Source organism: Flavobacterium sp. 9R (assembly GCF_902506345.1).
In the GTDB taxonomy this organism is placed as follows: Bacteria; Bacteroidota; Bacteroidia; order Flavobacteriales; family Flavobacteriaceae; genus Flavobacterium.
This window is the reverse complement of the sequence record NZ_LR733413.1, coordinates 519,043-634,385: the sequence shown is the minus strand read 5'-3', so window position 1 is coordinate 634,385 and position 115,343 is coordinate 519,043. Positions and strand designations below refer to the sequence as shown.

General features: G+C 35.8%; 101 protein-coding genes and 1 tRNA gene (2 of these 102 only partly in view). 69 read left to right on the top strand and 33 right to left on the bottom strand.

Annotated features, from left to right (window positions below):
• Positions 1–1,014: the 5' portion of an oxidoreductase gene (locus tag FLAVO9AF_RS02810; RefSeq protein WP_236552266.1), read on the bottom strand. The gene continues 48 nt to the left of window position 1, outside the view; the window shows 1,014 of its 1,062 coding nt (coding positions 1–1,014); it begins with the start codon at positions 1,012–1,014; its stop codon lies beyond the left edge, outside the window.
• A gap of 116 nt (positions 1,015–1,130) precedes the next feature.
• Here FLAVO9AF_RS02810 and FLAVO9AF_RS02805 point away from each other — a divergent pair, with 116 nt between their 5' ends.
• From FLAVO9AF_RS02805 to FLAVO9AF_RS02795, 3 genes are all read left to right on the top strand, one after another.
• Positions 1,131–2,312, top strand: a complete 1,182-nt coding sequence (locus tag FLAVO9AF_RS02805; protein WP_159683938.1) for a hypothetical protein — start codon at positions 1,131–1,133, stop codon at positions 2,310–2,312.
• A 121-nt stretch (positions 2,313–2,433) separates the two neighbouring features.
• Entirely contained in the window at positions 2,434–4,395 is a 1,962-nt protein-coding gene (locus FLAVO9AF_RS02800; protein ID WP_159683936.1) for a KUP/HAK/KT family potassium transporter, read from the top strand.
• Positions 4,396–4,529: 134 nt separating this feature from the next.
• Entirely contained in the window at positions 4,530–5,753 is a 1,224-nt protein-coding gene (locus FLAVO9AF_RS02795; RefSeq protein WP_159683932.1) for an RsmB/NOP family class I SAM-dependent RNA methyltransferase, read from the top strand.
• 92 nt (positions 5,754–5,845) lie between these two features.
• On the opposite strand, the gene rho is transcribed toward FLAVO9AF_RS02795, so the two are convergent.
• Positions 5,846–7,687: a transcription termination factor Rho gene (rho, locus tag FLAVO9AF_RS02790; protein WP_159683929.1), complete on the bottom strand. Its 1,842-nt coding sequence runs from the start codon at positions 7,685–7,687 to the stop codon at positions 5,846–5,848.
• Between the two features lie 182 nt (positions 7,688–7,869).
• Between rho and FLAVO9AF_RS02785 the strand changes: the two genes are divergently transcribed.
• Both FLAVO9AF_RS02785 and FLAVO9AF_RS02780 read left to right on the top strand, forming a co-directional pair.
• Positions 7,870–8,283 (top strand): DUF4293 domain-containing protein, encoded by a 414-nt coding sequence (locus tag FLAVO9AF_RS02785; RefSeq protein WP_159683926.1) that lies wholly within the window; start codon positions 7,870–7,872, stop codon positions 8,281–8,283.
• A 120-nt stretch (positions 8,284–8,403) separates the two neighbouring features.
• Positions 8,404–9,063, top strand: coding sequence for a response regulator transcription factor (locus FLAVO9AF_RS02780; protein WP_159683923.1), 660 nt, complete (start codon positions 8,404–8,406; stop codon positions 9,061–9,063).
• Positions 9,064–9,118: 55 nt separating this feature from the next.
• On the opposite strand, the gene FLAVO9AF_RS02775 is transcribed toward FLAVO9AF_RS02780, so the two are convergent.
• Positions 9,119–9,319, bottom strand: coding sequence for a hypothetical protein (locus FLAVO9AF_RS02775; protein WP_159683920.1), 201 nt, complete (start codon positions 9,317–9,319; stop codon positions 9,119–9,121).
• Between the two features lie 55 nt (positions 9,320–9,374).
• On the opposite strand from FLAVO9AF_RS02775, the gene FLAVO9AF_RS02770 reads away from it, so the two are divergent.
• The gene (locus FLAVO9AF_RS02770) at positions 9,375–11,060 is read left to right on the top strand and encodes a sensor histidine kinase (RefSeq protein WP_159683917.1); all 1,686 of its coding nucleotides are present in this window, start codon (positions 9,375–9,377) and stop codon (positions 11,058–11,060) included.
• Here FLAVO9AF_RS02770 and FLAVO9AF_RS02765 read toward each other — a convergent pair whose 3' ends face one another.
• Entirely contained in the window at positions 11,061–11,552 is a 492-nt protein-coding gene (locus FLAVO9AF_RS02765; RefSeq protein ID WP_159683915.1) for a metallophosphoesterase, read from the bottom strand.
• Between the two features lie 369 nt (positions 11,553–11,921).
• On the opposite strand from FLAVO9AF_RS02765, the gene truA reads away from it, so the two are divergent.
• From truA to cysK, 5 genes are all read left to right on the top strand, one after another.
• Positions 11,922–12,659, top strand: coding sequence for a tRNA pseudouridine(38-40) synthase TruA (gene truA, locus FLAVO9AF_RS02760; RefSeq protein ID WP_159683912.1), 738 nt, complete (start codon positions 11,922–11,924; stop codon positions 12,657–12,659).
• A 129-nt stretch (positions 12,660–12,788) separates the two neighbouring features.
• Positions 12,789–14,543 (top strand): ABC transporter ATP-binding protein, encoded by a 1,755-nt coding sequence (locus tag FLAVO9AF_RS02755; RefSeq protein ID WP_159683910.1) that lies wholly within the window; start codon positions 12,789–12,791, stop codon positions 14,541–14,543.
• Positions 14,544–14,579: 36 nt separating this feature from the next.
• Positions 14,580–15,122: a hypothetical protein gene (locus FLAVO9AF_RS02750; RefSeq protein ID WP_159683907.1), complete on the top strand. Its 543-nt coding sequence runs from the start codon at positions 14,580–14,582 to the stop codon at positions 15,120–15,122.
• A gap of 104 nt (positions 15,123–15,226) precedes the next feature.
• Complete coding sequence (lpdA, locus tag FLAVO9AF_RS02745) at positions 15,227–16,615, top strand: dihydrolipoyl dehydrogenase (RefSeq protein ID WP_159683905.1); 1,389 nt, start codon at positions 15,227–15,229, stop codon at positions 16,613–16,615.
• Between the two features lie 176 nt (positions 16,616–16,791).
• Entirely contained in the window at positions 16,792–17,706 is a 915-nt protein-coding gene (gene cysK / locus FLAVO9AF_RS02740; RefSeq protein ID WP_159683902.1) for a cysteine synthase A, read from the top strand.
• A gap of 73 nt (positions 17,707–17,779) precedes the next feature.
• Here cysK and FLAVO9AF_RS02735 read toward each other — a convergent pair whose 3' ends face one another.
• Positions 17,780–18,904: a cysteine desulfurase family protein gene (locus FLAVO9AF_RS02735; RefSeq protein ID WP_159683899.1), complete on the bottom strand. Its 1,125-nt coding sequence runs from the start codon at positions 18,902–18,904 to the stop codon at positions 17,780–17,782.
• Between the two features lie 150 nt (positions 18,905–19,054).
• Complete coding sequence (locus FLAVO9AF_RS02730) at positions 19,055–19,969, bottom strand: EamA family transporter (RefSeq protein ID WP_159683897.1); 915 nt, start codon at positions 19,967–19,969, stop codon at positions 19,055–19,057.
• Between the two features lie 150 nt (positions 19,970–20,119).
• Between FLAVO9AF_RS02730 and FLAVO9AF_RS02725 the strand changes: the two genes are divergently transcribed.
• Positions 20,120–21,067 (top strand): hypothetical protein, encoded by a 948-nt coding sequence (locus tag FLAVO9AF_RS02725; RefSeq protein WP_159683894.1) that lies wholly within the window; start codon positions 20,120–20,122, stop codon positions 21,065–21,067.
• A gap of 64 nt (positions 21,068–21,131) precedes the next feature.
• On the opposite strand, the gene FLAVO9AF_RS02720 is transcribed toward FLAVO9AF_RS02725, so the two are convergent.
• Positions 21,132–21,683, bottom strand: a complete 552-nt coding sequence (locus FLAVO9AF_RS02720; RefSeq protein WP_159683892.1) for a Smr/MutS family protein — start codon at positions 21,681–21,683, stop codon at positions 21,132–21,134.
• On the bottom strand, positions 21,673–21,858 hold the full coding sequence (locus FLAVO9AF_RS02715; protein WP_159683889.1) for a hypothetical protein: 186 nt from the start codon (positions 21,856–21,858) through the stop codon (positions 21,673–21,675). The genes FLAVO9AF_RS02720 and FLAVO9AF_RS02715 overlap by 11 nt, the downstream gene beginning before the upstream one ends.
• A 104-nt stretch (positions 21,859–21,962) precedes the next feature.
• On the opposite strand from FLAVO9AF_RS02715, the gene FLAVO9AF_RS02710 reads away from it, so the two are divergent.
• The 5 genes from FLAVO9AF_RS02710 to FLAVO9AF_RS02690 all read left to right on the top strand — a co-directional run bounded on the left by FLAVO9AF_RS02710 (position 21,963) and on the right by FLAVO9AF_RS02690 (position 25,919).
• On the top strand, positions 21,963–22,244 hold the full coding sequence (locus FLAVO9AF_RS02710) for a DUF2752 domain-containing protein (protein ID WP_159683887.1): 282 nt from the start codon (positions 21,963–21,965) through the stop codon (positions 22,242–22,244).
• Between the two features lie 127 nt (positions 22,245–22,371).
• Positions 22,372–23,163: a serine O-acetyltransferase EpsC gene (gene epsC, locus FLAVO9AF_RS02705; RefSeq protein ID WP_159683885.1), complete on the top strand. Its 792-nt coding sequence runs from the start codon at positions 22,372–22,374 to the stop codon at positions 23,161–23,163.
• Positions 23,163–24,050 carry a cysteine synthase CysM gene (gene cysM, locus FLAVO9AF_RS02700; RefSeq protein WP_159683882.1) on the top strand — a complete coding sequence of 296 codons (888 nt, stop codon included), beginning with the start codon at positions 23,163–23,165 and terminating at the stop codon, positions 24,048–24,050. Before epsC ends, cysM begins: the two co-directional genes overlap by 1 nt.
• A 105-nt stretch (positions 24,051–24,155) precedes the next feature.
• Positions 24,156–25,403 (top strand): acyloxyacyl hydrolase, encoded by a 1,248-nt coding sequence (locus FLAVO9AF_RS02695; RefSeq protein ID WP_159683880.1) that lies wholly within the window; start codon positions 24,156–24,158, stop codon positions 25,401–25,403.
• Positions 25,404–25,526: 123 nt separating this feature from the next.
• Positions 25,527–25,919: a hypothetical protein gene (locus tag FLAVO9AF_RS02690; protein WP_159683877.1), complete on the top strand. Its 393-nt coding sequence runs from the start codon at positions 25,527–25,529 to the stop codon at positions 25,917–25,919.
• 71 nt (positions 25,920–25,990) lie between these two features.
• On the opposite strand, the gene FLAVO9AF_RS02685 is transcribed toward FLAVO9AF_RS02690, so the two are convergent.
• The 9 genes from FLAVO9AF_RS02685 to FLAVO9AF_RS02645 all read right to left on the bottom strand — a co-directional run bounded on the left by FLAVO9AF_RS02685 (position 25,991) and on the right by FLAVO9AF_RS02645 (position 32,189).
• Complete coding sequence (locus FLAVO9AF_RS02685; RefSeq protein ID WP_159683874.1) at positions 25,991–26,401, bottom strand: OsmC family peroxiredoxin; 411 nt, start codon at positions 26,399–26,401, stop codon at positions 25,991–25,993.
• A gap of 119 nt (positions 26,402–26,520) precedes the next feature.
• Entirely contained in the window at positions 26,521–27,111 is a 591-nt protein-coding gene (locus FLAVO9AF_RS02680; RefSeq protein WP_201296273.1) for a hypothetical protein, read from the bottom strand.
• 97 nt (positions 27,112–27,208) lie between these two features.
• Positions 27,209–27,637 (bottom strand): VOC family protein, encoded by a 429-nt coding sequence (locus FLAVO9AF_RS02675; RefSeq protein WP_159683870.1) that lies wholly within the window; start codon positions 27,635–27,637, stop codon positions 27,209–27,211.
• 30 nt (positions 27,638–27,667) lie between these two features.
• A complete protein-coding gene (locus FLAVO9AF_RS02670) occupies positions 27,668–28,117 on the bottom strand; it encodes an SRPBCC family protein (protein WP_159683867.1) in 450 nt (149 codons plus the stop codon).
• Between the two features lie 151 nt (positions 28,118–28,268).
• Positions 28,269–28,793 carry a CIA30 family protein gene (locus FLAVO9AF_RS02665; protein ID WP_236552265.1) on the bottom strand — a complete coding sequence of 175 codons (525 nt, stop codon included), beginning with the start codon at positions 28,791–28,793 and terminating at the stop codon, positions 28,269–28,271.
• A gap of 123 nt (positions 28,794–28,916) precedes the next feature.
• Entirely contained in the window at positions 28,917–29,693 is a 777-nt protein-coding gene (locus FLAVO9AF_RS02660) for a hypothetical protein (protein WP_159683864.1), read from the bottom strand.
• A 32-nt stretch (positions 29,694–29,725) separates the two neighbouring features.
• Positions 29,726–30,340, bottom strand: coding sequence for a VOC family protein (locus FLAVO9AF_RS02655; RefSeq protein WP_159683861.1), 615 nt, complete (start codon positions 30,338–30,340; stop codon positions 29,726–29,728).
• A 454-nt stretch (positions 30,341–30,794) separates the two neighbouring features.
• Positions 30,795–31,343: a hypothetical protein gene (locus FLAVO9AF_RS02650; RefSeq protein ID WP_159683858.1), complete on the bottom strand. Its 549-nt coding sequence runs from the start codon at positions 31,341–31,343 to the stop codon at positions 30,795–30,797.
• A 165-nt stretch (positions 31,344–31,508) separates the two neighbouring features.
• Positions 31,509–32,189, bottom strand: a complete 681-nt coding sequence (locus tag FLAVO9AF_RS02645) for a hypothetical protein (RefSeq protein ID WP_159683856.1) — start codon at positions 32,187–32,189, stop codon at positions 31,509–31,511.
• Between the two features lie 389 nt (positions 32,190–32,578).
• Here FLAVO9AF_RS02645 and rlmD point away from each other — a divergent pair, with 389 nt between their 5' ends.
• From rlmD to FLAVO9AF_RS02630, 3 genes are all read left to right on the top strand, one after another.
• Positions 32,579–33,991 carry a 23S rRNA (uracil(1939)-C(5))-methyltransferase RlmD gene (rlmD, locus tag FLAVO9AF_RS02640; protein ID WP_159683853.1) on the top strand — a complete coding sequence of 471 codons (1,413 nt, stop codon included), beginning with the start codon at positions 32,579–32,581 and terminating at the stop codon, positions 33,989–33,991.
• A 342-nt stretch (positions 33,992–34,333) separates the two neighbouring features.
• On the top strand, positions 34,334–34,873 hold the full coding sequence (locus FLAVO9AF_RS02635; RefSeq protein ID WP_159683850.1) for a DUF6452 family protein: 540 nt from the start codon (positions 34,334–34,336) through the stop codon (positions 34,871–34,873).
• Positions 34,845–35,678 (top strand): DUF6048 family protein, encoded by an 834-nt coding sequence (locus FLAVO9AF_RS02630; protein ID WP_159683847.1) that lies wholly within the window; start codon positions 34,845–34,847, stop codon positions 35,676–35,678. The genes FLAVO9AF_RS02635 and FLAVO9AF_RS02630 overlap by 29 nt, the downstream gene beginning before the upstream one ends.
• 302 nt (positions 35,679–35,980) lie before the next feature.
• Here FLAVO9AF_RS02630 and FLAVO9AF_RS02625 read toward each other — a convergent pair whose 3' ends face one another.
• Together FLAVO9AF_RS02625 and FLAVO9AF_RS02620 are read right to left on the bottom strand one after the other, a co-directional pair.
• Entirely contained in the window at positions 35,981–36,217 is a 237-nt protein-coding gene (locus tag FLAVO9AF_RS02625) for a hypothetical protein (protein ID WP_159683844.1), read from the bottom strand.
• A 22-nt stretch (positions 36,218–36,239) separates the two neighbouring features.
• Entirely contained in the window at positions 36,240–37,406 is a 1,167-nt protein-coding gene (locus tag FLAVO9AF_RS02620) for a class I SAM-dependent RNA methyltransferase (RefSeq protein ID WP_159683841.1), read from the bottom strand.
• 111 nt (positions 37,407–37,517) lie between these two features.
• On the opposite strand from FLAVO9AF_RS02620, the gene FLAVO9AF_RS02615 reads away from it, so the two are divergent.
• The 19 genes from FLAVO9AF_RS02615 (at position 37,518) to FLAVO9AF_RS02525 (ending at position 56,497) form a co-directional block, all read left to right on the top strand.
• Positions 37,518–38,282: a class I SAM-dependent methyltransferase gene (locus FLAVO9AF_RS02615; RefSeq protein ID WP_159683838.1), complete on the top strand. Its 765-nt coding sequence runs from the start codon at positions 37,518–37,520 to the stop codon at positions 38,280–38,282.
• A gap of 67 nt (positions 38,283–38,349) precedes the next feature.
• Positions 38,350–39,018, top strand: a complete 669-nt coding sequence (locus FLAVO9AF_RS02610; protein ID WP_159683835.1) for a ZIP family metal transporter — start codon at positions 38,350–38,352, stop codon at positions 39,016–39,018.
• A gap of 229 nt (positions 39,019–39,247) precedes the next feature.
• Complete coding sequence (locus FLAVO9AF_RS02605) at positions 39,248–39,655, top strand: hypothetical protein (protein WP_159683832.1); 408 nt, start codon at positions 39,248–39,250, stop codon at positions 39,653–39,655.
• 275 nt (positions 39,656–39,930) lie between these two features.
• Positions 39,931–40,749, top strand: coding sequence for an N-acetylmuramic acid 6-phosphate etherase (gene murQ / locus FLAVO9AF_RS02600; protein WP_159683829.1), 819 nt, complete (start codon positions 39,931–39,933; stop codon positions 40,747–40,749).
• 34 nt (positions 40,750–40,783) lie between these two features.
• Entirely contained in the window at positions 40,784–41,005 is a 222-nt protein-coding gene (locus FLAVO9AF_RS02595; protein WP_159683826.1) for a DUF6095 family protein, read from the top strand.
• Positions 41,005–41,577, top strand: a complete 573-nt coding sequence (locus FLAVO9AF_RS02590; RefSeq protein ID WP_159683823.1) for a pentapeptide repeat-containing protein — start codon at positions 41,005–41,007, stop codon at positions 41,575–41,577. Before FLAVO9AF_RS02595 ends, FLAVO9AF_RS02590 begins: the two co-directional genes overlap by 1 nt.
• Before the next feature lie 14 nt (positions 41,578–41,591).
• Positions 41,592–41,960 (top strand): DNA topoisomerase IV, encoded by a 369-nt coding sequence (locus tag FLAVO9AF_RS02585; protein ID WP_159683820.1) that lies wholly within the window; start codon positions 41,592–41,594, stop codon positions 41,958–41,960.
• A gap of 44 nt (positions 41,961–42,004) precedes the next feature.
• Positions 42,005–42,772, top strand: coding sequence for a TerC family protein (locus FLAVO9AF_RS02580; RefSeq protein WP_159683816.1), 768 nt, complete (start codon positions 42,005–42,007; stop codon positions 42,770–42,772).
• Positions 42,773–42,860: 88 nt separating this feature from the next.
• Entirely contained in the window at positions 42,861–44,780 is a 1,920-nt protein-coding gene (locus FLAVO9AF_RS02575; protein WP_159683812.1) for a DUF294 nucleotidyltransferase-like domain-containing protein, read from the top strand.
• Positions 44,780–45,442, top strand: a complete 663-nt coding sequence (locus FLAVO9AF_RS02570) for a PolC-type DNA polymerase III (protein ID WP_159683808.1) — start codon at positions 44,780–44,782, stop codon at positions 45,440–45,442. Before FLAVO9AF_RS02575 ends, FLAVO9AF_RS02570 begins: the two co-directional genes overlap by 1 nt.
• Positions 45,443–45,825: 383 nt before the next feature.
• Positions 45,826–47,265: an MFS transporter gene (locus tag FLAVO9AF_RS02565; RefSeq protein ID WP_159683804.1), complete on the top strand. Its 1,440-nt coding sequence runs from the start codon at positions 45,826–45,828 to the stop codon at positions 47,263–47,265.
• A 97-nt stretch (positions 47,266–47,362) separates the two neighbouring features.
• Positions 47,363–48,199, top strand: a complete 837-nt coding sequence (gene kduI / locus FLAVO9AF_RS02560; RefSeq protein ID WP_159683800.1) for a 5-dehydro-4-deoxy-D-glucuronate isomerase — start codon at positions 47,363–47,365, stop codon at positions 48,197–48,199.
• A gap of 25 nt (positions 48,200–48,224) precedes the next feature.
• Positions 48,225–49,016: a gluconate 5-dehydrogenase gene (locus FLAVO9AF_RS02555; RefSeq protein WP_159683796.1), complete on the top strand. Its 792-nt coding sequence runs from the start codon at positions 48,225–48,227 to the stop codon at positions 49,014–49,016.
• Between the two features lie 19 nt (positions 49,017–49,035).
• Positions 49,036–50,436, top strand: coding sequence for a glucuronate isomerase (gene uxaC / locus FLAVO9AF_RS02550; protein ID WP_159683792.1), 1,401 nt, complete (start codon positions 49,036–49,038; stop codon positions 50,434–50,436).
• Positions 50,437–50,513: 77 nt separating this feature from the next.
• A complete protein-coding gene (locus tag FLAVO9AF_RS02545) occupies positions 50,514–51,536 on the top strand; it encodes a sugar kinase (protein ID WP_159683787.1) in 1,023 nt (340 codons plus the stop codon).
• A 12-nt stretch (positions 51,537–51,548) separates the two neighbouring features.
• Positions 51,549–52,217: a bifunctional 4-hydroxy-2-oxoglutarate aldolase/2-dehydro-3-deoxy-phosphogluconate aldolase gene (locus FLAVO9AF_RS02540; protein ID WP_159683784.1), complete on the top strand. Its 669-nt coding sequence runs from the start codon at positions 51,549–51,551 to the stop codon at positions 52,215–52,217.
• Between the two features lie 24 nt (positions 52,218–52,241).
• Positions 52,242–53,057: an SDR family oxidoreductase gene (locus FLAVO9AF_RS02535; protein WP_159683780.1), complete on the top strand. Its 816-nt coding sequence runs from the start codon at positions 52,242–52,244 to the stop codon at positions 53,055–53,057.
• A gap of 38 nt (positions 53,058–53,095) precedes the next feature.
• Positions 53,096–54,538 carry a tagaturonate reductase gene (locus FLAVO9AF_RS02530; protein WP_159683775.1) on the top strand — a complete coding sequence of 481 codons (1,443 nt, stop codon included), beginning with the start codon at positions 53,096–53,098 and terminating at the stop codon, positions 54,536–54,538.
• Between the two features lie 342 nt (positions 54,539–54,880).
• Positions 54,881–56,497, top strand: a complete 1,617-nt coding sequence (locus FLAVO9AF_RS02525; protein WP_159683772.1) for a UxaA family hydrolase — start codon at positions 54,881–54,883, stop codon at positions 56,495–56,497.
• 368 nt (positions 56,498–56,865) lie between these two features.
• Here FLAVO9AF_RS02525 and FLAVO9AF_RS02520 read toward each other — a convergent pair whose 3' ends face one another.
• Entirely contained in the window at positions 56,866–57,885 is a 1,020-nt protein-coding gene (locus FLAVO9AF_RS02520) for a LacI family DNA-binding transcriptional regulator (protein ID WP_159683769.1), read from the bottom strand.
• A gap of 317 nt (positions 57,886–58,202) precedes the next feature.
• On the opposite strand from FLAVO9AF_RS02520, the gene FLAVO9AF_RS02515 reads away from it, so the two are divergent.
• From FLAVO9AF_RS02515 to FLAVO9AF_RS02455, 13 genes are all read left to right on the top strand, one after another.
• Positions 58,203–59,651, top strand: coding sequence for a glycoside hydrolase family 28 protein (locus tag FLAVO9AF_RS02515; protein ID WP_159683766.1), 1,449 nt, complete (start codon positions 58,203–58,205; stop codon positions 59,649–59,651).
• Between the two features lie 25 nt (positions 59,652–59,676).
• Positions 59,677–62,880, top strand: coding sequence for a TonB-dependent receptor (locus tag FLAVO9AF_RS02510; protein ID WP_159683761.1), 3,204 nt, complete (start codon positions 59,677–59,679; stop codon positions 62,878–62,880).
• Positions 62,881–62,899: 19 nt separating this feature from the next.
• Positions 62,900–64,687, top strand: coding sequence for a RagB/SusD family nutrient uptake outer membrane protein (locus tag FLAVO9AF_RS02505; RefSeq protein WP_159683758.1), 1,788 nt, complete (start codon positions 62,900–62,902; stop codon positions 64,685–64,687).
• A 41-nt stretch (positions 64,688–64,728) separates the two neighbouring features.
• On the top strand, positions 64,729–66,282 hold the full coding sequence (locus FLAVO9AF_RS02500) for a DUF4957 domain-containing protein (protein ID WP_159683755.1): 1,554 nt from the start codon (positions 64,729–64,731) through the stop codon (positions 66,280–66,282).
• 500 nt (positions 66,283–66,782) lie between these two features.
• The gene (locus tag FLAVO9AF_RS02495) at positions 66,783–69,875 is read left to right on the top strand and encodes a SusC/RagA family TonB-linked outer membrane protein (protein ID WP_159683752.1); all 3,093 of its coding nucleotides are present in this window, start codon (positions 66,783–66,785) and stop codon (positions 69,873–69,875) included.
• Between the two features lie 11 nt (positions 69,876–69,886).
• On the top strand, positions 69,887–71,512 hold the full coding sequence (locus FLAVO9AF_RS02490; RefSeq protein WP_159683749.1) for a RagB/SusD family nutrient uptake outer membrane protein: 1,626 nt from the start codon (positions 69,887–69,889) through the stop codon (positions 71,510–71,512).
• A 128-nt stretch (positions 71,513–71,640) separates the two neighbouring features.
• Positions 71,641–72,543: an alpha/beta hydrolase gene (locus tag FLAVO9AF_RS02485; RefSeq protein WP_159683746.1), complete on the top strand. Its 903-nt coding sequence runs from the start codon at positions 71,641–71,643 to the stop codon at positions 72,541–72,543.
• On the top strand, positions 72,544–73,503 hold the full coding sequence (locus tag FLAVO9AF_RS02480; RefSeq protein ID WP_159683743.1) for a DUF4861 family protein: 960 nt from the start codon (positions 72,544–72,546) through the stop codon (positions 73,501–73,503).
• Positions 73,504–73,523: 20 nt separating this feature from the next.
• Positions 73,524–74,711: a glycoside hydrolase family 105 protein gene (locus FLAVO9AF_RS02475; protein ID WP_159683740.1), complete on the top strand. Its 1,188-nt coding sequence runs from the start codon at positions 73,524–73,526 to the stop codon at positions 74,709–74,711.
• A 3-nt stretch (positions 74,712–74,714) separates the two neighbouring features.
• Positions 74,715–76,337 carry a glycoside hydrolase 43 family protein gene (locus FLAVO9AF_RS02470; RefSeq protein WP_159683737.1) on the top strand — a complete coding sequence of 541 codons (1,623 nt, stop codon included), beginning with the start codon at positions 74,715–74,717 and terminating at the stop codon, positions 76,335–76,337.
• A 10-nt stretch (positions 76,338–76,347) separates the two neighbouring features.
• Positions 76,348–78,357, top strand: a complete 2,010-nt coding sequence (pelA, locus tag FLAVO9AF_RS02465) for a pectate lyase (protein ID WP_159683734.1) — start codon at positions 76,348–76,350, stop codon at positions 78,355–78,357.
• 160 nt (positions 78,358–78,517) lie between these two features.
• Positions 78,518–79,864: a glycoside hydrolase family 28 protein gene (locus tag FLAVO9AF_RS02460; protein WP_159683731.1), complete on the top strand. Its 1,347-nt coding sequence runs from the start codon at positions 78,518–78,520 to the stop codon at positions 79,862–79,864.
• Positions 79,865–79,871: 7 nt separating this feature from the next.
• Entirely contained in the window at positions 79,872–80,603 is a 732-nt protein-coding gene (locus FLAVO9AF_RS02455; protein ID WP_159683728.1) for a rhamnogalacturonan acetylesterase, read from the top strand.
• Between the two features lie 71 nt (positions 80,604–80,674).
• On the opposite strand, the gene FLAVO9AF_RS02450 is transcribed toward FLAVO9AF_RS02455, so the two are convergent.
• From FLAVO9AF_RS02450 to FLAVO9AF_RS02435, 4 genes are all read right to left on the bottom strand, one after another.
• Complete coding sequence (locus FLAVO9AF_RS02450) at positions 80,675–82,348, bottom strand: formate--tetrahydrofolate ligase (protein WP_159683725.1); 1,674 nt, start codon at positions 82,346–82,348, stop codon at positions 80,675–80,677.
• A 119-nt stretch (positions 82,349–82,467) separates the two neighbouring features.
• Entirely contained in the window at positions 82,468–85,173 is a 2,706-nt protein-coding gene (locus tag FLAVO9AF_RS02445; RefSeq protein WP_159683722.1) for a DNA gyrase/topoisomerase IV subunit A, read from the bottom strand.
• Positions 85,174–85,211: 38 nt separating this feature from the next.
• Complete coding sequence (locus tag FLAVO9AF_RS02440; protein ID WP_159683719.1) at positions 85,212–85,394, bottom strand: hypothetical protein; 183 nt, start codon at positions 85,392–85,394, stop codon at positions 85,212–85,214.
• 10 nt (positions 85,395–85,404) lie between these two features.
• Positions 85,405–87,267, bottom strand: a complete 1,863-nt coding sequence (locus FLAVO9AF_RS02435) for a DNA topoisomerase IV subunit B (protein WP_159683716.1) — start codon at positions 87,265–87,267, stop codon at positions 85,405–85,407.
• Positions 87,268–87,414: 147 nt separating this feature from the next.
• Between FLAVO9AF_RS02435 and FLAVO9AF_RS02430 the strand changes: the two genes are divergently transcribed.
• The 9 genes from FLAVO9AF_RS02430 (at position 87,415) to rlmH (ending at position 96,356) form a co-directional block, all read left to right on the top strand.
• Positions 87,415–88,626, top strand: a complete 1,212-nt coding sequence (locus tag FLAVO9AF_RS02430) for a HAMP domain-containing sensor histidine kinase (RefSeq protein WP_159683713.1) — start codon at positions 87,415–87,417, stop codon at positions 88,624–88,626.
• Between the two features lie 224 nt (positions 88,627–88,850).
• Positions 88,851–89,348 (top strand): thiol peroxidase, encoded by a 498-nt coding sequence (gene tpx / locus FLAVO9AF_RS02425; protein WP_159690833.1) that lies wholly within the window; start codon positions 88,851–88,853, stop codon positions 89,346–89,348.
• A gap of 7 nt (positions 89,349–89,355) precedes the next feature.
• Positions 89,356–89,730: a diacylglycerol kinase family protein gene (locus tag FLAVO9AF_RS02420; RefSeq protein WP_159683710.1), complete on the top strand. Its 375-nt coding sequence runs from the start codon at positions 89,356–89,358 to the stop codon at positions 89,728–89,730.
• A gap of 17 nt (positions 89,731–89,747) precedes the next feature.
• Positions 89,748–92,198: a DNA translocase FtsK gene (locus tag FLAVO9AF_RS02415; RefSeq protein ID WP_159683707.1), complete on the top strand. Its 2,451-nt coding sequence runs from the start codon at positions 89,748–89,750 to the stop codon at positions 92,196–92,198.
• Between the two features lie 3 nt (positions 92,199–92,201).
• Positions 92,202–92,900, top strand: a complete 699-nt coding sequence (locus FLAVO9AF_RS02410; protein ID WP_159683704.1) for an outer membrane lipoprotein carrier protein LolA — start codon at positions 92,202–92,204, stop codon at positions 92,898–92,900.
• Between the two features lie 6 nt (positions 92,901–92,906).
• Positions 92,907–94,355, top strand: coding sequence for an LptF/LptG family permease (locus tag FLAVO9AF_RS02405; RefSeq protein WP_159683700.1), 1,449 nt, complete (start codon positions 92,907–92,909; stop codon positions 94,353–94,355).
• A gap of 8 nt (positions 94,356–94,363) precedes the next feature.
• Positions 94,364–95,497, top strand: a complete 1,134-nt coding sequence (ribB, locus tag FLAVO9AF_RS02400; RefSeq protein WP_159683695.1) for a 3,4-dihydroxy-2-butanone-4-phosphate synthase — start codon at positions 94,364–94,366, stop codon at positions 95,495–95,497.
• 166 nt (positions 95,498–95,663) lie between these two features.
• Positions 95,664–95,748, top strand: a tRNA-Ser gene (locus tag FLAVO9AF_RS02395).
• 134 nt (positions 95,749–95,882) lie between these two features.
• Positions 95,883–96,356 (top strand): 23S rRNA (pseudouridine(1915)-N(3))-methyltransferase RlmH, encoded by a 474-nt coding sequence (rlmH, locus tag FLAVO9AF_RS02390; RefSeq protein ID WP_159683693.1) that lies wholly within the window; start codon positions 95,883–95,885, stop codon positions 96,354–96,356.
• A 40-nt stretch (positions 96,357–96,396) separates the two neighbouring features.
• Here the strand turns inward: rlmH and FLAVO9AF_RS02385 are convergent, their stop codons facing one another.
• Both FLAVO9AF_RS02385 and folP read right to left on the bottom strand, forming a co-directional pair.
• On the bottom strand, positions 96,397–97,029 hold the full coding sequence (locus FLAVO9AF_RS02385) for a hypothetical protein (RefSeq protein ID WP_159683690.1): 633 nt from the start codon (positions 97,027–97,029) through the stop codon (positions 96,397–96,399).
• Between the two features lie 5 nt (positions 97,030–97,034).
• Positions 97,035–97,862, bottom strand: a complete 828-nt coding sequence (folP, locus tag FLAVO9AF_RS02380; RefSeq protein ID WP_159683687.1) for a dihydropteroate synthase — start codon at positions 97,860–97,862, stop codon at positions 97,035–97,037.
• Between the two features lie 89 nt (positions 97,863–97,951).
• Between folP and FLAVO9AF_RS02375 the strand changes: the two genes are divergently transcribed.
• The 4 genes from FLAVO9AF_RS02375 (at position 97,952) to tpiA (ending at position 101,189) form a co-directional block, all read left to right on the top strand.
• On the top strand, positions 97,952–98,500 hold the full coding sequence (locus FLAVO9AF_RS02375) for a DUF1599 domain-containing protein (protein WP_159683684.1): 549 nt from the start codon (positions 97,952–97,954) through the stop codon (positions 98,498–98,500).
• Between the two features lie 13 nt (positions 98,501–98,513).
• A complete protein-coding gene (locus FLAVO9AF_RS02370; protein ID WP_159683681.1) occupies positions 98,514–99,614 on the top strand; it encodes a BT_3928 family protein in 1,101 nt (366 codons plus the stop codon).
• A 299-nt stretch (positions 99,615–99,913) separates the two neighbouring features.
• Positions 99,914–100,408: a TlpA disulfide reductase family protein gene (locus FLAVO9AF_RS02365; RefSeq protein ID WP_159683678.1), complete on the top strand. Its 495-nt coding sequence runs from the start codon at positions 99,914–99,916 to the stop codon at positions 100,406–100,408.
• Positions 100,409–100,436: 28 nt separating this feature from the next.
• Positions 100,437–101,189, top strand: a complete 753-nt coding sequence (tpiA, locus tag FLAVO9AF_RS02360) for a triose-phosphate isomerase (protein ID WP_159683675.1) — start codon at positions 100,437–100,439, stop codon at positions 101,187–101,189.
• A gap of 142 nt (positions 101,190–101,331) precedes the next feature.
• Here the strand turns inward: tpiA and FLAVO9AF_RS02355 are convergent, their stop codons facing one another.
• Positions 101,332–102,516, bottom strand: coding sequence for a porin (locus FLAVO9AF_RS02355; protein ID WP_159683672.1), 1,185 nt, complete (start codon positions 102,514–102,516; stop codon positions 101,332–101,334).
• Positions 102,517–102,822: 306 nt separating this feature from the next.
• On the opposite strand from FLAVO9AF_RS02355, the gene FLAVO9AF_RS02350 reads away from it, so the two are divergent.
• The 4 genes from FLAVO9AF_RS02350 (at position 102,823) to FLAVO9AF_RS02335 (ending at position 106,315) form a co-directional block, all read left to right on the top strand.
• Positions 102,823–103,185 (top strand): hypothetical protein, encoded by a 363-nt coding sequence (locus FLAVO9AF_RS02350; RefSeq protein WP_159683669.1) that lies wholly within the window; start codon positions 102,823–102,825, stop codon positions 103,183–103,185.
• Positions 103,175–104,335: a hypothetical protein gene (locus FLAVO9AF_RS02345; protein WP_159683666.1), complete on the top strand. Its 1,161-nt coding sequence runs from the start codon at positions 103,175–103,177 to the stop codon at positions 104,333–104,335. The genes FLAVO9AF_RS02350 and FLAVO9AF_RS02345 overlap by 11 nt, the downstream gene beginning before the upstream one ends.
• A 51-nt stretch (positions 104,336–104,386) precedes the next feature.
• Positions 104,387–104,770 (top strand): VOC family protein, encoded by a 384-nt coding sequence (locus FLAVO9AF_RS02340; protein ID WP_159683663.1) that lies wholly within the window; start codon positions 104,387–104,389, stop codon positions 104,768–104,770.
• A gap of 108 nt (positions 104,771–104,878) precedes the next feature.
• Entirely contained in the window at positions 104,879–106,315 is a 1,437-nt protein-coding gene (locus FLAVO9AF_RS02335) for an amidohydrolase (protein WP_159683660.1), read from the top strand.
• A gap of 31 nt (positions 106,316–106,346) precedes the next feature.
• Here FLAVO9AF_RS02335 and FLAVO9AF_RS02330 read toward each other — a convergent pair whose 3' ends face one another.
• From FLAVO9AF_RS02330 to FLAVO9AF_RS02305, 6 genes are all read right to left on the bottom strand, one after another.
• Complete coding sequence (locus tag FLAVO9AF_RS02330; protein ID WP_236552264.1) at positions 106,347–108,128, bottom strand: discoidin domain-containing protein; 1,782 nt, start codon at positions 108,126–108,128, stop codon at positions 106,347–106,349.
• Between the two features lie 77 nt (positions 108,129–108,205).
• Positions 108,206–110,509: a beta-glucosidase BglX gene (gene bglX, locus FLAVO9AF_RS02325; RefSeq protein WP_159683657.1), complete on the bottom strand. Its 2,304-nt coding sequence runs from the start codon at positions 110,507–110,509 to the stop codon at positions 108,206–108,208.
• Between the two features lie 136 nt (positions 110,510–110,645).
• Positions 110,646–112,022, bottom strand: a complete 1,377-nt coding sequence (locus FLAVO9AF_RS02320) for a glucoamylase family protein (protein ID WP_159683654.1) — start codon at positions 112,020–112,022, stop codon at positions 110,646–110,648.
• A 69-nt stretch (positions 112,023–112,091) separates the two neighbouring features.
• The gene (locus tag FLAVO9AF_RS02315) at positions 112,092–112,991 is read right to left on the bottom strand and encodes a LamG-like jellyroll fold domain-containing protein (RefSeq protein ID WP_159683651.1); all 900 of its coding nucleotides are present in this window, start codon (positions 112,989–112,991) and stop codon (positions 112,092–112,094) included.
• A 17-nt stretch (positions 112,992–113,008) separates the two neighbouring features.
• Positions 113,009–114,463 carry a RagB/SusD family nutrient uptake outer membrane protein gene (locus FLAVO9AF_RS02310; protein ID WP_159683648.1) on the bottom strand — a complete coding sequence of 485 codons (1,455 nt, stop codon included), beginning with the start codon at positions 114,461–114,463 and terminating at the stop codon, positions 113,009–113,011.
• Between the two features lie 4 nt (positions 114,464–114,467).
• Positions 114,468–115,343: the final stretch of a SusC/RagA family TonB-linked outer membrane protein gene (locus FLAVO9AF_RS02305; RefSeq protein WP_159683645.1), read on the bottom strand. 2,124 nt of this gene lie beyond the right edge of the window; 876 of the gene's 3,000 nt are visible here — the last part of the coding sequence; its start codon lies off the right edge, out of view; its stop codon occupies positions 114,468–114,470.

The window sequence follows — 115,343 nt, the reverse complement described above, 5'->3', positions numbered from 1 at the left end:
TGCAGTAGAAGCATCTATAAAACGTAGGGTAAATAATGAAGAATCTGTGCTCATTTGCTTCCAAGTTGTGCCCCCATCGCCAGAATAATGAATGCCCGTAGCACCAACGGTCACTATTCCATTTCCTTTACTTTTGGGAACAAATTGTATGCATGAAATATAGCCAGGACCACTATTTTCGGCTAATAATTGCCAAGTTTTACCTCCATCCCTTGTGATAGCTTTATTACCAAAATTCTGATTCGGCAATTCATAATTCCCTCCAGCTATACAACCAATAGATTCATTATAAAATGCAGCCGTAAAAATACCCGTCATTTGTTGGCCTTGTATGATTGGTGTATCATTTACCGTCCAAGACTTTCCTTTATCAGGAGAGTAAAAAATTCTTGCTTTTTTGCCACCAGAAACTATCCAAGTATGATTTCCTTTAATGACGATATTAGTATTACTTGCAGCAAAGGCACCTTCATCTTCAAAATTTTTAAAAAAAACTTCTTTTGGTAACGATTGCCATGTTTGTCCTCCATCTCTCGTTATGATAATACTAAAATAGTTGTCAATAGGGTCGCCTAAAGCTATTCCTTCTTTTGAATTCCAGAACTGCAAACTATCAAAAAATATCTTATCATTAGAATTCTCATAAACCAACTCAGTACTCAAGTTTTCTTTGTTCACTTTGAACAATAAAGCTGGACTGGCAATTGTTAAAGCAAAAAAATGTTTGGCAGTAATTGCGCTGCTTCTAAATTCAAATTTTAAATTATCCTTCTCTACTTTATTTATAACCTTCTCTCTTTTCTTTAAATCGAAAAAACCATATCGATTGTTATTGGCTACAAACCATACTTTGTTGCCTTCAATATTTAATGAACGGATACTAATCTCATCTTTAAACAAAGTATCAATCTCAATTTTTTGAAAAAAACTGCTTTTATTTTTGCTTTTTTGAGCGTTACAACAATTGAAGCTTAACACACTAAAAAACAATGGAATTACTATATTTTTTATCATTATAATACATTTTATATAGGCTAAAATACAATTATATTTAAATATTGATAATTAAAAAAAACATTTATTGGCACAGTAATTGGATTATTGGTTAAAGAACTTTAAAACCAAATGCTATGAAAACTAAACTACTTTTATTTGCAATAGTTTCAACTCTTGTAACAGGATGTTCAACTGCACAAGACCGAACTACAATCTATGCCAAAAACGGAGAAATTAGCGATAATTTAGACTTAAAAGCAGTAGCATCTGTTTTTGGTGAGTCCTCGAACTTACAAGATTTTGAAAGAAGATTAAATGATCCAAGACTCCAACTTTCAAACTTAGATCTTAATGATGACAACCAAGTTGATTATTTAAGAGTTATCGAATCTGTTGAAAAAAGAACACACGTAATTGTTATTCAAGCAGTTTTGGGTAGAGATTTATTTCAAGATGTAGCAACTATTGATGTTGAAAAAGATCGCTATAATAATGTAAGCGTTCAAGTGGTTGGAGATGTGTTTATGTATGGTCCAAACTATATTTATGAGCCTGTTTATTATAGAACACCTGCAATTTACGCTTCATTTTGGATAGGAAATTATCGACCATATTATTCAAGCTGGAATTGGAACTATTATCCATCCTACTATTATGCCTGGAATCCATTTCCCGTGTATAGATACAGAAGTAACATTAATCACTGTATAAACGTTCATAATTCCTATAGATATGTTACTTACAGAAGCAGTTACAGAGCTCCTCATATATATGCTTCTAGCCGTCATAATGCTTATGAAAGAAGTTATCCAAATTACTCTTTTTCAAGAAGAAATGCAGAAATAACAAATCGTTATGAGCTAGAAAGAAGAAGAGAAACTAGAGAAAATTACAGTTCAAATCGAAACTTAACCCGTTATGAATCTAATACCAACAGGAATTATAACAATTCAAGAATTGAACCTTCAAGAAGATATGCTGAAAACAGAAGTAATTCTCAACAATATAGTAATCAACGAAGCGATATAGATTATAGCAATAATAACTCAAGAGCAACTCCATCAGTTAGAGTAGAATCATCAAGAAACGATTCAAACTATAATAGATACAACAGAAGTACTGAAGCTACTTCAAGAGATCAGGAATCAAAAAATTCTAATAGTCAAAATACTAGAGAAAATAGATCTCAAAGAACAGAGCAAAAAGCATCTAATTCTTATGAAAATAGAAGATCCGAAGCCAACAGTACCAATTCACGAAGAGAAAACTCATCAAATGAAAGTAGAGGAAACAGAGTAACAAATAGAAGTATTTAACTCAAATCTCAAAATAAAAAAGACACGACTAACTGGTCGTGTTTTTTTATTATTTATTGTAATTAAATCCTTTATTTTATTTAAAAAATGTAAATTTGAAGCAGTTTTTTAAAAATTATCCATGAGCGCATCGCACAAAGACCTACATAGTAAATTAACTTTAGGTGGTTTATTGATTTCTTTAGGAATTATTTATGGTGATATTGGGACATCACCTTTATACGTTATGAAAGCCATACTTGGCGAACACATCATCGACCCAGATGTGGTATTAGGAGGTGTATCATGTGTTTTTTGGACACTGACTCTACAAACTACTTTAAAATATGTTCTTATTACTCTAAGCGCTGACAATCATGGTGAAGGAGGTATTTTTGCACTTTATGCATTAGTCAAAAAAACCAAAATACAATGGTTGATTGTCCCGGCAATAATTGGAGGTAGCGCGCTTTTGGCAGATGGTATAATAACACCGCCAATCTCCGTTTCATCTGCTGTTGAAGGAATAAAAACATTCAATCCTGAAATAAATACAGTACCAATAGTAATAGCAATTTTGGTCATTTTATTTACCATTCAACAATTTGGAACTAAATTAGTTGGTAAATTTTTTGCACCAATGATGACCATATGGTTTTTAATGTTAGCTGTTTTAGGTGCCATTCAAATTAGTTACCATCCTGAAGTTTTTAAAGCCATAAATCCTTATTATGCTTATCATTTACTGTCAATTCATCCTGATGGTTTCTTTGTACTAGGATTTGTATTTTTATGTACAACTGGTGCTGAGGCATTATACTCAGATATGGGACATTGTGGAAGAAAGAACATTAGAATCAGTTGGATTTTTGTTAAAACCGCTTTAGTTTTAAATTACTTTGGGCAAGCTGCCTATCTAATTCAGCATGGTGGAGCAACACTACAAAGTTTAGGAGGAGACAATGGAAATCCTTTTTACTTAATTATGCCAAACTGGTTCCAACCTTTTGGAATTGTCATTGCAACATTAGCTGCAGTTATTGCATCACAAGCTTTAATAAGTGGATCATTTACTCTTATTAATGAGGCAATGCGATTGAATTTCTGGCCTAAAGTTAGAATTAAGTATCCTACTGAATTAAAAGGACAACTTTACATCCCTTCTATAAATTGGCTTTTATTAGCGGGTTGTATTGGTATTGTATTACACTTTAGAGAGTCTAGTAATATGGAACATGCTTATGGTTTAGCCATTATTCTATGTATGATAATGACCACCATTTTGCTAAATTATTATTTAATTATGAAGCGTGTAAAATGGTATTTCTTTATGCCATTGATTACAGTATATCTTATAATTGAATTTAGTTTTCTTGCGGCAAACATAACTAAATTCGCTGAAGGTGGTTATGTAACTTTATTCATCGCTATTCTATTGATATCCGTAATGACCATTTGGTATCTTGCTAAAAAAATCAATAAAAATTACACCAAAATTGTTAAGATTGAAGACTTTAAGAAAGTACTTGTTGAGCTGAGTCGTGATTTAACAATACCAAAATACGCAACGCATTTAGTTTACATGACTAATGCAGGAAGAGTAGATGAAATTGAAGAGAAAGTAACCTATTCAATTTTACAAAAAAGACCAAAAAGAGCTGATATATATTGGTTTGTACATGTAAATGTACTTAACGAACCCTACAAAAAAGAATACAAGGTAACTGAAATTGTTAAAGACGACATCTATAGAATCGATTTTAATCTTGGCTTTAGAGAACCCACAAAAATCAATCTAATGTTCCGAGAGGTAATTGTAGATATGGTTAAAAAAGGAGAAGTAGACGTTACAAGTAGGTACGAATCATTAAACAAAAACAATATTGTTGGAGACTTTAAATTCGTTCTTTCTGAAAAATTCTTATCCAATGATTCAGATTTATTATGGCATGAAAAAATCATAATGAACTCCTATTTCTTAATCAAAAAACTAAGCTTATCTGAGGAAAGTGCTTTTGGATTGGATAGTAGTTCTGTTAAAATCGAAAAATTCCCAATGGTACTTCACGCACCAGAAAACCTTGGTCTTACCAGAGTAAAATAATCATTCGATAAACAAATTTAAAGCACTGTTTTATACAGTGCTTTTTTTTATGTAAAAAATTTAAAAACAACAATCCTGATTAAAAATTTAACAATCAATCAATAAATAGTACCTTTGCAGTTCAAATATTAAAAATGAGATTACACAGAAATTTAGTTTATACTACTATAGATGCCTTGAACGCCATATTCAATGAAGGAGAATATGCCGATAAAGTAGTAGCCCGTTCGTTAAAAAAAGACAAACGTTGGGGAAGTTCCGACAGAAAATTTGTTGCTGAAACTATATACGAAATCGTTCGTTGGAAACGATTATATGCTGAGATTGCCGAAGTTAAAGAACCGTTTGACAGAGATAATCTTTGGAGAATTTTTGCGGTTTGGGCCGTTTTGAGAGGATATCCAATTCCTGATTGGAGACAACTTGAAGGCACACCTGAACGCAAAATAAAAGGAAGGTTTGATGAGCTATCAAAAATCAGAACCTTCAAAGAATCTATTCCTGATTGGATGGATGAAGTTGGAGTTAAAGAACTAGGAGAAACAGTTTGGGCAAAAGAAATTGCCGCTCAAAATCAGCCCGCTAAAGTAGTACTTAGGGTTAACACTTTAAAAACTACCAAAGAAAAGCTAAGAGCTATTTTAATGGATTTGAATATCGAGACAGATACTCTAAAAGACCAACCAGATGCATTAGTTTTGAGAGAGCGAGCAAATGTATTTTTAACTGATGCTTTCAAACAAGGTCTTTTTGAGGTTCAAGATGCAAATTCACAACTAGTGGCTTCTTTCCTTGATGTAAAACCAGGAATGAGAGTGGTTGACACTTGTGCTGGTGCTGGTGGAAAAACACTCCATATTGCAGCACTTATGGAAAACAAAGGGCAATTAATTGCGATGGACTTGTACGAAAGTAAATTAAAACAATTAAAACTAAGAGCCAAAAGAGATAGCGCATTCAATATAGAATATAGAATTATTGATTCTACAAAAGTCATTAAAAAATTGCATCAGAAAGCGGATAGAGTACTTATAGACGCTCCTTGTAGTGGTTTAGGTGTTTTAAAAAGAAACCCTGACTCGAAATGGAAATTACAACCAGAGTTTATCGATAATATCCGAAAAGTACAGTCGGAGGTTTTGGAAAGTTATTCTAAAATTGTAAAACCTGGAGGTAAATTAGTATATGCTACCTGCTCAATACTTCCTTCAGAAAACCAAGAACAGGTGAAACGTTTTTTAACCACAGACATCGGGAAAGAATTCACTTTTATCAAAGACCATAAAATATTGGCTTCAGAATCTGGATTTGACGGTTTTTATATGGCTTTATTAGAACGCAAAGGAAATACTGAGTAAAAAATAACTCAATTAGCATTAAAACAAAAAAAATCCTCATAAGAGGATTTTTTTTGTTTTTAAATACAGAAGAATATAGCTAATACAGTATTTTAATCATTCATAGAAATCAAAAACTCTTCATTATTACGCGTTTTCTTAAATCTATCATTGATAAAATCCATTGCTTCAATTGGATTCATATCGGACAAGTACTTTCTCATAATCCACATCCTGTGTAAAGTATTTTGGTCTAAAAGTAAGTCATCACGTCTAGTACTTGAAGAGGTCAAATCGATAGCTGGGAAAATACGTTTATTTGCAATTTTTCTATCCAATTGCAATTCCATATTTCCAGTTCCTTTGAATTCTTCAAAGATAACTTCGTCCATTTTCGAACCAGTTTCAGTTAATGCCGTTGCAATAATACTTAAAGAACCTCCATTTTCAACATTTCTTGCAGCTCCAAAAAAGCGTTTTGGTTTTTGTAATGCATTCGCATCTACACCACCACTTAACACTTTACCGGAAGCTGGTTGAACGGTATTATAGGCTCTTGCTAAACGAGTAATCGAATCTAATAACACAACCACATCATGACCACACTCAACCAATCTCTTAGCCTTTTCTAATACAATATTTGCAATTTTAACGTGTTCTTGTGGTTCTCTATCAAAGGTAGAAGCAATTACTTCACCTCTTACACTGCGTTGCATATCGGTAACCTCTTCTGGACGCTCGTCAATCAATAAAACAATTAAATAAACTTCAGGATGGTTGGCAGCAATAGCATTAGCAATATCCTTTAATAACATTGTTTTACCTGTTTTTGGCTGAGCAACAATCATTCCACGCTGACCTTTACCAATTGGAGAAAACAAATCGATAATTCGAGTAGAAATCGTACTTTGTTTTTCGGCTAACTTAAACTTTTCTGAAGGAAACACTGGAGTTAAATGTTCAAATGAAACTCTATCTCTAACTACCTGTGGGTCGTGACCATTAATTTTTAAAACACGTACTAATGGAAAATATTTCTCACCTTCTTTTGGAGGACGAACAACTCCTTTTACTGTATCACCAGTTTTTAAACCAAATAAACGGATTTGAGAAGTAGATAAATAAATATCGTCCGGTGAAGCCAAATAATTATAATCAGATGAACGAAGGAAGCCATAACCATCTGGCATCATTTCTAAAACTCCTTCACTTTCAATTATACCGTCAAATTCAAAATCGGCGTCTTTGAAATTATTTTTTTTGTTTTTAAAATTTTGGTTCCCATTCGAATTCCCATTTTGATTTTGATTTTGATTAGGATTCTGATTTGGATTCTGATTTGGATTCCCGTTTTGTTTTTTTAACTGATTTGGGTTTATTTTTTTTGCAGGAACTAAGGGTTCGTTAACATCCTTGGTTTTCTCCTCCGAAATTTTCTCTTCTAAAACTCCCACTGAAGCAACAGCCTCTGAATTAACAACTTCTTCAGTAACTACCTCTGCTTTTTTTGCATTTCCTTTTTCTTTCTTTAGAGCAAGTTTTTTTTCATAAGCTGATTTATTAAATTTAACTACATTATCAGCCTTCTTGCCACCATCATTGTTCTCAATGTCTTTTGCTTCAACCAATTGCGCTTCACTATTAGTTTCTAACGTTTTAGAATTAGCCGATTCAACTTTATCAATGGTTTGTTCGTTTTGAAAAAGAGTTGGTTTATCATCTACTTCTTTTACTTTTTTATTTGGAACAATTCGAACTCTTTTAGGTTTTTCAGCATCAACAATATCATTAGAAATAACAGTATCTACAACTTTAGCCGTTGCATCTTGATGCTCCAAAATAAGACCTATTAAAGTTTCTTTTTTGACACCGTTAAACTTTATTGTTTTTGCTGTTTTAGCAATTTCTTGAAGCTCAGAAAGCTTCAATTCTTTTAATGCAGAAATATCAAACATGAATGTTCTATTAGATTATTTATTTTGGGAAATCGTGTGAAGAATAGAATGGATTTTTTTTCTTGAATCAACCGCAGTATGAAGTGCTTACGGATTTATAATGCAATAATACGAATAAAAATCAATCATACAATAGTATTTATAAAAAAGAAAATATATTTTTGCGTTAGAATATTAGTAAAATGATACAGAGAATTCAGACGATCTATTTGTTTTTGGCCTTTTTGGTTACTTTGGTTGCACCCTATGTATTTCCTTTATGGATTACAGCTGATGCCAAAGATTTCTATTTTATGCAAAATCCAGTTTATGTAGCACTTTTTGGATTAAGTACTACACTGTCATTAGTTAGCATTTTTTCATTTAAAAAGAGACAAAATCAATTTGTAATGGGCAGATTGAATATGATATTAAATTTAATTTTATTAGGATTGTTTGTATATCGTTCGCTAAATTTATCTGGAGAAACCCCTTTGGTTTCTGAGAAAGGTATTGGGATGTTTGTACCTGTCTTGGCTATCGTGTTATTAGTTTTAGCTAATAAAGCCATCAAGAAGGATGAAGATCTTGTAAAATCTGTGGACAGATTGAGATAAACCTATAAACTTAGTTTATTTGTGCGAAGAAAACCCGATTTAAAATCGGGTTTTTTTATTGTAAAAAAATTGCTTCATTTTAATAAAAAATAATACATTTGGAAAGAACAATACCACAACATGCAGACTATTAATATTCATTTAGCCGATGACCATCAAATACTAATTGATGGAATTAAAACCCTTTTAAGTACAATTCCAGGATTCTCTGTAGTTGGAACTTCACTCAATGGAACGACAATATACGAGGAAGTTGTTCAAAACAAAGCAGATGTTCTTGTTTTAGACATCAGTATGCCAGAAAAAGACGGTATTCAAGTACTTAAAGAGTTTTCTAAAAAAGGATACCCTTGCAAAGTAATTATCTTATCCAGCTATGATGATCTTAAAATTGTAAAAGAAGTAATGAAGCTTGGAGCAAGTGGCTATTTAACCAAACAATGTGCAAGTGAAAGCATCATTGAAGCCATACAAGTAATTGTAATGGGCCAAGAATATTTTTGTAAAACAGTACAAAATAAAATATTTGATACCGCGACAAAAAACAATCCAAAAACGAAAGCGATTCCAATCGAAATCCACTCTAATTTAACAGAAAGAGAAATAGAAATCATCATTCTTATTTCTTTAGAATTTAGCGGAAAAGAAATTAGTGAAAAGTTATTTATAAGTACCAACACTGTAGAAACACATCGGAAAAACATAATGAAAAAAATAAAAGCCAAGAACACTATCAGCATTGTAAAATATGCTTTAAAACATAAATTGATAAAGTCATAGAAGAGAGAGAAAAAGAAAAAAGGATTTTTAAAATAAAATCCTTTTTAAAAAATTACTAAAGAACAACCACTTGAGCTGCTACCTTACCTTTTCTTCCTTCTTCCTCAGGTAAATCATCAGCCATAATTCCTTTTGAAAGTGAATTACTTTTTGTTTTTGCTTGTTCTGCTGGTAACAAATCTTCATCATTAGTACATGATGTAAAGAATGAACTAAAAGAAATAGAACAAATTGCAATTAAAATTAACTTTTTCATTATGTTTATGTTTAAAAATTATACAGAACAATATTACTAATTTTAATTAATAAAAATGAAATTAATATTAATTTATTTTTTAGCTATATTTCCTCTTTTGGGATTTTCACAGAAAAAAAAAGCAATTGATACAATATCTATCCAAAATACAAACTCATTACTCAATAAGGCAATCAAAAACTGGAAAGATGATAATTATGAGATTTCATTAAAACAATCCAATTTAGCATTAGCTAAATCAATAATTTTAAAGAGCAACGAATTAATTGCAAAATCCTACAATGTAATTGGTGTTAATTTTGACGACCTTTTTTTGATGGATAAAGCAATGTATTATTATAAAAAAAGCCTTATTTATGCTAACAAAACAAAAGATGACACTTTAAAGGGAAAAATTTACAACAACATCGCTAATATTTATTTTTTTGAAAATAAAGAATATAAAAAAGGACTACTTTATTATCAAAAATCACTTTTACATACACGTAAAATTAATGATAGCACTAAAATCTATTTAAGAAAATTAAATATAACTTGGGCTTATTTTGAAACTAACAACTATATCGAAGGCTTACCTTATTTAAAGTATTTAAATAAATACAAAAAACATTATGCAGGAAACTCTACACTTGTAATCCTTAACATGTTAAATGGACTATATTATACTCAAATAAAAAAATACAATATCGCTAATTCATTCTTTGAGAATGCTGTTAAAGTGGGTGAAAAAAGTAATGAAAAGTTCGACCTTGCAGTAAATTACTATAAGTATTCTCAATTTTTAGAGAAAAGAAAACAATTTAAAAATGCACTCTTTTACTTAAATAAGTATAATGAACTTTCTGATCAATTAGTAAATGACAATAAAGTAAAAAAAGCTCAATTAGCAGGAGTTAACCTTCAAATTGACGAATACAAAAGAGAAATAGACAAAATATCGAACTCCTACAAATCAAAAGAAACCTATTGGTTGGAACAACAATCGCGTAATAAAAAAATTGTGATTTTAGTCGTTACAATTTCGTTATTGATTTTCTTAATTTTTTATGCTTTTTCCCAAAACGAAAAATTAAAACAATACAATCGATTAAAAGAAATACAAAGTAAAGTACAGCAGAACATCATCAATGCCACAATAGATGGCCAAGAGTCAGAACGTAAAAAAATTGCTGCTTTTCTACACGACAACATCAGTGCTTTGCTGTCTTCGGCGGGAATGCACCTTAATGTTTTTAGCTCAATGAATCAAAATCAATGTGATGAAATCATAAAGACAAAATACATCCTTGAAGACGCCCATCATAAAGTAAGAGACTTATCGCACGAATTGATGCCTTCGCTTTTGGTGCGATTTGGTTTACTATATGCTTTGGATGATTTGTGTGAAAAAAACTCGAATTCAAAAGTAAAATTTGAATTTTTGAATACCATAGATACACAAACCCGATTTGACGAAGCACTAGAGATGAAAATTTATTTCATCATCTCAGAACTACTAAACAATATTTTAAAACACAGCAAAGCCAACTGGGCTAAACTAGAAACCAACCTTGAAAACAACCAACTATCAATCAAAATAAAAGACAACGGAAAAGGATTTGACAACCTACAAAAAAACAGTATCGATGGTTACGGACTCAACAGAATCAAAGCACGAATCAACAATATGAAAGGGGAATTTGTTATCATGTCCAAAAAAAATCAAGGAACCACTATTAAACTTCAAGTTCCTATCGAATAGTTATTTTTTCATTTCCACTATCTCCAAGTCTTTAATTTTATCGCCATCAATCACAAATCGCAACAGTGTACGAACTTGATGGAAACCACTTTTCCCAGCAGCTCCTGGATTCATGTGCAACAAATTATGCTTCTTATCAAATTGAACTTTCAAAATATGAGAGTGTCCACAAATAAATAACTTAGGCGGATTCGTCGCCATTTCGTCTCTGATGGCAGGGTTGTATTTCCCTGGATAACCGCCAATATGCGTAATCCAAACCGAAACTTGCTCACACATAAACCGATTGTGTAAGGGAAATTCAATTCTAGCCTCATTCCCATCGATATTACCATACACAGCACGTAAAATCTTGTGTTTTTTTAGCGTATCGGTCACACTCAAATCTCCAATATCTCCCGCATGCCAAACTTCATCAGCCCAAGCAACATGTTTCAAAATCGCCTCATCGATGTGGCTGTGCGTATCTGATAGCAAAAGAATTTTGGTCATACCAATGGAATTTAAAAGTAAAAAATAGCAAAAATAAGCGCTTCTTTCCCATTCTAACCAAAATTTGAAGTTCTTTTTTTTTGGAGCAAAACAAAGGGCAAAAAATAAACAGGGGTTCCCGCTGTCCTTCCTATCTTTTTTTTTATACCTGTAAGGTTTTAAAAACCTGACAGGTATAAAAAAAAAGGATATTCCCTCCCATCGGGGCTAGAATCAAACATTCGGCATTTTTTCAGGCAGTTACAAAAATGATATAAAATCAAAAAAATCAGCCTAAAGATTGTAAATTTGCAGCCAATAAAACAAGTAATCGTTGCTAAAGCATTGCATCACAATGACACGATTACAACCCAAAAATCATAAAACATCTTGAGGTACTTTATACAATTAGCCTATAACGGAACTGCTTATCACGGTTGGCAATACCAGCCCAATGCCAGCTCTGTACAAGAAACGCTGAACAAAGCCCTTTCGGTGCTATTGAACACCACTATCAATATTATGGGTGCTGGCAGAACTGATACTGGCGTACATGCCAGCCAAATGTATGCTCATTTTGATAGTGATAAAAAACTAGAAACAGCAACGCTGGTACACAAACTCAATTCGTATTTGCCAAAAGATATCGCCATATTTGACATTATCCCCGTAAGCGATGAGGCGCACTCCCGATTTGATGCTACCAAACGTACTTACGAATACCATATCAATACCATAAAAAACCCTTTCCTAGAAGGACTCAGTTGGTATTACCACCAAGATTTAGATATGGCATTAATGAATGAAGCTGCTAAATTATTGTTAAATCATACCGATTTTCAGTGCTTTTCGAAAGTCAATACCGACGTAAATACATTTGATTGCACTATATTTGACGCAGTTTGGAGAAAGGAAAATAATCGTTTGATTTTTACCATTTCGGCCAATCGTTTTTTGCGAAATATGGTGCGTTCTATTGTAGGAACATTAGTCAATGTGGGATTACATAAAATCACTTTGGTTGATTTTGAAAACATCATAAAAAGTAAAAACAGAGAAAAAGCAGGTTTTTCGGTTCCAGCACATGGTTTGTACCTAACCGAAATCACTTATGAATACCTAAAATAGCCCCGATAGTAGTGGAAATCCTTTTTTGTTTTTCCTTTAAAAACAAAAAAGATTACTTCACTCAACTTTTATTTAAATAGGAGTTCAGTGAATTACATTTGCACGGATAGCGGGAAATAGCTCCTAAACATGAAAGCAAAAGCATTCGATACTCGATTATTCAAAAGAATTTTAAAATATACAAAACCCTATCAATTACGATTTAATGGGGTCATTGCCTTTGCCATTTCCTTATCGGTTTTTGCAGCTTTACGTCCGTATTTGTTAAAGCAAACAGTCGATGGATACATCAAAACCCATGACCAACAAGGTTTACTTTTGTATGTTTCTTTGATGGGAATTGTATTGCTTCTAGAAGTTTTTTCGCAATTCTATTTTGTGTTTTGGGCCAATTGGTTGGGGCAAGATATTGTAAAAGACATCCGAATTAAATTGTTTGCACATTTGCTAAGTTTTAGGATGAAATACTTTGATTTGGTTCCTGTTGGACAAGTCGTAACTCGTTGTGTATCGGACATTGAAGCTATCGCACGTATTTTTAGTCAAGGACTTTTCATGATTATTAGTGATTTGATGAAAATGCTAGTGGTGCTTATTTTTATGTTCTATATGAACTGGAAACTCACTTGGATTGTTATTGTAGCCATGCCAGTTTTGGTCTTTTTCACGCGTATTTTCCAAAAGAAAATGCAAGTGGCTTTTGAGGAAGTACGTACCCAAATTGCGAATATGAATACTTTCGTACAAGAACGCGTAACGGGAATGAAAATCGTACAGTTGTTCAATCGTGAAGATATTGAGTTTGATAAATTCAAAAACATCAATGATAAACATAGAAAAGCGTGGATAAAAACGATTTTGTACAACTCCATCTTCTTCCCTATTGCTGATATTATCTCGTCTTTGACTTTGGGATTTATCGTTTTATATGGTGGAATTAAAATATTGAATGGCGACCATTTTACCACATTTGGAGATTTGTTTTCCTATACTATGTTTATCGGAATGCTATTCAACCCCTTGCGCCAAATCGCGGATAAATTCAACGAAATGCAATTGGGAATGATTGCAGCCAATCGCGTGTTTGATATTTTGGATACCGAAGACCAAATTCAGGATACTGGAACTGTGGAGGCACCTATTTTTGAAGGAAACATCCTTTTTAAAGACGTTCGTTTTGGTTATATTCCAGATGAAGAAGTAATCAAAGGCATTGATTTAGAAGTTAGTGCAGGACAAACCATTGCTATTGTGGGTTCTACAGGCGCAGGAAAATCGACTATAATTAATTTATTGAATCGTTTTTACGAGATTAACAGCGGTTCTATTTATATTGACCATCACAATATTGAAAATTATACTTTAAGTTCACTGCGTAAACAAATTGCTGTGGTACTTCAGGATGTGTTTTTGTTTGCCGATACTATTTACAACAACATTACCCTTAATAATCCAGAAATCACGAGAGAAGAAGTAGTAGCTGCTGCCAAAAAAATTGGGGTGCATGACTTTATTATGAGTTTGCCTGATGATTATAATTTTGACGTGAAAGAACGCGGGGTAATGCTTTCTTCTGGTCAACGTCAATTGATTGCTTTTTTACGAGCTTTTGTATCCAATCCAAGTATTTTGATTTTGGATGAAGCTACGTCTTCTATTGATACGTATTCAGAGGAATTGATTCAGCGTGCTACCGAAACCATTACACAAGGCAGAACTTCTATTGTGATTGCGCACCGTTTGGCTACTATTGTAAACGCAGATAAAATCGTAGTCATGGACAAAGGTCTGATTGTAGAACAAGGAACCCATCAGGAATTAATCAATCTAGAAAAAGGATTTTATAAAAACCTGTACGATTCGCAGTTTTCGATAGCGAATTAATTATTTCATTCACATAATTAGTTCTTACTTAGTAGTATGAAAAAACTCAGTTGTTGTCTTCTAATTCTCCTAGCTTATTCTTGTATACCTTATAAAATTGCTCCAAATATCGAAGGTGAAAAAATAATTAAGGCTAAAAAATTCAAAAAAGACCTACCTAATTTTTACGGATTCATTTTTGAAGACCCCAAGAATGCCAATGAGTTTTATAATTTCATCAATGCTAAATACAACTTAAAGCATTTAAATGTCGATTCAAATGTCCCTATTAGCATAAATAATGAAACGTATTATTTGTCTTTTTTTGAACGAGAGAAAGCAACGGAGACGATAAATTTGATCCCAGTAGCTATAGATGCAGACAGAACAAGCAAAGGAAAAGATCCGCTCTTAGAAGATATTCACACCAGTAGAAAAGGCTATTGGTACTTAGTGCTAACAGTAACAGATACTAAAATTAAAGATTGCCTTAATCCAAATCACCCACAACATCGAGAAATAGTCAACCATTTAAAAAAACTAAAAGATGAATATTTTTCAACAAGTAATTACTTAGAAGCTTATCTAAAAATGAAGTAATATTCTATATGTATTCTATGAACTAATAAACTTCTGAAAGGGCTAATTTTTTTTAAAATAAATCCTTAATTTTGCTGCAGTAAATCAATTAAGAAAACAATACAATGAAATACGATATTATAGTTTTAGGAAGTGGTCCTGGAGGTTATGTTACAGCCATTAGAGCTTCACAATTAGGTTTTAAAGTAGCTGTTGTAGAAAAAGAAAACCTTGGTGGCGTTTGCTTGAACTGGGGATGTATCCCAACCAAAGCCTTACTAAAATCAGCACAAGTTTTTGATTATTTAAAACATGCTTCTGACTATGGATTGACTGTAAAAGAATTTGATAAAGATTTTGGTGCTGTCGTTAACCGTAGCCGTAGTGTAGCTGACGGAATGAGCAAAGGGGTTCAGTTCTTAATGAAAAAAAATAAAATTGACGTTATTGATGGATTTGGAAAGCTAAAAGCTGGAAAAAAACTAGACGTTACTGATAAAGATGGAAAAGTAACTGAATACAGTGCTGATCACATCATTATTGCTACAGGTGCTCGTTCTCGTGAATTACCTAACTTACCGCAAGATGGTGTAAAAGTAATTGGTTACAGACAAGCGATGACTTTGCCTACTCAACCTAAATCTATGATTATTGTAGGTTCTGGAGCAATTGGAGTGGAGTTTGCACATTTCTACAACTCAATGGGAACAGATGTTACTATTGTAGAATTTATGCCAAATATTGTTCCTGTAGAAGACGAAGACATTTCAAAACAAATGGAACGTTCTATGAAAAAAGCAGGAGTTAAAATTATGACTAACTCTTCTGTAGAAAGAATCGATACAACTGGTGCTGGAGTAAAAGCCTATGTAAAAACAGCTAAGGGTGAAGAAGTTTTAGAAGCAGATATTTTATTATCAGCTGTTGGAATCAAAACCAACATCGAAAACATTGGATTAGAAGAAGTAGGTATTGCCACTGATAGAGATAAAATTTTAGTGAACGCTTATAATGCTACTAACATTCCTGGTTACTACGCTATTGGAGATGTAACTCCTGGGCAAGCTTTGGCGCACGTTGCTTCTGCAGAAGGAATCAACTGTGTTGAAAAAATTGCAGGTCTTCACGTAGAACCAATCGATTACGGAAATGTACCAGGTTGTACTTATGCAACGCCAGAAATTGCTTCTGTTGGTTTGACAGAAAAACAAGCCAAAGAAAAAGGATATGAATTGAAAATTGGTAAATTCCCATTCTCTGCTTCTGGAAAAGCAAAAGCTTCTGGAGCTGCAGATGGTTTTGTAAAAGTAATTTTCGATGCCAAATACGGCGAATGGTTAGGATGCCATATGATTGGTGCTGGTGTTACGGATATGATTGCTGAAGCAGTTGTAGCTCGTAAATTAGAAACTACAGGTCACGAAATCTTAAAAGCCATCCACCCTCACCCAACTATGAGTGAAGCGGTTATGGAAGCCGTAGCTGATGCTTACGGAGAAGTGATTCACTTGTAACCTTCAGTTTTAGAACCTCTTAAATAGATTTTAAGATAAATATAGAATCCGTTTTGTGTATAACAAAACGGATTTTTTTATGTAATTTCATTTTACCATAGAATTAACTGTTGCTGTTTTGGAAAAACCAATTTATTCTATAAATTTACTAGGATTTAAAATAAAAAAATAAAACCATGACTTATAACAACATACTTGAAACAATTGGCAATACGCCTCATGTAAAAATCAATAAATTATTTGGAGAAAAAACATCGGTTTGGATAAAATTAGAGCGAGCCAATCCGGGTGCTAGCATCAAAGACCGTATTGCTTTAGCCATGATTGAAGATGCTGAAGCAAAAGGAATTTTACAAAAAGGCAGCACCATCATCGAGGCTACCTCAGGCAACACTGGAATTGGTTTAGCTATGGTTGCGGCAGTGAAAGGATACCGACTTATTTTGGTTATGCCAGAATCTATGTCCATTGAAAGACGTCGCTTAATGAGTATCTACGGTGCTGAATTTGTATTAACCCCACGCGAAAAAGGGATGAAAGGAGCTATCGAAAAAGCACAAGAATTAGTCAATGAAATACCCAACTCTTGGTCACCGCTACAATTTGAAAATCCAGCAAATATTGAGGTGCACAAGCAAAAAACAGCACAAGAAATCATCAACGCCTTTCCAAATGGAATCGACTACCTCATCACTGGAGTAGGTACTGGTGGACATATTACAGGCTGTGCCGAAATCCTAAAACAACACTTTCCTAATCTAAAAGTTTTTGCTGTAGAACCAGAAGCTTCTCCAGTAATTAGTGGAGGTGCGCCAAGTCCACACCCTATTCAAGGGATTGGTGCAGGTTTTATACCCACCAATTTAAACACTGAAATACTAGACGGCACCATACAAGTTAGCAAAGACGAGGCATTTTCTTATGCACAAAGAGCCGCTAAAAAAGAAGGAATCCTGTTAGGCATTTCATCTGGTGCATCTTTAGCCGCTGTAGCTAAAAAACTAAACGAAATCCCAGATGGGGCAACTGTACTTACTTTTTGCTACGACACAGGGGAACGCTATTTGAGCATCGAAGGCTTGTTTGAATAACATAAAATTATATAAGACAAAAAAACCTGACAACTTCACAATTGTCAGGTTTTGTATTTTAAAAGAGGGAGAATTAAACGCCTTTCAACGCCTCAATTAATAAATCAACTTCTTCTTGAGTAGATAAATGACTGAACGATATTCGCAAACTTGGTTTTTTCAAATCATCTTCCGAGAGCATTTCAGCCAACACATGCGAGGGCTTCACACTTCCCGACTGGCAAGCACTGCCTCTCGAAACAAAAATCCCTTTCATATCCAAATAAAACAAAATCATAGCCGTTTTATCCGCTGAAAAAGGCAATTGCACATTCAAAATCGGATAAAAAGTAGCAGTTCCATTTTCTTTCACTCCAAGAAAGTGCAACGCTAATTGTTCCAAACAATACTGTTTTAGAGCACTGATTTGCTGCTGTTCAGCTTCTAAGTTAGCAAATGAAATTTCTAAAGCCTTTGCCATTCCTGCAATTTGATGAATTGCTTCAGTTCCAGAACGCAGTCCTTTTTCTTGTTCGCCACCAAAAAACAAAGGCTGCAAACCCGAATTTTTTCGAATAAAAGCAAAACCAACCCCTTTTGGTCCGTGAAATTTATGGGCACTGCTCACTATAAAATCTATGGGTACTTTTTGCAAATCCAAAATCGCTTTTCCTACAGATTGCACCGTATCCGAGTGAAACAACGCATGATGCTCTTGACAAATTTGTGACACACGTTCCAAATCCAAAACCACGCCCGTTTCGTTGTTCACATGCATCAAACTCACCAAAGTTTTCTCTGAAGATTCAGAAAGCAGACTCACTAAATGCGTCAAATCAAGTACACCATCAGCCGAATTTTCTACATACTCAACTTGAATACCAAACTCCTTTTGCAATTCCAAAATAGGATACAAAACCGCATGATGTTCCATTTTACTCGAAATAATTCGCATCACCTTCAAATCCTTCACTGCCGAACGCAAAATCCAATTATTGGCCTCTGTCCCACCCGATGTAAACAAAATCTCTTGCGCCGTAGCATTCAAAGCCTTGGCAATACTCTTTCTAGACAGTTCCAAAATACTTTTGGCGTGACGCCCCAAACTATGCGTAGACGACGGATTTCCGTAATCTTGCGCCATACAATCCACCATCACCTGAATCACTTCGGGACGCATCGCAGTTGTAGAAGCATTGTCGAGATATACTTTTTTCATAATTAAATACTATTCATTTTTATTTGGGCGTGCCCCGCCAGAAAAAGTCGGGTCGGGCATCCGTTCCCGCTTTTTTTAGAGCCTGAAAAAAGTCTCTAAAAAAGAGCTCCACTACTACCCTCACGCAAACCCTGCAAAACCAAACGTTCTTCAGGCAACCAATCGTTTTTCTTTTGATTTTCTCAATAGTTCCAAAATGACTTTCTTATTAAAAATCACAACAGAAATCAAAATCAGCATATACGAAAAGAGTTGAATTCCATTTATTTGTTCTTTGAAATACAACAAAGCTATAGCAAAATTAATAATTGGATTGATATACATCAAAATTCCAACTGTCGCTGAGGAAATTCCTTTCAATGCAAACAAATTTAAAAATAAAGGAATAATCGTAAAGAAGACCACAATACATAACAAACAACCATAAAACAAAGGCGTTGTAGGCAGCGGACCACTATAAATAGGGTAAAATGGCAGTATCAACAGCGCAATAAAAAGCAATTGCACATTGAGCACCAAAAGTTTATCCATTTGATTATTTTTTCGTTGACTTACTAAATAGAGCGCATACGTTGCCGCTACCACCAAGCTATAAAAAATATCATGTAAATCATTCATCGATAACAACAAACAACTCACAACACTCAATGAAACCGCAAACCATTGTGTTTTTGAAAGTCTTTCTTTTAAAAGAAAAAAGGCAAAAACGGTCGTCAATATCGGGCAAATCAAGTAAGCCAAGGAACCCGCTTTTACACTCACATGATTGACTACATAAATAAAAATAAACCAATTCGAAGCCAATATCAAACTTCCTCCTAATGTTAACCACAGAATCGTTTTCTTAACTTTTGGTTGAAAATTTTGAAAAAGAACCCAATTTTCTCGAATCACACTTTTCCTGAAAACTACATTCAAAAGCGTTAAAAGAAAAACACTCAAAAAAACACGGTAAAAAAGAATGTCCAAAGAAGGAAAATCGGCAATAGGCTTCAGTGCCAAGCTGAAAAATCCCCATATAAAAAAAGCGGAAAATGCAGCAAGATAATATTTCGTTTGTTTCATTTAGATTAAATAGGACGGCAAAGGTACTAATTTCATTTGGCTTGTCTTTTTCTTCCAAAATAAATCGGCTTACATTAACATCATTTTAAAATCTGGAATGAAGCGGATACCAATTAAAAATTCTATTTTTGCTTAAAATAAAGTAAAGAAATGAAACGATTTTTAGGAATACTATTCTTAGTAGTTATGATTAGCGGCTGTGATGACGGTGATCTTTTTTTAGATGACATTAATTTTGATAAGGCAACGGTTGCTACCTGTGCCAACAATGATATTATTTACAAACTAAATGAAAAAGAAGCCTTATTATTAGAACTTCCAGGATTTATTTTTCCTAGTGAAACCAAAACACAAGAAGTTACCATCGGAGGAAGTAATAGAGTGGTTTATCGTTTTTTCAACGGAACTGTAAAAGCGGACAATATTTGTGAAACCATTCCGCCTGCCACACCAATTGTAGTTGACCAATGGACGGCAAATGCAGGCGGAAAAATAGTGATTACTAGTACTCCAATAAAAACAACAGATGCCACTACTAACAGTACTAAAATCACAGGTTACAACCATTATATCGTACTAAAAAACATCACGTTTCAAAAAACAAATGGTACGCAAGTGTATGATGAGTTCATCTTTGGTGATTATACGACTACGGTAACTTCAATCCCATTTGCTTTTACCAAGACTTTAGGGCAGTGCGCTACATCTAAACAAGTATACAATTTCATCAATAGTGAGGCGTTAACTTTAAACAATATCGAAGCAGGATTAATTAAAAATGAAGTAACGGCATTGAATACTCCAAGAACGGCATTAATTGGCAGCACAACCAATTCTCTAATCTACAGATCGTATACTGGTCTTTTGACAGAAAGCTATTTTTGTACCACCCCCACCCCTGGAACACCAACACTTTTTCAAGAATGGAAAGCCGCTTCTGGTGTCGCCAATACCGAGGGTATAATCGAAGTTACTACAACAACTTTTGCTTCAGGATTCAAACATACCATAGTACTTAAAAAAGTAAAAATGGTAAGAGGAAGTGATGATTTTTCATTGGGAGACAATTACATCTATGGAGAATTAATTACTAATTAATCCTTCATTTTTAAGTATAAAAAAAGGTCAATTCTAGTGGAATTGACCTTTTTTTATACTACTATTATTTACTATTTTGTTTAAAATACACTTCGGTAGCACCTAAACCATATTTTTGATAATTGGCATCTTGAAACGAAATATTGTCGTATCGTCCTAAGAGAAAATCCAATTCTGCTTTAAGAATTCCCTCGCCAACACCGTGAATGAATACGATTTTAGGAATTCTATTTCTAATAGCAAATTCAATATGTCGTTTTGCTGTATCTGCTTGTAAAGTCAAAATATCATAATTAGACATGCCGCGTTTATTAGGCACTAATTTTTCAATATGTAAATCAAATTCTGGAACACCAACTTCCTTTTTCTCTTTGCGTTCTTTTACAAAACTTCTAGGAGCTGGAATTGTTTTTTCCTTGATAATTTCATCCACATTAATTCTTCTAATAGAATCCATTAAGTTACTGGTTTCGTTAATTTTAAGCAACTCATTTGCTCCAAAATTCATTACAAAACCATCTTCAGTTTCAATCGTGATTTGAGTACCATTTACTGCTACAATAACACCATTAATATCATCGTCTAAAACAGACACTTTATCTCCTTTATTCCACATTGTTATCTTCTTTATCTTGATTTTTACTTGGTGTTTTGGCACTTAATCGCATCATTCCGTACATGAAAACAATCAAAGCTATAACCATCAAATACACATTTTTCTCTGGTTTACTTTGTTCATAAAAAGCAACTCCAATGGCTACTGCCATTATCAAAATCATCAATTTCTTCATTTCAAAAAATTTCAAGCTTCAAAAATAAGAAATAAAAAACGGGTGAACCGATTATTAAAAAAGGAATCGGCTTTTTTTTGTAAAATTGTACCAAATAAAAGCAAATGCATCTAGAAAAATACATGATTCCTTGTTTGAGTAAAACACTATTTGGCATAGAATGCTTGGGTTGTGGGTTTCAACGCGCCCTGCTTTTGTTGCTAAAAGGAGAATGGAGTGCTGCTTTTGCAATGTATCCAGCGGTATACTCTATGCTCGCAATGTTTATTGGAATTCTTTTGTTTTATACTACAAAAAAAACAGTAACAACCAAAAATGCATTGACAATTCTAATCACCATTAATCTTGTTTTTGTGATTGGTGGCTATGTCTATAAACATTTATAAAAATACTTTCCTACACAATCTATCAAAAAAATAGACTAAAGTTATATTTATTACTTTCAAAAATAACGCTATCTCTAAAAAACACCTTACTTTTACGGCTTTGAATTCATTTTATAATTTTTATATTGTGTCAAGACATCAGATTATTCAAAATATACGCACGCACAAGAGTCATTTGACTATTAATTATAGCATAAAAACCAAAACAGAAGCATTTACTGAAAAGCTGTTTTATACCTTGTTTGATTCGAATGCGCCTTTAGACCAAAGCATTGATGAATTGGAAATTCAATTCAAAGAAATTGCAAAAATTGCTTGCAAAAAACCCGAAGATCTTTGCGAATGCGCTTGGGATAACTTCCTTGAAAAATTGCCATTGGTTTTAGAACAACTCAATCAAGATGCTGCTTACATTTTAAAAAATGACCCCGCTTCGAATAGTATTGAAGAAGTATATTTAGCTTACCCAGGCTTTTATGCCATTGCTATTTATAGATTAAGTCACGAATTGTATTTGCTTGATCTATTACTTTTTTCAAGGTTAATGAGTGAATATGCACATCGAATTACCGGAACCGATATTCATGCTGGTGCTTCGATATCTTCACCGTTTTTTATTGATCACGCTACTGGAATTGTAATTGGTGAAACAACAGTAATTGAAGAAAACGTCAAAATATACCAGGGAGTAACTTTGGGTGCGCTAAGTGTTAGTAAAGAAATGAAAAATGCCAAACGCCATCCAACGGTTGAAAAAAATGTATGCATTTATGCCAACGCCACTATACTTGGAGGCGAAACAGTAATAGGGCAAAATAGCATAGTCGGAGGAAATTCATGGGTTACCAAATCCATACCCGCCGATTCTACTGTATTAAACACAACAACAACTGAGGTTAAGATAAAAGAAAAACGATAATGAAACCACAAAAGTTAGTCGATCTTATTGGAAACACACCATTAGTAATAAGTCAAAATTTAGTACAAAATCCAAACGTAAAATTACTCCTAAAACTCGAAGGAAACAATCCTGGAGGAAGTGTAAAAGACCGTGCAGCCTACAATATGATCAAATCGGCAATCGAACGAGGGGATATCAAAAAAGGCGATAAATTAATCGAAGCAACCAGTGGAAACACGGGTATCGCTTTGGCAATGATTGCACAATTATTCAATATCGAAATAGAATTGGTTCTACCAGAAGATTCTACAATAGAACGCACGCAAACTATGAGGGCTTATGGTGCTACAGTAATCTTAACGCCTGCAAGTACAGGTATCATTGGTTCAAGAGATTATGCTGACAAAAAAGTAGCAGAAGGTGGCTATATAATGCTCAACCAATTTGCCAATGAGGACAATTGGAAGGCTCATTACAACACTACAGGCCCAGAAATATGGGAAGATACAGAAGGAACAGTAACGCATTTTATATCGGCTATGGGAACCACAGGAACCATTATTGGTACCTCAACCTATTTGAAAGAAAAAAATCCTTCTATTCAAATTGTTGGGGCACAACCTAGTGATGGCTCTCAAATTCCGGGTATTCGCAAATGGCCACAGGAATACTTGCCTAAAATTTTTGATGCTTCAAAAGTGGATACGGTTATAGAAGTATCCGAAACCGAAGCTAGAGCTATGACAAAACGTTTAGCAAAAGAAGAAGGTGTATTTGCAGGAATGAGTAGCGGTGGTTCTGTAGCAGCTGCTGTAAAAATTGCTGAAACCTTGAAGTCTGGGGTTATCGTTGCTATTATCTGTGATCGTGGTGATCGCTATTTGTCCTCAGATTTGTTTGAGTAATTTTTTTAATTGATTCAAGTTCTTATTTTTGTGCAACAAAAAATTCAGCAATAGTCAATATATCAAATTTGATTTAGAGACTAAATCAAATTATAGTTCCAAAAAATGATATTAAAAAAAACCACCTTACTCCTCTTCTCATTAATTAGTTCAATAGCACTAGCACAAGAAAGCAACTCAACAACCAAAAACAACTTTAACTTTATTGGAGTTGGTTATACAATTGGGCAAACTATGCCTCCAATAAGTATATATCCCGAAACAAAAAACCAACAAGGTTTTGATCTTACACTGGGCACCACGACTTATGAAAACGACAGTTGGGCCAAACTACTGAATTATCCAAAAACAGGTATACTGCTCTCCTACGCGGATTTTGGAAATCAAGAAAAAGTTGGCTATGGCATTACTGTAATGCCCTTTTTCGATTTTGGCGTTTTGAATAAGCTCACCAATAGAATCCGCCTTCAAGTCGGTTTGGGTGGTTCCTACAACAACCTCATCTATGATAAAGTGACCCATTCTGGGAACCATGCCATCTCAACACACCTTACCTGGGCTTTTCGATCCTTTTTCTATTATGATTTGGTGCATCGAAAAGATTTCAATATTAAAATTGGCGCTGGACTTACCCACTTTTCCAATGGTCACACCCGCTGGCCTAATCTTGGTTTAAATTCCTATTTAGCTACAGTTAAAACCGAATTTAATTTTACAAAAAATACTATTCCATTATCAGAGGAGACTACTGATGCTGATCCGGCAGATACACAAACCTACTATACTACTCGATTGGGATTGGGATATAAAACACTATTTAGAAATTACAATTCTCTTAAAAATGTATACACTGCCTCCTTTGGAATGGGTAGAATAAAGAACAAATCGTTCAAATATGGGCTAAACTTCTATTATAGATTCTATGAAGATTATTATGATTACATCAAAGAGGAAGGCAGTATAGTTACTACTCATTTTCCAGAATTAACAAACAATCCTTATCAAAATGCTACTGCTTTTGGGGTATTTAGTAGTTGTGAAGTTTTAATAAACCATTTTAGTGTAGAAGCCGAATTAGGAATTAATCTTTACAAACCAGCTTACAAATTAGATTGGCATGTAAACAATGGCGGCTATACCAGCATAGACATAGCTGACGAATTTGGCACGAAAGCAAAAATAAAACAATATATTTCCTCTCGTTTAGGCTTCCGTTATTATGCTATTACTGCAAAAAAAGCTCCGCGACACAATGTATTTATTGCTGCAACTATCAATTCTAACTTAGGGCAAGCGGATTTTTCTGAACTGAGCTTTGGATATGTGTATAGTACTAAATCGAAAAATAAATAATTTTGCATAGTACGGATCTGCTATTTGAGTAGTTACTTATTTTTTTCTATTGCATTTCAAAATACTGACGCAACCTTTTAGAGTTCACTTCCTCTTAGATATACTAATCCTAAATCAGTATTTATGAAAAAAATATCTTTTATGCTATTGGCAATTTGTATTACATTACTTTCTTGCAGTAATGAGGAGAGCACGAATCAAGACTATGACGCAGCAGCTATAGAAGCTATGTACAATGAAATTATCAGTATGTCATTAGCCAACACTATGACTTGTACCAATGCGCAAGAATGGTCATTTAAGGGAATTGGAGTTAAACCTTGTGGCGGTGTAGCCTCTTATATTCCTTATGCAAGGAAAATAAACTTAACTGCATTCGAGACCAAAATTAAGGCTTACAATAATGCTGTAGAAATCTTCAATAAAAAAACGGGAGCCAATTCGCCTTGTGATATTACCTCTGTTCCCAAAAGCGTGGGTTGTGTAGAGGGAAAACCGACCTTGATCTACCAATAAAAAAGAAAAACATTTACAAAAAAAGAGCCAATTCAGTCAATTGGCTCTTTTCTTGTATTAAAAAATAGTACTTATACCAAAGTGGCTGAAGTAGTAATTTCGGTATTGAATAATTTAGAAATTGGACAATTCTTTTCAGCTTTAGTCACTAGTTCCTGAAAAATAGCATCTGTAATACCGCTAATTTTTGCATTTACTGTCAAATGCGAACCGATAATCGTTCCTTCTACTAAGTTAATCACACATTTGGTATCAATACTTTCGATAACTGCTGGCGTTTCTCCGATAAAAGCGGTCAACTGCATCGTAAAACAGCCTGCATGTGCAGCAGCAACTAATTCCTCGGGATTGGTGCCTACTCCTTCCTCAAATCTTGAAGTAAACGAATATTGGGTATTTGACAAAGTAGTACTTTGTGTGCTTAACTTCCCTGCTCCTTCTTTTAAGGAACCAGTCCAAACTGCGGTGGCATGTCTTTTCATAGCTAATGGTTTTATAGTCCAACTCAAATTTAGAGGTAATTGACTAGATAACTATTTCGTATGAATTTATTTAACTAAAGTTTAATATCAATTGTTCTTACCAATATGCATTAGAAATACTAATCAATCCCCAAATCATTAGTAAAAGAACTTGTAACGAATATTTCATCAATAGCTACTCCACATTGTTCGTGAGTTATAGCAATAGCAGCAATTGTAATCTCGAATAAACTTGAAATAGTATCAAAATCAACTAATTTTTCGTAGTTCATCGCCCCAATACATTCTATAAATCTACTGAATTGCATATCCAAAACAGCTTGCTTAGGTCTAGAAATTGTAATTCCCAAAACCTTAAGTTCTTTTAACTTTTCTTCAGTAAGATCTTGAGGATTTAGCTTCGGTATTTTTAGTTTTAATTCATACTCTAAATCGTTCCAAAAAGACTTAAGATTTTCTTTAGGAATAAAATCTCGTAAAACATCATTCTCTTTAAAATCAGCTTTAGAAGTCAATGTTAGTAAAACTGATTGCAACGCATCAAAAATTTGCCGCTTAACACCCTTGTCTGGCGAATGAATAACTATATTATTAAAAAACCAATTGGCTACATCACCAACAGTATAAAGTGTTGCAGCATCTTCGTCTGGCACATCCTTTTTAAACTCCTTTTCGAATCGCATTAAAAGTTCTACACTATCTAAACCCATTCAGTATTAATTAGATATTAAATTACATTTTAGTAAAAGCAAAAAAGGATATTCTTTTGCTACTAAAATCATTTCTTTTTCTAAGCTTATTTAAGTATTACTTCTCAGGATTAAAATCTATCATCCATTCAATTCCGAATTGGTCTCGAAACATACCAAATAGTGTTCCCCAAGGACTTTCATCCATTGGTACTTCTACCGTACCTCCTGCTGAAAGTCCGTTAAAAATATGATACGCTTCTTCTTTGCTGGCAGCGCTAATCATAATTTTACTTCGGTTTTCGTTTTCATTTACTTGTCCCAACACCTCTGGAACATCACTTCCCATAAGCAAATTCGAATCACCAATTGGTAATGCGATATGCATAATTTTATGCGCTTCATGATCTGCTATAGGATTTTCTTCAGAAGCGATGTCTTTGAAACGCGACAACGCGGTGAACTCACCACCAAAAACCGATTGATAAAACAAAAAAGCGGCTTCGGCATTGCCGTTGAAATGAATATAAGGGTTTATTCTAGCCATAATTTCAAGTATAAAAAGTGAATATTTGAATTAAGCATCGGGAATGTTAGGCTCTACCAAACGTTTTAGTTTCTCTAGCGATTCTTGCCAACCTAAGTAACACATTTCTGTTGGAATGGCCTCAGGAATCCCTTCTTGAGTAATCCAAAGCTGGGTGCCGCACAAAACGGTTTCAAACTGAATCGTAGTAATCATTTGACCAGGCAAATTGGGATCAACAAAGACATCGGTATATTTCAATTTTTCGTTGGGCAGTATTTCTAGATATTCGCCTCCAAACGAATGGCTACTGCCTGTAGTAAAATTGGTAAACGACATTCGATAGGTTCCTCCTTCTTTGGCTTCCAAATGGTCTACTTTGCAAACAAAGCCATAAGGAGGTAACCAAGAAGCCATTGCATCTGCCTCTACAAATGCTCGAAATACTTTTGCGACAGGTGCCGCCAAAACGCGGTGTAGCTGAACAGTGTTTGTTGCCATATTTTTTAGTTTAATTCTCAAATTTAAGAGAATATCATTAAAATATATCCAATCCGTCCTAATCTTTTGGGATTCTTGAGTAGAAACAATTCAATAGCACAGATTTTCAGCAATACGTTTTGGGTAAGTATTGTCCAATAGCAACAAAAAATTATTGCAACACGATACTATCCAAAAGCAATTGGAAGGATTCTTGTTTTTTGTTTCCGACTAAAAATACAATTTCTTCAAAGGAATCGCTATTGTAATTGGCAGCCTCTAAACGTCGCCCTCTAAAAGAAGGATACAAGCTATTGAGGTTAATGGTAATGGTTTCCCATTCGCCAGTAGTAGCAAAAGTAGTGATATAAGAATAATAGGCTGATGATTGATCTTTGATGCGGAACTGATAACTTTTGCCATCTCCTTTTATGCGCAACACCACTTTACTTTTGGCAGTCGTGGCCAAAGGTGCAAAACGATACCGAACAGACGAAAAACCTCCGTTGTTTTCTAACGAAATCGTACCCGAAAACACACCATTTCCAGCTTGGTTTATGGTAAAATTGCCATAAGAAAGCCCTCCCATAACCCCATCATTAACAATAGTCCAATCGCTTGCTTTGGAATTTTTATTGAAATCATAGATCGTAGTGGCTTGTGTCATCATAAAAAGTAGGGTAATTAAAAAGTGCATTGGCATTTTTTCTACTAAAGTACTACATCTGACCAGCAACTAGTTAGATTTAACAGCTTTTTAATAGCTGTTGTATAAGTTTCCTAGCGACCACCAGCCAGGGAAAAGTATACTAAACTTACTTTAATGATCTAAATATTCGACATATTTTAAAAACAAATAGCCCTTTTCTTGGGTAATTTCAAGCAATTTCTCAAATCTTTCAGGAGTTGTGTCATACAAATTTGATAAATCGACTCCCAACTCTTGTACTTCTTGCACATCTAAAGTCCTATTGATAATAAAGCCTAAAAACGAAGCTCCAATTCCAAAAAGTACCAAACCATATTTCTGAAATAAATGTTTGGCTAAAGCATAATTTTCAAAAGGATCCAAATCACTAGCAAAATAGCCATTTGGAAATCCACAAACACCTTCATAAGCATTCTTTACTGGAACAATTCTAAGAATGATTTCTTTGTCTAGAAAGTCAAATGGAGATTGATTGATTTCTTCTAAAATAGCTAGTTCGTCTTCATCAATTGTTAATCCTTTGTCGCATGCAGCTAAAAAATCAACGTCTTTTACTTGTTTTAGGAAGTTCTCTTTTAGAATAAAAAACTCAGATGGTGTTGAGAGGTAGCCCAAATGTTCCCCATTTTCAAAACACTCCTTATCAATTCCTGACAAATCGTAACCTTCAATAACGTCCAAATCATTAGACATAGTTGAATGCACACTTGTATATTCAGCTTGTCCTAAATTGTCTAAAGTTACAATTATGGTCTTTTCAGGATTCTTTTCTTTGTGCAAATTGTACACCTCGATTAACTCCTCGAATGATTCAAGATTTTCAATAAAATAACTATCGCATAAAATTTCTAGTCCTGATTGTCCTGGTAATAACGTATTTATTTTCAAAGTATTTATTTTTAAATTAAGTAGTAAGCCGTTTATTTAAGCTCTGATAGTATCAACTTCTTTTGTTTAAAAGTATTCTTCATTGCTTTTTCTCTAACTTTAGCATCAGGGTTGTTAATGAGCTCGAAATACTCCACGGGAACCACTTGCCACGAAAGTCCATATTTGTCTTTACACCATCCGCAAGTGCCTTCTTCTCCTCCATTGGCGGTCAAAGCCTCCCAATAATAATCCACTTCTGTTTGGTCTTTGCAATTTACAACAAAGGAAATGGATTCGTTAAACTTGAAGTAGGGTCCCGCCGCCAAAATACTAAACTCTATATCCCCAATTTCCATAACTGCTGTTTCGAAAAATTCTTGACCTGCTTGTCCGTTATCTTGTGGTGGATTTTTGTAACGATGGTATTCTTTTAGTTTACCGTCTTTGAAAATAGAAAGGTAATACTTCACCACCGCTTTTGCATCTTTATCAACCCAAAGACAAGGTGTGATTTTTTGGGTAATTGGAGTTGACTTTTGGGTCAAAGATTGCTTGGCAATAGCTTCTTTTGCACTGTTCTTGGAAGATTTTGATTCAGAATTTCCACAACCTACGGCACTAGCCAATAGCAATACATTCAAAAAGATAAGTGTATACTTTTTCATAAGAGTATTTTTAAGTTGATATTAAAAACCCACGCTAGCGCGAGCGTCACGCTCGTGCCCATAATCTAAATCAATTCAAATCTATTTCTAAAAATCTAATTTTAAGATGTTAGAATTAATTTTATACTTTCTTTTTCAGATAATCAACATTTAAAGCACTCCAGAATAGTACTATGATAAATATAATTGATGGGATTAAATGGAAATTACCCCATAGAAAATAACTAATACCATTAAAAACTACTAGTAAGCTAGCTACCACAATTAAAAGTGCAGTGTATAGTTTTCGAAAAAAAAATAATTCCTTTTCTGTTTTGTTTCCGTATAATTTTTCTAACATATTTGTATTTGTTTTTACTGGTTCTTATGAATAAGCACCTTCTTTTTCGTTAAACTTCTACTTTTTACACACAAAGAAAAAATACTGTTTTTACTTTGCCCCGCTATCGGGTTTTTATCTTTTTCTAAAAATTGCTGTCGATTCAATAGTTTTCCATTCTCTATCTAGATAACAAAAAAAAGGTTGTTTACATTTTAAAGTTAAATCATTGTTTTCATTAATTGTTATTTCCTCTACTGATAACGGGAATGTCGCAGGGTTGGAGTCCAAGATTAAATCAAATTTTTGTATAGATTTGAGATCCTTAGAAAATACTAAATCATAATATGAAGAATTAGTCCCAAAACTTCCACTACCACTGATAGGATCATCTGAAGTTGGAATTGGAAGATTGGCATACATTCTAACTTTATAATAGTCTGAAATCACTAAATCAGAATCTAAAACAGCTCTAATTCGTTTAAAATAAAATTCTTCAAGCTCGGCAAAAATATTTGAACTTTTAATACCATCTCCATTTAAATCAAGTGGAATATTCGATTTATAATCTAACAATTCGTATTTTCCGATTAATTCTGATCTTTCTTCTTCATTTTCATTTGAACTACAAAATTGTAAAAATGATGAGATTAGAATAAGAAATAACATTTTGTAATTTTTCATAATTAAATTTTAAGGTTAATATTGGAGTAGTTTTAATTGCAACTGTTATAAAACAAGCACCTTCTTGTTCACTAAACTTATAATTTCTAGTTATAAAGAAAATATACTGTTTTTACTTTGTTTGCGGGCACGAGCGTGACGCTCGCGCTAGCGTAGTAATGAAAATTATTTTAGAGTAGTTATAAACTGCAATATTTCATCATCATTTATTATAACAACCTCTTTTTTACAGTTATATAATTCGCTTATAATAAATATTTTATTCCCATTGTGAATTATGAATTTTCCGGTAATCTCATCTTTGTTTTTTAAAACAATTCTACAATCTTCCTGATAATTCTCTATCAAACTAAGTGCGTCTTTTTTTCCTGTATAGCCGTAAAGAAATATGCCAAAAACATAAATTGTTATGAGAAATACATATTTAATTGATTGTACTGAAATAAAATACAATCTAACTTTCTTTCTAAGCATAAAATATCGAACGATAAAATAAATACTAGATGTACTTATGAAAATCCACAAGTAATAATCAAATTTCAACAAGTAAAATAATGAAAGTAGTAATCCATTTACTACTATAAAAACTGCAGTCATAATATCCCAAGATTTGATTTCTTCACCTGTTATTTGAACAAATATTGGAATAAAGCCCATAACTGATAAAATTATAAATGGCCAAGTTGTTGAAATAACTTTGTCAAATGATAAATCAAAAAAAGATAAAGAGATATTTAGGTTTTTAAAGAAGTAATTCCAATAAAGCCAGCCCAATATGTATAACGCAATACCACAAATTGATATCAATGTGGCGAAATCTAGAAATGTATTATTCTTTTTATTCATTAATTCACTGGTACATTATAAAATAAAAAACTTAAAATGGTGAGTTAACTATCAAACCATTTTCTTCCCAAATATATTCTTTTTCCTCCTAAAAACATAAAAAAATTCTGAAAGTTCCTTTCGTGTTTTGGGTGTTGTATCTGCCGTTTGAGTACTGACAACTGCCGTCTTCAACCGCGTGAGGGATGGGAGCGGCATCCTCTTGGGGCGGAGTTCGCCCCAAGAGATATAGCGGACAGCCCGACCCCCGATATAAGAGATAGTGTGGGTTCAAGGAAAACGGGTTTCGGGGGGCACGCCCAAGTGGTACTTCTCAACAAATACGGTGGTTTTCAAAAAAAATTGTGAAATTGAATTTGTAAAACGTTTCAAAGCCTTATTTTTGCCGTATGGCAAAGAAAAATACAGACAAAGTTGTCTTTCATCAGATAAAAGTCCTTGATGCTGGAGCAAAAGGCGTGTCGGTGGCTAAAGCGCCCGACGGTAAAGTAGTGTTCATCTCGAATGTCGTGCCTGGCGACGTGGTGGATGTGCAAACATTCAAGAAAAGAAAAGCCTATTACGAAGGCAAAGCCGTGAAGTTTCACGAGTTCTCAGAACACCGCGTTGACCCAATTTGTGAGCATTTTGGGGTGTGTGGCGGTTGCAAATGGCAAAATATGAAGTACAGCCAGCAATTGTTTTTTAAACACAACGAGGTGAAAAACCACCTGCAACGCATTGGTAAAATTGAATTACCGGATTTCGAACCGATTTTGGGTTCTGAAAAACAGTTTTTCTACCGTAACAAAATGGAGTTTTCGTTTTCGAATAGCCGTTGGCTAACCGAAGACGAAATAGGAAGTAGCGAGGAATTGGACAATAAAAATGCCTTGGGTTTTCATATTCCTAAAATGTGGGACAAAATCCTAGACATCAATAAATGTCATTTGCAAGAAGACCCTTCGAACGCGATTCGCAACGAAGTGCGTGAATTTGCCAATGCAAACGGTTTGACGTTCTTTAACCCAAGAGCGCACGAAGGTTTGTTGCGTACGCTTATGTTGCGCACGGCTTCGACTGGCGAAATCATGGTGTTGATTCAGTTTTTTGAAGACGATCAAGCCAATAGAGAGTTGTTGTTGGATCATTTGTATACTAAATTTCCGCAGATTACGTCTTTACAGTACGTAATCAACAACAAAGCAAACGATACGTTATACGATACGAATATTCAGTTGTACAAAGGACGCGATTACATCCTAGAAGAAATGGAAGGCTTGAAATTTAGTATCAACGCCAAATCGTTTTACCAAACCAACTCGGATCAAGCCTACGAGCTATACAAAATCACAAGAGATTTCGCTGGATTGACTGGTAACGAAACAGTGTATGATTTGTACACAGGAACGGGAACTATCGCTCAGTTTGTATCGAAAAAAGCCAAAAAAGTGATTGGTGTTGAAAGCGTACCCGAAGCGATTAAAGACGCCAAAGCCAACGCCGAACGAAATAATATCACGAATTGTGAGTTCTTTGTAGGAGATATGAAAGTGGTGTTCAACGAAGCGTTTATCGCTCAACACGGCAAACCAGACGTAATCATCACTGATCCACCAAGAGACGGAATGCACGCGGCGGTTATTGATCAAATCTTGAAAATTGAGCCTCAAAAAGTGGTGTATGTGAGTTGTAATTCGGCTACACAAGCTCGTGATTTGGCTTTGATGGATGAGAAGTACAAAGTGACACGCGTTCGACCTGTGGATATGTTTCCGCAAACGCATCACGTGGAGAATGTGGTGTTGTTGGAACGTCGTTAGTTTTTGTAAACATATAAGTCATTGAAGTTTCTTTTTAATGGTTTCTGAGGTTTGTAACCATATAAGGTATTGAAGGGCATATAAGAGTTTTTCTTTGTGCGCTTTGCGTAAATCTTTGCGTACTTTGCGTTTGAATTTTTTAACCATAAAAGGTATTCAAGGGCATGTAAGTTTTTTCTTGGTGTGCTTTGCGTAAATCTTTGCGGTCTTTGCGGTTAGGTTTTATAACCATAGAAGGGCATATAAGATTGGATAATAAATAAAGAATAGAAATCACTTGAGGTATTTTGTAATCTTCAATTAATCCTTAAATGATTTAGCCGTATAAATAAATAGTTTTAAATGAAAAAAATAACGCTTTTACTGTTGGTGTTTTGTTTCTCTTTTTCAAGTTGTGAGAAAGATGACATTTGCGATGCCAATACGCCTACTACACCTAGAATGGTGATTAAATTCTTCGATATCAACAATCCAACGGTTGAAAAAAGCGTGACGAATTTGAAAGTAATAGGCGAAGGAATGACCGATGGTGTGATTTTTAATGCTACGGCTTCTGGAGAATCAAAATTCTTGGCGAATACTTCAAAAATTTCGATTCCACTGAAAACCAATGCCGCTACAACTACTTTTAGTTTTATACTAAATTCTGGTAGTACCAATGTTGCCTTTATCAATACGGATGTGATTAAATTCAACTATACGACCAACGAAGTCTATGTGTCTAGAGCTTGTGGTTTCAAAACCTTGTTCGAAATGGATGCAAATCCTCCATTTGAACACACGGATGGACCAGCTTCTGATACCAAGTGGATGAAAGTAGTCCAATTGCAAAAAACTAACATAAACAACGAAAATGAAACACACCTTTCTATCTTTTTTTAGTGGCTGCTTGCTCTTTTCTTTGTTTACCGTTCAAGCTCAAGAAACGACCACAACTACTACACCTCCAAAAGCAACCAATATCCTTCCTGCAAAACCAAAGCAAGAATTAGAAAAATTGCCTACCAAAAAAAAGGACACCGTTGTTCCTCCAAAATTCAATCGCTATGGTCTAAGAGTAGGTGCTGATTTATACAAACTGACCAGAGGTTTGTACGACAGTAACTATAAAGGAATTGAGTTGGTGGGAGATTACCGCATAACGAAAAAATATTTTTTGGCTGCCGAATTGGGTACTGAAAACAAAACCACCGAAGACGACCGATTGACTTCCACCGCCAAAGGTTCTTACCTAAAAGCGGGATTCGATTATAACGCATACGAAAACTGGTTGGATATGGAAAACATCATCTCGATTGGGATGCGCGCAGGTTTTTCGAGCTTTAGCCAAGAATTGAATAGCTACAAAATCTACAATCCTAATCCGTATTGGGGAGAAGTTCCTGTTGTGGTTGCAGGAAAAAATTACAGTGGTTTAACGGCTACTTGGGTAGAAGTTGTGGCGGGCGTAAAAGCCAAAGTATTCAACAACGTTTTTGTGGGTTTCAGTTTGCGATTAAACCGCTTAATTACCAACAAAACTCCAAGTGGATTTGATAATTTGTACATTCCAGGTTTTAACCGAACGTATAATGGTGATTTTGGCGTAGGTTTCAACTATACTGTTTCGTACTTTGTTCCGCTATACAAGAAAAAAGTACTTCCTGCTGAAAAAGCAAAAAAAGAAGAGAAAAAGCCGAAGAAATAGAAGGTAGAAGGCATAAAAAAAGCGTTTTTACGATTTGTAAAAACGCTTTTTTTATGCTTGAAATGAGCGATCAGTTCTATAACTGAAAACTATTACCACCCATTGGGTGAAATTATTTTTTACCACATAGAATCATAGAATTTATAGTTTTTAAAAGAAACAAATAGACGTTTTACTATTCACATAGCTCATCTATTGTGAGAAATAGTACTATTTCTGTTTTTTTCTATATTGATTTGCTATTAATCTATGGCTCTATGTGGTTAAGTTTTTATTTTATTTGAATTTCAGCCAACGGGTTATTACCCTATGATTCGAACTCCTTTAAGAAAAATCCAAGACATAAATAGTTTTTCGCCGTCTTTGGTTTTGGCTGCTTGAAATTTAGGTGCCAAAATTGTACCCAAAGCAAATGCTGTTAACGGAACCCAAAACCCAGTTAAACCTGTGTAGGTTCCTACTAAATAGCGAAAACCAACAAACAAAATGGCAAAACAACCCAATTGGTATAGAAATGCTCGTACTTGTAATTTCGTCATATTGAAAAAATTAAATTAAAATTTACTCTTTATTTTCGGTCTGAAACTTGGTTCTTTTACTTCCTTCGTACATTTCGTATTTCACCAAACGCGCTTCTAAACTAGCATTAAACAATTTGATTTTTCTGGAAGGTTTTAAACCGACAAATTTCAAAGCATCTAAATTCGCCGTAATAAACCACGCATTGGTACCTGGATAATTCTTCTTCAAGGTATCGCCAATACTTTTGTAGAATTCCTCCATGTGAATATCCAATCGCTCGTCATACGGCGGATTGAAAACCATATGCAATTTGCCTTCGGTCGTTTTTTCGGTATCAAAAAAGTTTTCTTCAGCAACCGTTACGTATTCGTCTAAATTGGCATTTTTGATATTGTCTTTGGCCTTTTGAACCGCACTTGGCGCTTTGTCATAGCCTTTTATCGTGTAATGAAACTCTTTTACTTTTTTCAATAAACTGTCCATGATTTGGTCAAACAAATCATTATCCCAGTCCTTCCATTTTTCAAAAGCAAATTCTTTTCGATTGATATTAGCAGGAATATTACAAGCAATCATTGCGGCCTCGGCCAAAAATGTTCCTGAACCACACATCGGATCCAAAAAGTGACCTTGCCCTTCCCAACCTGATAATAATAAAATACCCGCTGCCAAAACTTCGTTGATAGGAGCAATATTTGTAGCCGTTCTGTAGCCACGTTGGTGCAACGAATTTCCAGAAGTATCCAATGCTACGGAAACTTGGTCTTTGCCAATATGAACATTGATTCGTAAATCAGGAAAAACTTTGTCAATGCTTGGACGTTGACCCGTGCGTTCTCTAAACTGATCCACAATCGCGTCTTTACATTTTTGAGACACAAACTCCGAATGGTTAAAATGATCCGAATGCACCGTTGCATCAATCACAAACGTTTGATTGGCATTGATATATTTAGACCAATTCACACTTGCAATACCTTTATACAAAGCTGCTTCATTGGTTGCTCTAAAAGAATAAATTGGCTTTAACACCTTTAATGCAGTACGCAAAGACAAATTGGCTTTATACATAAATCCTTTATCTCCCTTAAAACTCACCATTCTAATCCCCTGCTCTACCTCTTGCGCACCCAATTGGCGCAACTCTTTGGCCAATATTTCTTCAAAACCAAAAAAGGTTTTGGCTATCATTTTAAAATTCTCCATCGTATGCTATATTCCAAGTATTAAATTCCAAACTCCAAACGGTTTGAAATAGTATATTTTCTGCAAAAATACACTAAATTTGCCGGACTTAAATTAAATGAAAACGAATAAATGTCTGAAGACCACAAACCCACTATAAACCACCAAGAGCCATCCACCAAAAATTGGTTTACCTCTTGGTTTGACACTCCTTACTATCATATCCTTTACAAAGAACGCAACTATCGTGAGGCGCAAATTTTTATGGATAATTTGACTCAGTATCTCAACTTACCTGATAAAGCAAAAGTCTTAGATTTAGCCTGTGGGAAAGGCCGTCACGCCATTTATTTGAGTCAATTAGGATACAATGTTTTGGGAGCGGATTTGTCTGAAAACAGCATTGCTGAGGCGAGCAGAAACAGCAACACTCATTTATCCTTTAAAGTGCACGATATGCGTGAACCTTTTGAAGAAAAATTTGACGCTATTTTCAATCTATTCACCAGTTTTGGCTATTTTGAAGATGAGGCTGATAATCTGAAAACTTTAATAGCCATCAAAGACAGTCTATCCGAAACAGGATTTGCTGTGATTGATTTTATGAATGTGAATCAAGTCATTGAAACCCTAGTTCCCGAAGAAGTTAAAACGGTAGACCAAATCGAGTTTCACATCAAAAGATATGTAAAAGAAGGACATATTTACAAAGAAATCAGCTTTGAAGACCAAGGGCAACACTATCATTTCACCGAAAAAGTAAGAGCTTTTAGTTTACAAGATTTTCAAGAACTAATGGACGAAGCTGGAATTTATCTGTTGGATATTTTTGGCGATTACAAGCTTAAAAAATTCCACAAAACAGATAGTGAACGTTTAATTATGATTTTTAAATAATTTTCTTGAGATCCATAACTTCAACCTTTAGATTTCAATATTTTCTAAACCCACTAAAATAAAAATAATGAATTACCTCTTGCCTTTAATTGCTGTAATCCTCGGGTATATCTTGGCATTAGTGATCCAGCCCAAAAAGAAATCCAACCTGAAACTTCTTTTGGCTTTTAGCGGTTCATTTTTGCTATCCGTTACAGTGATCAGTTTATTACCAGAGGTCTACGAAACCAAAAACACCACTATTGGTCTCTATATTATGTTGGGTATTTTGTTTCAAATCATATTAGAATTCTTCTCTAAAGGTGCTGAACACGGACACGTTCACGGTCATCAAACCATAACACACATTCCTTGGTTGTTATTCATAAGCCTTTGTATTCATGCTTTATTAGAAGGATTTCCTGTTGGCAACCACCACGATTTGGCCATCGGAATTGCTATTCACCACCTGCCAATAGCCATTATCTTGACTACCTTTTTTGTACAAGCACAACTCAACAAAAAAGCCATTTTTGCGTTCATGATTACTTTTGCCATGATGACCCCTCTGGGCACATTAGCCTCCAATTATATTCCTGGATTACAAGAATACACCACCGAAATCACCGCCATCGTTATCGGGATTTTGTTTCATATCTCCTCTACCATCATTTTTGAAAGCAGCGAAGGACACAAATTCAACGTGGCCAAAGTATCCATGATCATATTGGGAATTCTATTAGCAATACTATTGTAACTTATGTATAAAACCAACTAACATAATAACATATCACTAAATAAAAATATAAATTGATTTTAATCGCATTTCATCTGAACTTTAAGTATTTAAACTGATTTATTTTGATGTTATCTAGTATTTAAATTTATTTGAAAATAATTTAGAAACCAATTTGAGTAATCTCAATTGAATTCTATTATTTCTTAGGAATCAAATGTAACTGTAATTAATTTAAATACTTTTTATTATGTTTAGTTTGTTTCATAAAAAATCTAGAGAATTTTCAAAAACTGAAAGCCATATTTTTGGTATCATATCAGAATTATTGAAAAGAAACAGCACTGATATTCATTGTGATGAATTGGGCAGAAAATATTATTTGAGTAATGAAGATCATCATATCAGAGTCACTATTTTCAGTAACGATTATGTTATCAGAATTACCAACACCCATGACTCAATCGCTGAAAAATACGATGATTTTCTTATTAATAAATTAGTATTAGCAATAAAAGAAGAAAAGCAAAAGAGAATGGATTTAATTTGTGGCTCAATTTCAGATAGCATAGAAAATATGGCGGAGCGCTTACACAAAACATTAACCGAATCAGTAGAAAAGGATTCAGCAATTATCAAGATGCTAAAAACTAATTAATAACTAACACTTCAACATTAGTTTTTTATTTTTATTTCAAATTAGAATAGTTTTCCAAACCTTTTTGTACGTGTTAAGATGATGAAAACCTTGTTGTTTTTACCAATAATTTATTCCACACACACTACTATATTCTATACTAGACATCGATATACTGCTTGTCAACTGTCATTTTCAAAAGTATACCCTTCCCTCTACAAACTATTGAATTAATCATAATGACTCCTAAATTTTAATTAACTTTGGTGCTTCAAAATTTAGGCTAAAAATTCATTATGACCTTCACTAAAACCACCGAACAATCCTCAAAATACGAACATTTAGAAAAAATGTCGGTTCAAGAATTGCTACACAATATCAATCAAGAAGACCAAACAGTTCCTTTAGCAGTTGCAAAAGCTTTACCTCAAATCGAAACCTTGGTAAACGAAATTGCAGCCAAAATGAAACTTGGAGGACGCCTTTTTTATATTGGAGCTGGTACTTCTGGACGATTAGGTGTAGTCGACGCATCGGAATGTCCACCAACTTTTGGAGTTCCTTTTGATTTAGTTGTGGGCATCATAGCTGGCGGAGACAAAGCCATTCGAAGAGCTGTAGAAAATGCCGAAGATGACGCGGAACAAGCTTGGAAAGATTTACAACAATTCGACATCAATGAAAACGATGTGGTCATAGGTATCGCTGCTTCAGGCACAACTCCTTATGTAATTGGCGGTTTAAAAGCCTGCAACGAGAAAAAAATCAGTACAGGAAGTATTTCTTGCAATGCAGGAAGTCCGTTGTCACAAACCGCAAAATTCCCAATCGAAGTCATTGTCGGTCCCGAATTTGTAACCGGAAGTTCGAGAATGAAAGCAGGTACCGCTCAAAAATTAGTCCTCAATATGATTTCGACGGCTACTATGATTCAGCTAGGCAAAGTAAAAGGCAACAAAATGGTCGATATGCAATTGAGCAACGCCAAATTGGTAGACCGTGGCGTGAAGATGATTATGGGAGAAATTCCTGTTTCCTACGAAAAAGCATCCGAATTATTAACCAAATACGGAAGTGTTCGAAAAGCGGTAGACAACTTCAACCCTCAAAATTAAATTCTTACTTCTAACCTCCAACTTCTGACTTTAAATGGCAACCAATAAAGACTATTTATCCAAAGGAATCAAATATTTATCAGGAGCTTTGCCCTTACTCTTCCTTGGCCCGTCTATCATTTATAACGCCTTTATGAACCAACATACGAATTGGCATTATTTGGTGCTTGGCATAGGAATCATAGCTTGTTTGGCTTCGATGTACTTAATCTTTACAGGCCTTAGATGGATTATGAAAGCTTTATTCAACGACTAATGGAAAACCTAATTAACGTTCAAAAAACCTTTGACAAAGTCATCGCTGTTGATCAAAAAATAAACCATCGCGAGTTTGAAGATTGCGTGTTTAAAAACTGTGATTTTTCCAATAGTGATTTATGCAACAACACCTTTATGGATTGCGAGTTTATAGATTGCAATTTATCTATGGTGCAACTTGCAGCCAGTAGTTTAAAAACCGTTCGTTTCAAAAACTGTAAACTCTTGGGCATTCAATTTCAAGGATGTGACGATTTTTTATTCGATGTGGGTTTCCAAGATAGCGTGTTGGATTACGCGTCTTTTGCCAATAAAAAAATGCCGAAAACCCAATTTTCAGGGTGTTCGCTCAAAGAAGTAACTTTCATTGGGACACAACTGAACAATAGTGTGTTTGATAATTGCAATCTTGACCGTGCGATTTTTAATGATACCCAATTGGCAGGAGCCGATTTTAGAACCGCATACAATTACAGCATCGACCCCGAATTCAATCCGATGAAAAAAGCCAAATTTACTACACAAGGAATCGTAGGCCTTTTGGATAAATACGATATTAAAATTGAATAAAAACAGAACTAAAAATGAAAAAAATATACTACCTCTTGCCTCTACTACTTTTGATTTCCTGCTATAATGTAGAACGAAAATGCTCCGATTTTAAAACCGGAAAATTCAAATTTGAATACGAAGTAAATGGTGTCAAAAAAACAACTGTCTTTGAACGCAATGACAGCATCGAAATTGAGACTTTTGAAGGCAAAACAGATACAGCCACCATTCGTTGGGTCAACGATTGCGAATATGTAATCCAAAAAAAGCATCCAAAAAATATGGCGGAAGAAAAAGCCATACAAATGAAAATCCTGACTACAACAGCTAATTCTTATACCTTTGAATTCGGAATGGTAGGTTCAGATGCCAAACAAACTGGCACAGTAATTAAACTTTAGTTCATTATCCAAAAACATAAATATTAACTTTTAACAAAACCTAAATGGAAGTATTTCTGAATCCTGATGCTTGGATTGCCTTATTGACCCTAACTTTTCTAGAAATTGTTTTAGGGATAGACAATATTATTTTTATTTCGATTGCCACAGGAAAATTACCTGAAGAAAAACGTAAAAAAGCCACCAAAATTGGAATGTTTTTGGCTATGTTCATGCGAATCGCTTTACTATTCGGAATCAATTTGTTGATTCAGATGAAAAAACCATGGTTCACCATCGACTGGGGATGGCTACAAGCGGGCATTACTGGTCAAAGCATTATTTTATTGTTGGGAGGATTGTTCCTTATTTACAAAAGCACCAACGAAATCCGTGAAAAAGTAGATGAAAGGGGACATGAAGAAAAAGAACTCGGCAGAGCAGCAACCAAATCTTTCCAAAGTGTCATTCTACAAATCATTATGATTGATTTGGTTTTTTCTTTCGACAGTATTCTTACTGCAGTTGGGATGACCAATGGCGTTCCTGGTGCAATTTACATTATGATTACTGCTGTAATTGTCTCAGTTTTCATTATGATGCAATTTGCTGTTCCGGTAGGTAATTTTGTAAACAAACACCCTTCTATTCAAATCTTAGGTTTATCCTTTTTGATTTTGATTGGCTTCATGTTATTAACAGAAAGTGCGCATTTATCCAATGCATTAATCTTTGGAAGTCACGTCACGCCAGTACCTAAAGGCTATTTGTACTTTGCCATTTCATTTTCTCTGTTCGTCGAAATATTGAATATGAAAACCAAAAAGAAATAACACCAAAAATAAGCTTCCAAAACTGGAAGCTTTTTTTATGCGTCTATCTCCCTTTTTAGTACATTTCAAAACAAGAAAAATTGCTATAATGAAAAATACCATTTCACAGAGAGTTGCGGATTTTTTAAAAAATTATCCACCTTTCAGTTTTTTAAACTTAAGAGAAATCAACACCTTATCTGAAGAAGTTTCTATTATTTATAAAGAAAAAGACAGCATTGTTTTTGAAGAAAATGAAGCCGCACACGATTCATTTTATGTAATCCATAAAGGCGCTGTTGCCTTAAGAAAAGGAAGCAAAAACGAAATCATCAATATTTCAGATGAAGGTGACCTTATTGGTTTAAGACCACTCATTACACACGAAAATTACAAAATGGAAGCTCGTGCTCACGAAGAAAGCATCCTCTATGCTATTCCGAGTGACTTGTTCAAACCTTATGCCTTAAAAAACAAGGATGTAGCAAATTTTTTAATTGAAAGTTTTGCCTCAAATACCGAAAATCCTTATTCTGAAAGCCATCGCGGCAAGCTTTATGGCGAAGTAGTCAATGAAGAAATTTTGGGCGGTAGCCAAAAGCTTTTGGATTTTCAACCTGTCAAATACTCCAAAAAAATAATTACTTGTACGCCATCAACACCTGCCAATAACATTGCCGAGATGATGACCAAAAAAAATGTGGGCGCTATTTTGGTTATTGAAAACGAACTCCCCATTGGTATTGTAACCGACAAAGATTTAAGAAATAAAATCGTGACGGGAGCCTTTCCTATTACAGCTCAAGCGGCCTCAATAATGAATAGCCCTGTGATTACGTATCCCAAAAAAATGACAATCACGCAAGCGCAAATGGCTATGATAAAAAGCAACATTAGCTATTTGTGTTTGACTAAAGACGGAACTCCTAATACCAAAGCAGTTGGTATTCTCTCCAAACACGATGTAATGGTAGCCATTGGCAACAATCCAGCCGTACTCATCAAAGCCATCAAAAGATGTAAAAAAAGCAAAGAAATAAAGCCAATTAGGCAAAACATAATGCGTTTGTTACAAGGATATATTGACCAAAATATCCCTATGACGCTTACTACAAAAATCATCACCGAATTGAATGACGTATGCATACAGCAAGTCATCAAACTTTCGCTAAAAAAAATGAAAACTTCTCCTCCAGTTGCTTTTTCTTGGCTGGCGTTGGGAAGTCAAGGCAGAAGTGAGCAATTGTTGCACACCGATCAAGACAATGCTTTGGTCTATGAAGATGTCCCTGAAGAGAAAGCCTCAGAAACTAAAAAATATTTCTTAGCATTGGCCACTCATGTCAATAAAGGATTGTTTGAAATTGGATACGATTATTGTCCCGCAGAAATGATGGCTTCTAATCCTAATTGGTGTTTGAGTGTATCCGAATGGAAAAAGAAAGTACTGCACTGGATAACCAATACTGGCAAAAATGAAGTCTTATTATCCTTTATCTTCTTTGATTATTCGTTGACTTATGGTGATAGTAAAATTGTAAATGAATTATCTGACTATATTTTTGAAACGATAAAAGCCAATCCAGTATTTTATCTGCACTTAGTTAGTGGTGCTTTGCAAAGTCCCTCACCTACTGGTTTCTTTAGACAATTTTTAGTAGAACAAGACGGAGCGAACAAAGATACCTTCAACATCAAAAACAGAGCCTTAATGCCACTTGCCGATGCCGCACGACTATTAATTTTATACCACTCTGTAAAATCAATCAGCAATACCGCAGAACGCTTTGAAAAATTAGCTGAGTTAGAACCTAACAATCGAGAACTGTATTTGTCTTGTGCTTATTCCTATAAAGCCTTACTGAAATTTAGAACCAAACAAGGTCTTTTGCATAATGATTCAGGACAATATATTGCTTTGGATTCCCTAACCAAACTCGAAAAAATAAAACTCAAAAATACGTTTAAAACCATTAAAGATTTGCAAGAACTGATTACCGTTCGATTTAATGCCTCAAACATATTATAATGAAAGATTTTCTTAAAAAAATAGTGCCTTTTATTAAATCAAAGCGTTTCAGTACAAGTACTCCAACCGAAAAAAAATGGACTATATCTGCAATTGAAGCCACACGAATTGTAGTTCTTGATACCGAAACTACAGGATTTGATTATTTACAAGATTGCATTTTATGTATTGGCGCCGTTTCGTTACAAAACAATACGATTTCGCTGAAAGATAGCTTTGAAGTATTCATAGAACAAGATCATTACGATCAAAATAGTGCTAAAATTCACGGAATATTAAAACAATGGATTTTGGAGCGTCCCACTGAATTAGAAGCCTTACAACAATTCTTGGAATATCTTGGTGATGCCATTATTGTAGCCCATCATGCCTATTTTGACATTGGAATGATCAACAAAGCGCTAGAAAGAAATGGGCTTCCCCGACTAAAAAATAAAAGTTTAGATACAGCAACATTGTATAAAGAAACCTTGCTAAAATCAAACTTATTAGAGAAAAAGGACAACTACAGCCTTGATGAATTGGCTGATAAATTTGATATTTCAAAAAAAGACAGGCATACTGCAATGGGCGATGCGTATATTACTGCTATTGTTTTCCTTAAAATCATCCATAAGTTAAAACACAACAAAGATTTTAACTTGAATGATTATTATAAATAATTGAAGTGACTAAAAGTTGAAACTTCCTTTACCCTTTCTACATCGCCCTATAAGTGTAACAAAAAGCATTTACAATTGCTATTTTGCTATTACAACATAGAGTACTTATTACACTAGCAGCTTACTTTACCCCTTATTCCTTGCTTCGAAGAATAGTTCGATTTTTTTTCTTTTTAAAAAGTATGCATCGAAATATCAAAGCCACTTACAAAAATGCATCATTTACCTTTTAAAAAAGCATTTTATTACATATTACTTAAAAATTAATCAAAAGTTTTATTGCATCAAAAAAAAAGTAACCAAAAAATTGTATTTATAAAAATATAATCTATTTTTGTGTAATCGATTACATTAATTATTATAATCCAATAGGCAATAAAAATATGAGCAACACTAAACTAGGAAACTACCGTTGGAAAATTTGCAGTTTACTATTTTTCGCAACCACCATCAATTATTTAGACCGACAAGTACTTTCGTTGACTTGGAATGACTTTATTGCTCCAGAATTTCATTGGACGAATAACGATTACGGCAACATCACTGCTTTATTCTCTATATTTTATGCAACTTCCTTACTTTTTGCAGGAAGATTTGTGGATTGGTTAGATACCAAAAAAGGCTTTTTATGGGCCATTGGAATATGGTCATTTGGAGCTTGTATACATGCTTTTTGTGGAATAGCTACTTCTGGAATAATTACAGGGAACTGGTTGGTAGGTTTTGAAGGAGCAAAAGAAGCGATCAAAACAGTAAATGACACCGCAATGGTAATCAATGTAAGTGTCTATTTATTCATTTTTGCTCGATTGATTTTGGCCATAGGCGAAGCTGGAAACTTTCCTGCAGCCATTAAAACAACCGCTGAATATTTCCCTAAAAAAGACAGAGCCTTTTCTACTAGTATATTCAACTCAGGAGCCACTGTTGGTGCATTGGCAGCACCAATTACCATTCCGTTTATCGCCAAATCCTTTGGATGGGAAATGGCCTTTATCATCATTGGAGCATTAGGATTTGTTTGGATGGGATTTTGGGTTTTTATGTATGATAAGCCCGAAAAACACCCAAAAGTTAGTGCGGCTGAACTTGAATACATTCAACAAGACGATATTGCCGACAGTAAAATTGTAGGCTACATTCCTGAAACAAGCACAAAAGTTTCCTTGACAGAATGTTTCAAATACAAACAAACTTGGGCTTTTGCGTTTGGTAAATTCATGACCGATGGGGTTTGGTGGTTCTTCTTATTTTGGACACCGGCTTACCTAAGTTCTGTATATGATATGGATGCTACAGAAGCTGCATTACCTTTATTTGTGTTATACATGATTACCTTGTTATCAATTATTGGAGGATGGCTGCCTACGTTCTTTGTAGAAAAAAAAGGAATGAATCCCTACGAAGGCAGAATGCGTGCCATGTTAATTTTTGCGTTTTTCCCGTTATTAGCTTTAGTTGCACAGCCTTTAGGCTACATCAGTTATTGGATTCCTGTTATCATTATTGGGATTGCGGGAGCCGCACATCAATCGTGGTCGGCCAACATTTTTACTACGGTTGGCGATATGTTTCCAAAAAAAGCAATTGCAACCATTACAGGAATTGGTGGATTAGCTGGTGGATTGGGATCTACACTAATCAATAAAGGGTCCGGAATGTTATTTGATTTTAGCAAAGATACCAATATGGTGTTTATGGGTTTCAAAGGTATTGAAGCTGGTTATTTCATCATTTTCTCTATTTGTGCCGTAGCTTATTTAATTGGTTGGAGTGTAATGAAAACATTAGTACCCAAATACCGCCCTATCACTGATTTATAATAGAAAAGAAATATTATTTTTTAAGATTATCGAAAAAAGAAAACGAATTTCACATAACTTTTATACTTTTGTGTAATCGATTACAATTTAAAATACCATGACAAAATACAGCTCTAGATACGCTTCAAATCCAAAAGCAGTAAAACAATATGATACGAAACAATTAAGAGATGAATTCTTGATCGACAACCTTATGGAAGAGGGAGAAATCATACTAACCTATTCTCATTACGATCGCTACATTGCAGGTTCTGCAGTACCTACAGTTCCTTTAAAACTTGAAACCATAGACCCACTAAAAGCCGACTATTTCTTACAAAGAAGAGAAATGGGAATCATCAATGTGGGTGCCAACGGAACAATTGTAATAGACGGTACTAGTTATGAATTAGGTTTCAAAGACGCGCTTTACATTGGCAGCGGAAACAAAGATATCTTCTTCAAAAGTGAAGACCCCAAAAAACCCGCTAAATTTTATATCAATTCGGCACCTGCACATACTAGTTATCCCACCAAAAAAGTAAGTTTGGCTGAAGCCAACAAACTTGAATTAGGCAGTATGGAAACCGCCAATCACCGTACCGTAAACCAAATGATCATTGGCGGTGTGGTAACTACTTGTCAGTTACAAATGGGAATGACCGAATTAAGACCAGGAAGTGTTTGGAATACTATGCCAGCACACGTACACGACCGCAGAATGGAGGTGTATTTTTATTTGGATATTCCAGAAAACCAAGCCGTTTGTCATTTTATGGGAGAACCGCAAGAGACAAGACATCTTTGGATGCAAAACCATCAAGCTGTGATTTCTCCACCTTGGTCCATTCATTCGGGTTCAGGAACAAGCAATTACTCCTTTATTTGGGGAATGGCGGGAGAAAATTTGGACTATGGCGATATGGATGTTTGCAAAATCACCGATTTAAGATAAATACTAACTTATTAAATAAAAATATATGTCAATCAACCTTTTTGATTTAACTGGAAAAACCGCATTGGTTACTGGAGGTGTTCACGGATTAGGAATGGCAATGGCAAAAGGACTAGGACACGCAGGCGCAAAAATCGTGGTAAACGATCGCGCTTCGAGAGAGACGGTAGATCAAGCAGTGGCAGAGTACAAATCTGTGGGAATCGACGCGTATGGTTACGTTTTTGATGTAACCGATGAAGCAGCTGTAATCGAAAACATTCAAAAAATAGAAGCCGAAGTAGGCCCGATCGATATCTTAATCAACAATGCAGGAATCATCAAAAGAATCCCCATTATTGATATGGAAGTTGCCGACTTTACCGCTGTTGTCAACGTAGACTTGATTAGCCCTTTCATTGTTTCCAAAAATGTAGCCAAAGGAATGATTCAGCGTGGAGGCGGAAAAATCATCAACATTTGTTCGATGATGAGTGAATTAGGAAGAGATTCGGTTAGTGCTTATGCTGCCGCAAAAGGAGGTTTGAAAATGTTAACCAAAAATATGGCCACAGAATGGGCCAAATTCAATATTCAAACCAACGGAATTGGTCCAGGCTATTTTGCTACTAGTCAAACTGCACCCATTCGTGTAGATGGTCATCCTTTTAACGAATTCATTATCAGCAGAACCCCTGCCGCTCGTTGGGGTGACCCAGATGATTTGCAAGGCGCTGCCATCTTTCTAGCTTCGAAAGCCAGTGATTTTGTCAATGGGCATATTCTTTATGTAGATGGAGGAATATTGGCCACTATTGGTAAACCTTCCAACGAATAATAACTTTTAATCCTGTCGTATGAGCACCACATTTATACACGATAATTTTTTATTAGAAAATAAATATGCTGAGGAATTATACCATAATTATTCCAAAAATCAGCCTATCATTGACTACCATAATCACTTAAATCCACAATTTATTGCAGAGGATAAAATTTTCGACAACATTACCAACGTTTGGATAAATGGTGATCACTACAAATGGCGCGCGATGCGTACGTTAGGTATAAATGAGCAATTCATCACTGGTAACGGGTCAGACAAAGAGAAATTTTTAAATTGGGCCAAAACAGTTCCTTATACTATGCGCAATCCTTTGTACCATTGGACACATTTGGAATTAGCACGTTATTTTGACATTTATGATTTGCTCAACGAAAAGTCGGCAGAGAAAATATATGAAGAAGCTTCGGCAAAAATAAATTCAGCTGCTTATAGTACCCGCAATTTACTTCAAAAAGTTAATGCGGAACTGGTTTGTACTACCGAAGACCCTACCGATAGTTTGGAGTTTCATCAAAAATTAAATCAAAATCCTTTCTCAACGAAAATGAGTACGGCTTTTAGACCTGACAAAGCCATTTTAATTTCGAATGACGGATACAATGATTACCTAGACACTTTGGGGAATGTGGCCGAAATAGCGATCAATACCTATACCGATTTATGTGATGCTTTGAGAAAAAGAATTACTTTCTTTCATCAAAACGGTTGTCGTTTGAGCGATCACGGATTGGATCAGATTTATTTTGAAAACTTTACAGCCTCCGAAATAGACTTAATTTTCAAAAAGAAAAGAGAAAACCAAAGTATTACTTCAGAAGAAGCGTTAAAATTCCAAAGTGCAGTATTGTTATTTTTATCTGAAAGCTATCACGAATTGGGATGGGTGCAGCAGTTTCACTTAGGCGCTTTGCGTAACAATAATGCACGTATGCACCGAATTTTAGGTCCAGATACAGGCTGGGATTCTATTGGAGATTATCCTCAGGCTCAAAAATTATCTTCATTTTTAAATGCTTTAGACAGTAAAGACAAACTTACCAAAACCATCATTTACAACTTAAATCCTGCTGACAATGAGGTAATGGCTACTATGATTGGTAACTTTAATGATGGAAGCGTAAAAGGAAAAGTACAGTTTGGATCGGGATGGTGGTTTTTGGATCAAAAAGACGGGATGACCAAACAACTAAATGCGCTTTCGAATATGGGGCTTATCAGCTGTTTCATTGGAATGCTAACCGATTCCAGAAGCTTCTTATCGTTCCCAAGACACGAATATTTTAGACGTATTCTTTGCAATCTTTTGGGAGACGAAATCAAAAGAGGAGAATTGCCAAACGATATGGAATGGATTGGCAAAATGGTAGCCGACATTTCTTATCACAATGCAAAAGAATATTTTAAATTTTAATTATTTATAAATTGAAGAATTGAAAGATTGAAAAATTCAACGATTCAACAAATAAACGATTCAACAATATCATAATTATGAGTAAAGTAGTAGCATTCGGAGAAATTATGTTGCGCCTTTCTACGGAAAGACATTTGCGTTTTGCTCAAGCAAAAACATTGGAAGCTTGCTATGGCGGAGGCGAATTTAACGTAGCCGTTTCTCTTGCCAACTATGGCATTGCTTCAGAATTTGTCACGAGAGTTCCCAACAACGAAATCGGGGCTTGTGCAGTTCAAGAAATGCGCAAAATGAATGTAGGTTCACAACACGTGGTTTTGGGCGGTGAGCGTTTGGGAATTTACTTCCTTGAAACTGGAACTGGAGTGCGTGGCAGTAATGTGGTCTACGACCGTGCACACAGTGCAATGTCTACACTAGAAAAAGGAACTATTGACTGGAAAAAAGCGCTGGAAGGTGCTACTTGGTTTCACTGGAGCGGCATCACTCCTGCTCTATCAGAAAATGCTGCAGAAGCTTGTCTAGAAGCTATTCAAGCCGCTTCCGAACTAGGCCTTACGATTTCCTGTGACTTAAATTATCGCTCTAAATTGTGGCAATACGGGAAAAATCCAAGTGAAGTGATGCCTAAATTATTAAAGTATTGTCACGTTATTTTAGGCGATATTGATACTGCTTTTTTTATGCTCGGAAAACCAAAAGTAGCACCCGATTATACTGCTATTGACCAACTCCCAAAATGGTATAATGAATTACTAGAGTATATTCCGAATTTAAAAGTTGCTGCTACTACTCTACGCTACTCTGTGAATGCCTCACACCAGCGCATTGGCGGACTTTTATTTGATGGCAAAAAAATATATCAAGCAACTGTAAGAGAGGTAACTCCAGTGATTGACCGCGTGGGTAGCGGAGATGCTTTTATGGGAGGATTGATTTATGGACTATCACAGTATCCAAACGATTATCAAAAAACGATAGCATTTGCAACGGCAGCTTGTTGCTTGAAACACACCATTGCTGGCGATTATAATTTAGCAACTTTAAAAGAAGTAGAAAACAGTTTAGATGGCGATTCTTCGGGATTAGTATCACGATAAAACAATAAAATTATGGCAAAATACACAAGAATCGAAGTAGCAACCGTAATGAAAGAAACAGGAATGATTCCTTTATTCTATCACGGAGATGTGGAACTCGGCAAAGAAGTACTCAAAGCCTGTTATGATGGAGGTGCTCGTTTGATGGAATTTACCAGCAGAGGCGATTTTGCCTTCGAAATTTTTGGAGCACTCAACAAATATGCGTTAGCGGAATTGCCCGGAATGATTTTGGGCGTAGGCTCGGTAACGGATGCTGCTGCCGCCTCGTTGTATATGCAATTGGGAGCCAATTTTATAGTAACTCCTGTATTGAGAGAAGATATTGCCCTAGTTTGTAACCGCCGAAAAGTACTTTGGTCACCCGGCTGTGGCTCGCTTACTGAAATTGCCAAAGCCGAAGAATTGGGTTGCGAAATTGTAAAATTATTTCCGGGTGATATTTATGGCCCTCAATTCATAAAAGGCATAAAAGGTCCTTGTCCTTGGACGAGTATTATGCCAACAGGCGGCGTTTCAACTTCCGAAGACAATCTGAAAAGTTGGTTCGATGCTGGCGCAACTTGTGTTGGAATCGGTTCACAATTGATTTCAAATGAAATACTAAACGCCAAAGATTTTGATGGTTTACGAGAAAAAGTAAAACAAACCTTGGAGACCATCAAAGCAATAAGAGCCTAACGAACCCATTAAAAGTAAAGCATTTTGGAAAATAATTTTTCGTTAGCAGAAAAAGTCATTGTAATTACTGGAGCGACAGGAGTAATTGGAGAGGCTTTCGTGAATAGTGTGAGCAAAGCTGGCGGAGCTGTGGGGATTTTGGGTAGAAATGAAGCGATTGCCAACGAAAGAGCTAATGCCATTATTGCTGCTGGTGGGAAAGCCCTTCCGCTAATTGCAGACGTAACGAACGAACAACAACTGCTTGCCGCTAGAGAAAAAATGCTCCAACATTTTGGTAAAATTGACGGACTCGTTAATGCCGCAGGAGGAAATCAGCCAAAAGCGATTATTCAGCCTGAGCAAGATATTTTCAAACTGGACATTCCGGCTTTGGAACAGGTAATGCAGCTCAATTTATTGGGAACGATTTTACCAACTCAAGTCTTTGGCGAAGCCATAAAAGAAACGTGTTCAGGAAGTATTGTCAACATTTCGTCTGTAACGGCTCATTTGGCGGTGTCAAAAGTGCTTGGTTATAGTTTAGCAAAAGCCGCAATTGACTGTTACACCCAATGGTTTGCCCTAGAATTGGCCAAACGATATGGCGATGCTATCCGAATGAACGCGATTGTTCCCGGATTTGTGCTAACCGAACAAAATAAAAGTTTGCTCACCAATGAAGATGGAAGCTGGACCGAAAGAGGAAACTTAATTATCAATAAGACTCCGTTACATCGTTTTGGAACGCCCAACGAACTCGAAGGAGCTTTGATTTGGTTGCTCAGCGATGCTTCCAAATTTGTGACTGGAACAAGAATCACTGTAGATGGCGGGTTTGCTATGTTCAGCGGTGTCTAAAAGAACGAAAAAGAAATATTTATTTTATATATCTAGAAATGAAAAAATTAAATAGCGAAAACATAGGATTAACCGAAAGAAATCCGATAAAAATAGTGCAATTTGGCGAAGGAAATTTTCTTAGAGCCTTTGTTGATTATGCCTTTCAGGAGCTGAATGATACCGTAAATTTTGATGCGGGCATAGCCGTTGTACAACCCATAGAAAATGGGATGGTTCATTTGCTAAACGAACAAGATGGGCTCTATACCCTATTTATGAAAGGATTGAGTAAAGGTCAAGAAATTCAGGAGAAAAAGCTGATTACCAATTTGGTCAAAGGCATCAATCCGTACAAAGAATACGAAAGCTATTTGGCTTTGGCCAAAGAAGAAGCCTTGGCATTTATCATTTCTAATACGACAGAATCGGGCATTGCTTATGATGCTAACGATACCTTGGCAATGCAACCGCCCAATTCATATCCTGCCAAAGTAACCGCACTTTTGTATGAAAGATTTAAACATTTTAAAGGTGATGCTACCAAAGGGTTGACGATTATTCCTTGTGAATTGATTAATAATAATGCCGATACTTTAAAAGAAATCATTTTAAAATATTGTTCGGATTGGCAATTGGAAGAAGCTTTTAGCACTTGGATTTTGAACAGCAACTCTTTCCACAATACCTTGGTAGACCGAATTGTTCCTGGTTATCCAAGAGCAGAAATAGAAGCCTACAACCAACAACTCGACTACAGCGACAATCTTATCGTAACCGCCGAAACTTTTTTCCTTTGGGTTATCGAAGGAGACGAAACGCTGAAACAAAAACTGCCGTTTGATAAAACCAAACTCGATGTAAAGATTGTAGCCGATATGCAACCGTACCGCACAAGAAAAGTACGAATCTTGAATGGTGCTCATACCGCTATGGTTCCGTTTTCGCTGCTATATGGAAACGAAACCGTAAAAGAAACGGTCGATAATCCTTTTACAGGAAGCTTCGTTCATAAAGCCATTTTTGAAGAAATTAACGAAACCATCGCGATGGACAAAAAGGAGTTGGATGAATTTGCCGATGAAATTTTGGACCGTTTTAGAAATCCATTTATAAAACACAATTTGTCTAGCATAGCGCTGAACTCTATTTCAAAATTTAAAGTGCGAGTACTACCAAGCTTGTTAGGATATGTCGCTAAATATGGCAAAATCCCTACTCATCTCACTTTTTCATTGGCGTGCTTGATTTTGTTTTATAAAGGAACTTGGAAAGGAAAGCTTTTGCCAGTAGATGATAGCACTGATATTACTGATGCATTTGCTGAAATTTGGAAATCAAGCACTACGGAAGAAGTGGTACAAAAAACATTGGCAACCGTAGCGTTTTGGGACGAAGATTTAACGGTTGTGAGTGGTTTACAAGAGGCTCTAGTTCGTGCAATCGAAGAAATAAACAGCAACGGAATTGAAGTAGGTTTAGAAAATTTTAGCAAACAATAGTACGCTGATTTCTAAATACCTACAAGGTCCAAAAAAGACCTTGCAGGAATAACGACTAATAGTGTAAATAGGCGTGAAGTTTTGTAATGCAACCCTACTATGCTAAAACAAACGACCTATAATAATTAAATAACAACAAAACGTTCTTTATAGCAGGGATTGCGTGAGGGATAGCAGTGGAGCTCTTTTTGTAAGCTGGCTTTTTTTGACAGGTTATAAAAAAGCGGGAACGGATAGCCCGACCCGACCTTTTTCGGGAGGGGCACGCCCAAAAATCTTTGAAACGGTAGTGTTTTGGAGATGGTTTAGAAAAATAATAGCAACATTTTATACTTGATTAAAATGCAAAAGAAATTAATAAAAGTAAATCCAACAGACAATGTAGCTGTTGCCCTAGTGAATCTTAGCGCTGGTGAGGTACTTTCGTTTGAAAACGAAACCATCACTGTCGAATCGGATGTGAAAATGAAACATAAGATTGCATTGCAACCTCTAGAAGCTGGAGACCGCATCATTATGTATGGTGTTTTGGTAGGGAAAGCGAGTGCGAGAATAGCAAAAGGAGGGCTTTTGTCTACTGCCAATGTGAAGCACGAAAGTGATAAAGTTACTGGAAAAACAGAATCTATTGGATGGACGGTGCCCAATATTGAAAAATGGAAAGACCGAACGTTTATGGGCTATCACAGAGAAGATGGACAAGTAGGAACTGAAAATGTGTGGCTGTTTTTTCCGCTAGTGTTTTGTGAAAACAGAAATATCGAAATCTTAAAAGATATTTTTGAAAAAGAGTTGATGAAACCCAAAGAGAATGATTACCAACTTTTGTTGCGTTCGTTAGTGAAATCAGAAACGGGCGGTGCTGGCAATGAAGCCGCATCTAACGAAGTTAATTTATTCAACAACATCGAGGTAAAATTCATCACGCATCAAGGCGGTTGTGGCGGAATTCGTCAGGATTCACACAGCTTGGCTAAATTACTAGCAGGCTATGTGAACAATCCTAACGTGGCTGGTGCTACGGTGTTGAGTTTGGGTTGTCAGAATCTTCAAATTCAGATTTTCAAAGACGCTTTGGATGCTATTAATCCGAACAGTAAAAAACCTGTGTTGATTTACGACCAACAATCGATTGGAACCATTGAAGCAATGTTGAGTAGCGTGGTGAAAGACACGTTTGATGCCATAAAAGAAGCTAATAAAATTCAGCGAACTCCAGCGCCTTTGTCTAAGCTGAAAATTGGTTTGGAGTGTGGAGGGTCGGATGGTTTTTCAGGTATTTCGGCCAATCCAACTCTGGGAGTATTGTCTGATAATTTAGTGGCTTTGGGCGGCACTACAATTCTTTCGGAGTTCCCAGAATTGTGTGGAGTTGAGCAAGAATTAGTAAACAGATGTATTGATGATAAAGACGGAAAACGCTTTTTAGAATTGATGCAATGGTACGAAAAAACAGTAGTAGATGCTGGTTCTGGATTTGATATGAATCCTTCGCCAGGGAACATCAAAGACGGTTTGATTACCGATGCGATGAAATCGGCTGGAGCAGCAAAAAAAGGAGGAACTTCTCCAATTGTGGGGGTTTATGATTATGGAGAATATATTAATGAGTCAGGCTTTACTTTGCTTTGCACTCCTGGAAACGACGTAGAATGTACTACAGCTATGGTGGGCTCTGGAGCCAATATGGTGTTGTTCACAACTGGATTAGGAACACCAACAGGTAATCCGATTGCGCCCGTAGTAAAAATTTCATCGAATACTGAATTGGCACAAAAGATGTCGGATATTATAGATATCGACACGGGTGGCATCATTAAAGGAGAAAAGACAATAGAAGAAATGGCCGATGAAATGTTGGATTTCATCATTGATGTCGCCAGTGGAACCATTAAAACCAAAGCCGCTATACTGAATCAGAATGATTTTATTCCTTGGAAAAGAGGCGTTTCTTTATAAAAATTTTGGGTTTAATTTGTTTATAAAAAAAGCTGTTGGAGTTTATTTTCAACAGCTTTTTTGATGGTATGAAGTGGTTTTGGTTAATTACTTAACCGTTATAAACCTTGCGAGCCTTGCATAAACCCTTGCGGACTTTGTGGTTAAATTTTTGCCACGGATTTCACGGATGAAACGGATTAATAGCGAACGTTATGTATTTAAACCTTGCGTTCCTTTCGGACTTTGTGGTTAAATTTTCACTTATTATATATTCCCCCTTTTGGGGGATAGGGGGCTAAACCTTGCGCCCCTTGCGTAAAACCTTGCGAACTTTGCGGTTAAAATTTTAAGTAGCTATGTTCCCCCTTTTGGGGGTTAGGGGGCATTTACCTAGTCGAAGATTTTCTGATTTGTAATTCGGGTTTGAGGACAACTTTCTTTTCTATTTTAATGTTGTCGGTATTGTTGATTTGTTCCAAAAATACTTTGGCAGCCATTCTTCCCATCTCAAGTGGGGACTGGTCTACTGAAGAAATAGACAACTCTAAAAAACGAGTAAAAGGCTCATTACCAAAACCAAAAACACAGAAATCTTCAGGGATTTTGATGCCGTTTTCTTTTAATTCTTGAATGGCACCCAGGGCAGCAAAATCACTCGAAGAAAAAATAGCATTCGGAGGATTGGGTAGGCTCAACAATTTTGTTACTGCGTTGCGACCAGCATCAACGTTACTTTTAGTTTGAATGACATAATCGGGATTCCATTCTAAACCAAAATCTTTGAGCGCTTGTTCGTATCCTTTGAACCTGTTTTCATAAATTTCCAAAGAACGATCACCTGAAAAATGCGCGATTCGGGTACAACCTGCGTCAATCAAATTTTTGGTGGCCAAATAACCTCCTTCAAAGTCATCGATGGTCACCGAGCTTACGCCATCCATTTTTTTCTTTCTATCAAAAAAGATGAGTGGTACATTCTTATCTACTACGTGTTTTATAACAGGATCGTTTTCTTTGGACATATTCGAAATAGACATCAAAATACCATCAACCTGAGCATTCATTAAGGTTGTAATGTTTTCAATTTCTCTTTTTTCGTCTTCGTGTGTTTGACAGATAATGACATGATAGCCTTCTGGATGTAATTCTTCTTCTATACCACGAATAACCGATGCGAAAAAGTTTACATCAATACGAGGAACAATTACCCCAACGTTATTACTTTTTCCACTGCGCAGCGATTGTGCTAATCGATTTTGCTTATAATTCATTTTAGCAGCGGTTTCCAATACTAATTTTCGGGTTGCCTCGCTAATTTTTGGATTATTGTTCAAAGCTCTAGAAACCGTTGCAGCGGTGATATCGAGCTTTTTGGCAATATCATAAATTGTTGTTTTTTGGTCCATATATTGGATAAATTGTGAAATAGTTCTTCGGTAAATCTACTAAAAAAAATACATTTAGCTCTTCTTTTGTTATCGATTGCACTAAAAAATATTTTTTCTTTTATTTTGCGCTGTTTTTTTATTTTTTGGGTATTGAAAAAGCAGGATTAATTCTTATTCATTAAGAATATGATAAAAATTGATTCCTTTTTTTTTACTACTTGTTTTTTTATGGCATTTTTTTGTTTATATAAAAAAAAATATTAGATTTGTGTAATCGATTACATAATTGATATTCTTTCTTTTCACTTGAATAGAATAGCATAACCAAAACTAATATGAAAATCAAACATTCCATCGTTACACTTTTCACGCTGACCAATATTTTTACTTTTTCTTTTCTGGCAAAAGCACAAAATAGTGCGACAAATACAGATAAAGTTTGGATTCAGATGAATAAGGTAATTAAATCAATGAAACCAACTCAATTCAAAAACAAAGTATACAATATTTTAGATTTTGGTGCCATAGCAAATGGAACCTTCAACTGCACCGAAGCATTCAAAAAAGCCATAGCTGCTTGCTCAAAAAATGGTGGAGGCAAAGTACTTGTTCCTAACGGAAAATTCTTCACAGGTCCTATTCATTTAGAAAGCAATGTAAATTTACATTTGGAGGACAAAGCCGAAATCTTGTTCAGTACTGATCCGAACGATTACTATCCGCTGGTGCATACTTCATTTGAAGCAACCGAGTTAATGAATTACTCCCCTCTTATTTACGCCTACAAAAAAACAAATATAGCCGTTACTGGCAAAGGGATACTGAACGGTCAAGCTGCGAATGACAACTGGTGGTCTTGGTGTGGCAAAGACGAATATGGTTGGAAAGAAGGAATGCCTAGTCAGAACGACCCTCTCAATCGATTTCGCTTAGTAGATATGGCCGAGAAAAACATCCCTGTAAAAGAAAGAGTTTTTGGAAACAATGGGTATTTGAGGCCAAACTTTATTCAGTTTTTTGAATGTAAAAACACATTGATTCAAGATGTAACCATCACCAATGCTCCGTTTTGGATCATCCACCCTATCAAATCTACTAATGTTGTGGTTGATGGCGTAACCGTAAGAAGTCATGGGCCAAACAATGATGGCTGCGATCCAGAATATTCAAAAAATGTGTGGATTAAAAACTGCATTTTTGACACTGGAGACGATTGTATTGCCATCAAAGCAGGAAGAGATGCTGATGGCAGAAGAGTAGGCATTAAAAGCGAAAACATCATCGTTCAAAATTGTAAAATGTATGATGGTCATGGTGGAGTGACTATTGGAAGTGAAATATCAGCAGGAGTGAGTAACGTATATGTAGAAAACTGTTTGATGGATAGCCCCAATTTAGACCGAGCCATACGAATAAAAACCAATGCCAAACGAGGCGGTTTAATCGAAAACATTCATGTGAGAAACCTACAAGTGGGTCAAGTCAAAGAAGCGGTACTAAGAGTGGATATGTTTTACTCTGTGTACAAAGGAGATAATGAAGGCCCCTTTATTCCAAGAGTAGAAAATATCACTTTAGAAAATGTACAAGTAAAAGATGGCGGAAAATATGGCATCCTAGCCAAAGGATATGCAACATCACCTGTAAAAAATATTCTCTTCAAGAATGTTACCATAGACAAAGTAGGCAAAACATTTCAATTAGAACATGTTGAAAACCTTCGTTTTATCGAAACCAAAATCAATGGTGAAGTCATCAAAGAAAACAACAACAATAAACTATAAACAACAAACTATTAAGACATAAATTATGAATTTAAACCACTTTTCAAGTAAAAAAATACATCCTTATGGGTTGTTACTCTTGTTACTCTGTTTGTTCATGAGTATTCAAAGTTTTGCTCAAAGCACGACTATTAAGGGGATTGTAACCGACAATACTGGTTTGCCTATTCCTGGAGCCAATGTTATTGAAAAAGGAACTACTAACTCAAGTTCAAGTGATTTTGATGGAAAATACGCCATCAAAGTATCGAGCCCAAATGCTGTTTTGGTATTCACCTACATTGGATTCGAGAAAAAAGAAGTAAAAGCAAATGGAAGTACCATTAATGTTTCTTTAAAATCAGAAGAACAAACCTTAAAAGAAGTCATTGTTATTGGATACGGTACTTCTAAAAAATCTGATTTAACAGGTTCTGTTTCTTCAATTTCAGGTGCTGATTTAAAAAAACAACCAATTGCAAATGTTGCCGAAACATTAACTGGACGAGTTGCTGGGGTACAAATTACTTCGTCAGAAGGTTCTCCAGACGCTGATGTCAAAATCAGAATTCGTGGAGGGGGTTCGTTAACACAAGACAGTTCTCCACTTGTCATTGTAGATGGTTTCCCTGTAAACAGCATCAACGACGTTTCTCCATCGGATATTGATAATATTTCTATTCTAAAAGACGCTTCTTCAACTGCCATTTACGGTTCTAGAGGTGCGAATGGTGTAGTGATTATTACCACTAAAAAAGGAAAAAACGGAAAGTTAACCGTTAACTACAATACCTTTTATGGCGTAAAAAGCTTAGCCAACAAAATAGATGTACTACAACCAGAAGATTTCGTAAAACTTCAATATGAATATGCCGTATTAGATAACGATATTCCTTCTTACGAAAAATATTTTGGACAATGGCAAGATTACGACCAATACCTCGGTATGAAAGGCAACGATTGGCAGGAGCAAATCTACGGTCGATTGGGTGAAGTAAAAAGTCATGATTTAGGCATTCGCGGAGGTTCAGACAAAGTGAATTTCAATTTTAACTACGCTCGTTTTGACGAAAAAGCGATTATGGTTGGTTCCGATTTCAACAGAAATAACGTTTCCTTGAGTTTGAACAACAAAGCCAGTGACAAAATTGACCTTTCGTTTACCCTACGTTATTCAGACACTGAAATTAACGGTGGAGGGGTAAATGAGCAAAGAGAAGTTTCGTCTGCCGATGCAAGATTACGTCATAGTGTGGGCTACTCTCCTATTCCACTTCCTGGTTTAACAACAGATGATACCGATGAGGCTTTGTCGAGTTATTTGGTGAATCCTTTTGTTTCTGTAGCTGATAATGACCGAAAACAAGAGAGAACCAATTATAACATGCTAGGAAGTTTTGGTTGGAAAATCATTCCAGATCTTCAATTCAAATCTGATTTTGGTTTAGACAATTATACATATTCTGACAATCGTTTCTATGGTCGCTCTACTTACTATGTAAACAACATTCCTGCAGCAGAAAATCAAGGCTTACCTTCGATTATCATAAGTGAACGCAAGGATACTCGTTTTAGAAATGCCAACACATTGAATTATGATTTTAAAAACATCCTAAGTGAAAATCACAAATTGAAAGTGCTAGTTGGAGAAGAAATGATTGATTCACGTTCGAGTCAAATTGCAAGCACTATTCACGGTTTTCCTAAGTTTTTTGATTTTACTAGTGCTAAAAACCTTTCTTCGCAAGGAAAACCTCAATCGGTTATTAATTTTTTCAGTCCAGACGACAAACTACTTTCTTTCTTTGGTCGTGTGAACTATGATTATAAAAACCGTTATTTATTTACAGCAACGTATCGTGCAGATGGTTCCAGTAAATTCCTAGGCGACAATCGTTGGGGTTATTTCCCAGCAGCAGCAATTGCTTGGAAAATTTCTGAAGAGGACTTTTTGAAAGATGTAAACTGGCTGAATGCTCTTAAACTAAGACTAAGTTATGGTGAAGCTGGAAACAATAATATTCCAACAGGGCAAACTGTTCAAAATTTTGAGTCTTCAAACTCTGCTTGGATCAACAATGTAACCAGCTATTGGTCTGCATCAAAAATACTTGCTAATCCCGACTTAAAATGGGAAACTACGGTTACTCAAAACGTGGGTCTTGATTATGAATTATTCAGCGGAAAATTAAGTGGAACGGTGGAAATGTATAAAAACATTACCAAAGATCTTTTAATCCGTTTTCCTGTTCCTGGTACTGGTTATGATTATCAATACCGAAATATGGGTGAAACTCAAAACACTGGTTTTGAAGCTTCATTAAATGTTATCGCACTTGAAAAACAAAATTATGGTTTGAATTTTTCATTCAATATCGGAATCAACAAAAACCGTATCAACTCCCTTGGGGTGATGCAAAACTTCGGTGAAGCAACCAACTGGGCATCTACTGCCATTGGAAATGATTATGTTGTAAATGTAGGACAACCTATTGGACAAATGTACGGTTACAAAAGCGATGGCCGCTATGAAGTTTCGGATTTTGACTTTAATGGAACTACTTATACTTTAAAAACAGGTGTAGCAAACAGTTCTACCGTGGTAGGAACTGTGGCTCCTGGAAGTATGAAACTAAAAGATATTGATGGAGATGGTATTGTAAATGCAAAAGACTTAACCATCATTGGTAACGCCAATCCAAAACATACAGGTGGTATGGTCATCAACGCCAATGCTTACGGCTTTGATCTTTCGGCAGCTTTCAACTGGAGCGTTGGAAATGATATTTACAATGCCAATAAAATTGAATTTACTACTGCCACTCCAAATGGTCAATACCGCAACTTGAGCTCAGAAATGGCCGATGGCAAAAGATGGACCAACCTTAATGCAGCTGGACAACTAGTAACCGATCCAACAGAATTAGCCGCATTGAATGCTAATACAACGCTATGGTCTCCTATGATGTCAAGATTTGTATTGAGCGACTGGGCTATAGAAGACGGTTCTTTCTTGAGATTAAATACTCTTTCTTTAGGGTACACACTTCCTCAAGATGTTTCTGATAAAATTGGAGCAACCAAATTTAGAATCTACGCTACAGCTACCAATGTATTTGTGTGGACCAATTATTCAGGTCTTGATCCTGAAGTTTCAACCAGAAGAAACACCCCTCTTACACCTGGTGTAGATTATTCACCATATCCGCGAAGCAGACAAGTGGTTTTTGGTTTAAATCTAAATTTTTAATTTTAATAAGTAGTACAATATGAAAAAGATAGTAATTGCAGGAATAATTATAGCAGGCTTATTTTCTTCTTGTCAGGACATAGGAGATGATTATTTAGAGGCTCCAGCAAAATCAACCTTAGATGAATCAGTAATTTTTTCAAACGCAGGTTTAGCCAAAGGCGCTGTGGATGGAATCAAAATACCTTTTGCAGAAACCAACTCTTATCGAGGACGTTTTTTACCTTGGTACGGATTGAATACTGACACCGAATGGTACAACACCTCACAAACTGCTGGGGATAATGCCGATTTGTGTGTGTACGATGCCAAACCCACCAATACCCAAATGAATACAACCAACAATGTTTGGGCAATGATGTATTCTGGAATAGAAAGAGCTAATATTTGTATTCGTGGATTGAGAAATTTTGGAAAACCAGAGCCAGGAACTGATTTGGGATATCTTTTAGGAGAATCATTAACACTAAGAGCCATTTATTATGCTGATTTACTAAAAACTTGGGGAGACGTTCCAGCTCGTTTTGAACCGATTAATTCGCAAACTATTTATTTGGCTAAAACCAATCGTGATGAAATCTACAAACAACTATTAAAAGATTTAGAAGAAGCAGCTACTTTAGTTCCTTGGCCAAATCAAAGCTCTAATACTACTACTGTTGAAAGAGTAAACAAAGCTTTTGTAAAAGGACTTAGAGCTAGATTGGCTCTTGCTGCAAGCGGCTTTCAACAATACCCTGACGGAATTAGAAGAAGTAAGGATGCTGAACTTTCTGTTGAAAAAATGTACAAACTGGCCTTAGATGAATGCCGTTCAGTAATTAGTAGTGGTTCCGCTCGTTTGGAATCTTCTTTCGAAACCCTATGGAAAAACTACAATCAAGAAAACATTGCCGCTGGTGGTGAATCGCTTTGGGAACTTCCTTTTGCAGATGGTAGAGGTAGAATGTTGTTTACTTTCGCTGTTAGACATACCACCAATGACCAATTTCATGCCAACGGAAGCAATCGTGGAGGCGCTGCAGGACCACTTCCTCATGTGTTTTATGACTATGACCAAGCGGATAGCAGAAGAAATGTTACTTGTGTTCCTTACAAATATGGAGCTGCAGTAAACGGCATTGCTAAACAAGAATTAGGCGCATTAGACACTTGGTATTTCGGAAAATACCGTTACGAATGGATGAAACGTTTTGTTACTTCTACCAACGATGATGGCGTAAACAAAATGTATATGCGTTATGCCGAAATACTTTTAATGGCTGCCGAAACCGCTAACGAATTAGAAGGACCAGCTGCTGCTGCACCTTATTTGAAAGAAATTCGTAGAAGAGCCTTTGCTCCAGCAGTGCATGCTCAAAAAGTAGATAATTATGTAAATGCTTTAAACTCAAAAACTACCATGTTCAACGCAATTGTAGAAGAACATAAATTTGAATTTACTGGCGAAATGGAACGCAAACAAGCATTGATTCGTTGGAATTTACTAAAAGCAAAATTAGACGAAGCCAAAGTAAAAATGGCCAACCTAAAAGCACGTACTGCAGAATATGCCGATGTACCGAGCACTTTATATTTTAAACTTGGAACAGACAATGTGACTCTAACGATTTATGGTTTAAACAGAGGCGAAGTAACGAATCCTGGAGTTGATTATACCTCATTTGCATGGACCAAACTTGATGACGCTAAACTCAACTCTTTGTACAAAGAAGGCGTTAATCCAGATAACCGACAATTTTGGCCAATATGGCAAGTGTTTATCGATGGAAGTAATGGCAAATTGACCAATGATTATGGCTATTAGTCTTCTAAAAAGTAAAATAATAATTTAAGCTATCAATGACCATGAAAACAAAACATATCCTAAAAGGCTTACTGTCTTTCTTCTTTCTAGCGCTAATGACAAGCAGTTGCGAAAGCTATAACGAAGAATTAATTGACAGTTTAGTAACCGACAGAGCCTTTTCTCCTATTGGATTAACAGCTAAGGTAAAAAATCAAACTACGGTAGAACTTAACTGGACAACCAGTGAAGCAATCGATTATTATGTAGTCGAATTTAGTGCCGATGATACCGAATTCAAAACTATTTTTAAAACAGTAAAAGTAACCGCCAAAGAACTTCCTGTTCAGGTAGCTCTTGAAGGAGAAACTACCTACTCAATAAGAGTAAAAGGAATTAGCGCAACAGGACTTGAAGATTCAAAATGGTCCATAACTACAGCCAAAACATTATCTGAACAATTATTTTTACCCATAATAGAAGCCGAAATTGAAGCTAAACAAGCTACTTTGAGATGGGTGGCTAATAGTACTGTAACCCATATTACCTTAAATCCTGGAGCAATACAACGCAACTTAACAGCAGAAGAAAAAACAAAAGGAGTAGCTGTAATTACTGGTCTGACTGGTGAAACGCAATACACTGCCGATTTATTCAACAACACGAAGAAACGTGGAAACACGACCTTCAAAACAGGAATTGATATCGGAAATGGAATACTTATTAAGCCAGAAGACAATTTAAATGATAAAATAACTAATGCGGCTTCAGGTGCAATTCTTGTTTTAGCTCCCGGAGACTATAAAGCTTTTTCAGGAACGATTACAATCAACAAACCAATAACTATCAGAGGGTTGTATAGCTTTAACAAACCATTATTGCATGTGAATTTCTTAGTAACAAGTGGCGCTGCAGATATTACTTTGTTGGACTTGGATATGAATGGCGATAAAACATTAACAGACGCCATCAGATTCAATTCAGCTAGCACTACATATGGCGCATTGCTAATTAGTGGATGTGACATTCATGACTTTGATCGTTCCTTATTAGGAGGTAATGTAGCCAGCGCAAAGGTTCCTTCGATTACCATTGACAACTGTATAGTAACTAACATTGTAACTAACAGTGGTGATTTTATTGATTTCAGAACTACTCATATTAGCGACTTAAACATTAAAAACAGTACATTCAATAATTGTGCACCAACTAGAGACTTTATTCGTATTGATGCCGCATCAGGTCTTTCAGGAACTGGATTGACAACAAAAGTGAACATCGACAGCTGTACCCTATACAATGTATGTAATGCTGCAGGAAATAGAATTCTGTATGTACGTTTTGTAACTAATGTATTATCAGTTAGCAATACCCTATTTGCACAAACCACAGCTACCTATTCTAATCAGACGGGAACAACAGTACCTACTTTCTCTAAAAACAATTATTTCAATGCTGCAGCACTTTTCACTACTGCAGCCTCTCCAATAAAATTTGATAATTCTGGGACTCACACCACCTTAGATCCCCAATTTGAAAATGCAGCCACTGGTAATTTCAAACTTAAGAATCAAACCTTAATAGATTCAAAAATTGGTGCCCCTCGTTGGCGCTAATCCTTTAAATAAATAGCAACTCAAGAACGAGGCATACCATAAAGTATGCCTCGTTCTTTTTTTTCGCTATACACCAAATACTTAGCACTTCCTTTGCTTCTTCAATTAGGGTCCAAGTAACAGAATTACAATCAATAAAGATATTGTTATCGATTACAATATTTTTAAAATACTATTATCCACACTTGATTTAAATAAAAAACATTGAATAAAAAGAAGTTAAAAAACAAATAATGTATGAATATGATAATAAATAGTATATTTATTTTTAAACACTGTTTTTTTAAGTGCTTTTTTTTGTTTATGTCAAAAATAATACTAGATTTGTGCAATCGATTACATTTATGATTTCTTTTTAAATCAATCCTGATTAATAAGTTTTTCAAATCCTACAGAATTGTTTTTTTTTACAAAAACATCTCAATCGATTTCGAAAAAAGAAAAGAAATTTTTTTAGTGTAAGAGAAACCAAAAAAACTAACTATTAACATTTTTAAACTATGAAATTGAACCACTTTTCAAGTAAAAAACTACATCCACTTTGGTTGTTTTCGTTTTTGCTCTGTTTACTCTTAGCAAATGAAACTTATGCACAAAGTTTGACTACTATCACTGGTAAAATTACCGACAACACAGGTCTTCCAATCCCTGGAGCAAATATCATTGAAAAAGGCACAAACAACTCCAGTTCAACTGATTTTGATGGAAAATTTGCCATAAAAGTAAGTAGTTCAAATGCGTACATTACCATTAGTTATGTGGGTCATCTATCTAGAACAATAAAAATTACTGGAAGCACAATCAATGTTGTACTGCAATCAGAAGAGCAAGCCTTAAAAGAAGTTGTAGTTGTTGGATATGGCAAGGTAAAGAAAAAAGACCTAACTGGTTCAGTTGGTACTCTAGATGCGGCCACTATTACAGAAAGAAACACAACTAATGTTGTTGAAGCTATGCAAGGAGCTGTGGCTGGCGTCCAAGTTACCACATCAACAGGAAGAGTTGGAGACCCATTCAGTGTAGTGATTAGAGGGAAGAACTCTATTAACCCAGATTCAAAACCATTATATGTAGTTGATGGTGTACCTACTGACGGAATTGATTTTCTAAATCCTCAAGACATTGCTAGAATTGATGTTTTAAAGGATGCTTCTTCAACAGCGATCTATGGTTCTAGAGGTTCAAACGGTGTTGTGATCGTAACTACAAAAGGTGGAGGAACAGTTAAATCGAGTATGACCGTTTCTTTTGATACTTATGTGGGTGGAAAAGAGGTAGCTAGACTTCCTAAAATGATGAGTGGTCAAAAATGGTGGGCGTATCATCAATCAGCCTACTTACCTACTGCAAAAGTGGATCCAGTTACAGGAACTGTTACAGCAGCTACTTTAGCAACCGCAGTTCTTGGTACACAAAACAGTCTTTTAGCTCAAAGAGTAGCTAATAATGAAACATTTGACTGGTATGATGCTGTATTAAAAAGCGGAATTCAACAAAATAATTATTTAGCTATTTCAGGTAGAACAGATGGTGGACTATCCTATAACTTAGGTTTAGGTATTCAAAGTGAAACTGGAAATATCGAAAATGAAAGCTTAGACAAATACACTTTCAAATTAGGGCTAAATCACAAAATCAATGACAAATTTAGCACTGGAGTGAACTTAACTATTGCAAGAACAGAACAAGAATTAGGGAGTGCATTAGCTATGCAGGAAGCTTTTCGATTAAGTCCTTTTTACACTCCTTACGATCTAAATGGAAATCTTTTTCCTTTACCAGGAAAATTGACTGATGCTACTGGTGCTTTTTTAATTAACAAAACCAGTACTTATAATCCATTATTAGAGATTGCAAATACTGTAAATTCAGTAAATGCTTGGAACACTATTGGTAGTTTATTTTTTGAATACAAACCTATTAGTTGGTTAACCTTTAAGACGACCTATTCTGCAGGATTCGATAATTCAAAACAAGGTAGAGCTTGGGGCGCATTAACAAACACAGGAGTTTCTAACAACAACCTACCCTCAGCAGATATTACTCAAAAAGAACGATTCAATTATACTTGGGACAATCAATTCAATATTGATTATGAATTAGAAAGTGGTCACAAATTTAATTTTTTAGGATTACAAAGTATGTATTCGCAACGAAATGAAGGTACGTATGCCTATTCTAGCAATATGCCTTTTGATACAGGATTTCACAATCTAGGATCTGGCAAACAATCTACCTACAATTTAGATTCTTATTATGATAAAAACACTTTAGCTTCTTTTGCAGCTCGATTTAATTATGGATATAAAGACCGTTATTTAATAACAATCTCAAACCGTTGGGATGGATCTTCAAAATTTGCAGAAGGTAACAAATGGGGTTCTTTCCCATCTGCAGCTTTTGCGTGGAGAATTAATCAAGAAAGTTTTATGAAAAATCAAGAAATTGTTTCTGACTTAAAAACAAGAATCAGTTATGGTTATACAGGAAACAATATCATTCCTTCCTACTCAACAATTAATCAATTAGATACACAAACCTATTATGATTTTAGTGCTGTTGCAGCAAATGGATGGGTACAAAGTAATCCAAGTAATGCAAATCTTGGCTGGGAAAAAACAAGAGAATTCAATGTAGGACTTGATTTTGGATTCTTAAAAAACAGAATTACAGGGACACTAGACGTATATGATCGTTTATCAACAGATTTGCTGTTAAAACAAAAATTGGTAGTTGAAAATGGTTTCTCAACTTATATTAACAATATTGGTTCAGTGAGTAACAAAGGAATTGAAGTTATGTTAACTACAAAAAACATTGATACAGACTTTGTAAAATGGGAAACTACCTTTGTATTTACAAAAAATACCAACAAAATTATTTCAATTTATGACAAAATCTCAGATGATGTAGGGAATAATTTATTTATTGGAGAATCTATAGATGCATTGTACAACTACAAGTTTACTGGAGTTTGGCAAGCAAATGAAACAGCGGAAGCAGCATCGTTTGGACAAAAAGAAGGGCAAGCAAAAGTGGAAGATTATAATAAAGATGGTAAAATCACAACTGCCGACCGACAAATTCTTGGCAACAATAATCCAGATTGGACAGGAAGTCTATCTACCAAATTAAAAGTAGGTAACTTTGACTTAGCTGCAACAGCAATAACTAGTCAAGGTGTATTAGCGTTCAGTCCATTTCACAGAAATTTTACAGATGTAAATGATAGAGGACGCCAAAAACTAGACATTGATTGGTACGTACCTGCCAATGATGCCGGTTTACCAGCTCAATACACAAATAGTTACCCTCAGGCTCAAAATCCCGGAACTTATTGGATAAATGATGGCGTTGGATACTATAAAGATGCATCATTTGTAAAAATTAAAAATATAGCTCTAGGATACACTTTTACTCCTCAAGTAATAGAAAAATTAAAACTAAAATACCTCCGTTTGTATGTAAACGTTTTGAATCCGTTTGTATTCACTAAGTATGATGGATATGATCCTGAATGGGCTAGTGCCAGTTTTGGTGTAGGCCGTGTAGCTTCTATAACATATCAATTGGGAATGAGTATCAAATTCTAAAAATGAAAAAAATGAAAAAAATTATAACCCTCTTATCAATAGGTCTGCTTTCCTTAACTTCATGCTCAGATTTTCTTGAAGAAGAAAACTTATCTAATCCCGAAACAGAAGCAGTGTACACAACAGCTTCTGGTTTCGAATCATTAATAAATGCTAATTATTCTCAATTAAGAGAAATCTATGGAAATGAACCTTGGCTTTTTGTTGCTGGTACTGATTTGTATGCTCAGGGTAGAAATGTCGAACCACCTGGAGTAAGTCAATACACACTTTTAACCCCATCATCTCCTAATGTAGGTTACTTGTATAATGAATGTTATAAAGCTATTCAAAGAGCTAACACAGCAATATATTATAGCGATAAAACAGAAAAAACTACTAGTTTGAATTCTAGAATTGGTGAAGTGAAATTTTTGAGAGCTAATGCTTATTTCTTATTAGTACAAACCTATGGAGGTGTAAGTATAATTAAAGATTACCTTCCAACTCCACAGCTTTCTTTCGATAGAAATACGGCAGAAGAAGTGTATGCATTTATTATAAAAGACTTAGAAGAAAGCTTGAACTTTTTACCAACTGGAACGTATACAGGTAGAGTTACCAAAAGAGCTGCACAAGATTTGTTAGCAAAAGTATATTTGACAAGAGGATATGAATCCTTTGGAAAAGCTACTGATTTTGCTACTGCGGCTTCTTACGCTGATGCTGCCATTGCTGGGCAACTACTCACTATTAAATATGGAGATTTATGGCTACCTGGCAATGATCTAAATAAAGAAGTGCTGTTCTCAGTGCAATTTGATGCTTCTTCCGTGAGTTTTAATCCTCAAACATTAGGGAATGCACAAGCAAGTTATTTCAGTTCCTACTTAGGAGGTTCAGAAGTTGCAGGGAAAGCTCCATATAGATCCTACAATTTATTACCAACTAATCACGCAATAGGTCTTTTCGAAAAAGGAGACACAAGATGGGAAGGTACATTTATGTTTGAAACCTATACAAGATATTATGATTTTTATGATAAAACCGATAAAACAGGCTTAGTAAAATCGCACTATTACGCACCAAAATGGGTGACTGCTACTGAATTAGCAGCCTATAAATTAGCCAATCCAAAAACTGTTATTCACCCATACGGAACTTATGGAGCAGCGGCAGGATTAAATAGTGATTATCAAACAATCCCTGTCCGAAAGTTTGATGATCCAAAAGCTCCCTTTGCAACAAGTGCCTCTACTCCAAGAACTAGTACACGAGATTTTATAGTATCTCGTTTAGGTGATACCTATTTAATAGCTGCCGAAGCTTACTTCAAAAAAGGAGATTTGGCAACTGGTTTAGCCCGCTTAAATGAAGTTAGAAAAAGAGCTGGCGTAGCTAATGCAACTACTAGTGATTTTACTATTGATTACATTTTAGACGAAAGAGCAAGAGAAATGTTAGGAGAATATAATCGTTGGTTTGACTTAAAACGCACAGGCAAACTAATTGAAAGAGCCTCTTTATATAATTATTCCATTAAAGCAGAAAACTTTAACGGAACAGGTGGTGAAAAGAAAATTTTAAGACCGATACCTCAAGAGGCGCTCGATCTAAATCAAAATAAAGCCTTTCCACAAAATCCAGCTTATTTATAATCATATTTATAAAAGTAATTTGTATTAGTTATTCAGGAGTTTGATAAATTTTGTCAAACTCCTTTTTAAATTCATTCAATTGATTTTAAATATACTATCAATGAAATTTACCAAAATTTAATCTATTTATGAGAATGAACTTTTTTATACTATTCGTTTTTCTTCCCTTCCTACTAGGAGCACAAACGCCTTTCCCAAAGGATACCTCCTACACGATCTCGAGTACGTATCAAAAAGAAATAAAGAAATTCCCTTTCATTAGCATTGCCAAAACCTTGCACAATGAAAATATAAAATCCGAAAAACAAATCATATATCAACAAACAGCAACTCGCGATCTTCATCTTGATGCCTATTTGTTCCAATCCCAAAAAAAGCTTCCCGCTGTTATTCTATTACACGGTGGTGGATGGAAATCAGGAGATAAATCTCAGATGGAAACCTTGGCAACCGCAATTGCTGCAAAAGAATACAATTGTTTTGCCATTGAATATCGATTATCCCCAGAAGCACACTATCCTGCTGGCTACAATGATGTAAAAGAAGCTATTGCTTTCATTATCAAAAATGCCTCTCGTTTCAATAGTAATCCAAATAAAATAGCCATTTTAGGTTGCTCATCAGGAGGACAAATGGCTGCTTTACTTGGTACTACTATACCAAACGAAATACAAGCCATTGTTGATTTAGATGGCATTCTAGCTTTTCATCATCCAGAATCAGAAGAAGGAAAAATCGCAGCCGAATGGTTGGGAGGAACTTATGAAGAAAATCCTAAAAATTGGATGGCTGCCTCGGCACTTACCCACACCAACAAAAACACACCTCCTATTCTTTTCGTGAATAGCCAATGGAATCGATTTCACGCTGGAAGAGATGATATGATTCGTATTTTAAACCAATATGGAATTTACAGTGAGATAAAAACTTTCGAAAATTCGCCACATTCTTTCTGGTTTTTCAATCCGTGGTTCGAAAAAACCGTAACTTTTACAACCCATTTTCTAGATAAAATACTAAAACAAGAATAAATGAAAACACTAAAGCTACTAGCTTGTTTAGCCCTCACGGGAATCTACCAAGCCAATGCCCAAACTTCAAATAAAAAAGCCAAAACCTACGCTGAAATTTCTGTGAAAGAAGGCGGAAAATGGGAAGGGAGAAAATACATCGGTGGTACGTTCAAAAATGTTCAAAAATTAAAACTGGCTCCAGAACATACTGATCATTCGTTTGATATTCGCTACGAAGGTCCAGGCTGGGAAAGCAACAAAATTGGCTACCGTTTGTACCTAGATTGGAGAAATGCCATTGATATTTTTGGAAAAAAAACCGACGAAATCGTTTTGCCACAAGTCGGTCAGGATGGTTTTGACTCCTATCACGAAATGAGCGATTGGGGTGCCGACATCCTGAAAGCTGGAAAAGGAATTGGAATTGGCTCCATAGATCGCTACCTAAACAACGAAAGATTACATTTTTATGAAGTAGATTCTACCCTAGCGAAAGTAGAAAACAAATCCAAATCTTCGGGCGTAACTATCCAATATTACGGTTGGAAAACAGCGGGAGAAAAAATTGATTTTACCTCTCAGTTAACGATTACTCCAAACCAACGCCATACCCAACATACCATCCAAGCCTCTAAAGCAATTAGTGGTATTTGTACTGGAATTGTAAAACAAAAAAACACAGAAGTCTTCAAAAAAGTGAGCCAAAACAAAAAATGGGCGTACCTCGCTACTTATGGTGCGCAGTCGCTTATTCCAGACCAACTTGGTATGGCCATTTTTTACGAAGTGAATACAATAGAGGCTGAAGTAAGTGCAGAATTCGATCATCTTTTAGTTTTTAAACCTTCAACACAAGCCGTAACATTTTACTTTTTAGGCGCTTGGGAACAAGAAAAAGACGGAATTAAAAATAAAGAAGCCTTCCTAAAATACTTGGATGAAAAACTAAACGAACTCAACAAAAAAGGCAAAATTTAACTGTAAAGAGCAAAAAAATTATGAAAAAAAATAGCTTCAACTCGCTTATTGCAGTTCTTCTAGTAGTATTTGGAGGCAGTATCCTTAATGCACAAACCATATCCAAAAAACTAAAATGGTCAGAACGTATGGCCGAAACCGTAATGTTACAACACAAAGAATCGTATATGATCGATCACGCGACTTCTCCAAAATGGGATTATGTTCACGGATTGGTGTTGACTGCAATGGAAGAATTGAATAAAAAACATCCTAACCCAAAATACACCGAATACATAAAATCGTATGTAGACAAACTCATCCAAAACGATGGAACTATCAATAGCTACAAATTCGATTCGTACAATATTGATATGGTGGTTGCCGGTAGATTATTGTTTGATATTTATGCTAAAACCAAAGAGGAAAAATATCTAAAAGCATTGCAAACGCTCAGAAAACAAATCGAGGAACAACCTAGAACTGCTAGTGGTGGATTTTGGCACAAAAAAATATATCCTAACCAAATGTGGTTGGACGGATTATATATGGGAGAGCCTTTCTATGCACAATACACTATGACCTTTGAAGATGGAAAAAGTCTAGACGATATCGCCAAACAATTTGAACTCATTCAAAAAAATGATCGCGATCCTAAAACTGGACTGTTGTATCACGGTTGGGACGAAAGCAAACAAATGCCTTGGGCCAACAAAACGACTGGAACGTCCCCAAATTTCTGGTCTCGCTCTTTGGGTTGGTATGCTATGGCCTTGGTTGATGTCTTAGATTATATGCCCAAAAATCATCCAAAACACAAAGAATTAGTCAACTATTTGAACCAATTGGCTACAGCATTAACTCCCTTTCAAGATGGCTCTGGACTTTGGTACCAAGTAACCGACAAAGGTGCAGTTGGTGGAAATTATTTAGAAGCCTCAGGAACGGCTATGTTTGCTTATGCTTTTGCCAAAGGAGCCAACAAAGGATACTTACCTAAAAAATATAAAAAAATTGCTCAGAAAGCCTTTGATGGTATGACCCAACAATTGATTAAAATAGGCACTAATGGCGAAGTGATTATTACTCAAGCCTGTGCTGTGGCTGGACTTGGCGGAAATCCCTATCGAGATGGCTCGTTTGAGTACTATGTAAACGAAAAGAAAAAAGACAACGATCCAAAAGCAACCGGCCCCTTTATTCTTGCTGCCTTAGAATTAAACCGATAAACAATGAACCTCAAAATCTGTTTCTTATTCCTCATTTTAAGCGTTTCTGTATTAAGAGCGCAAGAAATAGAAAACGGCTTCCAATCGCAAGTTTGGGTGGCCGATATGGGCAATGGAAACTATCAAAATCCGATACTCCACAGCGACTATTCAGATCCTGATGTCATTAGGGTCAATGAGGATTACTATATGACGGCATCTTCATTTAACTGTATTCCGGGTTTGCCAATTCTGCATTCAAAGGATATGATTAACTGGAGTATTATAAATTACGCCCTTCAAAAACAACCGCCTTTTGAGGTGTATGACCAACCGCAACACGGTAATGGTGTATGGGCACCTTGTATTCGGTTTCACAATAATGAATTTTATATTTACTATCCAGACCCCGATTATGGTATTTATATGGTCAAAACCAAAGATCCAAAACAGGCTTGGTCTGCTCCTGTCATAGTCAAAGAAGGAAAAGGATTAATTGACCCGAGTCCGCTTTGGGATGAAGATGGAAAAGTATACCTCACCTATGCTTTTGCCGGTAGTCGTGCGGGTATCAAAAGTATTTTGGCACTTTGCACACTCAATGCAGAAGGAACTTTGGCCAACAATGATGATGTCATTTTGTTTGACGGTCACCCAAATGACACTACTGTTGAAGGTCCAAAATTCTACAAACGCAACGGATACTATTACATCTTTGCTCCTGCAGGAGGTGTGGCTACGGGTTGGCAATTGGTATTAAGGTCCAAAAACGTATACGGACCTTATGAAAAAAAAGTAGTACTTGAACAAGGCAACTCAAAAATCAATGGGCCTCATCAAGGTGCGTGGGTACAAACACAAAAAGGAGAAGATTGGTTTTTCCATTTTCAGGATAAAGGAGCTTATGGAAGAATCGTGCATTTACAACCAATTATTTGGAAAAACGACTGGCCAATAATAGGAACCGATACCAATGGAAACGGCATTGGAGAACCCGTGAGTATTTTCAAAAAACCAAATATTGGAAAATCATTCCCAACACAAACTCCCACAGAAAGTGACGAGTTCAGCGAACCAAAACTAGGATTACAATGGCAATGGCACGCCAATCCAAAAGTAAGTTGGGGCTTCCCTTCTACTCTAGGCTATTACACCTTGTTTTGTCAAACTAAACCCAAAAACAGTACTAATTTATTCGATATTGGGAATTTGTTACTGCAAAAAATTCCCGCCGAAAAAGCGACCATCACAACCAAAATCACCTTCAATGCACGAGCCGACGAAGAACAAACAGGCTTACTCGTAATGGGATTGGATTACAGTTATCTCAAAATGAAAAAACTTGGCAACAACTATTGGTTATCTCAAGTGACTTGCCTAAGCGCAGACAAAAAAGGAATCGAAAAAGAAAGCCAAAGCATCGCCCTACAAAGCAACACCTGTTACTTAAGAGTACAAATAGCCGCTGGTGGACAATGCCATTTTTATTATAGTGAAGACAATCAAAAATTCCTGCCAATCGGAACGGCTTTTAGTGCCAAAGAAGGAAAATGGATTGGCGCAAAAATTGGCTTTTTAGCCCTACGAAACGAAACGACCAACGATGCTGGAAATGTAGTCATCGATTGGTTTAGAGTAACAAAATAAAGCACAAAAAATGAAGAAAATAATTCTTGTTTTATGTATCTGCGTCGGAAGTTTATCCTACGCGCAAGTCTTGAATAAAAGCTGGAAAGCCATTACCGAAATGAAAGAAGGCTCTTGGTTTAGCAGCCCTGAAGCCAAAGCCATTGCCGAGAATGTTTTGTTGTACCAACGCAACATTGGTGGTTGGCCTAAAAACATACAAATGCAAAAAAGCATAAGCGAAACCGAGAAAAAAAAGCTGCTCGCTGAAAAAGACAGTACCGACGAAATCACTATTGACAATGGAGCGACTTACCAAGAGATGGTGTTTTTATCCAAAATGTATCGCCAAAATCCAGACGAACGCTATCAAAAAGCCTTTTTATTGGGTCTAGATTACTTGCTCAAAGCACAATACGCGAATGGTGGTTGGCCTCAGTTTTTCCCTAAGAAAAAAGGCTATTACACCCATATCACTTTCAATGATGATGCAATGGCCAATCTACTTTTTATGTTCAAAGAATTGAAAGACAAAAGCGATTATTTTGCCATAAAACCCTCAGATACTTTGGTCAATCAAATCAAAGTTGCCTTCGACAAAGGCATTGATTGCATCCTAAAAACACAATACAAACAAAACAATACCTTAACCGCTTGGTGCGCACAACACGACGAAGTGACTTTGCTTCCTGCAAAAGCCAGAGCCTACGAATTGCCTTCGTTGAGCGGAAAAGAATCGGCAAAAATTGTCTTGCTATTGATGTCTATCGAGAACCCGTCAACTGAAATCATTCAAGCCGTAAAAAGTGCCGTAACTTGGTTTGAAACCACCAAAATAACCAACTTAAAAGAAGAGCGAATCCTAAATGAAGCTGGAAAAATCACCGATAAAAAAATGATTGCCACAGAAAATGCCGAGCCAATTTGGGCTCGATTTATGGAACTTGACACAAACGAACCTTTCTTTTGTGACCGAGATGGCATCAAGAAAAAAACATTAGAAGAAATTGGTTCCGAAAGACGAAACGGTTACGCTTGGTACACGAACGAACCCAAAGAAGTGCTAAAAAAATATCCCAATTGGTTAAAAAAAATCCAAACAGAGGAACCAAAAAAAAAAGACCAACAACCACTAACCAATGAGAATTATTTTGTGGTTGATGCTAACGGTTCTGGCAATTTCACCAAGATTCAAGATGCCATAAATGCAGCTCGTTCCTATCCCGACCAACGCATTGTAATCTACATCAAAAACGGAAAATACTACGAAAAAGTAAAAGTCCACGCTTGGAACACCAAAATTTCCCTCATTGGCGAAAGCAAAGAAAACACCATTATCACTTTTGACGACCACTTCAAAAAAATGAATATAGGACGAAACAGTACCTTCCACACCTACACCGTTTTGGTAGAAGGAAACGATTTTATCGCACAGAATTTAACCATCGAAAACAGCGCGGGTGAAGTCGGACAAGCAGTTGCGCTCAATGTCAACGCCAATCGGGTAAAAATTGAAAACTGCAAACTCTTAGGCAACCAAGACACGCTCTACACCTCAGGCGAGGGAACCAAAAACTATTTCAAAAATTGCTACATAGAGGGCACCACCGATTTTATTTTTGGAGATGCCACGGTTTTGTTCGAAAACTGCACGCTGCACAGCAAAAAAGATTCCTATATCACCGCAGCTTCAACGCCTCAGGACAGCACTTTTGGCTACGTTTTCAAGAACTGCAAACTCACCGCAGACGCTAGTGTCAAAGAAGTTTATTTGGGCAGACCTTGGCGCATCTATGCGAAAACCGTTTTCATCGATTGCACGATGGCTGCCCATATTCTGCCACAAGGATGGCACAATTGGTCAAAACCTGAAGCCGAAACAACAAGCTTTTATGCCGAATACAACTGTTCCGGCCTAGGCTTTCAATCCCAAAAAAGAGTCCCTTGGTCGCATCAACTCACCAAAAATGAAGCTAAAAAGTACACCATCGAAACAATTCTTAGTGACAAAATCAAAGATTGGTATGTAACTGCTAAGTAATTAATTTTTAGGAGCAGCAACAAGGGGCGTTTCAAGAAACAAAGTCCCGCTATCCGTTCCACCCAAGCGATAGCGAACTGACGAAGCAATCGGGGCTAGCAGCTAAGAAATTGTACTCTTGGTTTCAGTCTTTAAAACAAAATAATAAATGCCACCAAAAATGAAAAAATACCTGTTATTCTTTGTCTGCATCAGCCTAAGTAGTTGGGCACAAAACGCACCTTTCCCCACAGAAAAAATCAATGCTATCCTAAATCGTATCGTGTTACCCAACATTCCTTCATTCACCATAAAAGTAACCGAATTAGGAGCCAAAGGAGATTCGATAAGCAATGCAAAGCCCGCTTTTGATAAAGCAATGGCGCTTTGTAAAAAGAAAAACGGCGGAACAATCCTTGTCCCAAAAGGTGTCTATACTTTACAAGGACCGCTTCATTTTGTGAGCAATGTTCGCTTGCATTTAGAAGACGGTGCCAAAATCCGATTTGGCTCTAATCCAAAAGATTATCCGCTGGTGTTAACCAGTTGGGAAGGCACGATGCTATACAATTACAGTCCATTGATTTATGGCATTGGCCTAGAAAATATTGCCATCACCGGCAACGGTACTATCGATGGAGAAGCCAAAAACACTTGGATAAAATGGAAACCGCTCGAAAAGAAAGACCAACTTTTGAGTAGAGAAATGAATCATCAAAATGTTCCAATCAAAGACCGAGTTTTTGGAGAAGGACATTACCTACGACCACAACTCATTCAATTCATCGACTCCAAAAATATACTTATCGAAAATGTTCAAATCGAAGATGCCCCGTTTTGGTGCTTACATCTACTAAAAAGCAAAAGCATTACGGTACGTGGTTTAAAATATAAAGCATTCAATAACAATAACGACGGCATCGACCCCGAATATTCCAGCGACGTCCTAATCGAAAACATTTCTTTTGATAATGCCGATGATAATATTGCCATAAAATCAGGAAGAGACCACGAAGGAAGAGCCAATAGTGCCACCCCAAGCCAAAACATTGTCATCCGAAATTGCAACTTTAAAGGCTTGCACGGAGTAGTGTTGGGCAGCGAGATGTCGGCTGGAATTCAAAACATTTTTGTAGAAAATTGCAAGACAACTGGCTACCTCAAAAGAGGCATTTACCTAAAAACCAATGCCGACCGTGGCGGCTATATCAAAGATGTATTTGTAAACAATCTACAACTCGGCGAAGTAGAAGACGCTCTGTACATTACCTCCAACTACCACGGCGAAGGCAGTGGCTTTGCTTCAAGCATTAGCAACATCAATTTTTCGAATATCCTTTGCAACAAAGCCACACAAACTGGCATAGTGATTCAAGGTTATCCTGATTTAAAAATAAAAGATATTTTCTTTAATAACATTCATATCCAATGGGCTAAAAACGGCATTTCATCCCAAAACGCTGAAAATGTTGTGCTGAACGAAGTCACTATTGGAGAAAAAGCCAGTATACCAACCTCTGTAAAATAACAATAAAATGAAAAAGTACTTCCTACTAATTGTCTGCATCACCCTAAGCGGTTGGGCACAAAAAACGACCATTTACACCATTGGCGATTCAACTATGGCCAACAAAGTCGCACCAGAACAAAACCCCGAAAGAGGATGGGGACAAATGCTACCGTCTTTTTTTTCAGACAATGTGGTGATAGACAACCGCGCAGTTAATGGCAGAAGCACGCGCAGTTTTATTGATTTAAAATTATGGGATGCAGTTTATAATTCCTTAAAAAAAGGAGATTATGTATTTATCCAATTTGGTCATAACGATGGCAAAGTCACCGACCCAACTCGTTATACCAATCCACACACAAGCTACCGACACAATCTGATTCGCTTTGTAGAAGAAACCAGAAAAAAAGGAGCCACTCCTATCCTATTCTCTTCCATAACCCGAAGAACCTTCAACGAACAAGGCGTTTTAATTGACTCTCACGGCGATTACACTCAAGAAATGAGATTAGTTGCTCAAGAGTACAAAGTGCCTTTTATCGATATGCAATACTACACGGAACTTTTGGAAGAAGCCTATGGAGTAGAAAAATCAAAAGAATTACATCTGCACTTTGCCCCGGGAGAAAATAGCTATATCCCAAAAGGAATCGATGACAATACGCATTTATCTATAAAAGGAGCCACAGAAATTGCTAAAATTGCCGCACAACAAATTAAAGCACTCAACATTCGCTTGTCTAAAGAAGTGAAGTAAAACAATCAATTGTTATTACAAAACTAAAAGAATATGCCATCTCACGAGATGGCATATTTGTATCATATTGTTTATGACAATCCCGAAATCACGCCATTATCATCAATATCAATTCGGGTAGCATTCGGGAGTTTAGGTAAGCCCGGCATACGCATCACATCACCTAGCAATGGAATAATAAAACCAGCGCCACTGGCAAATTCAAATTCACGTACAGTAACAGTAAAACCAGTGGGTCTACCAATCATTTTTTCATCATCAGAAAAGCTAGCAGGCGTTTTGACCATACAAATTGAAAAATGCTCAAAGCCTAATTCCTTAATGCTTTGCAATTGTTTTTTGGCCAAAGCCGAATAAACGACCTCATCTGCACCATAAATTGTCGTGGCAATCGTTTCAATTTTCGATTCAATAGATGCTGTGCTTGCATACAATGGTTGGTAATTGGCACTTGCAGTAGCTACTTGCTCTACAATCGCTTGAGCCAGTTTTTCGGCTCCTTTGCCTCCATCAGCAAATGCTGTGCTGACAACTGCTTTTACACCTTTTTGAGCACACAACTCAATCAATACGTCATATTCTTCTTGTGTATCCGCTGGAAAAGCATTGATACAAACCACTGGTTGCAAACCAAATTTTTGAATATTCTCTATGTGCTTTTCTAAATTACAAAAGCCTTTTTTTATGGCGTTAACGTTGGGTTCTTTGCACTCTTCTGCTGTCAAACCTGCGTGATGCTTGATGGCTTTTAGTGTGGCAACCAAAACCACTGCATCAGGTCGCAATCCGGATTGTTCACATTTGATATGCAAAAATTTCTCGGCTCCCAAATCGGCACCAAAACCCGCCTCGGTAACCACATAGTCACCCAAAGACAATCCCATTTTGGTAGCAATCACTGAATTGGTTCCTTGCGCAATACTCGCAAAAGGCCCTCCGTGAATAATGGCTGGATTTCCTTCGATAGTTTGCACTAAATTAGGTTTGATAGCGTCTTTCAGCAAGGCAGCCATTGCTCCTACGACTTTCAAATCTTTAGCAAAAACAGGAGTGCCCTCTACCGTTTTTCCCACATAAATATTCCCTAAACGTTTTTTGAGGTCAGCAATATCTTTGGACAAACATAAAATAGCCATAATTTCAGAGGCAGGTGTTATATTGAAGTTTTCCTCACGCATCACTCCGTTTCCTTTGGCTCCGACACCAATAATTATCTGACGCAACACACGGTCATTCATATCCATAACGCGTTTCCAAACAATAGCTTTCGGGTCTAGCTGCAAATGGGCTTCAGGGTATTGCAAATGATTATCAATGATGGCAGAAAGTAAATTATTGGCCTTTTCAATCGCTGAAAAATCACCTGTAAAATGAAGATTAATATCTTCCATTGGCAATACTTGAGCATAACCGCCTCCAGCAGCTCCACCTTTCAAACCAAAAACAGGTCCCAAAGAAGGTTCTCGTAAAACCGCAATGGCTTTTTTACCAATACTATTCAATCCATCAGTCAAACCTATAGTCATTGTCGTTTTGCCTTCGCCGTATTTGGTTGGTGACATAGCCGAAACTAAAATTAATTTTCCTTTAGGTTCTTGCTGCTGCAAATGCAAGGGCAATTTGGCTTTATATTTTCCATACAACTCCAAATCATCTTCATTTATGTGTAGCTTTTGCGCAATGTCTTTTATTGAAGAAATCTTGTTTTTTTGAGCAATTTCTATGTCGGAAGGAAATAATTTCATAGTAATTGAATTGGTTTTTGTTTTTTATGTAAAATTAAACCAAATCCAAAACATAAAATAGGATAAAAATCAGGTTTTAAAAAAACCGTTTCCTTTTGAAGTTGGAAACGGTTTTTAAATTATTCTAAAGATAAAGTGACTTGCCCATCGTCTTCTAATTGAATAGAAGAATCATCAATGGCGTCTTCAATACTTTCAGTCGGTTCAGGTTGCTCTTCTTCTGGCTCTTCATAAGGCAAAGGGTCAAGCAAATTCACTTGTTTTAACTTATCGGTTGTCAATTGGTTTCCTAAAGCTTTGAAGCCTTTTACCGCAATAAAACTCTCGATGTCTACCACTTGATTTTCTTTTTGAACACCTTTCACTTTAGCAAAAATCAATTCGGCTACAGGGCGATAATCGGTAGCTACAATCTCTAAACGAGAATTTGGATGCTCGGATATAAACGATTCTTCTTTATTCTCCACTTCAACCAAGAAGCGCTTGATATAATAACGCTCTTTTTCGCCATCATAATAGATAGCCGAAATCGGTTTTTTAGGATTCCATTTTTCTAAAACAATCATATCCTCATCAAAATGAGTAGAGAGCTCTGGAATAATAACTTTTAGTTTTCCAGTCTGAGAAATGACTAATATCTTGTCGCTTGGTCTAAATTCACCCAACAGCTCTCCTCTTCCATCCACATTCAATCGCTGCACGGTATCGTCAAACCAAACTTTTCTAGGCAATAAGGTAGAAATTCCTTTCTCTTTTAATTCGATTTTCTTGATTGGATATTTGGTTACCAAATTCCCTTTGGAAGCTCTTCCTTTGATAGCTAATTTGGCGAAATCAATATCAAATTTGAGTTTTTTGATACTACCAACTTGACGCAGGATGATATTGATTACCTCCGCTTCACCATTTGGATTGCAAGAAAAATAAAGAATTTGAGAACCCGCAGCTCCATTGGTTAAATCGTAGGCTTTATCTCTAGTAACACCTGAAACATTGAATCGTTTAATGTAAGACGGACCCGATTTTCCATCACGATAAATCAAATTATAAATCGTGCGTTTATCGCCTTTGTCAAAAATGGCAACGTGAATAATGTCTTTACCTACAAATGTCTTAGCATCGACTTTGGTAATCATCATCGTTCCATTACGTAGAAAAACAATTACATCATCGATATCAGAGCAATCCACCACATATTCGTCTTTTTTCAAGCTAGTTCCCACAAATCCTTCTTCGCGATTGACGTATAGTTTGGTATTACGCAAAACCACTTTGGTCGCTTCGATGTCATCAAAAATGCGGAGTTCGGTTTGGCGTTCTCTTCCTTTACCGTATTTTTCTTTAAGCTTGGCAAAATAAGCTATCGCAAAATCGATGATGTGATCCAAATGATGTTGTACTTCCTTCATTTCGTCCTCCAATTTCGCAATGAAATCATCGGCTTTATCCGAGTCAAAACGCGTGATACGAATCATTGGGATTTGCGTTAGTTTTTGCAAATCATCATCGTTTATTTCTCTTACAAAGGAGGCTTTGAAAGGCTCAAAACGATCATACATATAGTTGTACAACGATTCTCTATCAGAGTACAATTTGAAGTCGATATACATTTCTTCACGAATGAAGATTTTCTCCAAAGTAGAGAAATGCCATTTGTTTTTTAATTCTTCTAATTGAATTTCGAGTTCTTGACGCAATAAATCTACGGTACGGTCTGTCGAAATTTTCAACATATCCGAAACCCCAATAAAAAGCGGTTTGTTGTCTTCAATCACACAACCTAATGGCGCCACAGACGTTTCGCAAGCGGTAAAAGCAAACAAAGCATCAATAGTTTTATCTGGAGAAACACCCGGGAAAAGATGGATTAAAATCTCAACCTCGGCAGCAGTATTGTCTTCGATTTTCTTGATTTTGATTTTCCCTTTTTCATTGGCTTTCAAAATACTATCAATCAAACTAGATGTATTGGTCGAAAACGGAATTTGGGTAATCACCAAAGTGTTTTTGTCCAACTGACTGATCTTGGCACGCACACGCACACGTCCACCACGCATACCATCGTTGTAATTCGATACATCCGCAATCCCAGCGGTTTGAAAATCTGGATATAAAGTAAAAGGTTTCCCTTTCAGAATTTTTATAGAAGCATCAATTAACTCATTGAAGTTATGAGGCAACACTTTGGTAGAAAGCCCCACCGCGATTCCCTCTGCTCCTTGTGCCAAAAGCAACGGAAACTTCACGGGAAGATTATTCGGTTCTGCACGACGACCGTCATACGATACACCCCAATCTGTAATTTTAGGAGAATACAATACCTCTAAGGCAAATTTGGACAAACGCGCCTCGATATAACGAGAAGCAGCTGCGCCATCGCCCGTTAAAATATTACCCCAGTTTCCTTGGCAGTCAATCAATAAATCTTTTTGACCAATTTGCACCATAGCATCAGCAATACTCTGATCCCCGTGAGGATGGTATTGCATAGTGTGTCCCACCACATTCGCTACTTTGTTATAACGACCGTCGTCTAATTCTTTTAACGAATGCATAATACGGCGTTGCACCGGCTTGAATCCGTCTTCGATTGCGGGTACGGCACGTTCTAAGATCACATACGAAGCGTAATCCAAAAACCAATCTTTGTACATTCCTGTAACTTTGGTAATGGTATCGTGCTCGTCTGCATTATTTTCGTAAAAATGGTGCATCCCACTTGAAGTCGCAATATCATCGAATCCTTCTTGATCATTGGAATCAAAACCGGCGTCGTTGTTTTCGTCTTCGTTAGGAAGGATGTTATCTTCTTCTTCGTCTTTCATTTATATCTTTATAAATCTACTTAATCGTTTTTTCAGTGCTAAAAAGAATACTTTTCTTTGCAAATATGTTCTTTTGTGGTCACCCAATTTCCATTTTTGTCTTTCACTTTTTTGGTAACTATTCCACATTCTTTATGATCATTGCTTCTGATAATAAAAAATGTCCCACCAAAACCTAGGGCAAAAGCTAAAATAATGAGTACTAACGTTTTTTTATTCATTTCTAAAATATTATTCTTTCTCAATCACATCCAAATCTACCTTCAAGTTTTTGATGATAAACTCTTGTCGGTCTGGGGTATTTTTACCCATATAAAACGACAATAATTGCTCGATAGAGGTATTTTTATCCATCATAATAGGATCCAATCGAATGGTTTCTCCAATGAAATTTTTGAACTCATCTGGCGAAATTTCCCCGAGTCCTTTAAATCGAGTGATTTCGGGTTTGGGTTTTAATTTTTCAATGGCGTCTCTGCGCTCTTCATCAGAATAGCAATAAATGGTTTCTTTCTTATTTCGAACTCTAAAAAGTGGCGTTTGCAAAATATACAAATGCCCCTCTTTGATTAATTCAGGGAAAAATTGCAAGAAAAAGGTAATCAATAACAAGCGAATGTGCATTCCATCGACATCGGCATCGGTTGCAATTACAATATTGTTGTAGCGCAAGTCACCCATATCTTCTTCGATATTCAAGGCCGCTTGCAACAAATTGAATTCTTCATTTTCATACACAATCTTCTTACTCATTCCGTAAGAATTCAAAGGCTTTCCACGCAAACTAAAAACCGCTTGTGTATTCACATCACGCGATTTGGTAATCGACCCCGAAGCCGAATCTCCCTCGGTTATAAACAATGTACTTTCTAAATATCTTGGGTTTTTGATGTCTGGCAAATGCACGCGACAGTCTCTCAACTTCTTATTGTGCAAACTGGCTTTTTTAGCTCGGTCTTTGGCTAATTTTCGAATGCCTGATAATTCTTTTCGCTCGCGCTCGGCTTGCAGAATTTTTCGAAGCAACAAATCGGCTGTTTCTGGATTTTTATGTAAAAAATTGTCTAATTTATTTTTCACAAAGTCATTCACAAACGTTCTAACCGATGCCATTCCTGGCTCAGAGCCCATATCTGTAGAACCTAATTTCGTTTTGGTTTGGGATTCAAAAACAGGTTCCATCACCTTGATACTAACCGCACTCACAATAGATTTACGAATATCCGAAGGGTCGAAGGTTTTATTGTAAAATTCACGAATGGTTTTGACCACCGCTTCTCTAAAAGCGACTAAATGGGTTCCCCCTTGTGTTGTATTTTGACCGTTTACAAAAGAATGGTATTCCTCGCTGTATTGCGATTTACTATGGGTCATCGCAATCTCAATATCATCCCCTTTAAGATGAATAATTGGATACACCATATCTTCCTCTGCAATATTTTCATCTAATAAATCTTTCAATCCATTTTCAGAAAAATATTTTTCACCGTTATAGATAATTGTTAACCCCGTATTTAGGTAACAATAGTTTTTAAGCATTTTTACTATATACTCATTTCTGAATTTATAGTTTTTGAAGATGGCTTCATCAGGAATAAAAGTAACTTTGGTTCCTTTGCGCTTCGTGGTTTCGATGATATCTTCTTCTAGAACCAAATTTCCCGCTGAAAACTCAGCTGCTTTTTGCTTATCGTCACGAACCGATTCAACTCTAAAATAATTAGACAAAGCATTAACCGCCTTGGTTCCTACTCCATTCAATCCAACTGATTTCTTAAACGCTAAAGAGTCATATTTTCCTCCCGTATTCATTTTAGAAACTACGTCGATTACCTTTCCTAAAGGGATTCCACGACCATAATCGCGAACCGCAACCGTTTTGTCTTTAATGGTCACTTCGATAGATTTCCCAGCGCCCATTACGAACTCATCAATACAGTTGTCTAATACTTCTTTTAAAAGAATATAAATACCGTCATCCGGCGAAGAACCGTCACCAAGCTTTCCGATATACATTCCGGGACGCATCCGGATGTGTTCTTTCCAATCGAGAGAACGTATATTGTCTTCATTATAAATATTTTGCTCAACCATAAACAGATTTTGGATTTTGATGCAATATAGCATATATCTCCAAAAAATGAAAGGCGATACTCTTTAATTTTTTTTAATAAAATCAGGCTCAAAAACAATGTTTTACATCGGTTTTGAGTAAATTTACCGCCAAATTTTTTCAAAAAAATGCCAAATACCATAAAACCGAGTTTAGAGCAAATTAAACTCATCAACGAATATTTATTATTTGACTCTCCAAACGAGGAACAATACGACAACATTACATTTTTGGCTACCCAAATCTGTAAAACACCAATTTCTACTATTACATTAATTGATACTACTCGCCAGTGGTTCAAATCCAAAATAGGTTTTACCCATAACGAAAATCCTATAGAGTATTCCTTTTGTGCCTTGGCACTCTCCAAAAACTTAGATTTTATAGAAATTCCAAATTTAATGCTAGACGAAGAGTTTAGCGGTATAGGCAAATTAAACGGCTTGGAAGAAAACGGTTTTTATGCTAGTGTGGCAATCAGGAATGAAAAAGGAATTCCGTTAGCCACCTTGTGCGTTATTGATTATGAAAGCAAAAAACTCACAAATGACCAAAAAAAGGGGTTGCAAATTTTAGGAAAACAAGTAGAAGCCCTTTTTAAATTAAGACACAAAAACGTTGCTTTACTTAACAATTACAAACTTTTAAGCGAACAATACGAGGCGTTGAAACAGTTCTCCAATCGTGTATCCCACGACATTCAATCGCCGCTAAACAATATCATTTCATTGATTACCCTTTTCAGAGAAGAAAACGAAACTTCTTTTTCTAGCTCGGAATATCTGGACTTAATGATTGAAAGCTCTAGTCAACTAAAAGAATACGTTACTAAACTGCTTTATTATTATCGTTCTGAAAATCAAATCATCAGTAAAAAGGATTTTAATATTAATGAAATAATCACTACCACCAACTCTATCCTAAATCCAAAAAAAGAATTCAAAATAGAGTCAACTTTTGAAAAAGCTCAGATATATACGGATCCATTAGCTTTGACTCAAATTGTAATGAATCTAGTTTCGAATGGATTAAAATACAATTACAGCACCATTCCCGTAATTACCTTTGGTTTCAATGAAACAACTACCTCCTATCAACTAAAAATTAGCGATAACGGAATTGGTTTAAGCGAGACCGAGGCCGCCTCAATCCTAAACAATTCAGCCAGCATCGCAAAAAAAGATCGTTTTGGGAATTATGGTACGCAATTAGGCTGGACTACCATCAAGAATCTTTGCAACAAAATAGGGGTTTCTATTTCTATAGATTCAAAAGTTAATGAAGGAAGCACCTTTATTCTTTCAATCCCTAAAGAAGTAAACACCCTTTCAGCTTCGTAGTAGAACATAAAACGTAACGATACGAAACAGCACACATACAAACACAAAGCCATAGCAAAGACAATTTCTTAGGCTTTGTTATTTCACTTCAACCCTCAAAAAAGAGTCAAAAAACAAGTTTTATTCCTGAAGCACAAGCTATTTTGTTGGAGCTAAAATCTTGCTTTAGGAAACCCAATTCTTAAAAAAAATTCATACTTTTGAAACTCAAAAAAAACAACGATATGGCGACAGTAACATTAGGTGGAAACCCAATTCACACTTCAGGCGAACTTCCTCAAGTTGGAAGCAAATTAGTAGATTTCAAACTAATCAAAAATGATTTATCAGCAGCTACATTAGCTGATTTTGCTGGTAAAAAATTAGTTTTAAATATTTTTCCAAGTATCGATACCGGAACTTGTGCTACATCTGTTAGAAAATTTAACGAAAGCGCTAGTGCTTTAGAGAACACTACCGTTTTGTGTATTTCAAGAGATTTACCTTTTGCTCAAAAACGTTTTTGTGGTGCAGAAGGATTAGAAAACGTAGTGAATTTATCCGATTTCCAAGAAGGTAGTTTTGGTAAAACTAATGGCTTAGAAATTATCGAAGGTCCATTGGCTGGATTGCATTCAAGAGTAATCATTGTAGTTGATGAAAACGGAGTAATTACCCACACAGAACAAGTTGGAGAAATTGCGAACGAACCAAATTACGAAGCAGCTTTAGCAGCACTATAATACATCTATGGAATTTCAAAAAGACAATTCTTTTGTAACCGGAAGATTAAAAAGTGTTACGTATGCTTTTAAAGGAGCAATAAAATTAATAAGTACGGAACATAGCATAATGGTTCAGTTTTCTATTGGAATACTCATTAGCATTTTAGGCTTTATAATGAACATTTCTGCTACAGAATGGTTGTTTCAAACTTTTGCTATTGGACTAGTAATGAGTATTGAAGGCCTAAACACTGCTGTAGAAAAAATAGCCGATTTTATTCATCCAAATTACAGTCAAAGAATTGGTTTTATCAAAGATATTGCTGCAGGGTCTGTTTTCTTTGCAGCAATTACCGCAATCATTATAGGTTTAATCATTTACGTTCCAAAATTCATTTAGGCTTACTTTAAAAAAGAATGGCAAAAACAAATAAAAAAAACTCATCTGAGACTCCTTCTGATAGTACTACTCCAAAATCTAAATTTTGGGAAGTATCCAAGCAAAACAAACTCATAATTGGCAGCTTACTGGTATTATTTTCTATTGGTTTACTAATCGCTTTTGTTTCCTTTTTTCTATACGGACAAGAAGACCAAAGCGCAGTAAATGCTGTATCAGATAGAAATGAGGTAGTTCAAAATTGGTTAGGAAAAATTGGCGCTTTCCTTGCGGACGCTCTTATTTATAAAGGTTTCGGAATTGCATCATTCTTATTTGTGCGTTTATTCTTTTTAACTGGTCTGTTTTTATTTTTAGATTTAAAATTAAAAAAACTCAAAAGCATTTGGTTTTGGGACTTGTTCCTAATCGTTATCGTATCGATTTTATTTGGATTCTTTGCCACTTCTTTACCTGAACTAGGAGGAACTGTAGGATACGAACTCAATTTGTTTTTCCAAGATTACATCGGAAAAACAGGTACCTTATTGGTGTTAATTTTTGGTATTTTAATCTACTTAATCTTCAAGATAAAAATATCTCCAGAAAAAATTCAAAATTTATTTCATTCTACCAAAGATGAAATTAAAGATGAAATAGCCAATAATCCTTTTCCGAAAGAAACTTCAAACGCCTACAATTTAGAAGAATTTGCCATTGAAGAGGAAGAAGATTTAGAAGACACCATTCATCTTAAAACCTCAGGTTCACAGTTCGAAATTAACAAAGAAGCCTTGAAACCTACTATTAGTAGCGCTTCCGAAATTAATTTGGAACCTCAATTGAAACCACAACCTATTGTTGCTACAATTCCAAATGAAGTAATCACCACCAACGACGAGGCTTTTGTAATTGAAAAAGCAGCCGAAGAAGATATTATCGAAGAAAATCTTGCTTCACGTTTGGTTTCGGATTTTGGTTTATTCGACCCAACCTTGGATTTATCAAATTACAAATACCCAACAATAGATTTATTAAAAGAATATTCTACTGGTGGAATTACCATCAATCAAGAGGAATTAGAAGAAAACAAAAACAAAATCGTTGACACCCTTCGCAATTACAAAATAGAAATTGCGCAAATTAAAGCAACAGTTGGTCCATCGGTTACCTTATATGAAATTGTTCCAGAAGCAGGAATCAGAATTTCAAAAATCAAAAGTTTAGAGGACGATATCGCCTTGTCTTTATCTGCACTTGGAATTCGTATCATTGCGCCAATTCCAGGAAAAGGAACAATTGGTATCGAGGTTCCTAACAAGAATCCTACTATGGTTTCTATGAAAAGTGTTATTGGTTCGGCTAAATTTCAAGAAGCCGAAATGGAATTACCAATTGCTTTAGGAAAAACCATTTCTAATGAAACTTTTGTAGTCGATTTGGCAAAAATGCCACACCTATTGATGGCGGGTGCTACTGGACAAGGAAAATCGGTAGGATTAAATGCCGTATTGACTTCTCTTTTGTACAAAAAACATCCAGCCGAAGTGAAATTCGTTTTGGTAGACCCTAAAAAAGTAGAGCTTACCCTTTTTAATAAAATAGAAAGACATTATTTAGCTAAATTGCCCGATACCGAAGACGCCATTATTACTGATAATGCGAAAGTTGTTGCTACATTAAACTCACTTTGTGTTGAAATGGACAATCGTTATTCGTTGTTAAAAGACGCTATGGTGCGCAACATCAAAGAGTACAACGAAAAATTCAAATCTAGAAAGTTAAATCCTGAATTAGGGCACCGTTTTTTACCTTACATCGTATTGGTAGTCGACGAGTTTGCCGACTTAATTATGACGGCCGGTAAAGAAGTAGAAGTTCCTATTGCCCGTTTAGCGCAATTGGCTCGTGCGATCGGAATACATTTGATTATTGCTACTCAAAGACCTTCGGTGAATGTAATTACAGGTTTGATTAAAGCCAACTTCCCAGCTCGTATTGCTTTTAGAGTAACTTCAAAAATTGACTCTAGGACCATTTTAGATACACAAGGCGCTGACCAATTGATTGGTAGAGGGGATTTATTATACACCAATGGCAATGATGTGGTTCGTGTACAATGCGCCTTTATCGACACCCCAGAAGTAGAAAAAATAACCGAATTTATAGGTTCGCAAAAGGCCTATGCCACTGCTTATTTACTTCCAGAGTTCGTTGGAGAAGAAAGTGGCATTAATCTTGATATGGATGTTTCCGAAAGAGACCCCTTATTTAGAGAAGCTGCCGAGATTATTGTCAATGCACAGCAAGGCTCTGCTTCTTTACTACAACGCAAACTCAAACTAGGATACAACAGAGCAGGACGACTAATTGACCAATTAGAAGCTGCTGGAATTGTAGGCTCCTTTGAAGGAAGTAAAGCACGTAGTGTAAATATTCAAGATATGAGTTCTCTTGATCAATTTTTCAATAACGAACTAAACAATTAAATCATGTTACCTAGCACTCAAAACACAACTCTTTTTGCATTAAAAAACAAGTCTCAAGCAATTTTGTCTTTTTTAACCTTAATTGCCTTGTTTTGTTCTGTTTACACCTCTAACGGACAAGATAAAAAAGCCAAAGCTTTACTAGACCAAGTAACCAGCAAAGTAAAAAGTTACGATAACATTACGATTGATTTTAAATACAGCTTGCAAAATGCTAAAGAGAACATCAATCAAGATAGTAAAGGAAATGTTACCCTAAAAGGAAACATGTATGTACTTAATTTTATGGGGGTAACTAAAATGTTTGACGGTAAAAAAACATACACAATCGTTCCTGAAGACGAAGAAATCACGATTTCTAAACTTAATGAAAATGACGACAACGCCATTACACCTTCAAAAATGTTGACTTTTTTCAACTCTGGTTACAAATACACTATGGACATCATTCAAGATGTTAGAGGAAGAAAAATACAATATGTAAAACTTGTTCCAACAAATGCAAAAGACCAAAGAAAAGAAATTTTATTGGGTATCGACATACAAACCAAACACATTTATAACTTAATTGAATTTGGTAAAAAAGGAACAAAAACAACCCTTACCGTTAATTCTTTTAAAACTAATCAGTCATTATCAAAAAATCAATTTACCTTTGCGGCGAGTAAATACCCCAATTACTACATCAATAAAATAGATTAAACATAGGTGAAGATACTTGACAAATATTTATTAAAATCGTTTCTGATTACATTTACTACGGTTTTTGTTATCCTTTTTTTCATCTTTATTCTCCAAACCGTTTGGCTTTTTATCACTGAATTAGCTGGAAAAGATTTGGATTTTATAATGATTATCAAATTCTTACTCTTCTCAATGCCAAGGATTATTCCTTTGGTTCTACCATTATCGGTTTTATTGGCTTCTATCATGACTTTTGGAAGTTTTTCTGAAAACTATGAATTAGCAGCAATGAAATCATCTGGAATCTCATTACAAAGATGTTTTCGTACTTTAATTGTTTTTATCTCTTTATTAAGCATTGTTGCTTTTATGTTTGCAAACAATGTAATTCCATATGCAGAGTACAAATTCATGAGTTTTAGAAGAAACATTGCTCAAGTTAAGCCTGCTTTGGCTATAGCTGAAGGACAATTTAATACTGTTGGTGTCTACAACATCAAAGTGAATAAAAAATCGGGAGATAAAGGTAATTTTTTGAGCGGTGTTACCATTCACAAGAAATCATTAATGGGTGATGGAAATAAGACTGTCATCAAAGCCAAAACAGGTGAATTGATTAGCAATGAAGAATCAAATTTATTGCAATTAGTTTTAAAGGATGGCTATTACTATGAAGATGTTACTCCTAAAAAATATGAAGACAGAGAAAAAATGCCTTTTGTAAAAAGTTCATTCAAGAGAGACATCATCAACATTGACTTATCTAAATTAAACACAACCGCTGTCGAAGATACCAAAGACGCTAATACTAAAGGAATGCTCGATGTTTCAGAACTTATATACACTATCGATTCCTTATCAAAAAGCAAAGCTACGGAGACCAAATCATTTTCTGAAAACATCAATCAGAGAGTCACGATTCCAATAGTCTCTACTACTACATCAACTAATGATACGGTAAAGAAAACCAAAAAGAGCAACACAAAAGACCCATTGGCCCCTTTTACTGATGACGAAAAAGCAACCGTTTACAAAAATGCTTTAGCCAATACACAAAGTACTGTAGCAAGCATTAACGGAACACTTTCGGATTTGAAATTAAAACAAAAAAACATCAACAGCCACGAATTTGTGATTTACGAAAAATTCGTTATTGCCTTTGCTTGTTTCTTAATGTTCTTCATTGGCGCACCATTGGGAGCCATTATACGAAAAGGAGGTATTGGACTTCCAATTGTATTTGCAGTATTGATATTCATTACTTTCCATTTCATCAACACTTTCGGAAAAAGAATTTCTCAAGAAGATGGGCTCACTCCTTTTGTTGGAGCGTGGATGTCCTCATTCATATTAACACCCTTGGCTTTATTATTAACTTACAGAGCCATCAACGATATTGGCATCATCAATATGGATCGTATAACAGAACCTTTTCAAAAATTGGTTAAAAAATTATTCCCTTCTAAAAACTAATTCTACACATGGTAGCAGATAAAATACAACTCAATACAATTGAGGAAGCAATTGAAGACATTCGTCAAGGTAAAGTAATCATTGTAGTAGACGACGAAGATCGTGAAAACGAAGGTGATTTTTTGGCAGCCGCCGAAAAAGTAACTCCTGAGATGATTAATTTCATGGCAACGCATGGTCGCGGACTAATTTGCGCTCCTCTTACTGAAAGCCGTTGCAAGGAACTAGGATTACATGTAATGGTGAGCAACAATACCGATCCAATGGAAACCGCTTTTACCGTTTCGGTCGACTTAAGAGGAAATGGTGTAACTACAGGAATTTCTGCCTCTGATAGAGCAAAAACAATTCTTTCCTTGGTGGATTCTAACACAAAACCACACGACCTAGCTCGTCCTGGACATATTTTCCCGCTAATCGCTAAGCAAGGCGGTGTATTAAGAAGAACTGGACATACAGAAGCTGCAATTGATTTTGCACGTTTAGCAGGCTTTAAATCGGCTGGTGTGATTGTGGAAATCATGAACGAGGACGGAACCATGGCTCGTTTGCCACAATTGGTTAAAGTGGCTAAAAAATTCGATTTGAAATTAGTTTCTATTGAAGCATTAGTGGCCTACAGAATGCAACACGATAGTCTTATTGTTAAAAAAGAAGATTTCGATATACAAACTCGTTTTGGAACTTTTAGATTCCGTGCTTACCAACAAACGACCAACAAACAAGTGCATATTGCCTTAACCAAAGGAACATGGAATTCTGGTGAGTCTATTCTAACAAGAATTAACTCTTCTCAAGTAAATAACGATTTGTTAGGAACATTAACCAATAATGCCGACAAACAACTAGACGATATGTTTACTACCATCAACAATGAAGGAAAAGGCGCAGTGATTTTTATCAATCAAGACATGCAAGCCGTAAACCTGTTGAGTAGAATTGCAGAATTAAAAGATTTACAAGCCAATGGCGAACTCAAAGCTCCTAAAATAAAAATAGACAGTAAAGACTTTGGAATTGGAGCTCAAATTCTGCACGATTTAGACATTTCAAAAATACGATTGGTTACGAATACAGCACAAGGAAAACGCGTTGGAATGATTGGTTACGGCCTTGAAATTACAGAATACGTAAACTATTAATCTTTTAGAATTTTTTTTTTATTTTTTTTATTCTCCTAAAACATAGAAAATGAAATGATTAAAAAAAAGCCAAAAAAAAAGGTGCAATTTTTATAAAAATACATTTGCATAACCAAAAAAGGTTCTTATATTTGCACTCGCAATCACGAAATGATAGCGACTTACTGGAGGAATGGCAGAGCGGTCGAATGCGGCAGTCTTGAAAACTGTTGACTGTAACAGGTCCGGGGGTTCGAATCCCTCTTCCTCCGCAAAAACCCCGAAAACAAATTGTTTTCGGGGTTTTGTCTTTTATGGATTTTAAGACAGATTAAAACTATTGTTGCTTTAATCTATTAAGCAATTTGCAACAGTAATCTGTCTCTATTTAACTCTTAAATAGCGTATGAATATCAAATTGATTGCCATTGGCAAAACCGACAATAAAGCACTACAAACCTTGATCGATGATTATACCAAACGATTGTCGTTTTATATCAAATTTGAATTGGAAATTATTCCTGACATCAAGAATGTAAAAAACTTATCCGAGAGTCAGCAAAAAGAAAAAGAAGGCGAGTTGATTCTATCAAAGATTACACCTACCGATCAATTAATTTTATTAGACGAAAACGGAAAAACCTTCTCTAGTGTGGGTTTCTCTAGCGAATTGCAAAAAAAAATGAACTCAGGAATCAAAACCTTAGTTTTTGTGATTGGTGGTCCTTATGGTTTTTCAGATACAGTTTACGCCAAAGCACAAGGCAAAATATCACTATCATTAATGACTTTTTCCCATCAAATGGTGCGTTTATTCTTTATCGAACAATTGTATCGTGGATTTACTATTTTACGCAACGAACCTTATCATCATCAATAAACATTAAAAAGAAAAGCTCTATTGATTCCTATAATTTTCGTTAAAAAATGAATTCTTGTCGGGATGAATTCGAATCAAAACCTTCAAACTTCAAGCCTCGAATAAAGATTTGATTTTGTAGATAAGTGTCAAAACTACTTTCTTTGGCAAAACCAAAATACAGCGTTCTCGTTTTGTCGCTTGGCAATTGATTCAAATAGTCTTGTAAAGCAGTTTTCTTAATTTCTTTAGAATTTACAATAACGCTATTGTTTTGGGTAAAAAGAATCAAAGTTGCGAGCTTCGGTTTCTCCATCTTATAGGTCACATTCGTAAACGAAACAAAAGCCAAGTTTTTGTGAAGACTATCAGCATACGAAAAATAGTTTTCAGAGGTTTCACTTTTGTGCATACTCTTCTCTTTTTTGGCTTGCATTTTCATTACTTGAGGCATCACCAAACGCAGAGGTAATCGTTTATCAATGTTGAATACCCAATGGGTCGAACTAATAGTATTGCTCCTATTTAAATCTGCAATAGTGTCTTTTCCCTTTAAAGCAAAGAAAATATAAACGGGAGAATGTTCGCCGATGGTAGTTACCAAAGATTGATTCAACTTAGGCAATTGAACTTCTTTTTTTCCTTCGCAGGCTAACAGAAATAGAGCCAAAACACTTAAAACAACTGATTTCATCTTTTTTATTTTATTGATACTTTTCCCCATAATTTGATGGTTTCTACTGCTTCTTTAACGTCGTGAACTCTCAAAATAGCAGCTCCCTTTTCTAAGGCGAGAGTATTCAAAACGGTGGTGCCGTTTAAGGCTTCTTCGGGGTCAATTTGTAGTGTCTTGTAAATCATTGATTTCCTAGAAACTCCTGCTAAAATTGGCAATTCCAATGATTTAAAAAGCTGCAAATGACGCAACAATTCAAAATTATGTTCGATGGTCTTAGCAAAGCCAAAGCCTGGATCAACAATCAAATCTGATATTCCCAAACTACGTGCAGCTGCAATTCGTTCCGAAAAATAAAACAATATTTCTTTGACCAAATCATCATATTGCGCAAGTGTACTCATCGTTTGTGGTGTTCCCTTCATATGCATCATAATGTAAGGAACTCTATAATTAGCTACAATTTGCATCATCAACGGATCCAAAAAACCAGCTGAAATGTCGTTTACAATAGCCGCACCTTGATCCAAACACAACTGAGCCACTTCGCTTCTAAAGGTATCAATTGAAACTATAGCTTCAGGAAAATGTTGAAGTATTGAAGCAACTATTGGAACTGTTCTAGCCTTTTCTTCTTGAACAGTAACCGCTACAGCATTGGGCTTACTTGAATAGCCTCCTACATCAATAAAAGTAGCACCATCTATAAGCATTTGTTCTACTCTTTGTAAAACTTCACGATCATTAGTGTAACGACCTCCGTCAAAAAAAGAATCGGGTGTGACATTCAAAATCCCCATTACTTTGGGTGTAGATAAGTCAATTAATTCGCCATTGCAGTTGATTGTCATGATTTTGTTGATTGTTGTATAAATTTGGTAAACGATTCCAAAAAAATAGCTTATTTTTGGAGCAATCAGAATACAAATATACACCAATAATGAAGAATACTTCACAAGAATACGATGCGGTTATAACCATTTGTCGGCAATTATTCATCAACAAAATGAAAGATTACGGAAGTGCTTGGCGCATACTAAGATTGCCTTCGCTGACCGACCAAATATTTATCAAAGCACAACGCATCCGCAGTTTACAAGAAAACGATATCCGAAAAGTTGACGAAGACGAAACTGGAGAATTCATTGGTATTATCAATTATTCGATTATGGCTTTGATTCAGCTTGAATTGGGAGTGGTAGAACAACCCGACTTAGATGTAACCGCTGCTACCACTTGGTACGATAGCAAAATTGAACTTACCAAAACTTTAATGGAAGCCAAAAATCACGATTATGGCGAAGCTTGGCGCGAAATGCGAGTGAGTTCGCTTACTGATTTGATTTTACAAAAACTACTCCGAGTGAAACAAATTGAAGACAACAAAGGCAAAACATTAGTTTCTGAAGGCATTGATGCCAATTATCAAGATATGATAAACTATGCTGTTTTTGCCCTTATCTTAATGCAATTTCATTTGAAAAAATAAATTATTCCCCACTATGAAAAACATTCTTACCCAATTCTCCCGACTTTTCGTTGGAATTTTATTTATCATTTCTGGATTAATTAAACTCAACGACCCGGTTGGATTCTCATACAAACTAGCCGAATATTTTAGTGAACCTGTGTTCAATATGCCTTTTTTAGAGCCATTTGCATTAGCGATTGCCTATTTTTTGGTAATACTTGAAGTGGTTTTGGGAGTGTTATTATTAATTGGTTACAAAACCAAATTCACTATTTGGAGTTTATTAACACTAATTGTTTTATTCACCTTTTTGACCTTTTACTCCGCCTATTTTGATGTGGTGAAAGATTGCGGCTGTTTTGGTGACGCTTTAAAACTAACACCTTGGCAATCCTTTACGAAAGACGTTGTTTTATTATTTTTTATTTTAATACTATACTTTAATCAAAAATTAGTACAACCATTATTTGGAGTAAAAACACAAAATGTTCTTGTTGCCGTTGCAGTAGTACTTTGTTGCTTTATGGGGTATTGGGTATTGAATCACTTGCCTCTAAAAGACTTTAGACCCTTTAAAGTAGGAAACAATATCAACGAAGGGATGCAAATTCCAGAGAATGCTCCAAAAAGCGAAGTAGAAATGGTCTTTATCTACAAAGTAAATGGCGTTCAGAAAGAATTTACAGAAAAAGAGTTAATGAACATTCCAGCGGGGGCTACTTTTGTAGATAGAAAAGACAAAGTTATCAAAGAAGGCTACATTCCACCAATTCATGACTTTACTATAGAAAAAGATGGCAAAGATTTTAAAGAGGAATTCTTAAATGAACAAAAGCTAATGCTAATTGTTGCCTACGATTTGAACAAATCTAGCGCAGATGGAATGACTAAAATGGAGGCTCTGCATAAAAAAGCATTGATTAAAGGTTATAAAGTAATTGGAATGACTGCTTCTTCTCCAGAGCAAATTGAGGCAGCAAAAAAACAATTTGGTCTCACTTTCGATTTTTATTTCTGTGATGCTATTCCGCTTAAAACCATCGAAAGAGCCAACCCTAGTGTCGTGATTATCTCGAAAGCAGTAGTCAAACAAAAAGTACATTACAACGATATTGAAGATTTAAAGCTATAATCCCTTCAAAATCAAACAACAAAAAAGAGTGCCCTCCATTAAACGGAAGGCACTCTTTTTTTGTAAAAGCTAGATTTTCTTTTAAAAAGGTATCGAAAAACAATTTTAGAATTTTAGTTTTAGCACCAATCTGAATGAATCACTAAAGAGCACTCGCATTTTACGACAAACCCCCTATTTTATTAACGATAACGTTATTGTTGTATTTTTTTAACAAAAAAACAACTAAACTAACAATCCGAGCGGTGCCTAGATGAAATAGTTTCTTTAAATTTGTAGACAATGAAAAAACCAACAATATGAAAAAAATAATCGCTCTTTTTATTGCTTTTGCTAGTTTTTCGTGCACTCAAGCTCAAAAATCAGCATTTTCGTCAGTAGCTTTAAATGAAAAACTATTAGCAGCAAATGACAGTCAAGTAGCATTTAAAGATGTTTTAAAAAAACATAAAGGCAAAACAGTAGTCATTGAAGTTTGGGCCTCTTGGTGTGGTGATTGTGTAAAAGCAATGCCAAAATTAAAAGAATTACAAGCCAATCATCCAAAGGTAGACTATGTATTCATCTCTATGGATAAAACCGCTGATAAATGGAAAGCGGGTATTGAGAAACACGAAATCAAAGGCGATCATTATATGGCTAATGATCAAATGAAAGGTGTTTTTGGAAAAGCCATCGACCTAGATTGGATTCCACGTTACATCATTATCGATAAAAAAGGGAAAATCGTGCGTTACCGCGCTATTGAAACCGATTTTGCAGCCATCGACGAAACATTAAAAAGTTTAAACTAAAATAATACAACCTATAAATACAAAAAAAATGAGAAAGAAGATTGTAGCAGGAAACTGGAAAATGCATAAAAATGCAGCACAAACCCAAGAATTATTGACTGACTTACTAGCAAAAATACCAACACAAACAACGGCAGAAGTAATTGTAGCACCAACTTTTATAAACTTAGCAGCTGCGGTAACCAAATTAGAAGGAAGCGCTATTGAAGTTGCAGCACAAAACCTTCACCAGGCAGAAAGCGGAGCATTTACAGGTGAAATTTCTGCTGATATGATTAAAAGTGTAGGCGTGAACCACGTTATCTTAGGACACTCTGAGCGTAGAGCTATTTTCCACGAAACCGATGCTTTGATTGCATCAAAAGTTGATACTGCATTAGAACACGATATGACGGTAATTTTCTGTTTTGGTGAAGAATTAAAAGACCGTCAATCTGGAAATCACTTTAACATTGTGGAAAACCAATTGAAAGATGGTTTATTCCATATTACAGCTGCGGATTGGGAAAAAGTAGTTTTAGCTTACGAGCCAGTTTGGGCTATTGGAACAGGAGAAACGGCTTCACCAGAGCAAGCACAAGAAATGCACGAATTCATTAGAGAAACCGTTCGCAAAGCCTTCGGAAGCGATATCGCAGAAGACCTTACCATCTTATACGGTGGAAGTGTAAAACCAGACAACGCTAAAGAAATCTTCTCTAAACCAGATGTAGACGGAGGTCTAATTGGTGGAGCTGCCTTGAACGCTACTGATTTCTTAGCTATTGTTACTGCTATCTAATCCAATCATAAAGCAAGAAACCTTTGAAAGTTTCTGCTGATATTCTATAAAAACCTGACCAATTGGTCAGGTTTTTTTTGTGCCATAATCAAGAAAAATATTGGTTATTGACGATTATCAGATAAATTCATTCCCGATTTACCTAAAATCGAATTTGATACTGCAATAAAATTTGGTTGTAATCGTATTGTGCTGAATTAGGAATACTTTTGTTGTAATCTACAAAAAGCCCAACCAACGATAACTTTCCAATATAATCTTCTCCCAAAATATAACTCGCCATAGGTGTGTAAATTCGGAGGGGATTACCAGCTTTGACTAGATTCTCGAGGTATTCATAACGAAAAGAAAACTCTACACCTATCTTTTTGTCTACATCGATAATTTTACGAACCAAAGGAATCACATAAACACCTTGCATTTCATAATCATTCAATTCTTTTGGAACAAGTTTCGAAGCAGTATACGCATTCAAATTCGAGCCTCTTTTGTACTCTGTATCCAAAGCCAAGCATAATGTTGGACTAATTTTTTTCTCAAACTGCAAATCGGCACCATACGCCTTAGCGGATTGTCCATCCCAACGCGAAAAACCAACATTGCCACCCAAATTAAGGTACTTGCCTAACTTGTATTCTAACCGAAACATATGATGCTTTGCATTATCGGAGTCGGCGACTTGATTTTTACCATTTCCGTTGACAAAACTATAATAGTACTTGAGAGGAATTTTCAAATCTGATAGGGAACCAAAAACAGCAGCACCTATTTGAAAGCTTTGCCAACCATTGTTCCCAAAAAGAGTGTACTGATTGGACCAATTATAGGATTTTAAAATATCGGCTGGGTACAAATCTTCTAAGCCAAAATAAGGACGAAATTGCCCTGCTTGAATCGACAAATAGTTATTGGCTTTGTATTTCAAATTAGCCAATTCTAAAACACGAGTTTGAGGGTTATTTTTAAAATCGGCTAAATTAATCAGCACTTGAGCCGTAATTTTATTGATTTCGAACTTGGCTTGTAAGCGAACATAACGAAGGTAAAAGCCATTGTCTGAAGCCTTATCATCGGTAGTGTGATTACCATTCATATCCACATTAGAAGAAAATGTTTTGGCATAATCCCCCACAAAAAGAACAGCATAACTGGCTTTTTTAGTTAAGAAATCAAGCTTTTTATCTGCCGCTTGGGTTTCTTTGGGTTGATTTGAAAGTGGAGGTTGATTTTCGATTTTCTTTTCTGATAGTTCAGTGCTTTGACTATAGCAAAGCGAGGTGAAGAATGCCAAGGGTACTAGCATCCATTTTTTGAATTCAATAAGCATTTTTTAAGTATTTTGATAGAAGCTTTAGAGGTAATTAACCTGATTTATACAGAAGGAACTGCTTTAGTTTCTTGTAAAAGCTTCTGTATTAAAGAAACCCTAAAATTAAAACACAGCCCTTTCCTATTCTATGATAAAAATCAGGAAATGGCTTTTTTGATATCTTTTGAACACATAAATAAATGCAAGAAATATCTTCAATAAACTTGTGGTATTTATATGCAATTGATACATTTGAAAAGACATTAAATACAGATTTCTTAAGCTGATAAAAAGTGTTTTGAAAGAAAAACAAAAAAATGATTTATGGCAAAATGGACAACAGAAAACCCTGCTTTTGTAGACACTTGGTTTTCATTATTTCGATTAGGGCAGACAAAAAAACAATTCAATGCTGCGGATACTATCAAAATGTCGGAACTTACATTTTTCAATCCGTTATCAAGTAAGGATAATCTAAAAATTGAAGCCACATTAATTGCCGATACCATTGATAAAGTTTTTTCGAGTTGGGGTGCCAAACTAGAAAATTCTATATCTAGAAATACCGCCATAAACGATATGATTCAGATTCTTTTAGATGAAGATAAAACGATAAAGGACTTGGCTGAAAAGAATGACGAAAACTATTTTTTTACAAACGAAATTAAACTCGAGAATGAATCGTAAATTACTATTTTTTGTCCTGATTTTATTTTCATATTGCGGATTGAATGCACAATCGCTTACAACTGTTGTATCCAAAGACAAACTACTGCAAGAAAACAAAGTCATAGAAAAAGTTGATTCTCTAAAAAAGCAACCTGAAAATTGGGGGCTTTTATTGGATTTTATGGAGCTAAAAATCCAAAAAAAAGACACTTCGTATTTAAAATGGTTGAATAACTTTGATTTGGATTTAAAAACCTTTCAAAACAAAGATTCCACTAAATCGGCTTTAGGATTTGCTTACAACCTCAACATCGAAAGAGCAAAAATCACTGAGAAAGGCCATATAAAAAGAGGAAAATCAATATCGTTAGAGATAAAAGGGAATGTATCTTTTAACAAAGAAGTCAATCCCTACAATTTTCTAAACACCAAATTAGCTTTAAATCTCTTCCGCATTGGTGGAGGCGTAACCGTAACAGCAACCCCGAATGATTTGGTTTACTACGCCAATTTACGCAGAAAACTTGCCACCTACGAAAGTTCCGAAGCCATACTAAATGCCCCAGAATGGCGTGAAATGAACGAAAAATTTAAACTCAAAAACAGTTGGATTCTCAAATATGATTTGAATGCAGGCTTAGAATCAAATCAAGATTTTTCCAAAAAACAAAGCACGCTAGGTATGCGATTGGGCGGTAGCTTGAAATCTTGGGATAAAAACAACATCGCATCAAAACTCAATATACTTGATTATCCTTTTGCTTTCCTCAGAAAATTAACCCAATACAAAGGAACGCTGCATTCGGGTATCACCCTTCCTACGCTATTGTTCGGTTTTGATTATGTAAATCCAATAAAAGATACGTTACGAAAAAAAAGTGACCCTAATCTAAAGCCTTTCCCACGTATGCATTTCGAAGCGGGTTTTAGAACCGTACTTACTGAGATTTCCTCACAAACACTCTTTTTCAATAGTTCTTTTAAATACTTCAAAGAAATTAATGCGTCGAATGAAATAAAAAATAATAACTTTGATTCGTTTTCATATTTCACAGCAGCTATCGCCTCTTCAAGTGGAGTCTATGTAAGCTACTCCAACGGGAAACTGCCTTTTGACAGACGAAAAGAAGCCGTGTATGAAATTGGATTCAAATACCAATTGGACTAGTAGACCAGCTGCTATTCTTTATTTAAATTAAAAAAAATCTAATCGAAAGTTATGCTTAACAAAGTTCATCATATCGCTATCATTTGTTCCGATTATGAAAAATCGAAACGCTTTTATGTTGAAGTATTGGGATTAGAAATCATCCAAGAAATTTACCGAGAAGAAAGAGCTTCATACAAACTCGATTTAGCACTCGATGGCAACTACATTATTGAACTTTTTTCGTTTCCCAATCCTCCTTCAAGACCTTCACGACCTGAAGCTACGGGTTTGCGTCACTTGGCTTTTGAAGTGGATGATTTGGATAGAATCGTTGCCCATTTGCAAAAAAATCAAATCGAAATGGAAGCCATTCGTACAGATGAATTCACCAACAAACGCTTTCTTTTTATTGCTGATCCTGACCAGTTGCCCATTGAATTTTATGAAAAGTAACTAGGATAAGCAAAATCAATGTATATTAGCTTATTCATCAAAAGATTGCTGTAAAACGCTTTTGATCAGCACAAAACATCACTACAAACCTAACTTTTACTTTTGAATATGAAAAAAACAATTTGGGCTATTCTTGCCACTACCCTATTTGCGCAAATAAATTGGTCCCAAAAATCAATCGAAATACTAAAGAAAGAAGCAAATACGAGCATTGAAAAAGAAAGGGCTACTTACAAGAAAATAGCTTTGAATATCTGGGATTATGCCGAATTAGGATACAAAGAAACCAACAGTTCTAACTTACTCGCGCAACAATTAAAAGAAAATGATTTCTCCGTTACTACTGGTGTAGCAGGGATACCTACAGCTTTTGTGGCTACGTATGGTTCGGGGTATCCTGTGATTGGGATATTAGCAGAGTACGATGCACTTCCTGGATTATCACAAGACACCTCACCTATTAAAACATTGATTCCTAATAAAAATAATGGTCACGGATGTGGACATCACCTATTTGGAACTGGCTCCATTGCTGCTGGTATTGCCATCAAAAATCTAATGAAAGAAGGCAAATTAAAAGGGACAATAAAAGTCTTTGGATGTCCTGCAGAAGAAGGCGGAAGCGGAAAAGTATATATGGTGAGAGAAGGGCTTTTCAACAATGTTGATGTAGTCTTGCATTGGCATCCTTCGGATAATAATTCGGTAACCTACACTAGTGCTTTGGCTAACAAATCGGCTAAGTTTCGATTTTATGGGATTTCATCGCACGCAGCTGCTTCTCCAGAGCAAGGACGCTCCGCTTTGGATGCTGTCGAAGCTATGGATTATATGGTCAATATGATGCGGGAACATATTCCTCAAGAAACAAGAATTCATTATGTCATTACCAATGGCGGTAAAGCCCCAAACGTAGTTCCAGAATTTGCCGAAGTATATTATTATGTTAGAAATCCAGAGAAAACCATTGCTGTTAATGTTTTTGACCGAGTAGCTAAAGCAGCCGAAGGTGCAGCTTTAGGAACAGGAACCCGTTCCGAATATGAAATCATCGGAGGTACTCACGATTTGCTCATCAACAAAACATTGGCCGATGCCATACAAATCAATTTAGAAAAAGTTGGAGGCGTACAGTATACACCAGAAGAAATAGCTTTTGCGACTAAAATTCAAAGCAGTTTTATCGACAAAAAACCACCAATCGCCAACGCCGCCAAAGTCAATCCGATGCATATTGAGAAAAATCTAGGCTCCACCGATGTAGGCGATGTAAGTTACACTGTTCCGACAGTTGGAATCGAAACCGCAACTTGGGTTCCAGGAACTGGAGCACACAGCTGGCAAGCCGTAGCTTGTGGTGGAACCGATATAGGTATCAAAGGAATGCTTGTGGCTGCCAAAACACTTTCGTATATGGCCATCGATTTGTTTACGAATCCTTCTTTAGTTCAAAAAGCCAAAGAAGAATTCAAATCCAGCAAAGGCGATTATCAGTACAAACCTTTACTTGGTGACCGTAAACCAGCCTTGAATTATAGAGATTAATTTAATCTCTATAATTCAAAATCAATTCTTGCTATTCTACTCTGATTACAGGCGTTCTTGGACTAATTCCGTTGCTATTAAAAGCTTCTATTTGAAAATAATAGGCATCGGATTGATCCAACGCATTCAAATAATATTCATTTTTACCATAAACCATTACGGAACCATAAAGCTGGTTTGGTGATTTTCCAAAATAAATAACATAACCATCTGCTAATGGTTCTTGTTCCCATTTAAACCAGACATTACGACGTTCCCCTTTTGTTTTTGGAGCTACTCGCAAAGGAACAAAGTTTTTAACAGGAGCTGGAGCTTCACCATTACCTTTGCCAAAAACCCTAAAGCCACTTAAAGCAAATTTACCTGTTGGCATTTGGATATTCTCTATCTTCAAATATCGTCCAATAACAGGTTTCTCTAATTCGACATAATCGTGAGGAACATCTTTGCAGTTTTTACTCTTATCAACAATCACTTTCCATTCTTTTAGATTGTCAGATACAGTAATAAGATATTTATGCCCAACAGTGGTCTCTGGTTTCCCCATCAGTGTCACGTCTTGGTCTGCATAATTTATTTGAATTGCACGAATAGTACTGCTTTCCCCTAAATCAGAAATCAACCATTCCCCTTTGTTTCCTGTTTTTGCAGACCAATACGTCTTTATATCTTCATTGACTGCATAATTGGGTTGAAAACCACCTAATGTAGAGGAAACACTCACTGGTTTATTATAGTTCAAAAGCATCCAACCTGAAAAACTACCCTTAAGGTGGTCTTTATTTTGTGAAGGAAGAAAAGTTGGGTAATCGCCATAAGCTGTATTGGAGTATAAAACTCCTTCTTCATCTATACCAGCTGGCCAAATACCCAATCGTCTTTCAAAATTATTCTTTGTTCCAATTACAATTGTAGATACATGCCAAAAAGTACTATTTGCATCTTGAAAAGTTGCACCATGACCTGCACCTCTTGCAAAACCTCCAGGTTTATATGAAAATGGATTATGCGATTGATACACAAACGGACCTAAAGGATTCTTGCTTGTATACACACCATCTCCATATCCACTAAATTCAGTACCTGGCCCACCATATTGTAAATAATATGTGTTCTTGTGTTTAGTCATAAAAGCACCTTCCATAAAAGGTTGCATAAATGTATTATCATTGTTTTCACCAAATCTTTCCCAACCATGTTCCTCATCATTCAATGCAATTAAGGGCACTACTTCTCCTTCGGGCTGGAATGTTTTACGATTTAACTTTACTCCATAAATTGGATACAAATTACTTGACCCATAATATTCATACAATTCATCTTTTTCTTTGTCCCAAAAAATCTGAGGATCCCAAGCAGCAGCTTCAGACTTATGAACCAGTTCTTTCCACTCATTTTTACTTGGATTTTTACTCATCCAGATTGGAAATTCTTTACCGTGTGTTGAGCCCACAACCAACAAGCTATCATTGACAAAAGAAAGTGATGGAGCACAAAGTTCATCATAAACTTTATGTTCTGGTCGCAAAAACTTTTTAGAAATAAATTGCCAATTGAGCATATCTGTACTATGCCAATACCCCCATTGATTGGTAGAAAACAAATAGTATTTCCCTTGAAAAAAAGTAATCACAGGATCTGCTGTGGCTCTATGCTTTCCTTGGGTAACAAAATTTGGAATGGGACAATAACCATAATCAATGTTTATAGGATTACAATAGGTTTGTTGTTGTTTTACTTGTCCTTGTGCAAAAAAACAAAAAGATAATCCCGCTAAAATTAGCCCAAATCTTTTCATTAGATAATATTTCATTTTAGAATTCATTGTTTATTGGATAAAAAAATACCCTCCGAAAGCAATCATCGAAGGGTAAAAAAAACTAACAAAACTTAATTAATTAACTCAAAACTTATTTTATTATTGGTAGTTGAATCCTTGCCAATAAAAACCTCAAATAGACCAGGTTCAGCAACAAAGTTCAAATCTGAATTATAGAACTTTAATTTATCAACAGTAATTTCAAAAGTAAGGGTTTGTTTCTCTCCTTTTTTCAACGCTATTTTTTTGAAATCCTTTAGTTCTTTTAAGGGACGAGTAACACTTCCTACTATATCCCTAATATAAAGCTGCACTACCTCTTTACCGTCAAAATTACCTGTATTTGTTACCTCAACAGAAACTTTTATTGTTTCATTTTTTGTCATTTTAGGAGAAGAAATCATCAGATTTGAGTAACTAAAATTAGTATAACTTAGCCCATATCCGAATGGAAAAAGAGGCTCATTTCGCTCATCAATATAGTTTGATTTGAATTTTTCGAACTTACCTTCTTTATTTCCTAAGGGCCTTCCTGTATTCTTGGTACTATAGTAAATAGGTATTTGCCCCACACTTCTTGGAAAAGTAGTTGTTAACTTCCCTGATGGATTTTCATCACCAAACAATACATCGGCAATAGCTAATCCTGCCTCACTTCCTGCAAACCAAGCATTCAAAATAGCAGGAACTTTTTGATTCTCTTCCACAAGAACTAAAGGTCTTCCATCAAAAAGTACTAAAACAACAGGCTTTCCTGTTTTTACTAGTTCATTAAGCAAATCTTTTTGGGCTTTTGGAATTTCGAGATTGGTACGACTACTGGATTCTCCGCTTAACTCTGCTGATTCGCCTAAAGCAGCAACAATGACGTCAGCTTGGTTAGCTATTTTAAGTGCTTCGGCTAGTAATTCTTGATCCGAGCGATGATCTCTGTGCAATGTTTTTCCGAACATAGTCGCACGTTCTTCAAAAGCAGCATCATAATCTAAATTACTCCCTTTGGCATATAAAATAGTGGCGGAGTTTCCGGCAACCGTTTTTACTCCAGACAATAAAGAAATAGAATTTTCAAGCTTTGTAGCTACACTCCAAGTTCCCGACATATTTTCTTTCGCATCCGCTAGAGGTCCTATAAGTGCAATAGTTCCGGATTTTTTAAGAGGCAATACTTGATTCTGATTTTTTAATAAGACTAAAGATTGAGCAGCTGTATTTCTAGCTTCATTTCTATTTGAAGTAGTATATATATCCGTTTTGGAACGTTTTATATCACAATATCTGTAGGGATCATGAAACAAACCCAAATCGTATTTCGCCTCCAGAATTAACCTTACAGCATTGTCGATTTGAGCAATCGAAACCTTTTTTTCGTCGATTGATTTTTTTAATGTGGTCAAAAAACCTTCGCCTACCATATCCATTTCAACACCAGCATTCAGAGCTAAAGCTGATACAGTTTGTAAATCCCCCATTCCGTGATCTACCATTTCATTAATTCCAGTAAAATCAGTTACTACAAAACCTTTAAAAGCCCATTGTTTTCTTAACACGTCCGTCATTAACCACTTGTTTCCTGTTGCAGGAACACCATCTACCTCATTAAACGAAGCCATAACGGAGCCAACGCCAGCATCTACAGCAGCTTTATAAGGAGGAAAATAATCATTATACATACGGATTTTGCTCATATCTACGGTATTGTAATCACGACCAGCTTCTGGCGCTCCATAAAGTGCAAAGTGTTTAACACAAGACAAAATGGTATTGTTCTTAGACAAATCATTTCCTTGATATCCCCTAACCATAGCTTGAGCAATTTGGGAACCTAAATAGGGATCTTCGCCTGAACCTTCTGAAATTCTTCCCCATCTTGGATCTCTTGAAATATCAACCATAGGTGAAAATGTCCAGTTAATTCCGTCAGCACTTGCTTCTTGAGCAGCTATTTGAGCACTACGCTCTATTAAATTCATATCCCAAGTACAAGACAATCCTAATGGAATTGGAAATGTTGTTTCGTATCCGTGAATGACATCCATCCCGAAAATCAAAGGGATTTTAAGGCGACTTTTTTCAACGGCAATTCTTTGAACTTCTTTAATTTTTTGTACCGACTTGATATTGAATAAGCCTCCTACTTTACCCTCCTCAATTTTTTTTGCAACGTCAGAGCTGCTGGCTGCACCTGTAGTAATATCTCCAGATGTAGGCAAATTCAATTGTCCTAATTTTTCATCTAAAGTCATTTTAGACAATAAATCAGCCACAAACTCTGCTCGGGGTTTGATTTTGGAATCATTTTTATTTCCTCTTTTTTGGCTGTAGCCAATAAAGGAAATACTTAACAGCAATAGTAGTAATTTAGTGGTATTCATATTTTTATTTTTATTTTTTTCATTGACCTTTTAAGAAAAGTAAAAGGCTTTATTTCTTGACAAATGAATCTTTTACACCAATAAAAAATCTAATAGTTTCATTATCAATAAAATTGTAATAAGGATTATTTCTATTTTAGATTCCATACTTCGACGAATGAAATCCTAATTTTAACAAACCTGCTTTCACTTCGGGAGCATTCATAAATAGCTTCCATAATAATCCTGAGCGATAATTTTCAATCATAGGTACAATAGTCCCTTGGTCAATGGCTAGATAACGCGGAGTTACCCAATTGTAATGTGGTGAAAATGCATCATAAGGTCCTGCTATACCAACATATTTTGTCTTATTCTCATCATAAACATAGCGCAAAAATTTCATCGCTTCGATTGGGGCAAAAGGGAATGAAGATAAGGCTGCTGTTGGCGTAATTACACCATTGTCATTATTGGGTTGGTGTGCAGTATAACCTGTTGTGCCATCAGGATTACGAGTATAACTGGCGGTAAGTCCCCAACATTTATCAGAGTAATCTTTAAACTGTTTTGGATTAGCCTGACTGTACTTGACCATAATTTTGGCGTGATTCTGCGTTAGTGTACCATAATTCGCATAGTTATCTGTTAAATTATTGGGATCCAATCCCAAAAAAGAATAATGTGACCAAAACATAGGACCTACATTTCCAACAGCTCCATTATAACTCAACACGACGGGTAGTCCATATTGAGAACTTCCGTTTATGATTCCCCCATTTCTTGCCCATCCTATATGGTAAGCATCGGCAGGAATGGTATGAGTCGGAGATGCGGCACCCATAATATAGGTAATCAAGCATTCGTTATATCCCTCGAGTTTAAAGTTCATTTCCCAAGTATAATTAGGCGACCAATGCCAATACAAAGCTTTTTCCCCTTTTGTGTACCAATCCCATTCTACCCCTTTCCATAACTCATCAGCTTTTTGGGCTAATGCTTTTTCGGTAGCATTTCCATTTTTAAAGTATTCTCGCAAAGTGATTAAAGCCTGACAGACGAAAGAAGTTTCGACCAAATCACCGCCATTATCTTTAGTTCCAAAAGGGATTACTTTTCCTGTTTGGTTATCCATCCAATGCGGCCAAGCACCGTGAAAACGATCGGCTTTTTCTAGAAACTGCAAAGCTGTACTAAGTCTTGCTAAAGCTTCTGCCCTAGGAACAAAACCTCTTTCGATACCAACAATTAGTGTCATTAACCCAAAACCTGAACCACCTGTAGTAATTATATTCGATTCAAAATTTGGATCTTCGGTGTGGTATCGCTCGCGAGCTAATTTAGAAATCGGATCGGCATAGTCCCAAAAATACTTAATAGCGTCTTTTTGTACCAAGTCAAGAAGTTCATTATCTGACAACACTTTCACTGGAATTGTTGGCAAGGGAGTTCCTGAACTTTTAGGCTCCTGCGGAGATGATGTACAAGACGTGAACATTGATAAAAAAAACAATAGATATAGCGATTTTTTCATTTTTATTAGAATTAAACATTAGTAAAAACACCTAGGTTTTAATTCTCTAGGTGTATTGAAAAGCATCACTTATCTTTTATCTTTTTCTAACTTGTAGAGCGCTGTAACTTCGTTGTCTTCTAATGCAATATCATAGATTCTAAATTCATCCATTAACCCTGTGTAATGTAGCATCCATCCATCAGGAGCACTCCAAGGAGCTCCTAAATGTTGTTGATATCCTCCAATGATAAATTTAGAAACTTCAGAATTAGCTAATTCACCAAAACCAACCCCACCTGTTGCTGGATCACTTGCATAGCGTTTTGCAATTGAAGCAGGTAAATCTAATTTTTGACCATCAATAAACATACTGTAGGTAGAATTTGTTGCGTTATAGGTCCATACAATATGTTTCCATGTTCCAAACATATTCTTCAAAACATTACTTCCTCCGTGCTCTATAAACTGACCTGACCAAGGAATACTTGGAGTTACATCTTTTTGAATATGGTTTTTAACCAGCATCGTCGTTGCTGGGCCAGTACCTTCAATTAAAGTAAAAATATTACCCCAAAAATCTGTTTTCTTCGGAAGCATAAATAAAGATTGTGCCCCTCCTGTATGTGGCTCTGTCTTAATCCACATAGCAACAGAAATATTCTTAAGACCTATAATTGGATTAGCAACAGAACCATAAGCAATAAAAGATGTTGGAGAACCTTTATAAGCTTGTCCTTTAATCCCTTCTTCATAAGTTACATTAGTTCCTACCCCATTTGTAATACCATTTTTAGCATCAGTAATATCTCCATCAAAACTAAGTTTGGAAACCAAATGTGAGGCTGCAACATCATCTGAACTTTCATATCCACCAATAGATTCGTATGGTATGGGATTATTTACTTTGTCAATACTATCTTCACAAGCAGTAAAAAAAGGAATTACAGCCGCCATAGCACCTAAGAATATCGATTTATTTATTTTCATTTTGATACGATTAATGATTAATAATTTGGATTTTGACTAGATAATCCAGCGGCTTGTCTGATGAAAGATTGCGGAATAGGAAACAATTCGTGTTTTCCTGCTACGAAAGTTTTTCCATCAGCGGCAAAAGCTGCAACAGCTTGTCCTGTGCGAACCACATCAAAAAATCTATCGTGTTCAAAAGCCATTTCTACTCTTCTTTCTTTCCAAATGGCACGTCTTACATCGGCTTGAGAAAGCGCCGTAGTATTCGCCAATCCAGCTCTGTTTCTTATCTGATTCAACAACGGAATCGCTGCACTGGTTTGTCCTAATTCGTTCAACGCTTCAGCTTTCATCAACAGCACTTCAGCAAAACGCAAGTACTTGATGTTAGCATCTGTTTCCCAAGCATCTGTAAAATTCGAAGAATAAGCTTTGTAGTTGTATCGTGGGTTTTCTACTGTGTTTGGAATTATTCTTCCGTCATACAAAGTAGTTCCTCTGAAGATAATAGTCGCATTTTTTCTAACATCACCTGCCTCATAGGCATCTACCAAACTTTGCGAAGGTGTATTGAATCCCCAACCCCAACCTCCAGCACCACGGGCGCCTTGAGTGTTTGAATAACCCTGAATACCTCTGGCTGGAATTGAACCAACTCCTTGGATTTCGAAAATAGATTCAGCATCATTCTCACCTGCTAGGCGAAACATCGTTGCATAATCAGGAGCCAATGAATAACCAGTAACTGCATTACAATTGTCTACAACTTTTTGCCAATTTTTCTGGTACAGATTTACTTTGGCTAATAATGCATAGGCAGCTCCTTTGGAAGCCCTTGCTTTTTCATTGGCTGCATAAGCAGACTTCTCTGGTAAAGCTGCAATCGCATCAATCAAATCAGTTTCTATGAAAGCATAAACTTCAGACGCAGTTTTGCGTGTTAACAACATTTCTCTATCCTCTGTAGAAGAAGGATTAGGCAGACGATCTACTATTGGAACTCCTCCATAACATTTTACTAAGGTAAAATACATGAAGGCTCTCAAAAACTTCGCCTCACCCATCAATCGATTACGCAAATTAGCGTCTGCTTTTGTCAACTTAGGAAGAATATTTAGAGCTTGATTACATCTATTTATACCGTCATAATTGGCATTAAAAACACTCTCAACAGAAGGAGTTGTTGGGTTGTAAGTCAACGCATCCAAAATATCTTTATCGGTTCCTGTATCCCCTGGTGAAGATCCTTTGTCAGCATCATCAGAAGTGATACTAGACAAACCAATCCAACCGAAAGAAGTCATGTCCCAATCTAAGAATTTACTATAAATAGATGTTACAAATGAGGAAGCTCCTGCATCATTATTAAACAATTCAATGTCTTTAGTAGAGATAGATTCTGTTTGATCTACATCTAAAAAATCATCAGCACAACCAGTAAAAAAAACTACCGATAAGGCGAATAGGGATATATATATCTTTTTCATACTATTAAAATTTTAAATTAGCTCCAATAACGAAAGATCTCAACGTTGGATATGCATCCAATTCTACACCTTGTGTTCCATAAGGATCACCATTTCCGTTTAGCTCAGGAGAAAAGCCAGAGAATTTTTGAAAAATGAAGGGGTTAATCATGTTTACATACAATCTGCAAGCACTAATTAATTTACTTTGAATTGGTAGTTTGTATCCCAAAGTAATGTTGTTAATTCTAAAAAAATCACCGGACTCAAGATAATAAGTAGAGGCTACTGGCACTTGATTGAAAGGAGCCATTGTACTGGCAGATGTGTTATTTACAGTCCAGAAATTAGTAGCCAAGGACTCTTCTATATTCTCTCCAGAAAAACGTTGCGCTTTTTTACCATTGTATACTTTAGCACCAGCTGTACCATAACCATCTACGGAGAAGTCCCAGTTTTGGTAAGTTATACCCAATGAGACACCAAAATTTGATTTTGGCAAAATAGAACCTACATATTTCTTGTCCGTTTCTGCTAAAGCATCTTGAGTAACTTGGTTTCCTGCAGCAGTATAGTATAACATTTTTCCATTTGTAGGATCAAATCCTGCATATTCATACATAAAGAAACTTCCTAAAGGTTGTCCAACAGAGGTATTGTCTAACAACTTTGTATTTTGTCCGTTACCTAAATTTCCACCTACGATTTGAGATAGTGTAACATCTTTTAACCCTTTTAGTTTATTGGTGTTTTGAGAAAAATTCCCTCCAATCCAATAGGTCATATCATCAGATATTTTATCATCCCATCTCAAAGAAACTTCATACCCCTTGTTTGATACTTCACCTACATGTGCTGGTGAAGCAACACTAATTCCTGAAGTTGCATAAGGTTTTGCATT

What these genes read in the sequence shown, in the direction of transcription:
- FLAVO9AF_RS02805 (WP_159683938.1), top strand. Translation starts at nt 1,131, where the DNA reads ATGAAAACTAAACTACTTTTATTTGCAATAGTTTCAACTCTTGTAACA.
- FLAVO9AF_RS02800 (WP_159683936.1), top strand. Translation starts at nt 2,434, where the DNA reads ATGAGCGCATCGCACAAAGACCTACATAGTAAATTAACTTTAGGTGGT.
- FLAVO9AF_RS02795 (WP_159683932.1), top strand. Translation starts at nt 4,530, where the DNA reads ATGAGATTACACAGAAATTTAGTTTATACTACTATAGATGCCTTGAAC.
- rho (WP_159683929.1), bottom strand. Translation starts at nt 7,687, where the DNA reads ATGTTTGATATTTCTGCATTAAAAGAATTGAAGCTTTCTGAGCTTCAA.
- FLAVO9AF_RS02785 (WP_159683926.1), top strand. Translation starts at nt 7,870, where the DNA reads ATGATACAGAGAATTCAGACGATCTATTTGTTTTTGGCCTTTTTGGTT.
- FLAVO9AF_RS02780 (WP_159683923.1), top strand. Translation starts at nt 8,404, where the DNA reads ATGCAGACTATTAATATTCATTTAGCCGATGACCATCAAATACTAATT.
- FLAVO9AF_RS02775 (WP_159683920.1), bottom strand. Translation starts at nt 9,319, where the DNA reads ATGAAAAAGTTAATTTTAATTGCAATTTGTTCTATTTCTTTTAGTTCA.
- FLAVO9AF_RS02770 (WP_159683917.1), top strand. Translation starts at nt 9,375, where the DNA reads ATGAAATTAATATTAATTTATTTTTTAGCTATATTTCCTCTTTTGGGA.
- FLAVO9AF_RS02765 (WP_159683915.1), bottom strand. Translation starts at nt 11,552, where the DNA reads ATGACCAAAATTCTTTTGCTATCAGATACGCACAGCCACATCGATGAG.
- FLAVO9AF_RS02755 (WP_159683910.1), top strand. Translation starts at nt 12,789, where the DNA reads ATGAAAGCAAAAGCATTCGATACTCGATTATTCAAAAGAATTTTAAAA.
- FLAVO9AF_RS02750 (WP_159683907.1), top strand. Translation starts at nt 14,580, where the DNA reads ATGAAAAAACTCAGTTGTTGTCTTCTAATTCTCCTAGCTTATTCTTGT.
- lpdA (WP_159683905.1), top strand. Translation starts at nt 15,227, where the DNA reads ATGAAATACGATATTATAGTTTTAGGAAGTGGTCCTGGAGGTTATGTT.
- cysK (WP_159683902.1), top strand. Translation starts at nt 16,792, where the DNA reads ATGACTTATAACAACATACTTGAAACAATTGGCAATACGCCTCATGTA.
- FLAVO9AF_RS02735 (WP_159683899.1), bottom strand. Translation starts at nt 18,904, where the DNA reads ATGAAAAAAGTATATCTCGACAATGCTTCTACAACTGCGATGCGTCCC.
- FLAVO9AF_RS02730 (WP_159683897.1), bottom strand. Translation starts at nt 19,969, where the DNA reads ATGAAACAAACGAAATATTATCTTGCTGCATTTTCCGCTTTTTTTATA.
- FLAVO9AF_RS02725 (WP_159683894.1), top strand. Translation starts at nt 20,120, where the DNA reads ATGAAACGATTTTTAGGAATACTATTCTTAGTAGTTATGATTAGCGGC.
- FLAVO9AF_RS02720 (WP_159683892.1), bottom strand. Translation starts at nt 21,683, where the DNA reads ATGTGGAATAAAGGAGATAAAGTGTCTGTTTTAGACGATGATATTAAT.
- FLAVO9AF_RS02715 (WP_159683889.1), bottom strand. Translation starts at nt 21,858, where the DNA reads ATGAAGAAATTGATGATTTTGATAATGGCAGTAGCCATTGGAGTTGCT.
- FLAVO9AF_RS02710 (WP_159683887.1), top strand. Translation starts at nt 21,963, where the DNA reads ATGCATCTAGAAAAATACATGATTCCTTGTTTGAGTAAAACACTATTT.
- cysM (WP_159683882.1), top strand. Translation starts at nt 23,163, where the DNA reads ATGAAACCACAAAAGTTAGTCGATCTTATTGGAAACACACCATTAGTA.
- FLAVO9AF_RS02695 (WP_159683880.1), top strand. Translation starts at nt 24,156, where the DNA reads ATGATATTAAAAAAAACCACCTTACTCCTCTTCTCATTAATTAGTTCA.
- FLAVO9AF_RS02690 (WP_159683877.1), top strand. Translation starts at nt 25,527, where the DNA reads ATGAAAAAAATATCTTTTATGCTATTGGCAATTTGTATTACATTACTT.
- FLAVO9AF_RS02685 (WP_159683874.1), bottom strand. Translation starts at nt 26,401, where the DNA reads ATGAAAAGACATGCCACCGCAGTTTGGACTGGTTCCTTAAAAGAAGGA.
- FLAVO9AF_RS02680 (WP_201296273.1), bottom strand. Translation starts at nt 27,111, where the DNA reads ATGGGTTTAGATAGTGTAGAACTTTTAATGCGATTCGAAAAGGAGTTT.
- FLAVO9AF_RS02675 (WP_159683870.1), bottom strand. Translation starts at nt 27,637, where the DNA reads ATGGCTAGAATAAACCCTTATATTCATTTCAACGGCAATGCCGAAGCC.
- FLAVO9AF_RS02670 (WP_159683867.1), bottom strand. Translation starts at nt 28,117, where the DNA reads ATGGCAACAAACACTGTTCAGCTACACCGCGTTTTGGCGGCACCTGTC.
- FLAVO9AF_RS02665 (WP_236552265.1), bottom strand. Translation starts at nt 28,793, where the DNA reads ATGCACTTTTTAATTACCCTACTTTTTATGATGACACAAGCCACTACG.
- FLAVO9AF_RS02655 (WP_159683861.1), bottom strand. Translation starts at nt 30,340, where the DNA reads ATGAAAAAGTATACACTTATCTTTTTGAATGTATTGCTATTGGCTAGT.
- FLAVO9AF_RS02650 (WP_159683858.1), bottom strand. Translation starts at nt 31,343, where the DNA reads ATGAAAAATTACAAAATGTTATTTCTTATTCTAATCTCATCATTTTTA.
- FLAVO9AF_RS02645 (WP_159683856.1), bottom strand. Translation starts at nt 32,189, where the DNA reads ATGAATAAAAAGAATAATACATTTCTAGATTTCGCCACATTGATATCA.
- rlmD (WP_159683853.1), top strand. Translation starts at nt 32,579, where the DNA reads ATGGCAAAGAAAAATACAGACAAAGTTGTCTTTCATCAGATAAAAGTC.
- FLAVO9AF_RS02635 (WP_159683850.1), top strand. Translation starts at nt 34,334, where the DNA reads ATGAAAAAAATAACGCTTTTACTGTTGGTGTTTTGTTTCTCTTTTTCA.
- FLAVO9AF_RS02630 (WP_159683847.1), top strand. Translation starts at nt 34,845, where the DNA reads ATGAAACACACCTTTCTATCTTTTTTTAGTGGCTGCTTGCTCTTTTCT.
- FLAVO9AF_RS02625 (WP_159683844.1), bottom strand. Translation starts at nt 36,217, where the DNA reads ATGACGAAATTACAAGTACGAGCATTTCTATACCAATTGGGTTGTTTT.
- FLAVO9AF_RS02620 (WP_159683841.1), bottom strand. Translation starts at nt 37,406, where the DNA reads ATGGAGAATTTTAAAATGATAGCCAAAACCTTTTTTGGTTTTGAAGAA.
- FLAVO9AF_RS02615 (WP_159683838.1), top strand. Translation starts at nt 37,518, where the DNA reads ATGTCTGAAGACCACAAACCCACTATAAACCACCAAGAGCCATCCACC.
- FLAVO9AF_RS02610 (WP_159683835.1), top strand. Translation starts at nt 38,350, where the DNA reads ATGAATTACCTCTTGCCTTTAATTGCTGTAATCCTCGGGTATATCTTG.
- FLAVO9AF_RS02605 (WP_159683832.1), top strand. Translation starts at nt 39,248, where the DNA reads ATGTTTAGTTTGTTTCATAAAAAATCTAGAGAATTTTCAAAAACTGAA.
- murQ (WP_159683829.1), top strand. Translation starts at nt 39,931, where the DNA reads ATGACCTTCACTAAAACCACCGAACAATCCTCAAAATACGAACATTTA.
- FLAVO9AF_RS02595 (WP_159683826.1), top strand. Translation starts at nt 40,784, where the DNA reads ATGGCAACCAATAAAGACTATTTATCCAAAGGAATCAAATATTTATCA.
- FLAVO9AF_RS02590 (WP_159683823.1), top strand. Translation starts at nt 41,005, where the DNA reads ATGGAAAACCTAATTAACGTTCAAAAAACCTTTGACAAAGTCATCGCT.
- FLAVO9AF_RS02585 (WP_159683820.1), top strand. Translation starts at nt 41,592, where the DNA reads ATGAAAAAAATATACTACCTCTTGCCTCTACTACTTTTGATTTCCTGC.
- FLAVO9AF_RS02580 (WP_159683816.1), top strand. Translation starts at nt 42,005, where the DNA reads ATGGAAGTATTTCTGAATCCTGATGCTTGGATTGCCTTATTGACCCTA.
- FLAVO9AF_RS02575 (WP_159683812.1), top strand. Translation starts at nt 42,861, where the DNA reads ATGAAAAATACCATTTCACAGAGAGTTGCGGATTTTTTAAAAAATTAT.
- FLAVO9AF_RS02570 (WP_159683808.1), top strand. Translation starts at nt 44,780, where the DNA reads ATGAAAGATTTTCTTAAAAAAATAGTGCCTTTTATTAAATCAAAGCGT.
- FLAVO9AF_RS02565 (WP_159683804.1), top strand. Translation starts at nt 45,826, where the DNA reads ATGAGCAACACTAAACTAGGAAACTACCGTTGGAAAATTTGCAGTTTA.
- kduI (WP_159683800.1), top strand. Translation starts at nt 47,363, where the DNA reads ATGACAAAATACAGCTCTAGATACGCTTCAAATCCAAAAGCAGTAAAA.
- FLAVO9AF_RS02555 (WP_159683796.1), top strand. Translation starts at nt 48,225, where the DNA reads ATGTCAATCAACCTTTTTGATTTAACTGGAAAAACCGCATTGGTTACT.
- uxaC (WP_159683792.1), top strand. Translation starts at nt 49,036, where the DNA reads ATGAGCACCACATTTATACACGATAATTTTTTATTAGAAAATAAATAT.
- FLAVO9AF_RS02545 (WP_159683787.1), top strand. Translation starts at nt 50,514, where the DNA reads ATGAGTAAAGTAGTAGCATTCGGAGAAATTATGTTGCGCCTTTCTACG.
- FLAVO9AF_RS02540 (WP_159683784.1), top strand. Translation starts at nt 51,549, where the DNA reads ATGGCAAAATACACAAGAATCGAAGTAGCAACCGTAATGAAAGAAACA.
- FLAVO9AF_RS02530 (WP_159683775.1), top strand. Translation starts at nt 53,096, where the DNA reads ATGAAAAAATTAAATAGCGAAAACATAGGATTAACCGAAAGAAATCCG.
- FLAVO9AF_RS02525 (WP_159683772.1), top strand. Translation starts at nt 54,881, where the DNA reads ATGCAAAAGAAATTAATAAAAGTAAATCCAACAGACAATGTAGCTGTT.
- FLAVO9AF_RS02520 (WP_159683769.1), bottom strand. Translation starts at nt 57,885, where the DNA reads ATGGACCAAAAAACAACAATTTATGATATTGCCAAAAAGCTCGATATC.
- FLAVO9AF_RS02515 (WP_159683766.1), top strand. Translation starts at nt 58,203, where the DNA reads ATGAAAATCAAACATTCCATCGTTACACTTTTCACGCTGACCAATATT.
- FLAVO9AF_RS02510 (WP_159683761.1), top strand. Translation starts at nt 59,677, where the DNA reads ATGAATTTAAACCACTTTTCAAGTAAAAAAATACATCCTTATGGGTTG.
- FLAVO9AF_RS02505 (WP_159683758.1), top strand. Translation starts at nt 62,900, where the DNA reads ATGAAAAAGATAGTAATTGCAGGAATAATTATAGCAGGCTTATTTTCT.
- FLAVO9AF_RS02500 (WP_159683755.1), top strand. Translation starts at nt 64,729, where the DNA reads ATGAAAACAAAACATATCCTAAAAGGCTTACTGTCTTTCTTCTTTCTA.
- FLAVO9AF_RS02495 (WP_159683752.1), top strand. Translation starts at nt 66,783, where the DNA reads ATGAAATTGAACCACTTTTCAAGTAAAAAACTACATCCACTTTGGTTG.
- FLAVO9AF_RS02490 (WP_159683749.1), top strand. Translation starts at nt 69,887, where the DNA reads ATGAAAAAAATTATAACCCTCTTATCAATAGGTCTGCTTTCCTTAACT.
- FLAVO9AF_RS02485 (WP_159683746.1), top strand. Translation starts at nt 71,641, where the DNA reads ATGAGAATGAACTTTTTTATACTATTCGTTTTTCTTCCCTTCCTACTA.
- FLAVO9AF_RS02480 (WP_159683743.1), top strand. Translation starts at nt 72,544, where the DNA reads ATGAAAACACTAAAGCTACTAGCTTGTTTAGCCCTCACGGGAATCTAC.
- FLAVO9AF_RS02475 (WP_159683740.1), top strand. Translation starts at nt 73,524, where the DNA reads ATGAAAAAAAATAGCTTCAACTCGCTTATTGCAGTTCTTCTAGTAGTA.
- FLAVO9AF_RS02470 (WP_159683737.1), top strand. Translation starts at nt 74,715, where the DNA reads ATGAACCTCAAAATCTGTTTCTTATTCCTCATTTTAAGCGTTTCTGTA.
- pelA (WP_159683734.1), top strand. Translation starts at nt 76,348, where the DNA reads ATGAAGAAAATAATTCTTGTTTTATGTATCTGCGTCGGAAGTTTATCC.
- FLAVO9AF_RS02460 (WP_159683731.1), top strand. Translation starts at nt 78,518, where the DNA reads ATGAAAAAATACCTGTTATTCTTTGTCTGCATCAGCCTAAGTAGTTGG.
- FLAVO9AF_RS02455 (WP_159683728.1), top strand. Translation starts at nt 79,872, where the DNA reads ATGAAAAAGTACTTCCTACTAATTGTCTGCATCACCCTAAGCGGTTGG.
- FLAVO9AF_RS02450 (WP_159683725.1), bottom strand. Translation starts at nt 82,348, where the DNA reads ATGAAATTATTTCCTTCCGACATAGAAATTGCTCAAAAAAACAAGATT.
- FLAVO9AF_RS02445 (WP_159683722.1), bottom strand. Translation starts at nt 85,173, where the DNA reads ATGAAAGACGAAGAAGAAGATAACATCCTTCCTAACGAAGACGAAAAC.
- FLAVO9AF_RS02440 (WP_159683719.1), bottom strand. Translation starts at nt 85,394, where the DNA reads ATGAATAAAAAAACGTTAGTACTCATTATTTTAGCTTTTGCCCTAGGT.
- FLAVO9AF_RS02435 (WP_159683716.1), bottom strand. Translation starts at nt 87,267, where the DNA reads ATGGTTGAGCAAAATATTTATAATGAAGACAATATACGTTCTCTCGAT.
- FLAVO9AF_RS02430 (WP_159683713.1), top strand. Translation starts at nt 87,415, where the DNA reads ATGCCAAATACCATAAAACCGAGTTTAGAGCAAATTAAACTCATCAAC.
- tpx (WP_159690833.1), top strand. Translation starts at nt 88,851, where the DNA reads ATGGCGACAGTAACATTAGGTGGAAACCCAATTCACACTTCAGGCGAA.
- FLAVO9AF_RS02420 (WP_159683710.1), top strand. Translation starts at nt 89,356, where the DNA reads ATGGAATTTCAAAAAGACAATTCTTTTGTAACCGGAAGATTAAAAAGT.
- FLAVO9AF_RS02415 (WP_159683707.1), top strand. Translation starts at nt 89,748, where the DNA reads ATGGCAAAAACAAATAAAAAAAACTCATCTGAGACTCCTTCTGATAGT.
- FLAVO9AF_RS02410 (WP_159683704.1), top strand. Translation starts at nt 92,202, where the DNA reads ATGTTACCTAGCACTCAAAACACAACTCTTTTTGCATTAAAAAACAAG.
- ribB (WP_159683695.1), top strand. Translation starts at nt 94,364, where the DNA reads ATGGTAGCAGATAAAATACAACTCAATACAATTGAGGAAGCAATTGAA.
- rlmH (WP_159683693.1), top strand. Translation starts at nt 95,883, where the DNA reads ATGAATATCAAATTGATTGCCATTGGCAAAACCGACAATAAAGCACTA.
- FLAVO9AF_RS02385 (WP_159683690.1), bottom strand. Translation starts at nt 97,029, where the DNA reads ATGAAATCAGTTGTTTTAAGTGTTTTGGCTCTATTTCTGTTAGCCTGC.
- folP (WP_159683687.1), bottom strand. Translation starts at nt 97,862, where the DNA reads ATGACAATCAACTGCAATGGCGAATTAATTGACTTATCTACACCCAAA.
- FLAVO9AF_RS02375 (WP_159683684.1), top strand. Translation starts at nt 97,952, where the DNA reads ATGAAGAATACTTCACAAGAATACGATGCGGTTATAACCATTTGTCGG.
- FLAVO9AF_RS02370 (WP_159683681.1), top strand. Translation starts at nt 98,514, where the DNA reads ATGAAAAACATTCTTACCCAATTCTCCCGACTTTTCGTTGGAATTTTA.
- FLAVO9AF_RS02365 (WP_159683678.1), top strand. Translation starts at nt 99,914, where the DNA reads ATGAAAAAAATAATCGCTCTTTTTATTGCTTTTGCTAGTTTTTCGTGC.
- tpiA (WP_159683675.1), top strand. Translation starts at nt 100,437, where the DNA reads ATGAGAAAGAAGATTGTAGCAGGAAACTGGAAAATGCATAAAAATGCA.
- FLAVO9AF_RS02355 (WP_159683672.1), bottom strand. Translation starts at nt 102,516, where the DNA reads ATGCTTATTGAATTCAAAAAATGGATGCTAGTACCCTTGGCATTCTTC.
- FLAVO9AF_RS02350 (WP_159683669.1), top strand. Translation starts at nt 102,823, where the DNA reads ATGGCAAAATGGACAACAGAAAACCCTGCTTTTGTAGACACTTGGTTT.
- FLAVO9AF_RS02345 (WP_159683666.1), top strand. Translation starts at nt 103,175, where the DNA reads ATGAATCGTAAATTACTATTTTTTGTCCTGATTTTATTTTCATATTGC.
- FLAVO9AF_RS02340 (WP_159683663.1), top strand. Translation starts at nt 104,387, where the DNA reads ATGCTTAACAAAGTTCATCATATCGCTATCATTTGTTCCGATTATGAA.
- FLAVO9AF_RS02335 (WP_159683660.1), top strand. Translation starts at nt 104,879, where the DNA reads ATGAAAAAAACAATTTGGGCTATTCTTGCCACTACCCTATTTGCGCAA.
- FLAVO9AF_RS02330 (WP_236552264.1), bottom strand. Translation starts at nt 108,128, where the DNA reads ATGAAATATTATCTAATGAAAAGATTTGGGCTAATTTTAGCGGGATTA.
- bglX (WP_159683657.1), bottom strand. Translation starts at nt 110,509, where the DNA reads ATGAATACCACTAAATTACTACTATTGCTGTTAAGTATTTCCTTTATT.
- FLAVO9AF_RS02320 (WP_159683654.1), bottom strand. Translation starts at nt 112,022, where the DNA reads ATGAAAAAATCGCTATATCTATTGTTTTTTTTATCAATGTTCACGTCT.
- FLAVO9AF_RS02315 (WP_159683651.1), bottom strand. Translation starts at nt 112,991, where the DNA reads ATGAAAATAAATAAATCGATATTCTTAGGTGCTATGGCGGCTGTAATT.
- FLAVO9AF_RS02310 (WP_159683648.1), bottom strand. Translation starts at nt 114,463, where the DNA reads ATGAAAAAGATATATATATCCCTATTCGCCTTATCGGTAGTTTTTTTT.